Annotated in this window: 111 protein-coding genes, 1 tRNA gene, 1 other RNA gene and 1 riboswitch (2 of these 114 cut by a window edge); of the genes, 75 read left to right on the top strand and 38 right to left on the bottom strand. The window is 68.1% G+C overall.

The genetic code is table 11. From position 1 onward, the window contains the following. Both FFF93_RS11270 and FFF93_RS11265 read right to left on the bottom strand, forming a co-directional pair. Nucleotides 1-576 carry the 5' end (the start) of a hypothetical protein gene (locus tag FFF93_RS11270; RefSeq protein WP_138768833.1) on the bottom strand. Its footprint begins 609 nt before the window's first position, so the window shows 576 of its 1185 coding nt (coding positions 1-576); its start codon is at nucleotides 574-576; its stop codon lies off the left edge, out of view. 2 nt (nucleotides 577-578) lie between these two features. Continuing rightward, nucleotides 579-1697 carry a glycosyltransferase family 4 protein gene (locus FFF93_RS11265; protein WP_138768834.1) on the bottom strand — a complete coding sequence of 373 codons (1119 nt, stop codon included), beginning with the start codon at nucleotides 1695-1697 and terminating at the stop codon, nucleotides 579-581. A gap of 185 nt (nucleotides 1698-1882) precedes the next feature. Between FFF93_RS11265 and FFF93_RS11260 the strand changes: the two genes are divergently transcribed. Both FFF93_RS11260 and FFF93_RS11255 read left to right on the top strand, forming a co-directional pair. Next, nucleotides 1883-2566, top strand: coding sequence for a glycosyltransferase family 2 protein (locus FFF93_RS11260; RefSeq protein ID WP_186372282.1), 684 nt, complete (start codon nucleotides 1883-1885; stop codon nucleotides 2564-2566). A gap of 15 nt (nucleotides 2567-2581) precedes the next feature. Next, a complete protein-coding gene (locus FFF93_RS11255; protein WP_138768835.1) occupies nucleotides 2582-2944 on the top strand; it encodes a DUF2304 domain-containing protein in 363 nt (120 codons plus the stop codon). Nucleotides 2945-3040: 96 nt separating this feature from the next. Here FFF93_RS11255 and FFF93_RS11250 read toward each other — a convergent pair whose 3' ends face one another. Next, the gene (locus tag FFF93_RS11250) at nucleotides 3041-5383 is read right to left on the bottom strand and encodes a GH25 family lysozyme (protein WP_138768836.1); all 2343 of its coding nucleotides are present in this window, start codon (nucleotides 5381-5383) and stop codon (nucleotides 3041-3043) included. Between the two features lie 215 nt (nucleotides 5384-5598). After that, nucleotides 5599-7683, bottom strand: a complete 2085-nt coding sequence (locus FFF93_RS11245; protein WP_138768837.1) for an acyltransferase family protein — start codon at nucleotides 7681-7683, stop codon at nucleotides 5599-5601. A 178-nt stretch (nucleotides 7684-7861) separates the two neighbouring features. Here FFF93_RS11245 and galE point away from each other — a divergent pair, with 178 nt between their 5' ends. The 14 genes from galE to ssrA all read left to right on the top strand — a co-directional run bounded on the left by galE (nucleotide 7862) and on the right by ssrA (nucleotide 19028). After that, nucleotides 7862-8905 carry a UDP-glucose 4-epimerase GalE gene (gene galE, locus FFF93_RS11240; RefSeq protein WP_138768838.1) on the top strand — a complete coding sequence of 348 codons (1044 nt, stop codon included), beginning with the start codon at nucleotides 7862-7864 and terminating at the stop codon, nucleotides 8903-8905. Nucleotides 8906-9030: 125 nt separating this feature from the next. After that, nucleotides 9031-10254 carry a CpaF family protein gene (locus FFF93_RS11235; protein ID WP_138768839.1) on the top strand — a complete coding sequence of 408 codons (1224 nt, stop codon included), beginning with the start codon at nucleotides 9031-9033 and terminating at the stop codon, nucleotides 10252-10254. Then, nucleotides 10254-11108: a type II secretion system F family protein gene (locus FFF93_RS11230; RefSeq protein ID WP_138768840.1), complete on the top strand. Its 855-nt coding sequence runs from the start codon at nucleotides 10254-10256 to the stop codon at nucleotides 11106-11108. Before FFF93_RS11235 ends, FFF93_RS11230 begins: the two co-directional genes overlap by 1 nt. After that, a complete protein-coding gene (locus FFF93_RS11225) occupies nucleotides 11105-12046 on the top strand; it encodes a type II secretion system F family protein (RefSeq protein ID WP_138768841.1) in 942 nt (313 codons plus the stop codon). Before FFF93_RS11230 ends, FFF93_RS11225 begins: the two co-directional genes overlap by 4 nt. 83 nt (nucleotides 12047-12129) lie before the next feature. After that, nucleotides 12130-12330 (top strand): hypothetical protein, encoded by a 201-nt coding sequence (locus tag FFF93_RS11220; RefSeq protein ID WP_261375435.1) that lies wholly within the window; start codon nucleotides 12130-12132, stop codon nucleotides 12328-12330. Nucleotides 12331-12333: 3 nt separating this feature from the next. Then, on the top strand, nucleotides 12334-12747 hold the full coding sequence (locus FFF93_RS11215) for a TadE family protein (RefSeq protein ID WP_138768842.1): 414 nt from the start codon (nucleotides 12334-12336) through the stop codon (nucleotides 12745-12747). Further along, nucleotides 12728-13168 carry a hypothetical protein gene (locus tag FFF93_RS11210; protein ID WP_138768843.1) on the top strand — a complete coding sequence of 147 codons (441 nt, stop codon included), beginning with the start codon at nucleotides 12728-12730 and terminating at the stop codon, nucleotides 13166-13168. The genes FFF93_RS11215 and FFF93_RS11210 overlap by 20 nt, the downstream gene beginning before the upstream one ends. Continuing rightward, on the top strand, nucleotides 13165-13638 hold the full coding sequence (locus FFF93_RS11205) for a pilus assembly protein TadG-related protein (protein ID WP_261375083.1): 474 nt from the start codon (nucleotides 13165-13167) through the stop codon (nucleotides 13636-13638). Before FFF93_RS11210 ends, FFF93_RS11205 begins: the two co-directional genes overlap by 4 nt. A gap of 28 nt (nucleotides 13639-13666) precedes the next feature. Beyond that, complete coding sequence (prfB, locus tag FFF93_RS11200) at nucleotides 13667-14782, top strand: peptide chain release factor 2 (protein ID WP_138768844.1); 1116 nt, start codon at nucleotides 13667-13669, stop codon at nucleotides 14780-14782. Between the two features lie 171 nt (nucleotides 14783-14953). Then, a complete protein-coding gene (ftsE, locus tag FFF93_RS11195) occupies nucleotides 14954-15697 on the top strand; it encodes a cell division ATP-binding protein FtsE (RefSeq protein ID WP_138768845.1) in 744 nt (247 codons plus the stop codon). Further along, nucleotides 15694-16608, top strand: coding sequence for a permease-like cell division protein FtsX (gene ftsX / locus FFF93_RS11190; RefSeq protein WP_138768846.1), 915 nt, complete (start codon nucleotides 15694-15696; stop codon nucleotides 16606-16608). Before ftsE ends, ftsX begins: the two co-directional genes overlap by 4 nt. A 25-nt stretch (nucleotides 16609-16633) precedes the next feature. Further along, nucleotides 16634-18022, top strand: a complete 1389-nt coding sequence (locus tag FFF93_RS11185; RefSeq protein WP_138768847.1) for a M23 family metallopeptidase — start codon at nucleotides 16634-16636, stop codon at nucleotides 18020-18022. Between the two features lie 39 nt (nucleotides 18023-18061). Then, nucleotides 18062-18532 carry an SsrA-binding protein SmpB gene (smpB, locus tag FFF93_RS11180; protein ID WP_138768848.1) on the top strand — a complete coding sequence of 157 codons (471 nt, stop codon included), beginning with the start codon at nucleotides 18062-18064 and terminating at the stop codon, nucleotides 18530-18532. A 127-nt stretch (nucleotides 18533-18659) separates the two neighbouring features. Further along, nucleotides 18660-19028, top strand: a transfer-messenger RNA (tmRNA) gene (gene ssrA / locus FFF93_RS11175). A gap of 123 nt (nucleotides 19029-19151) precedes the next feature. Here the strand turns inward: ssrA and FFF93_RS17140 are convergent. Together FFF93_RS17140 and FFF93_RS11170 are read right to left on the bottom strand one after the other, a co-directional pair. Further along, nucleotides 19152-19286, bottom strand: a complete 135-nt coding sequence (locus FFF93_RS17140; protein ID WP_261375082.1) for a hypothetical protein — start codon at nucleotides 19284-19286, stop codon at nucleotides 19152-19154. A 52-nt stretch (nucleotides 19287-19338) separates the two neighbouring features. After that, nucleotides 19339-19710: a hypothetical protein gene (locus FFF93_RS11170; RefSeq protein WP_138768849.1), complete on the bottom strand. Its 372-nt coding sequence runs from the start codon at nucleotides 19708-19710 to the stop codon at nucleotides 19339-19341. 110 nt (nucleotides 19711-19820) lie between these two features. Between FFF93_RS11170 and FFF93_RS11165 the strand changes: the two genes are divergently transcribed. Beyond that, on the top strand, nucleotides 19821-21227 hold the full coding sequence (locus tag FFF93_RS11165; RefSeq protein WP_138768850.1) for an MFS transporter: 1407 nt from the start codon (nucleotides 19821-19823) through the stop codon (nucleotides 21225-21227). On the opposite strand, the gene FFF93_RS11160 is transcribed toward FFF93_RS11165, so the two are convergent. The 10 genes from FFF93_RS11160 to FFF93_RS11115 all read right to left on the bottom strand — a co-directional run bounded on the left by FFF93_RS11160 (nucleotide 21224) and on the right by FFF93_RS11115 (nucleotide 30598). Beyond that, complete coding sequence (locus FFF93_RS11160) at nucleotides 21224-21595, bottom strand: CrcB family protein (RefSeq protein ID WP_138768851.1); 372 nt, start codon at nucleotides 21593-21595, stop codon at nucleotides 21224-21226. The genes FFF93_RS11165 and FFF93_RS11160 overlap by 4 nt on opposite strands. Continuing rightward, a complete protein-coding gene (locus FFF93_RS11155; RefSeq protein ID WP_138768852.1) occupies nucleotides 21592-22038 on the bottom strand; it encodes a CrcB family protein in 447 nt (148 codons plus the stop codon). Before FFF93_RS11155 ends, FFF93_RS11160 begins: the two co-directional genes overlap by 4 nt. Beyond that, nucleotides 22035-22763 (bottom strand): metal-dependent transcriptional regulator, encoded by a 729-nt coding sequence (locus FFF93_RS11150; RefSeq protein ID WP_138768853.1) that lies wholly within the window; start codon nucleotides 22761-22763, stop codon nucleotides 22035-22037. The genes FFF93_RS11155 and FFF93_RS11150 overlap by 4 nt, the downstream gene beginning before the upstream one ends. Before the next feature lie 10 nt (nucleotides 22764-22773). Beyond that, nucleotides 22774-24069: an Nramp family divalent metal transporter gene (locus FFF93_RS11145; protein ID WP_395858384.1), complete on the bottom strand. Its 1296-nt coding sequence runs from the start codon at nucleotides 24067-24069 to the stop codon at nucleotides 22774-22776. Between the two features lie 90 nt (nucleotides 24070-24159). Next, entirely contained in the window at nucleotides 24160-24936 is a 777-nt protein-coding gene (locus FFF93_RS11140; RefSeq protein ID WP_138768854.1) for a class I SAM-dependent methyltransferase, read from the bottom strand. An 89-nt stretch (nucleotides 24937-25025) separates the two neighbouring features. Beyond that, entirely contained in the window at nucleotides 25026-26417 is a 1392-nt protein-coding gene (locus FFF93_RS11135; RefSeq protein ID WP_138768855.1) for an aminotransferase class V-fold PLP-dependent enzyme, read from the bottom strand. Nucleotides 26418-26451: 34 nt separating this feature from the next. Next, a riboswitch (SAM riboswitch) is annotated at nucleotides 26452-26565 on the bottom strand. Nucleotides 26566-26662: 97 nt separating this feature from the next. Next, nucleotides 26663-27475 (bottom strand): histidinol-phosphatase, encoded by an 813-nt coding sequence (hisN, locus tag FFF93_RS11130; protein WP_138768856.1) that lies wholly within the window; start codon nucleotides 27473-27475, stop codon nucleotides 26663-26665. An 82-nt stretch (nucleotides 27476-27557) separates the two neighbouring features. Further along, nucleotides 27558-28673 carry a ribosome small subunit-dependent GTPase A gene (locus FFF93_RS11125; protein ID WP_138768857.1) on the bottom strand — a complete coding sequence of 372 codons (1116 nt, stop codon included), beginning with the start codon at nucleotides 28671-28673 and terminating at the stop codon, nucleotides 27558-27560. Then, nucleotides 28657-30042 carry a 3-phosphoshikimate 1-carboxyvinyltransferase gene (gene aroA, locus FFF93_RS11120; protein WP_138768858.1) on the bottom strand — a complete coding sequence of 462 codons (1386 nt, stop codon included), beginning with the start codon at nucleotides 30040-30042 and terminating at the stop codon, nucleotides 28657-28659. The genes FFF93_RS11125 and aroA overlap by 17 nt, the downstream gene beginning before the upstream one ends. A 7-nt stretch (nucleotides 30043-30049) precedes the next feature. Next, entirely contained in the window at nucleotides 30050-30598 is a 549-nt protein-coding gene (locus tag FFF93_RS11115; RefSeq protein ID WP_138768859.1) for a DoxX family protein, read from the bottom strand. 248 nt (nucleotides 30599-30846) lie between these two features. Between FFF93_RS11115 and FFF93_RS11110 the strand changes: the two genes are divergently transcribed. Both FFF93_RS11110 and rsrA read left to right on the top strand, forming a co-directional pair. After that, nucleotides 30847-31665, top strand: a complete 819-nt coding sequence (locus FFF93_RS11110; RefSeq protein WP_138770417.1) for a sigma-70 family RNA polymerase sigma factor — start codon at nucleotides 30847-30849, stop codon at nucleotides 31663-31665. Beyond that, nucleotides 31662-31934, top strand: a complete 273-nt coding sequence (rsrA, locus tag FFF93_RS11105; RefSeq protein ID WP_138768860.1) for a mycothiol system anti-sigma-R factor — start codon at nucleotides 31662-31664, stop codon at nucleotides 31932-31934. The genes FFF93_RS11110 and rsrA overlap by 4 nt, the downstream gene beginning before the upstream one ends. 90 nt (nucleotides 31935-32024) lie before the next feature. Here the strand turns inward: rsrA and FFF93_RS17245 are convergent, their stop codons facing one another. The 5 genes from FFF93_RS17245 to FFF93_RS11085 all read right to left on the bottom strand — a co-directional run bounded on the left by FFF93_RS17245 (nucleotide 32025) and on the right by FFF93_RS11085 (nucleotide 38344). Beyond that, nucleotides 32025-32099, bottom strand: a complete 75-nt coding sequence (locus FFF93_RS17245; protein ID WP_369299106.1) for a 50S ribosomal protein bL37 — start codon at nucleotides 32097-32099, stop codon at nucleotides 32025-32027. A 96-nt stretch (nucleotides 32100-32195) separates the two neighbouring features. After that, nucleotides 32196-32819 carry a PadR family transcriptional regulator gene (locus FFF93_RS11100; RefSeq protein WP_138768861.1) on the bottom strand — a complete coding sequence of 208 codons (624 nt, stop codon included), beginning with the start codon at nucleotides 32817-32819 and terminating at the stop codon, nucleotides 32196-32198. Continuing rightward, on the bottom strand, nucleotides 32819-33646 hold the full coding sequence (locus FFF93_RS11095) for a DUF4097 family beta strand repeat-containing protein (RefSeq protein ID WP_138768862.1): 828 nt from the start codon (nucleotides 33644-33646) through the stop codon (nucleotides 32819-32821). Before FFF93_RS11095 ends, FFF93_RS11100 begins: the two co-directional genes overlap by 1 nt. 149 nt (nucleotides 33647-33795) lie before the next feature. Then, the gene (locus tag FFF93_RS11090; RefSeq protein WP_186372146.1) at nucleotides 33796-34395 is read right to left on the bottom strand and encodes a GDSL-type esterase/lipase family protein; all 600 of its coding nucleotides are present in this window, start codon (nucleotides 34393-34395) and stop codon (nucleotides 33796-33798) included. A 130-nt stretch (nucleotides 34396-34525) separates the two neighbouring features. Then, complete coding sequence (locus FFF93_RS11085; protein ID WP_138768864.1) at nucleotides 34526-38344, bottom strand: multifunctional oxoglutarate decarboxylase/oxoglutarate dehydrogenase thiamine pyrophosphate-binding subunit/dihydrolipoyllysine-residue succinyltransferase subunit; 3819 nt, start codon at nucleotides 38342-38344, stop codon at nucleotides 34526-34528. Nucleotides 38345-38605: 261 nt separating this feature from the next. Between FFF93_RS11085 and FFF93_RS11080 the strand changes: the two genes are divergently transcribed. The 6 genes from FFF93_RS11080 to FFF93_RS11055 all read left to right on the top strand — a co-directional run bounded on the left by FFF93_RS11080 (nucleotide 38606) and on the right by FFF93_RS11055 (nucleotide 45593). Beyond that, nucleotides 38606-40078, top strand: coding sequence for a GuaB1 family IMP dehydrogenase-related protein (locus tag FFF93_RS11080; protein WP_138768865.1), 1473 nt, complete (start codon nucleotides 38606-38608; stop codon nucleotides 40076-40078). 266 nt (nucleotides 40079-40344) lie between these two features. Then, entirely contained in the window at nucleotides 40345-41706 is a 1362-nt protein-coding gene (locus tag FFF93_RS11075; protein WP_138768866.1) for a hemolysin family protein, read from the top strand. After that, nucleotides 41703-42764, top strand: coding sequence for a hemolysin family protein (locus tag FFF93_RS11070; protein ID WP_138768867.1), 1062 nt, complete (start codon nucleotides 41703-41705; stop codon nucleotides 42762-42764). The genes FFF93_RS11075 and FFF93_RS11070 overlap by 4 nt, the downstream gene beginning before the upstream one ends. A 104-nt stretch (nucleotides 42765-42868) precedes the next feature. Continuing rightward, nucleotides 42869-43825, top strand: a complete 957-nt coding sequence (locus FFF93_RS11065) for a metal ABC transporter solute-binding protein, Zn/Mn family (RefSeq protein ID WP_138768868.1) — start codon at nucleotides 42869-42871, stop codon at nucleotides 43823-43825. Between the two features lie 64 nt (nucleotides 43826-43889). Then, nucleotides 43890-44705, top strand: a complete 816-nt coding sequence (locus FFF93_RS11060) for a metal ABC transporter ATP-binding protein (protein ID WP_186372145.1) — start codon at nucleotides 43890-43892, stop codon at nucleotides 44703-44705. Beyond that, nucleotides 44706-45593 (top strand): metal ABC transporter permease, encoded by an 888-nt coding sequence (locus FFF93_RS11055; RefSeq protein ID WP_138768869.1) that lies wholly within the window; start codon nucleotides 44706-44708, stop codon nucleotides 45591-45593. It begins immediately after the preceding gene. An 85-nt stretch (nucleotides 45594-45678) separates the two neighbouring features. Here FFF93_RS11055 and FFF93_RS11050 read toward each other — a convergent pair whose 3' ends face one another. Further along, a complete protein-coding gene (locus tag FFF93_RS11050) occupies nucleotides 45679-46152 on the bottom strand; it encodes a Fur family transcriptional regulator (RefSeq protein WP_138768870.1) in 474 nt (157 codons plus the stop codon). Between the two features lie 105 nt (nucleotides 46153-46257). Between FFF93_RS11050 and FFF93_RS11045 the strand changes: the two genes are divergently transcribed. Next, a complete protein-coding gene (locus tag FFF93_RS11045; RefSeq protein WP_138768871.1) occupies nucleotides 46258-46914 on the top strand; it encodes an MBL fold metallo-hydrolase in 657 nt (218 codons plus the stop codon). On the opposite strand, the gene FFF93_RS11040 is transcribed toward FFF93_RS11045, so the two are convergent. Continuing rightward, entirely contained in the window at nucleotides 46911-48008 is a 1098-nt protein-coding gene (locus tag FFF93_RS11040; protein WP_138768872.1) for a PLP-dependent cysteine synthase family protein, read from the bottom strand. The genes FFF93_RS11045 and FFF93_RS11040 overlap by 4 nt on opposite strands. 48 nt (nucleotides 48009-48056) lie before the next feature. Here FFF93_RS11040 and FFF93_RS11035 point away from each other — a divergent pair, with 48 nt between their 5' ends. Continuing rightward, nucleotides 48057-48926: a sulfurtransferase gene (locus FFF93_RS11035; protein WP_138768873.1), complete on the top strand. Its 870-nt coding sequence runs from the start codon at nucleotides 48057-48059 to the stop codon at nucleotides 48924-48926. On the opposite strand, the gene FFF93_RS11030 is transcribed toward FFF93_RS11035, so the two are convergent. Both FFF93_RS11030 and FFF93_RS11025 read right to left on the bottom strand, forming a co-directional pair. Next, nucleotides 48923-50245: an HNH endonuclease signature motif containing protein gene (locus FFF93_RS11030; RefSeq protein ID WP_138768874.1), complete on the bottom strand. Its 1323-nt coding sequence runs from the start codon at nucleotides 50243-50245 to the stop codon at nucleotides 48923-48925. The genes FFF93_RS11035 and FFF93_RS11030 overlap by 4 nt on opposite strands. A 130-nt stretch (nucleotides 50246-50375) precedes the next feature. Beyond that, complete coding sequence (locus tag FFF93_RS11025) at nucleotides 50376-50723, bottom strand: hypothetical protein (RefSeq protein WP_138768875.1); 348 nt, start codon at nucleotides 50721-50723, stop codon at nucleotides 50376-50378. A 186-nt stretch (nucleotides 50724-50909) separates the two neighbouring features. On the opposite strand from FFF93_RS11025, the gene FFF93_RS16960 reads away from it, so the two are divergent. The 3 genes from FFF93_RS16960 to FFF93_RS11015 all read left to right on the top strand — a co-directional run bounded on the left by FFF93_RS16960 (nucleotide 50910) and on the right by FFF93_RS11015 (nucleotide 52709). Then, entirely contained in the window at nucleotides 50910-51047 is a 138-nt protein-coding gene (locus tag FFF93_RS16960; protein ID WP_186372144.1) for a hypothetical protein, read from the top strand. 79 nt (nucleotides 51048-51126) lie between these two features. Continuing rightward, on the top strand, nucleotides 51127-52284 hold the full coding sequence (locus FFF93_RS11020) for an NAD(P)-dependent alcohol dehydrogenase (protein ID WP_138768876.1): 1158 nt from the start codon (nucleotides 51127-51129) through the stop codon (nucleotides 52282-52284). Next, nucleotides 52281-52709: an HIT family protein gene (locus tag FFF93_RS11015; protein ID WP_138768877.1), complete on the top strand. Its 429-nt coding sequence runs from the start codon at nucleotides 52281-52283 to the stop codon at nucleotides 52707-52709. The genes FFF93_RS11020 and FFF93_RS11015 overlap by 4 nt, the downstream gene beginning before the upstream one ends. 13 nt (nucleotides 52710-52722) lie before the next feature. On the opposite strand, the gene hrpA is transcribed toward FFF93_RS11015, so the two are convergent. Continuing rightward, nucleotides 52723-56697 carry an ATP-dependent RNA helicase HrpA gene (hrpA, locus tag FFF93_RS11010; protein ID WP_138768878.1) on the bottom strand — a complete coding sequence of 1325 codons (3975 nt, stop codon included), beginning with the start codon at nucleotides 56695-56697 and terminating at the stop codon, nucleotides 52723-52725. A gap of 114 nt (nucleotides 56698-56811) precedes the next feature. Then, on the bottom strand, nucleotides 56812-56979 hold the full coding sequence (locus tag FFF93_RS16955) for a hypothetical protein (protein WP_186372143.1): 168 nt from the start codon (nucleotides 56977-56979) through the stop codon (nucleotides 56812-56814). A gap of 81 nt (nucleotides 56980-57060) precedes the next feature. Between FFF93_RS16955 and FFF93_RS11005 the strand changes: the two genes are divergently transcribed. Then, on the top strand, nucleotides 57061-58026 hold the full coding sequence (locus FFF93_RS11005) for a GlxA family transcriptional regulator (protein ID WP_138768879.1): 966 nt from the start codon (nucleotides 57061-57063) through the stop codon (nucleotides 58024-58026). Here the strand turns inward: FFF93_RS11005 and FFF93_RS11000 are convergent. Both FFF93_RS11000 and FFF93_RS10995 read right to left on the bottom strand, forming a co-directional pair. Beyond that, nucleotides 58023-58322 carry a protealysin inhibitor emfourin gene (locus FFF93_RS11000; RefSeq protein ID WP_138768880.1) on the bottom strand — a complete coding sequence of 100 codons (300 nt, stop codon included), beginning with the start codon at nucleotides 58320-58322 and terminating at the stop codon, nucleotides 58023-58025. The genes FFF93_RS11005 and FFF93_RS11000 overlap by 4 nt on opposite strands. 42 nt (nucleotides 58323-58364) lie before the next feature. After that, nucleotides 58365-59426, bottom strand: a complete 1062-nt coding sequence (locus FFF93_RS10995) for a M4 family metallopeptidase (RefSeq protein ID WP_138768881.1) — start codon at nucleotides 59424-59426, stop codon at nucleotides 58365-58367. A gap of 113 nt (nucleotides 59427-59539) precedes the next feature. Between FFF93_RS10995 and FFF93_RS10990 the strand changes: the two genes are divergently transcribed. Together FFF93_RS10990 and FFF93_RS10985 are read left to right on the top strand one after the other, a co-directional pair. Then, entirely contained in the window at nucleotides 59540-60517 is a 978-nt protein-coding gene (locus tag FFF93_RS10990; RefSeq protein WP_138768882.1) for a cation diffusion facilitator family transporter, read from the top strand. A gap of 110 nt (nucleotides 60518-60627) precedes the next feature. Beyond that, entirely contained in the window at nucleotides 60628-61233 is a 606-nt protein-coding gene (locus FFF93_RS10985) for a cysteine hydrolase (RefSeq protein WP_138768883.1), read from the top strand. A gap of 86 nt (nucleotides 61234-61319) precedes the next feature. Here FFF93_RS10985 and FFF93_RS10980 read toward each other — a convergent pair. Beyond that, a tRNA-Arg gene (locus FFF93_RS10980) sits at nucleotides 61320-61392 on the bottom strand. A 170-nt stretch (nucleotides 61393-61562) separates the two neighbouring features. Between FFF93_RS10980 and argS the strand changes: the two genes are divergently transcribed. The 26 genes from argS (at nucleotide 61563) to FFF93_RS10850 (ending at nucleotide 90592) form a co-directional block, all read left to right on the top strand. Further along, the gene (gene argS / locus FFF93_RS10975) at nucleotides 61563-63227 is read left to right on the top strand and encodes an arginine--tRNA ligase (RefSeq protein WP_138768884.1); all 1665 of its coding nucleotides are present in this window, start codon (nucleotides 61563-61565) and stop codon (nucleotides 63225-63227) included. 5 nt (nucleotides 63228-63232) lie between these two features. Further along, entirely contained in the window at nucleotides 63233-64723 is a 1491-nt protein-coding gene (lysA, locus tag FFF93_RS10970; protein ID WP_138768885.1) for a diaminopimelate decarboxylase, read from the top strand. Then, nucleotides 64724-66040: a homoserine dehydrogenase gene (locus FFF93_RS10965; protein ID WP_138768886.1), complete on the top strand. Its 1317-nt coding sequence runs from the start codon at nucleotides 64724-64726 to the stop codon at nucleotides 66038-66040. Then, nucleotides 66041-67147, top strand: a complete 1107-nt coding sequence (thrC, locus tag FFF93_RS10960; RefSeq protein ID WP_138768887.1) for a threonine synthase — start codon at nucleotides 66041-66043, stop codon at nucleotides 67145-67147. A 2-nt stretch (nucleotides 67148-67149) separates the two neighbouring features. Beyond that, nucleotides 67150-68136 carry a homoserine kinase gene (gene thrB / locus FFF93_RS10955; RefSeq protein WP_138768888.1) on the top strand — a complete coding sequence of 329 codons (987 nt, stop codon included), beginning with the start codon at nucleotides 67150-67152 and terminating at the stop codon, nucleotides 68134-68136. Between the two features lie 308 nt (nucleotides 68137-68444). Beyond that, on the top strand, nucleotides 68445-70574 hold the full coding sequence (gene rho, locus FFF93_RS10950) for a transcription termination factor Rho (RefSeq protein WP_138768889.1): 2130 nt from the start codon (nucleotides 68445-68447) through the stop codon (nucleotides 70572-70574). Between the two features lie 100 nt (nucleotides 70575-70674). Beyond that, nucleotides 70675-71748, top strand: a complete 1074-nt coding sequence (prfA, locus tag FFF93_RS10945) for a peptide chain release factor 1 (RefSeq protein WP_138768890.1) — start codon at nucleotides 70675-70677, stop codon at nucleotides 71746-71748. 34 nt (nucleotides 71749-71782) lie between these two features. Further along, nucleotides 71783-72682: a peptide chain release factor N(5)-glutamine methyltransferase gene (gene prmC / locus FFF93_RS10940; RefSeq protein ID WP_138768891.1), complete on the top strand. Its 900-nt coding sequence runs from the start codon at nucleotides 71783-71785 to the stop codon at nucleotides 72680-72682. Continuing rightward, on the top strand, nucleotides 72679-73398 hold the full coding sequence (locus FFF93_RS10935) for an L-threonylcarbamoyladenylate synthase (protein WP_138768892.1): 720 nt from the start codon (nucleotides 72679-72681) through the stop codon (nucleotides 73396-73398). Before prmC ends, FFF93_RS10935 begins: the two co-directional genes overlap by 4 nt. A 1-nt stretch (nucleotide 73399) precedes the next feature. Then, nucleotides 73400-74311, top strand: a complete 912-nt coding sequence (locus FFF93_RS10930) for a glycosyltransferase (RefSeq protein ID WP_138768893.1) — start codon at nucleotides 73400-73402, stop codon at nucleotides 74309-74311. A gap of 6 nt (nucleotides 74312-74317) precedes the next feature. Then, complete coding sequence (locus tag FFF93_RS10925) at nucleotides 74318-75277, top strand: glycosyltransferase (RefSeq protein WP_138768894.1); 960 nt, start codon at nucleotides 74318-74320, stop codon at nucleotides 75275-75277. A 99-nt stretch (nucleotides 75278-75376) separates the two neighbouring features. Then, nucleotides 75377-77245 carry a nucleoside-diphosphate sugar epimerase/dehydratase gene (locus tag FFF93_RS10920; protein WP_138768895.1) on the top strand — a complete coding sequence of 623 codons (1869 nt, stop codon included), beginning with the start codon at nucleotides 75377-75379 and terminating at the stop codon, nucleotides 77243-77245. Beyond that, nucleotides 77242-78267 (top strand): glycosyltransferase family 4 protein, encoded by a 1026-nt coding sequence (locus tag FFF93_RS10915; RefSeq protein WP_138768896.1) that lies wholly within the window; start codon nucleotides 77242-77244, stop codon nucleotides 78265-78267. The genes FFF93_RS10920 and FFF93_RS10915 overlap by 4 nt, the downstream gene beginning before the upstream one ends. An 80-nt stretch (nucleotides 78268-78347) precedes the next feature. Further along, nucleotides 78348-78833, top strand: a complete 486-nt coding sequence (locus FFF93_RS10910) for a hypothetical protein (protein WP_138768897.1) — start codon at nucleotides 78348-78350, stop codon at nucleotides 78831-78833. Next, nucleotides 78826-79155 carry a hypothetical protein gene (locus tag FFF93_RS10905; protein WP_138768898.1) on the top strand — a complete coding sequence of 110 codons (330 nt, stop codon included), beginning with the start codon at nucleotides 78826-78828 and terminating at the stop codon, nucleotides 79153-79155. Before FFF93_RS10910 ends, FFF93_RS10905 begins: the two co-directional genes overlap by 8 nt. Nucleotides 79156-79246: 91 nt before the next feature. After that, nucleotides 79247-80047, top strand: a complete 801-nt coding sequence (gene atpB / locus FFF93_RS10900) for a F0F1 ATP synthase subunit A (protein ID WP_138768899.1) — start codon at nucleotides 79247-79249, stop codon at nucleotides 80045-80047. A 79-nt stretch (nucleotides 80048-80126) separates the two neighbouring features. Then, a complete protein-coding gene (atpE, locus tag FFF93_RS10895) occupies nucleotides 80127-80345 on the top strand; it encodes an ATP synthase F0 subunit C (RefSeq protein ID WP_003804776.1) in 219 nt (72 codons plus the stop codon). A gap of 53 nt (nucleotides 80346-80398) precedes the next feature. Next, nucleotides 80399-80950 (top strand): F0F1 ATP synthase subunit B, encoded by a 552-nt coding sequence (locus FFF93_RS10890; RefSeq protein WP_138768900.1) that lies wholly within the window; start codon nucleotides 80399-80401, stop codon nucleotides 80948-80950. Beyond that, on the top strand, nucleotides 80950-81777 hold the full coding sequence (locus tag FFF93_RS10885) for a F0F1 ATP synthase subunit delta (protein ID WP_138768901.1): 828 nt from the start codon (nucleotides 80950-80952) through the stop codon (nucleotides 81775-81777). The genes FFF93_RS10890 and FFF93_RS10885 overlap by 1 nt, the downstream gene beginning before the upstream one ends. An 83-nt stretch (nucleotides 81778-81860) precedes the next feature. Further along, nucleotides 81861-83498, top strand: a complete 1638-nt coding sequence (gene atpA / locus FFF93_RS10880; protein WP_138770419.1) for a F0F1 ATP synthase subunit alpha — start codon at nucleotides 81861-81863, stop codon at nucleotides 83496-83498. 76 nt (nucleotides 83499-83574) lie between these two features. After that, nucleotides 83575-84468: a F0F1 ATP synthase subunit gamma gene (locus tag FFF93_RS10875; protein ID WP_138768902.1), complete on the top strand. Its 894-nt coding sequence runs from the start codon at nucleotides 83575-83577 to the stop codon at nucleotides 84466-84468. A gap of 82 nt (nucleotides 84469-84550) precedes the next feature. Next, on the top strand, nucleotides 84551-86005 hold the full coding sequence (gene atpD, locus FFF93_RS10870; protein WP_138768903.1) for a F0F1 ATP synthase subunit beta: 1455 nt from the start codon (nucleotides 84551-84553) through the stop codon (nucleotides 86003-86005). Nucleotide 86006: 1 nt separating this feature from the next. Then, on the top strand, nucleotides 86007-86291 hold the full coding sequence (locus FFF93_RS10865) for a F0F1 ATP synthase subunit epsilon (RefSeq protein ID WP_104172348.1): 285 nt from the start codon (nucleotides 86007-86009) through the stop codon (nucleotides 86289-86291). A 10-nt stretch (nucleotides 86292-86301) separates the two neighbouring features. Then, entirely contained in the window at nucleotides 86302-86733 is a 432-nt protein-coding gene (locus tag FFF93_RS10860) for a DUF2550 domain-containing protein (protein WP_138768904.1), read from the top strand. A gap of 5 nt (nucleotides 86734-86738) precedes the next feature. Next, entirely contained in the window at nucleotides 86739-88106 is a 1368-nt protein-coding gene (locus FFF93_RS10855) for an alpha/beta hydrolase family protein (RefSeq protein ID WP_138768905.1), read from the top strand. Then, the gene (locus FFF93_RS10850; protein WP_138768906.1) at nucleotides 88103-90592 is read left to right on the top strand and encodes a phosphatidylglycerol lysyltransferase domain-containing protein; all 2490 of its coding nucleotides are present in this window, start codon (nucleotides 88103-88105) and stop codon (nucleotides 90590-90592) included. Before FFF93_RS10855 ends, FFF93_RS10850 begins: the two co-directional genes overlap by 4 nt. A gap of 192 nt (nucleotides 90593-90784) precedes the next feature. Here FFF93_RS10850 and FFF93_RS10845 read toward each other — a convergent pair whose 3' ends face one another. The 3 genes from FFF93_RS10845 to nucS all read right to left on the bottom strand — a co-directional run bounded on the left by FFF93_RS10845 (nucleotide 90785) and on the right by nucS (nucleotide 93271). Next, nucleotides 90785-90988 (bottom strand): cold-shock protein, encoded by a 204-nt coding sequence (locus tag FFF93_RS10845; protein WP_011692441.1) that lies wholly within the window; start codon nucleotides 90986-90988, stop codon nucleotides 90785-90787. 314 nt (nucleotides 90989-91302) lie between these two features. Further along, nucleotides 91303-92526 (bottom strand): N-acetylglucosamine-6-phosphate deacetylase, encoded by a 1224-nt coding sequence (locus FFF93_RS10840; protein ID WP_138768907.1) that lies wholly within the window; start codon nucleotides 92524-92526, stop codon nucleotides 91303-91305. A 49-nt stretch (nucleotides 92527-92575) separates the two neighbouring features. Continuing rightward, nucleotides 92576-93271 carry an endonuclease NucS gene (gene nucS, locus FFF93_RS10835; RefSeq protein ID WP_138768908.1) on the bottom strand — a complete coding sequence of 232 codons (696 nt, stop codon included), beginning with the start codon at nucleotides 93269-93271 and terminating at the stop codon, nucleotides 92576-92578. 91 nt (nucleotides 93272-93362) lie between these two features. Between nucS and FFF93_RS10830 the strand changes: the two genes are divergently transcribed. Further along, nucleotides 93363-93743, top strand: a complete 381-nt coding sequence (locus FFF93_RS10830; RefSeq protein WP_138768909.1) for an ATP/GTP-binding protein — start codon at nucleotides 93363-93365, stop codon at nucleotides 93741-93743. A 49-nt stretch (nucleotides 93744-93792) separates the two neighbouring features. Beyond that, nucleotides 93793-94590 carry an alpha/beta hydrolase gene (locus FFF93_RS10825; protein ID WP_138768910.1) on the top strand — a complete coding sequence of 266 codons (798 nt, stop codon included), beginning with the start codon at nucleotides 93793-93795 and terminating at the stop codon, nucleotides 94588-94590. 4 nt (nucleotides 94591-94594) lie between these two features. Here FFF93_RS10825 and FFF93_RS10820 read toward each other — a convergent pair whose 3' ends face one another. Then, entirely contained in the window at nucleotides 94595-95902 is a 1308-nt protein-coding gene (locus FFF93_RS10820) for an AI-2E family transporter (RefSeq protein WP_395858383.1), read from the bottom strand. Nucleotides 95903-96104: 202 nt separating this feature from the next. Between FFF93_RS10820 and FFF93_RS10815 the strand changes: the two genes are divergently transcribed. The 8 genes from FFF93_RS10815 to FFF93_RS10780 all read left to right on the top strand — a co-directional run bounded on the left by FFF93_RS10815 (nucleotide 96105) and on the right by FFF93_RS10780 (nucleotide 105655). Then, nucleotides 96105-97904 (top strand): hypothetical protein, encoded by a 1800-nt coding sequence (locus FFF93_RS10815; RefSeq protein ID WP_138768911.1) that lies wholly within the window; start codon nucleotides 96105-96107, stop codon nucleotides 97902-97904. A 120-nt stretch (nucleotides 97905-98024) separates the two neighbouring features. Beyond that, nucleotides 98025-99023, top strand: coding sequence for a tetratricopeptide repeat protein (locus FFF93_RS10810; RefSeq protein ID WP_138768912.1), 999 nt, complete (start codon nucleotides 98025-98027; stop codon nucleotides 99021-99023). Beyond that, on the top strand, nucleotides 99023-100123 hold the full coding sequence (locus tag FFF93_RS10805) for an NADH:flavin oxidoreductase/NADH oxidase (protein ID WP_138768913.1): 1101 nt from the start codon (nucleotides 99023-99025) through the stop codon (nucleotides 100121-100123). The genes FFF93_RS10810 and FFF93_RS10805 overlap by 1 nt, the downstream gene beginning before the upstream one ends. Nucleotides 100124-100148: 25 nt before the next feature. Then, nucleotides 100149-100922: an ABC transporter ATP-binding protein gene (locus FFF93_RS10800; protein WP_138768914.1), complete on the top strand. Its 774-nt coding sequence runs from the start codon at nucleotides 100149-100151 to the stop codon at nucleotides 100920-100922. Further along, nucleotides 100904-102475 carry a transporter gene (locus FFF93_RS10795; protein WP_138768915.1) on the top strand — a complete coding sequence of 524 codons (1572 nt, stop codon included), beginning with the start codon at nucleotides 100904-100906 and terminating at the stop codon, nucleotides 102473-102475. The genes FFF93_RS10800 and FFF93_RS10795 overlap by 19 nt, the downstream gene beginning before the upstream one ends. A 52-nt stretch (nucleotides 102476-102527) precedes the next feature. Then, a complete protein-coding gene (gene nagB, locus FFF93_RS10790; RefSeq protein WP_138768916.1) occupies nucleotides 102528-103307 on the top strand; it encodes a glucosamine-6-phosphate deaminase in 780 nt (259 codons plus the stop codon). A 62-nt stretch (nucleotides 103308-103369) separates the two neighbouring features. After that, the gene (locus FFF93_RS10785) at nucleotides 103370-103705 is read left to right on the top strand and encodes a DUF3039 domain-containing protein (RefSeq protein WP_186372141.1); all 336 of its coding nucleotides are present in this window, start codon (nucleotides 103370-103372) and stop codon (nucleotides 103703-103705) included. 165 nt (nucleotides 103706-103870) lie between these two features. Further along, nucleotides 103871-105655 carry a DEAD/DEAH box helicase gene (locus FFF93_RS10780; RefSeq protein ID WP_138768917.1) on the top strand — a complete coding sequence of 595 codons (1785 nt, stop codon included), beginning with the start codon at nucleotides 103871-103873 and terminating at the stop codon, nucleotides 105653-105655. Between the two features lie 75 nt (nucleotides 105656-105730). On the opposite strand, the gene FFF93_RS10775 is transcribed toward FFF93_RS10780, so the two are convergent. From FFF93_RS10775 to FFF93_RS10765, 3 genes are all read right to left on the bottom strand, one after another. Then, complete coding sequence (locus tag FFF93_RS10775; protein ID WP_138768918.1) at nucleotides 105731-106075, bottom strand: hypothetical protein; 345 nt, start codon at nucleotides 106073-106075, stop codon at nucleotides 105731-105733. An 81-nt stretch (nucleotides 106076-106156) separates the two neighbouring features. Continuing rightward, nucleotides 106157-106801 carry an isochorismatase family protein gene (locus tag FFF93_RS10770; protein WP_138768919.1) on the bottom strand — a complete coding sequence of 215 codons (645 nt, stop codon included), beginning with the start codon at nucleotides 106799-106801 and terminating at the stop codon, nucleotides 106157-106159. Beyond that, nucleotides 106802-108130, bottom strand: a complete 1329-nt coding sequence (locus tag FFF93_RS10765) for a nicotinate phosphoribosyltransferase (protein WP_261375079.1) — start codon at nucleotides 108128-108130, stop codon at nucleotides 106802-106804. A 37-nt stretch (nucleotides 108131-108167) separates the two neighbouring features. Between FFF93_RS10765 and clpS the strand changes: the two genes are divergently transcribed. Next, complete coding sequence (clpS, locus tag FFF93_RS10760; RefSeq protein WP_138768920.1) at nucleotides 108168-108539, top strand: ATP-dependent Clp protease adapter ClpS; 372 nt, start codon at nucleotides 108168-108170, stop codon at nucleotides 108537-108539. Next, on the top strand, nucleotides 108532-109092 hold the full coding sequence (locus FFF93_RS10755; RefSeq protein WP_138768921.1) for a DUF2017 domain-containing protein: 561 nt from the start codon (nucleotides 108532-108534) through the stop codon (nucleotides 109090-109092). Before clpS ends, FFF93_RS10755 begins: the two co-directional genes overlap by 8 nt. 14 nt (nucleotides 109093-109106) lie before the next feature. Here FFF93_RS10755 and FFF93_RS10750 read toward each other — a convergent pair whose 3' ends face one another. Continuing rightward, nucleotides 109107-109874, bottom strand: coding sequence for an EAL domain-containing protein (locus FFF93_RS10750; protein ID WP_138768922.1), 768 nt, complete (start codon nucleotides 109872-109874; stop codon nucleotides 109107-109109). A 191-nt stretch (nucleotides 109875-110065) separates the two neighbouring features. Between FFF93_RS10750 and murI the strand changes: the two genes are divergently transcribed. From murI to rdgB, 4 genes are all read left to right on the top strand, one after another. Then, nucleotides 110066-111136, top strand: coding sequence for a glutamate racemase (gene murI, locus FFF93_RS10745; protein WP_138768923.1), 1071 nt, complete (start codon nucleotides 110066-110068; stop codon nucleotides 111134-111136). Continuing rightward, on the top strand, nucleotides 111133-111930 hold the full coding sequence (locus tag FFF93_RS10740) for an MBL fold metallo-hydrolase (protein WP_138768924.1): 798 nt from the start codon (nucleotides 111133-111135) through the stop codon (nucleotides 111928-111930). The genes murI and FFF93_RS10740 overlap by 4 nt, the downstream gene beginning before the upstream one ends. A 62-nt stretch (nucleotides 111931-111992) precedes the next feature. Then, nucleotides 111993-112751, top strand: a complete 759-nt coding sequence (gene rph / locus FFF93_RS10735; RefSeq protein ID WP_138768925.1) for a ribonuclease PH — start codon at nucleotides 111993-111995, stop codon at nucleotides 112749-112751. After that, on the top strand, nucleotides 112748-113073 hold the beginning of the coding sequence (rdgB, locus tag FFF93_RS10730; protein WP_186372140.1) for an RdgB/HAM1 family non-canonical purine NTP pyrophosphatase. The gene runs 340 nt beyond the window's last position; 326 of the gene's 666 nt are visible here — the first part of the coding sequence; the start codon lies at nucleotides 112748-112750; its stop codon lies beyond the right edge, outside the window. The genes rph and rdgB overlap by 4 nt, the downstream gene beginning before the upstream one ends.

The raw sequence follows: 113073 nt of genomic DNA, 5'->3' as shown, positions 1-113073 counted from the left end.
CCGGACCCACGTGATGAGTCCCGAGCCGCGGCGCAAGCGCGGCGGGGGGAACAGCAGCGAGGACGCGAGGCTGGCCAGGGCCCACCCGGCCAGCACCCCGGTCAGCGCACCCACGTGGAAGAACAGGGCGGCGGCGACGGTAAGGATGAAGACCGCGACGCCGGCGAGGTCCGACGCAAGTACCGCCTGCGGTCCCTTGCTGGCGGAGTGGAAGAACCGCGCACCGAGCCGGTAGATGTTGGCGCCCACGCCGGCGGCGGCGGCCAGGGCATTGCCCCAGTTGCCGAGCACGATCGCGGCGACCGCCAGGGTGACGAGGCCGGCGACGCCGGCACCCGTCAGGAGCGCGCCCGAATAGTCGTGCCATTCATTGCGTTCCGGAGCCTGCGCCCGGCCGCGTGCCCAGGTGTCGCACACCGCCGAAAGCGTCATGGACCAGCCGAGGGCAAAGATCAGGTACGGCACGGAAAAGGCGCCGTAATCCACCGTGGAGAACAGCAACAAGGCGGAGATGGGAACCATGGCGCTGCCCGCCGCGCCAAGCAGCGAGGATCCCAGGAAGTGCAGCCGGGCCATCCTCAGGAGTTCCGCACGCTGTTGATGACTGCCAGGTATTCCGCCGCCCGGCGCTTCCAGTCGAAGGAGTCCACGAGGGCCTTCGCCGGCGGCGCCGCGGGGGAGTCGAGGGCTGCCCGGACGTTTTCCACCCAGGCGCCGGGGTCGGCGGCGTCGGCCAGCCGTACATCGGCCCCAGCCTCCAGGAGGTAGCGGGCTGCGCCGACCGGTGTGCTGACGACGGCGGCGCCCGCGGCCACCGCTTCCAGAAGGGTGGTCTGGAAGCCCTCGGAGAGCGTGGTGGGGTTCAGGAAGACACTGCCCTGGAGCAGTTCGGCGATCCGGGCCGGGGGCTGCTGGCCATGGATCACGACGCGCTCCGCCAAGGGCGAGGCCGCGGCCCGGCTGGCCAGGGCGGTCCGGTCGGTCCCGTCGCCGACAATGTGCAGTTCCATTTCCGGGTGGTCGACGGCGAGCTGCTCCGCCGTCGCGAGTGCGAGGTCCCAGCCCTTGCCGGGAACAATCCGGCCGACATAGACCAGCCGGTTCCTCGCGGCGGTGCCGGCGGGGCCGGTGGTGCCGGCGGTGTCGGCCGGAGCCGCGGTGAAGGCTGCGGTGTCGATCGCGTTGTGGAAGACCTCGCCCTCGACGCCGGCGAGGTCGCGGACGAACTCCCGCGCGCCGTCGGAGATGCACAGGACGCGGCTGGCGCCGCGCAGTACCAGCCGGCCCATGGTGCGGTCGACCAGGTTGCTGGCCAGTGCGACCAGGGGGGAGACGCCCTTCACCGCGGCGGAGCCATGTTCGGTGTGAATGCCCGGGACGCCGAGCCGCCGGGCGAGCCGTACGCCGATCAGGGACATCGGAAAGAACCGGGTGTGCGTCGAGATGGCGGTCACGGAGCCGTCCGAGAGCATCCGCCGGATCTTCCGCGAGGTGCCGGGCCACGGCCACGCGAGGACGCCGCCCACGGCCGGGGAGCAGGGGAAGCGCACAATCCGGGGGTTGGAGTCCAGCTCCGACGGCGTGGTGTTGTCCAGGCAGAAGACGGTCACCCGCGCGCCCAGGCTGGCCAGTTGCTTGGCCAGTGCGGCGACGTGGAATTCGACGCCGCCGACGCTGGGCAGGTAGTTGTTGACCACAAACGCAATATGGTGGGCGGAGTCCGGGACCGGGGGAACGGGGGCGGTCAAAGTAGCTGGCAGCTTTCTCTCGGGGCTGCACACCGCCGTCGTCAGTACTTAGCGACGGCCCGATGCGCCGGGTCTAAGTGCTGACCACTATACCGGCAGCCCTTCGCGCCCCGGGCTGGGCGGCCGCCGGGCATATGGAATACTGGATTCTTGTGAGTCGCACATGGTTCGTTATTCCGATGTACAACGAGGCTACCGTCGTAGGCGGGGTCGTAGCGGATCTCCGGAAGGAGTTTCCCAACGTTGTCTGCATTGACGACGGCAGCTCCGACGGCTCCCAGGACATCGCGCGGGAGGCCGGCGCCGTCGTTATCCAGCACCCGATCAACCTCGGCCAAGGCGCCGCGCTGCAGACCGGGTTCGAATACGCCCTCCAGGATCCCGAGCTTGATTGCATCGTGACGTTCGACGCCGACGGCCAGCACCGGATTGAGGACGCCAAGGCGATGGTGGAGCGGATCCGCAGCGGCGAGGCAGACATCGTGCTGGGCTCCCGCTTCCTGGATAAGCGGACGAAGCTTTCCCCCGCCAAGCGGGTGGTGCTCAAGACCGCCGCCATCCAGTCACGGCTTGCCACCGGCATGGACCTGACCGACGCGCACAACGGGCTTCGTGCCATCAGCCCCTCGGTGGCCAGCCGCATTCATCTCACCCAGAACCGGATGGCGCACGCCTCCGAACTGGTGCACCAGCTGGCGAAGATGCAGCCGCGCTATGTGGAGCACCCCGTGGAGATCATCTACACGGACTACTCCAAGGCGAAGGGGCAGTCACTGCTGAACGCCGTCAATATCGTCTTCGAACTTTTCTTCAAGTAGTAAAGGCCCCCTGAGATGTTGATTTTCGTCCAGATCGCGCTTGTCCTTGCCGTCATCATCGTCTCGGTGGCGCTTATGCGCGGCGGCTCGAACGCCCGCCACCTGGCCATCCGCCGGATGATGCTGATCGTGTTCGCCGTCGTGGCGGTGCTCTCGATCTTCTTCCCCGGCATGCTCTCCACCGTGGCCAACTTCTTCGGCGTAGGCCGCGGCACCGACCTCGTGCTCTACGGCACCATCGTCTCGGTGCTGGTCTTTATGTCGACCACCTACCAGCGTTTCCGCCACATGGAGATCTCGACCACGAAGCTTGCACGGCGCATCGCCATCGACGAGGTGCCCCGCCCCGAGATCGCCGCCCAGGCGCAGGTCCACTAACCGCGGCGTTTCACACCAAAAGGGCCGGGCCCGGAACCATTGCTGGTTCCGGGCCCGGCCCTTTTGTCTAGGCGCTGCGCCCCGACGACTCCCGCGCTAGGGGTTCTTCACGATCACGACGCCGCCCGTGGAGGACCAGCGGATGGTCCCATTCACGAAGTTCTGGGTGCAGCTCGTGGTGCCGGAGCACAACTCGCGGTCCCGCGGGACGCCGAGGGCCCCGTCGACGCCGCCCTGGCCAAGCCAGGCCTTGCCGATCTCCTTCGTGGTGTTCACCGTCTGCAGCCCGGTGGAGGCGGCCCAGGTCACGTAGCCGGAGAGGAACCGCTGGTAGCAGATGGTGCCCTTGCACTGCTCGGCGCTGGCCGGGTAGGACAGTGCGCTGGCCGGGCCGCCCAGGGATTCGTAGTAGCCGCCGATGGTGGCGGTGGAGCCGTTGGTCCATACCGGCTGGATCCCGCCAGCGGCGCTCCAGTACACATTGCCGTACTGGAACTTCTGCACACAGGCGTTGTTCTGGCAGGTTTCGGCGCTGATCGGGAAGCCGAACTTGCCGGTGGTGCCGCCAAGGTTCAGCGTGTAGTAGGCCCCGATGGTGGAGTTGTCAGTGCTGTAGTACAGGGGCTGGATGCCGCCGGCGGCGCTCCAGACGATCGTGCCGTACTGGAAGCGCTGCTGGCAGGAGGTTGCCGTGCAGGTCTCGGGCCCGATGGGGAAGCCGTACCGGCTGGCCGATGCGCCGGCCTTGACCCAGAGGCCGCCGATCGTGGAGTTGTCGCCGTTGGTGAAGACCGGCTGGGTGCCGCCGGCCGCGCTCCACAGGACCCGGCCGCGCTGGAAGAGCTGCTCACAGTAGTTGGAGTAGCATTTCTCGGCCGCGGTCGGGAACCCGTACTTGCTGTTGATGCCGCCAAGCTTGGTCCAGACCCCGCCCACCGTGGAGCTGTCGGCGTTGGTGAAGACCGGCTGGATGCCAGTCGCCGCGGTCCAGTAGATCGACCCGCGTTCGAAATACTGGGCGCAGTAGCTGGCGGCGCAGGATTCGCCGGAGGTGGGCAGGCCGTACTTGCTGTTGGGTCCGCCCTGCTTCTTCCAGTAGGCACCGATAGTGGAGTTGTCCGTGCCGACATAGATTGACTGCACGCCGGTGTTGGCGGACCAGTACAGGTCGCCGGTCTCGAAGTTCTGGACACAGTAGGTGCTGGTACAACCTTCGTTGGCGACCGGCAGTCCGTATCGGCCCGCAGCCGCACCGGAACTACGCCACGTGGAACCGATGCCGCCGGACGTGCCCACGGTCAGGACGCCTCGCTGGGCTGTCCAGTAGGCCATCCGCCGCTCGAACACCTGCAGGCACAAGGAGGAGTTGCAGCTTTCGAGGTTGGTCGCCTGGCCCCAGGAGCCGTTGGCGCCCCCGGCCGCCAGCCAGGCCTGGCCGATGGCCCCGCCGGTGTTGACGGAAACCCCGCCTGCGAAGGACTTCAGCTGGGCGAGCGTGCCGCGCCAGACGTTGGAGTCGCCGGAAAACGGTCCGGTGCTGCTGTACTGCCAGATGTCGTAGCCGAGCCAGCCGTTGGGTAGGACTCCGGGCTGATCCACGCCGTAGGCCGCAATGTGGAGCGGGTTGCCCGAGAAACCGCCGTTGTTCCCGGCGCAGGTGCTCCACCAGTCCGTCGTCGTGTAAATCGCCGGAAGCCGCTTGGTCAGCGCGTAGACGGTGTCGGAGAACTCCCGTGTCCAAGCCACGATCTGCTCCGGGGTTTGGTCGTAGCAGGTGTTGCCGAAGTACGAACCCACGTAGGGGTTGTATTCGATGTCGAGCAGGGGCGGAAGGGTCATGCCGTCACCGGACCAGACCCCGCCGTTCGCTACGAAGTACCGGGCCTGGTCGGCGGCCGTTCCCGCATCCGGGTGCGGGATCGCGAAGTGGTAGGAGCCGCGGACCAGCCCGACGTTGAAGGAATTGTTGAACTGGGAGGAGAAAGCTGGGTTGAGGTAGTAGTTGCCCTCGCTGGCCTTGACGTAGGCGAACTTCGCGCCCTTGCCGACCTCGGCTCCCCAGTCAACGCCTGCCTGGTAATTGCTGACGTCCAGGCCCTGGACCCCCGGCGGCATCCAGGTGGCCCCGGCCGTGGTCCCGGTGACCGATGCCGCCCCAGGTCCCGCGGGTTTGGCCTCGTACTTCCGGACTCCGTCGCCCATGCTCGCACCGTTCGGGCCGATGGTGGAGAGGAAGTCGCTGCTGGATGTGGCGGGCACGGCGCCCTGTTTGACGGCGGCCGGTGCGCTAAGGCTGCTCGGCGCCATGGCGGCCGGGGCGGCCGCAAAGGCGGGGGACACGGACCCCAGGGAGAGGACAATTGCGGCGCTGGCCGCAAAGCCCCACCGCAGCCTGGAACGGCGGTATGGGACAGGAAGAGGGGACCGGGTTCGGCTCATTGTTGTTCTCCTGGAGGAAGTAGGCTTCCCGTCTCACCGCCTCCAGATCACTGAACCGCGGTGCGCATAAGGGCCGGCGCTGCCGCCGGTAGCCTCCGCATGGTGGACACACCATAACACCGCAGATACCGGCGTTACTACAGTTGCCAATGTTACCTGTGTTGCAGGAGTGGGTAGCGCCTTTTCCACGCGGCGTGCGAGCCGTGCCGCGGGAACTAGCCCAGGGCCGCGGCGATCGGGGCCGCCAGCGCGCGGGCGGCGGTAGTTGTGATGTGGTTGCCGTCCCGGGACATCAGCACGCTGCGGTAGACCGCCGGGCAGGCGGACTCGTCGCAGAGCAGATCCACGGTGTCCACAAAGGACCCGCTGCGGGCAGCCACTGCATCCTTCTCCATGGCCTGCAGTGCCGGGCTGTAGGAATCCGCGCGGCTCACCGCACACGTGTCCGGGTCCTGCAGGTGCTTGGAGACGCAGGAGTTCGGGCTTTGCTGCCAGCTCGGGTTGTCGCCGATGATCACCGGCTTGGCGCCGGCCGGGAGGCCGTTCAGGAGTGCGTTGAGTCCGGCGGACCACTGCTTCTCATAGTCGGGGCCGACACCGGGGAAGCTGCGGTAGCTGCGTTCGGAGTTGGAAATCACCACGCGCTCGGGGTTGAGTTGGCGGATGCGCTCCAGGCCGCCGCGCTGGAACTTGTCACAGTTGAAGGGGCCGTTGATGTCCGGGTGGCCTGTGATGGGGAGCTGGACGGACGGGCAGGCGGACTTGGTGATGGTGACCAGCCGGAAGCCCTCGACGTCGGCGGCCTTCTTCAGCGCTGGGAACCAGTGGCCGGCGTGGGAGTCGCCGAAGAGCACCACGGTCCGCGGCGAGTCGAGTTTCCCGAACTCGCAGCCGGTGGTGTTGTAGTCCGCGCCGTTGTTATTGCACCCGTTCGTGAAAATATCCGTCAGGTCCTTGTCCACGGTGTCCAGCGACGGGGTGAGCTTGGCCTGCGGGATCCAGCGGCCGCTGGCGTCGACGACCGAATCCGCGAACGGCGCCAGGCCTGTCCCGGCCCGGTCCGCGTTGATGGTCAGCTTGCTGGATGCCTGGGCGGACTGCAGGGCGTGCTGCTGCACCAGGCCCCAGCCGCCAAAGGCGGCGACGAGTGCCGCCGTCGTACCCAGTGCGACGACGTAGGTCTGGCGCTTGCGGCGGTCGATGTTCAGGGTCTGGAAGGGCTTTTCGACAAAGTAATAGGTCAGCGTTGCCAGCACGACGGCGACGGCGGCGAGGACAGCCTTCTCGCGCAGGCGCAGCGGTCCGGCGGCCAACAGCTGCGGGATGACCAGGAGCGGCCAGTGCCACAGGTACAGCGAGTAGGAGATCTTGCCGAGGAACAGCATCGGCGCATTGCCCAGGATGCGGTCGGCTCCGGGAGGCATGGTACCGCCGGTGCCGGCGAGGATGATGGCCACCGTGCCGAGGACCGGGAAAATTGCCACCCAGCCCGGGAACTCCATGGTCTTGGTGATGAGCAGCGCGGACAGAATTACCGAGCTGAGACCGGCCGCCAGCAGCAGGCCGCGCAGCCGGGCGGTCAGTGCTGTCAGTTTCGCCGCGACGAGGTAGGTCAGCGCGCCGGCGGCGAGCTCCCAGGCCCGGGTGTGCAGGAGGTAGTACGAGCTGGTGGGCTGCGAATGGGACAGCACGATGCTCAACGCGAGGGAGACTGCAAACACGCCGCCCAGCAGGTACCAGAGCAGATGCCGGGAGCGGCGGGCCCGGTGCAGTACCAGGAACAGCATGATCGGCCAGACAAAGTAGAACTGTTCCTCCACCGCCAGGGACCAGAAGTGGACGAACGGGGAAGGCTCCGGGTCGGCAAAGTAGCCGGTGGTCTGGGTCGCGAAGTTGAAGTTGGCGGCGTACAGGGCCGCGGCAATCAGGTCCTTGACGTAGCGGCCCGCCTGCAGCGGCGTCAGCAGCGTCATCACCGCGGTGCCGGAGGCCAGCAGCACCAGCAGGTAGACCGGCGCGAGCCGCTTCAGCCGCCGTGCGTAGAAAGCCGAGAAGGAGAAGGTTCCGGTGCGCTGCAGCTCGCGGATGATCAGGCCGGAGATCAGGAAGCCGGAAATCACGAAGAAGACGTCCACACCCACGAAACCGCCCGGGATAAAGGGCGCCCCCATGTGATAGAGCAGCACCGAGCCGACGGCGATGGCGCGCAGGCCCTGGATGTCGTTGCGCAGCGAAGACTTCGGCGCGGTGGGCCGCGCCAGCGGGCGTTGGAGCGTTCGTTCGGCCGTGATCGGCGGCATGGAATACTTCCTGTTTCAGGGGCAGTTCGGGCGCGAAATCCACAGGGCTCCGCCGGCATCCAAACTCCGGACGTCTCTTCCCATGGTAAATGTTGGGCGCTAGCGGGGCACAATCGCGGATCCCGGAGCGCGCGGGCCGAATGAGACCTCCGGCGCTTCCCGCCCTACACTGGACCGCATGAAGGTATTGGTTACCGGCGGGGCCGGCTACATCGGATCGCACACGACGCTTTGTCTGCTCGAAGAGGGGCACGAGGTTGTTGTCCTCGACAACCTGATGAACTCGAACCCCGAGTCCCTGCGCCGGGTGGAGCAGCTCACCGGCAAGAACGTGGACTTCCGCGAGGTCGACCTGCTCGACGCGCCCGCCGTCGACGCCGTCTTCGCCGAGGGCGGTTTCGAGGCCGTCATCCACTTCGCCGGCCTGAAGGCCGTGGGGGAATCCGTGGAGAAGCCGCTCTGGTACTACCAGAACAACGTGGTGGGCACCCTGAACCTGCTGCACAGCATGGACGCCGCCGGTGTGCGCCGCCTGGTCTTCAGCTCCTCCGCGACGGTGTACGGCGCCTCCGAGGAGGTTCCGCTCATCGAGAAGGCCCCGCTGGACGCCACCAACCCCTACGGCCGCACCAAGGAACAGATCGAGGACATCCTCTCCGACCTGGGTGCCGCCGACCCGCGCTGGAGCATCGCCCTGCTCCGGTACTTCAACCCGGTGGGCGCCCATGAGTCCGGCCTGATCGGCGAGGACCCCAGCGGCATCCCCAACAACCTGCTGCCGTTCGTGGCCCAGGTGGCCGTGGGCCGCCGCGAGAAGGTCATGGTGTTCGGCAATGACTACCCGACGCCGGACGGCACCGGGGTGCGCGACTACATCCACGTGATGGACCTCGCTGCCGGCCACCTGGCCGCGCTGGGCTACCTCGGCGACAAGGCCGGCGTGTTCCGCTGGAACCTCGGCACCGGCCGCGGTTCCTCCGTGCTGGAGGTCATCGAGGCGTTCGGCAAGGCCGCCGGCCACCCGGTGCCCTACGAATTTGCCCCGCGCCGCCCCGGCGACGCAGCGGTCAGCTACGCCGACCCCTCCGCGGCGCTCGCCGACCTGGGCTGGTCCGCGCACCGGAACCTCGCGCAGATGTGCGAGGACCACTGGCGCTGGCAGAGCAACAACCCGCACGGCTACGCGGCGGTGGCCGAGGCTGCCGCGGCCAAGACCGAGTAAGGACGCTGCCGGCCACTTGTCCACATAGCGTGGCCGGCACCCTTGCCCGAATGCGCCGGCTCCTTTAGCTTTAACCCCAGTTGCACTGCCCCAGGGGGAGGGGTAGCGGTCATGTTGGGGGCACCGTGGAAGCTGTGCGCATCGTCGAGGACGAGGTCCGCGAGCTGATCCGCCGCCGCGGGCTGGACCCCCTCCGGCAGGCCGGCGAAGTCCGGCGCCTGGTGGAAGAGGCAATCAGCGACTACGACGAACGAGCCCTGCTGGCGCCGCTTCCGCCCATCGGTTCCCTCGAAACGGCCCGACGGTTTGTCTTTGACGCTGTCGCCGGCTTCGGGCCGCTGCAGCCGCTGCTCGACGACCCCGCGATCGAGGAGATCTGGCTCAATGCGCCGAACGAAATCTTCGTGGCCCGCAACGGCGAGTCGGAACTGACGTCCATCGCGCTGAGCGATCAACAGGTCCGCGACCTCGTGGAGCGCATGCTCAAGAGCTCGGGGCGCCGGCTGGACATGTCCTCCCCGTTCGTCGATGCCGCGCTGCCCGACGGTTCGCGGCTGCACGTCGTCATCCCGGATGTCACCCGGCGCCACTGGGCCATCAACATCCGCAAGTTCGTGGTCAGGGCCAGCCGGCTCGAGCACCTCGTGGAGCTGGGGACGCTCACCCCGCAGTCGGCCCGGTTCCTCGGCGCCGCGGTGGCCAGCGGATTGAACATCCTGGTTTCCGGCGCGACCCAGGCAGGCAAGACCACCATGCTGAATTGCCTCGCTGCCAGCATCGGCACCCGCGAACGGGTGGTCACGGTGGAGGAGATCTTTGAACTGCAGTTCCCGCTCCGCGACGTCGTGGGGTTGCAGTGCCGGCAGCCAAACCTTGAGGGGGAGGGCGAAATCCCGCTCCGCCGCCTGGTGAAGGAGGCCCTGCGGATGCGGCCGGACCGCTTGGTGGTCGGCGAAGTCCGGGAAGCCGAAAGCTTGGACATGCTCATAGCTTTGAATTCGGGGATGCCGGGCATGTGCACCGTCCATGCGAACTCGGCCCACGACGCGGTCACGAAGATCTGCACGCTGCCGCTGCTCGCCGGCGAGAACATCTCCAGTGCCTTCGTGGTCCCAACCGTGGCCTCCTGCATCGACCTGGTGGTCCACTGCAGCCGGCTTCCGAACGGGCGACGCCAGGTCACCGAGATCCTCTCGCTGGGCCGGCGGGTGGAAAACGGCGTCATCGAATCGTCCATGGTCTTCGACCTGGCCGACGGCCGGCTGCGGCCCAGGGCGAACTCGATGCCCGCGGCGGAGAAGTTTGCCCGCTCCGGGTACGACGTCGCGGCGCTGCTGGAGCCGCGCTGATGGCGCCGCTGCTGGGGGTGCTTGGCGGCGCCGGACTGCTGCTGGTCTGGTGGTCTGCCTGGGAACATCCGCAGACACCAGTGCGCCCGCCGCGCGTCAGCCGGCTGGAGGACCTGCTGCGGGCCGCCGGCATCGAAAAAGTCAGCCGGCTCGGCCTGCTGGCGACCTGCTGTGGTGTGGGTGCCTTCGTCACCCTCATGTTCTTCGCGGGCACCAGATCCTGGCCGATTTCGGGCTGTTTTGGCCTGTTCGGAGGCTGGCTGCCGCTGGGCCTCGTGAAGTGGCGGGCCCGGAAGCGCTCGGCCGTGCTCCGTGAGCTGTGGCCCGACGTCGTAGACCACCTGCGCTCCGCCATCCGGGCTGGCCTGTCGCTGCCGGAGGCGCTGATCCAGCTGGGCGAGAAAGGACCGTCCGAGCTGCGCCCGCTGTTCCGCGACTTTGGCGCGGACTACCGCTCCGGAGGCCAGTTCGACCCGGCCCTGAGCCGGCTGAAGGAACGGCTCGCCGACCCGGTTGCGGACCGCATCGTCGAGGCGCTCCGGCTGACCCGGGAGGTGGGGGGATCGGACCTGGGCCGGCTGCTGGGCACCCTCGCGGAATTCCTGCGGGAGAACGCCCGGACCCGCAGCGAACTGGAGGCCCGGCAGTCGTGGACGGTCAACGCCGCCCGGCTCGCCGTGGCCGCGCCGTGGATTGTCCTGGTGCTCCTGGCCAGCCGGCCCGAGGCCGTGGCCGCCTACAACTCGCCCGTCGGGGCGGCGGTGCTGCTCGGCGGACTGGTGGTCTCCTTGTTTTCCTACGCCGTGATGCTCCGGATCGGCGCCCTCCCGCAGGACGAACGGGTCCTCCGGTGACCGGGCTTATGGCCAGCGCCGTGGTCTGCGGCGTCGTGCTGGGCGGCGGTCTCTGGTTGTTCCTGGTGCGGCTGCCGTTTCTGCGGCCCATCAGCTTCGCGGAGCGCATCGGACCGCAGCTCAGGTCCCACAACCTGGAATCCCGGCTGCTGCGCGCCACGCCCGGCAACGTCACCCCCTTCGGCCCGCTGGAACGGATTCTGCGCCCGGTGGTCCGTGACTGGGTACGGGCGCTGGGCAGGCTGAACCCGGGCTCGTCGGCGCTCAACCGCAGGCTTGCCCGGGCCGGAAGCAGCAAGTCGTCGGTCGATTTCCGCGCGGAGCAGCTGCTCTGGGCGGCCGGCGGATTCGTGGCGGCTGCGGGCACGGTGCTGCTGGGAGGAGCGATCGGCCGGTTCAACCCGCTGTTCGCGGTGCTGATCGTCGTCGGCTCCGGGCTCGCCGGCTTCCTGTTTCGCGACTATGTGCTGGGGGCGCACATCAGGAAGCGCGAAGCCCGCATGATGGCGGAGTTCCCCAGCGTGGCCGAGCTTATGGCCCTGGCCGTGAGCGCGGGGGAGAGCGCCACTGGCGCCCTGGACCGGGTGTGCCGCAGAACGCAGGGGGAGCTGTCGAAGGAGTTCTCCCGGGTGCTCGCCGACACCCGGGCCGGCAAGCCGCTGGCCGACGCGCTGCAGCAATTTTCGTCCCGCACCGAACTGGGCCCGCTGGTCCGGTTCGTTGACGGGCTGATCGTGGCAGTGGAACGCGGGACGCCGCTGGCGGACGTTCTGCGGGCCCAGGCGCAGGACGTGCGCGACACCGCCAAGCGCGAACTGATGGAATCCGCCGGCCGGAAGGAAATCGGCATGATGGTCCCGCTCGTCTTCGGCGTGTTGCCGCTGACGGTCGTATTCGCCGTCTTCCCGGGCCTGGCGGCCATCAGCCTGGGACTTTGAGCGGGGCAATGACCAACCGAGAGAAAGGGGAAGCAGTGAAGACTATGGGTATTCGAGCTATGTTGTTGGTCCGACTGGCGGTCATGCTGTTGTGGCGCTCCGGCGCCGACGGGCCGGAGGCTACCCGCCAGTCGGGACGCCGTGACCCGGGCGAACGCGGTGACGTGCCCGGCTGGGTCATGATCACACTGATGTCGGCCGTGCTCGTGGCCGCGCTGCTGGCGCTCGCAGGCCCGGCGCTGGAGGGGCTCTTCAATCAGGCCATGCAAAAAGTCGGGCAATAGGCGGTGAACCCAGCAGGCAGCGCACGCGCACGCGCACCCAGCGCCGCCCGCGCCGAACGCGGCTCCGCTGTGGTGGACTTTGTCTTGGTCGGTGCCCTCCTCACCCTGTTCTTCCTGGGGATCGTGCAGCTTGCCCTGGTGCTGCACGTCCGGAACACGCTGATCGATGCCGCCGCCTCGGGCGCCCGGTACGGCACCCTGGCCGACCGCACCGCCGCCGACGCGCGGGAACGCACCACGCAACTGATCGGCGTCGCCCTCACCCCGGAGTTTGCCCGGGATGTCAGCACCACGGAGACCAGCTACGCCGGCATCCGCACCCTCGAGGTGACGGTCCGCGCCCCGCTGCCCGTCATCGGCCTGATCGGCCCCCGCGCACTCCTGGAGGTGAAAGGACATGCCGCCATCCAGCCCTGACGACGGCGACGCCGAGCGGGGGAGCGCCGTCGTCGAATTCACCTTCCTCTGCCTGCTGCTGATGGTGCCGGTGGTGTACTTCATCATCACGGTGGGCCAGCTCCAGGGCGGCTCCTTCGCCGTGGTGGGCGCCGCGGACCAGGCGGCCAAGATTTACGTGGCCCAGCCCGACGCGGCGAGCGGCCGGGCCGCCGCCGAGCAGGCCGTGCAGCTGGCGCTCGCCGACTACGGCCAGCCGGCCGACAATGCCAGCCTGGAAACCAGCTGCGAGCCGGCCGACTGCACGGCGCCCGGGTCCGCGGTCACCGTTACCGTCCACCTCACGGTGCCGCTGCCGTTCGTGCCGTTCAGCGACGTGCTGAAGCTCGACGCCGGGCAGCTGAGCGCCTCAGCCACCCAGCTCGTCGGTCGGTTCCGATGACCGCCGGATCCCCGGCGCGGGTTAGCCGGGGAACCAGCCGCGGCGAGGACGGCCAGCTGATGGTGTTGATCATCGGCTACGTGCTGCTCGCCCTGCTCGTCACCGTCGCCGTCGCGGGCGCCTCCAGCGTGTACATCGAACACAAAAAACTGTTGTCACTGGCGGACGGGGCCTCGGTGGCCGCCGCCGACAGCTTCACCCTGGGGCAGCTGGAAAACACCACGGGCAGCCCCACCGCTGTCCTCAGCACCGGCCGCGTCCGCAGCACCGCCGCCGACTACCTGAACCGCACCGGCGCCTTCGGCCGGTTCAGCGGCCTCACGGTCGCCCCGGCCACGGGCAGCCCGGACGGATCCACCGCCGTCGTGGTCCTGAGCGCCGCGGTGCACCCGCCGATCGTCAACTTCCTGATCCCGGACGGGGTCCGGATCGAGGCGACGTCGACGGCGCGGTCCCGGCTGACGCGCTGACGCGCAACCGGGGTAGGCTTGAAAAACCATGGCAAACATTGATTTTCCCGCAGAAATCCGCGCGCTGCGCGCCACCTACGCCTCCATCGAGAACGTTTCGAATGTCGAGGCGCTGAAGGAAGACATCGCCGAACTGAGCGAGCGCGCCGGCGAACCGAACCTCTGGGACGACCCCGCGGCGGCGCAGGTCATCACCTCCAAGCTCTCGCACAAGCAGTCCGAACTGGAGCGGCTGAACAAGCTCGTTGCCCGGATCGACGACCTGGAAGTCCTCGTGGAGCTCGGCCAGGACGAGGACGACGCCGATTCGATGGGGGAGGCGGCCGCGGAACTCGAATCCATCCGCAAGTCGCTGAAGGACCTCGAGGTCGTCACCCTGCTCTCCGGCGAGTTCGACGAGCGCGAAGCCGTGGTCACCATCCGCGCCGGCGCCGGCGGCGTGGACGCGGCGGACTTCGCCGAGATGCTGCTGCGGATGTACCTGCGCTGGGCCGAACGCCACGGCTACCCGACCACCATCATGGACACTTCCTACGCCGAAGAGGCCGGGCTGAAGTCCGCCACCTTCGAGGTCAAGGCCCCCTACGCCTTCGGCACCCTGAGCGTCGAGGCGGGCACCCACCGGCTGGTCCGGATCAGCCCCTTCGACAACCAGGGCCGCCGGCAGACCTCTTTCGCCGCGGTCGAGGTCATCCCGCTGATCGAGCAGACCGACTCCATCGAGATCCCGGACAACGAAATCCGCGTCGACGTCTTCCGCTCCTCCGGCCCGGGCGGCCAGTCGGTCAACACCACGGACTCCGCCGTGCGCCTGACCCACCTCCCCACCGGCACGGTCGTCTCCATGCAGAACGAGAAGTCACAGCTGCAAAACCGGGCGGCCGCCATGCGTGTGCTGCAGTCCCGCCTGCTGCTGCTCAAGAAGGAGCAGGAGGACGCCGAGAAGAAGGCGTTTGCCGGCGACGTGAAAGCGTCCTGGGGCGACCAGATGCGCTCCTACGTGCTCAACCCGTACCAGATGGTCAAGGACCTGCGCACCGAACACGAGGTGGGCAACACCTCCGCCGTGTTCGACGGCGAGATCGACGACTTCATCGACGCCGGCATCCGCTGGCGGACCGACAACCGTAACGCCGAGAAGTAGCCCGGGGCAAAGCGGCACAATCCCGCGACACGCCCCCGCATTCCGGCCCCGGCGACGTTACCCGTGCGTATAGTCGAGGGGCCGGTGCCCTACTTCCCCCAAAAGAAAGCCCGCGCCCCGGCAGCAGAACTGGTCTGAAAAATGCCCGGCTCCTGCAGGGTATTTAGGGCCATGATCCGTTTCGAAAATGTCACCAAGGTCTACGACCAGAAAGCGCGACCGGCGCTGGATTCGATCAACCTTGAGATTGACCGCGGCGAATTCGCCTTCCTCGTCGGCGCCTCCGGCTCCGGCAAGTCCACCTTCCTGCGCCTCGTGCTGAAGGAGGACCGCGCGTCCTCCGGCGCCGTCTACGTCGCCGGCCAGAACGTGGCCAAGATTTCCAGCTGGCGGGTACCGCGGCTGCGCCGGGGGATCGGCGTCGTCTTCCAGGACTTCCGCCTGCTGCCGCAGAAAACCGTGTTCGCCAACGTCGCCTTCGCCATGCAGGTCATCGGCCGGAGCCGCAGCGTAATCCGCGAGACCGTCCCCGAAGTCCTCAAGACCGTGGGACTCGAAGGCAAGGAGAACCGGTTGCCGCACGAGCTCTCCGGCGGCGAGCAGCAGCGCGTGGCGATCGCCCGCGCCGTCGTCAACCGTCCCGGCATCCTGCTGGCCGACGAACCCACCGGCAACCTGGACCCCACCACCTCGATGGGCATCATGGGCGTCCTCGACAAGATCAACCAGAACGGCACCACCGTGGTGATGGCCACGCACGACGACGACATCGTTAACGAGATGCGCAAGCGCGTGGTGGAGCTGCGCAACGGGGTCGTCATCCGTGACGAGGCCCGGGCGCTGTACACCTCGATGATGCCGGTGGTCGGCCAGTCCCGCCGGCTGCGGGACGCGAGCGGGGAGGGCCAGCTGTGAGGCTCGCCTTCATCCTGGCCGAGATCGGCAGCGGCCTGCGCCGCAACCTGTCCATGGTGGTCTCCGTCATCCTGGTCACCTTCGTTTCCCTGACCTTTGTGGGCGCGGCGGGCATGCTGCAACTGCAGATCAACCAGATGAAGGGCTACTGGTACGACAAGGTCCAGGTCGCCGTCTTCCTCTGCAGCGACGGTTCGACGGCGCCAGGCTGCGCCACCGGGCCGGCGACGCCGGAGCAGCAGGACGCCCTGCGCAAGCTGCTGCAGTCCCCGTCAGTGGCCCAGTACGTCAACGATTTCCAGTTCGAATCGAAAGATGACGCCTACCGGCACTTCAAGGAGCAGTTCTCCAACTCGCCGATCGTGGACTCGGTTACCCCGGACCAGCTCCCGGCTTCCTTCCGGATCAACCTGAAAGACCCGGAAAAGTACCAGGTGATCAGCGAAAACTTCTCCTCCCAGCCCGGTGTGGAGTCCGTGATCGACCAGCGCCAGCTGCTGGAGCGGCTCTTCTCCGCGATGAACGCCGCCTCCCTCGTGGCGGTCAGCGTCGCCGGGGTCATGATCGTCTGTGCCATCCTGCTGATCGCCACCACCATCCGGCTCTCCGCCTTCAGCCGCCGCCGGGAAACCGGGATCATGCGCCTCGTTGGCGCCTCCAAAACCGTGATCCAGCTGCCCTTCATCCTGGAGGGCGTGATTGCCGCCGTGATCGGTGCCGCCCTGGCGTCCGGCACGCTCTGGGCCGTCGCGCACTTCTTCCTCGGCGAGTTCCTGTCCAAGCAGTATCCGGACACGGCGTTCATCTCCCCGGCCCAGACACTGATCCTGGCTCCGGCCCTGATCGGCCTGGGCGTCCTGCTTGCCGGGATATCATCACTCCTGACCCTCCGCCGCTACTTGAGGGTTTAGCTTTGCGCAACGAAGAGGAATGCTCATGACACCGATGGCCCGACGCACCGCACCGGCCGGCCGCGCCGGCCGCCGCAGCCGCCTGATCAGTGCCGCGGTGGCGCTGCTCCTCGCAGCCAACCTGGGCGCCTCGACGCCGGTAGCCTTCGCCGACACGCTCGAAGACCAGCAGGCGGCCCTCGACGCCGAGGCCGCGCGGGTGCAGCAGTCGCTCGAATTCGTGGACGCGAAGATCGCCAAGGCCGCCGGGGACCTGGTGGTCTACCAGGGCCAGCTGCCGGGCGCCCAGCAAGCACTGCTCGATGCGCAGGGCCGGGTGGCCGGCGCCGTCAAGGAGGTGGAGGCCCTCGCCGCGCGGGTGGACCTCGCCCAGCAGAACAAAGCCAAAATCACCCAGCAGCTTGAGAACGACAAGCAGAAGACGACCGAAACCAAAAAGCTGATCGGGCAGATCGCCACACAGGCATACAAGTCCGGCGGCGTGCCGTCAAACCTCTCGCTCTTCTTCGGCTCGAACCAGGGCGGCAGCCTCACCGACACCATCGACCTGGCGGACCAGGCCCTGCGCAGCCAGAACTCCGCGATGGACAAGCTGACCCAGCAGAATGCCACCAACGTGAACTCGCAGGCGCGGCTGCAGGCCGTCGAGGCCGAGATCAAGGACCTCAAGGCCAAGGCCGACGCCGCGCTGGCCCGTGAGAAGGCTGCCCGCGACGAGGCGGAGGCCAAAAAGGCCCAGGTGGACAAGCTCATCGCCGACACCACGCGCCTCAACGGGGAACTGCAGGCGGCCAAGCCGGGGATCCAGAGCCAGCTCGCGCAGGTCAAGGCCCGGCAGGACGCCGTCGCCGCGGAAATCGTCGAGCGCGACCGGAAGCTGCGCGAGGCGTGGGAAGCCGAGCAGCGGCGCATTGCGGAGGCGGCCGCTGCGGCCGCCCGCGCGCAGGGGCAGGCCGAACGGCCCTACGTTCCGGCGCCTCCTGGCCCGCTGTCGGCCTTCGGCCTGCGCAGCCCGTTCAACGGCATCCCGATCACCTCCGGCTTCGGCTGGCGCGCGACGCCGCCGGGCACCATCGACTTCTACGGCCAGGGCGGCTACATGCACACCGGCATCGACTTCGGCGCCCCCTGCGGCACCCCCGTCTTTGCCCCGGCGGCCGGTACCGTCTTCTCGGCGGGCTGGGGGAACGACGGCGGCGGCAACCACGTGAAGATCTCCCACGGCGTGGTGCAGGGCAACTCGCTGACCACGATTTTCTACCACAACACCTCCGTGGTGGTCTCCGCCGGCCAGCAGGTCAGCCAGGGCCAGCTGATCGCCTACTCGGGAACCACCGGCAACTCGACCGGCTGCCACTCGCACTTCGAGACCTGGGTCAATGGCCGTGCGGTCGACCCGATGGGCCTGCTCTAAACTGGAAGTGACCCGTTCCATCGACTGAGGAGTTTGACCGTGCCTAAAGAAAGTGGCCGGAAGGTAGTGGCCACCAACCGCAAGGCCCGGCACGACTACCACATCATGGATACCTATGAGGCCGGCATCGCGCTCATGGGTACCGAAGTGAAGTCCCTGCGCGAGGGCCACGCGTCCATGGTCGACGGCTTCTGCACCTTCTACAACGACGAGTTGTGGATGGAGGGCATCCACATCCCCGAGTACCACCAGGGGAGCTGGACCAACCACGCCGCCCGCCGGCGTCGGAAGCTGCTCCTGCACCGCGATGAGTTGACCAAGATCTCGCACAAGATCCGCGAATCGGGCTTCACGATTGTGCCGCTGCAGCTGTACTTCGTGGACGGCCGTGCCAAGGTGGAGATCGGCGTCGCCCGCGGCAAGAAGGAATACGACAAGCGCCAGACGCTGCGGGAGCAGCAGGACAAGCGCGAGGCCCTCCGCGTGATGCGGGAGCGGAACCGGGCCTGACGCCCGGGCCTGGCCTGCGGAGCGGCTGGGAATGAATCCGGCGGACGTTGCGTTATGATTGGTAGTCCGGGAAGGATCCGCAAGGATCGCAGCCCGGGTTTGAAGAAAACAGTTGATAAAAAAATACGGGGATGATCGGTTTCGACGATGTTAGTCGCGACAGGTGAAGCGGGCCGAGGATGCAGAATTATCTCGTAAACGCTGTCTGCAAACCAATAAGTGCCGAATCAAAACGCACTGACTTCGCTCTCGCTGCCTAAGCAGTAAGACAGTCCGTCAGCCCGAGGTTGCTATTGCCCCGGATCCTGGCGTCATTTAGATAGCCACTGCTGTTTACCTCCGTCATCGGGGTGAACGGGACTCTCAGATGACTGGGCCCGGATCAGCCAGCTGTTTGCAGCATGGCTGGGGCCGAGAAAATCCGACGCAAACTGCGCCCGGAGAAGCCCTGACAACACGACATCGGACGGGGGTTCAATTCCCCCCATCTCCACAGACGGAGCCCCGGCAACGGAGCTCCACCCCGTAGCAAAAGGCCGGAAGCATCAGCTTCCGGCCTTTTTGTTGTGATGGTTTGTTGTGCTGGACGGCGTCGTCCGTAGCCGCGGGACGGCCGCGGTCAGCGCTTCTTGATGTGCGCCACCGGATCGGTGTGCTCGTCCACGATGTGCTTGGCCTTCTTCTCGGCCCGTTTTTCCTTGATGGTTTTGACCGGCTTCTTGGTGAGGTGCCGGTGCGGCGACTTGTCAGGCATTTTGCGCGCTCCCTAAAAGGTGGGGGCCCGGGATGAGCCCGTGCTTTTAAGGCTACGCCTCGGGTACAGCGACGTCCACGATGCCGATGAAACGGCTCCCGACTCCTTCATACTCGCTGCGGACCAGCCCGGCGTCGAGAGGGGGAAGTTCGTAGGGCGCGTGATGGGCGCAGCAAACGTAGCTGAACTCCGGCCACCACTTCTTTGGCCTGGCCGTTTCGGCGAAGCCGCAGACGGCGCAGCTCAGCTGCACCCAGACCGGTCGCTTGCCGGTCCGGTTGGCCCGCGACTGGACCAGCCACGCCGGCGGGCTGTCCAGCAGTTCGCCGAGTTCGGCCTCGGACAGGCGGGACGGAATACCGTGACGGTTGGCCATTTCCAGCGGAATATCAAGGACCTGGGCAGCTTCACGTCTCGTAACCATCCTGCAATTTTACCGGACCCAGGGACACCGGCAGTCTCCGGTGCTCCGGTGCTAGGCTCAGTCCAAAGCCGGTGCCCGCTCCCAGGCGGGCAGTGAGGAAGGCAGCAGCCATGTCCGGCACCCCCGCCGCAGCCATGTCCAGCGTCGAGAAGCGCGTGCTGTACGTGGCGATTGTCGCGTCCTTCATCGCCTTTCTGGACGGCTCGGTGGTCAACCTTGCCCTCCCCGCCATCGGACGGGAGCTCGGCGGCGGGCTGGTGGTCCAGCAGTGGGTGGTGGACGCCTACCTGCTGACCCTGGGCGCGCTGATCCTGGTCGCAGGCTCCCTCTCGGACCAGTTCGGCCGGGTGCGGGTCCTGCAATGGGGCCTCGCCGGCTTCACCGCCACCTCGGTGCTGTGCGGCCTGGCCTGGAGCGGTGAGTCGCTGATAGTGGCCCGCGGCCTGCAAGGCGTCGCCGGAGCGCTGCTGGTCCCCAGTTCGCTGGCCCTGATCGTCACCGTGTTCAGCGGCCCGGCGCAGTCCGCGGCGATCGGCAAATGGTCCGCCTGGACGTCAGGGGCCATCGTCGCCGCCCCGCTACTCGGGGGCGTCTCCGTGGACGTGTTCACGTGGCGGCTCATCTTCTTCCTCAACGTCGTCCCGGCGGTCGCGGTCTGGCCGGCACTGCGCCGGCTGCGCGAACTGGACCTGGACCGCGCGCCCGGCAGCACCATCGACGTCAGGGGAACGGTGCTCGCGGTCATCGGCCTCGGCGGCATCGTCTACGCCTTCATCGAACGCGGGGCCCTCGGCTGGGGCGCCCCGCAGGTCTGGCTCCCGCTGGTCGTCGGCCTCGCCGGGCTCATCGCGTTCCTGGTCCATGAGCGGAGCACCCGGGCGCCGATGATGCCGCTGCGGTTGTTCGCCATCCGCAACTTCGGCTGGGGCAACATCGCCACCACGGTGATCTACGGCGCGCTGAACCTGGGCTTCTTCGTCCTGGGGCTCTTTCTGCAGCAGGTCGCCGGGCTCGGTGCCACGGCCGCCGGATTCGCCCTGCTGCCCTCCACCCTGATCCTGCTCCTGCTCTCCGCCCGGATCGGGGCACTCTCCGGCCGCTTCGGTCCGCGCTGGTTTATGACCGCGGGGCCGCTGCTGTGCGCGACGGGCTTCGTGATGCTGCTCGGCGTCGGGCTGCCGCTGGACTATTTTGGCCAGGTCTTCCCGGGCATGGTGGTCTTTGGGATCGGACTGGCCGTGACCGTGGCGCCGCTGACCTCGGCGATTCTTGGCGCCGTCGATCCGGAGGAAGCCGGGATCGGTTCGGCCGTAAACAACGCCGTCGCCCGCATCGCTGGCCTGGTGACCATCGCGTTCGCCGGGCTCATCACCGGGCCGGTGATTACGACGGCGGGGCTGCACGGCACGGCGATGGTCACCGCCGGGCTCTTCATTGCCGGCGCCGCGGCCTCCGCCGTCGGGATCCGGAACCCGCCGCGGGAGGTCGCGGACAGTACAGGTGCGGACGGCGCCTAGGCCGCGAGGGCGATGCCGAGGGCGGCCGCGGCGAGGCCGGCGGCCAGGTTGGCGGCCACGTTGAGCGCGGCGGCCCGGTAGCGCCCCTCGCTGACCAGCCTGATGGTGGCGGTGGTCCAGGAGCTGAACGTGGTCAAGCCGCCGGCCAGGCCGCTGGCGAGGGCGGCCTGCCACTCGGGGCCGAGGCCCAGCCGCGGGGTCGCACCGAGGGACAGCCCGATGATGAGGGATCCGACAACGTTGACCGTCAGGGTTGCCCAGGGCCAGTGCGGATGCGGGCCTGGCCGGTGGGCAAACCAGGAGTCGACGGCGAACCTGAGCAGGGCGCCGGCCGCCCCAAAGACCCCCACCAGCAGCGCGGCGGTCACTGTGCCCTGCCGCTCAGGTCGGCCAGCGCCTTGCCCGACTTCCAGCCGGCCGCGGCCGCGCCGAGCCCCAGGACCAGCGACAGCGCGAGGTAGGCCAGCCACACGGCGTGGAAGCCGCCTCGGACCAGCTGGTCAACGGCGAGGGCCAGCGCGGAGAACGTGGTGAAGGAACCCAGCAGTCCCGGGCCAAGACCGGCCCTGAGCCAGAAGGCGGTGCGGGGCCGTGCGATCCAGAGGGTGGTCAAGGCGGCCAGGACGAAGCTGCCCAGGACGTTGATCGCCAGGGTGGCCCACGGCACGGCGCCGGCGGCCTCGGGAAAGGCCAGCCCAGCGCCGTAGCGGAGCTCGGTTCCGATCAGGCCGCCGACGGCGACTGCCGTCCACGCCCGCCACCCCGGCATCCCGGAGACAGCGGCCGGGCGGTCCGCGTGCAGCGCCTTCATTCAGCACCCATTGCGGGCCCGGCCATGCTGCAGCCCGCGTGGGATGTGTTGCTGTGCACCCAGAGCGCGGCGGCCACTTCGTCGGCGAGGTCGACCTCGCGGGCCTCGCCGAGGGCACCGATCCTGACCACGAGGGGTCCACCGAAGGGTTTCCGGCCAAGGACCTCGACGTCGGCGTCCAGATCGATTTGTTCGGCGGCGAGGTAGCGCAGCAGTTCGGGATTCTCGTCGCTGATCCGGGTGATCCGGCCGGTGTGCCCGTCGTCGAGTTCGCTCATCCGGTGGGCCGGGGGCATCAGGACCGAGCCGTCCGCGGCGGGGATCGGGTCGCCGTGCGGGTCCCGGACCGGGTTCCCCAGCTTTGCGGCCATCCGCTCGATGAAGGTGTCGGAGACGGCATGTTCGAGCAGCTCGGCCTCGTCGTGCACCTCGTCCCAGCGGTAGCCGAGCTCCTGGACCAGGAAGGTCTCGATCAGCCGGTGCCTGCGGACCATCGAGAGGGCCAGGCGGACGCCGTCGTCGGTCAAGGTGACCGCACTGTAGGGCTTGTGGTCCACCAGGCCCTGGTCCTTGAGCTTGCGGACCATCTCGGAGACCGAGGAATTGGCGACGCCGAGGCGCTGGGCCAGCTGCGTGGAGGTGATGGGCTTGTCCTGCCACTCCGTGAAGGAGTAGATGACCTTGACGTAGTCCTCGATCGAGGAGGAGGGCGGACTGGTCTTCACAGCCCCAAGCCTACCGTCCGGCGGCCCCGGAAAAGGTGAGCCACAGCAGGACCAGGTTCAGCGCCACCACCAGGACCACGCTGACGATCGCGGCCACGCGCAGGACGATCCCGTCCGCAAACTCTCCCATCAGGGGCTTGCTGCTGGTCAGCACCACGAGCGGGACCAGGACGAACGGGATTCCGAAGCTGAGTACCACCTGGCTGAGCACGAGGCCCCAGGTGGGGTCGAAGCCGACGCTCAGCAGCACCACGGCCGGGATCAGGGTGAGCACCCGGCGTGTCATCAGCGGGATCCTGATTTTGAGCAGGCCCTGCATGATGGAGCCGCCGGCGTAGCATCCCACCGAGGTGGAGGCCAGTCCGGAGGCGAGCAGTCCGACGGCGAAGACCACGCCGACCACCGGGCCCAGGTTGGCGGTGATCGCGGCATGCGCCCCCTCGATGGTGTCCGTTCCCTCCTCGCCGCCCAGGGTCGAGGCGGCCAGCAGCAGCATGCCAACATTGACGATCCCGGCGACGGCCAGCGCCGCGACCACGTCCCAGCGGGTGGCCTTGACCAGCCGCGCGACGGCGTGCGGCGGGACATGGAGGTGCGGGTTGGGGCGGTGCCGGTCCCTCGACAGCGCCGAGTGCACGTAGATGGCATGCGGCATCACGGTGGCGCCGAGCATGCTCGCGGCCAGCAGCACGGTGTCGGGGCCCTGGAAGCCGGGCACGAGCCCCGCCAGGACACCGCCGGCGTCGGGCGGGCTGATGAAGAGGCCGGCCAGGAATCCTACGGTGATGATGCCCAGCAGGAAGATGATGATGAATTCAAAGGGCCGCTGCTGGTTGCGGCTCTGCACGGCGAGCAGGGCCATCGAAATGCCGCCCACAATCACCGCGCCGAGGGGGAGTGGGAGGCCGAAGAGCAAATACAGGGCGATCGCACCGCCCACCACTTCGGCAAGGTCGGTGGCAGCGGCCACGATTTCGGCCTGCACCCAGAAGGCCCGGCGCCAGACCGGCCGGAGCCGTTCGCCGAGGATTTCCGGCAGGCTCTTGCCCGAAACGATGCCGAGTTTGGCGGACTGGTACTGGACCAGCACGGCCATGACGTTGGCGACGACGAGGACCCAGACCAGCAGGTAGCCGTACTGCGCGCCGGCCGTGAGGTTGGCGGCTACGTTGCCGGGATCCACGTAGGCGATCGCCGCCACGAACGCCGGGCCCAGCAGTCCGAGCAGGGCGCGGCGGCCGCCACGCCCCTTGCGCGCGGGCGGCGGACCCCCGGGGTGGGGTTTGGGTCTGGTGACGTCCAGCACTGCGCGCTCCCTTGAAGTTCCATAAGCCTGAACTTAAAAGTTAGGCATACCGAAATCATAGGCGGGGCAGGTCTGCGGTGCAATGCGGCGTCAGGCCTTGGTGGCGCGCCAGCTTTGCGTCAGGTACGGAAGCGGCAGGACCTCGTTGGCGGTGTGCCCGAGGTGTTCGTGCAGGTACCAGTCGAGGTTGCCGAGCACCTTGGCGCGGGTGGATTCGCCGGCCCGCAGGTAGTAGCTGCGGGACTTGGCCAGTTCCACGAGGTCCTGCGTGGTCACAGGATCCTCCCAGCGGGTGAGGCGGCTCTGCAGCCCGGTGAACTCGGGACCCAGCGGCGGCGTGAAGTGGGGCTTGTGGACGTCCCCGGCGTGCATGATCCGTGACAGCCGGTGCACCCAGGGCACGGAGGTGTCCAGCTGGTTCCAGATCAGCCCCAGCACGCCGTGCGGACGCAGGATCCGTGCAGCCTCGGTGCTGGCCAGCAGGGGATCGCACCAGTGCCAGGCCTGCGCCACCGTGACCAGGTCAAAGGCCTCCGGCGCCAGGGATGTGTGTTCTGCGGTCCCCTCGACGGCGGTCACACCCGGCAGGGCCCGGCGCAACTGCTCCAGCATGTCCGGGGAGGGGTCCACGGCCACGGTCCGGAGCCCTCTCTCGACCAGCAGTGCGGTGAACTTGCCGGTGCCGGCCCCCAGGTCTGCCGCGTCTCGGGCCCCGGCGGGGATCAGCCAGTCGGCAGAGTCGGCGGGGTAGCCGGGCCGGACGCGGTCGTAGTGCTCGCCGCCGTCCTGGAAGCTCTGGCCGAGCTCCTGCCGGCGTTCGTGCTGGAGTTTGGGTCCCCCGTGCAGTTTGGGGCCGCCGCGTGCCACGTGCGATCTCCTTCGGGCTCTGGTGGGTACCTACCGAATTTACCGCACGAGGCGGGCGCGGTGCTCGTTGCCGGCCCTCGATCCGGTCGCTAGTCCGTGTTGCAGGGGGCGGCCCCCGCGGTGCCCGGCGTGTTCGGCGCCCAGTGCGGGTAGCTGCGGGTGTCGTTGGCCGGGACCCAGCGGCCGGCGTCCACGACGTAGTCCCAGCCCAGGCCGTTGCGCCGCAGTTCCTGGAGCCCGGCGAGCAGCCGCTGCGCGTCTTCAATCCGGGACCCGAGGCCGAAGCTGGCGCGGAGCGAGCCGGCGGGCAGGCCGAGCCGCTTCAGCAGCGGGTGCGCGCAGAACCGGCCGTCGCGCAAGCCAATGCCGTGCTCCGCGGACAGGTACGCGGCGACCAGGCCTGCGTCGTAGCCGGCGACCGAAAAGTTCACGACGCCGATCGTGCCGGGGCCCTCCGCCTGGTCGGCGTCCTCGAAGATGTGGTGGACGCTCACGCCGTCGATCCGCCGGAGCCCCTCGACCAGGAAGGAACGGATGGCGTCCTCGTGGGCATGCCACTGCCGCTCGTCGAGGGCTTCGATGACCTGGGCGGCGCGGGCCAGCGCGGCGGCGCCCAGGACGTTGGGGGAGCCGCCCTCGTGCCGTGCCGGGCCGGTGGTCCAGCTGACAGTGTCGAGCCGGGCGTCCCGCACCGCGCCGCCGCCGGCGAGGTGGGGTGTGCCGGCGTCGAGCCAGTCCGGGCGGCCGACCAGGACCCCGGCGCCGAACGGGGCGTAAAGCTTATGCCCGGAGAAGGCGAGGTAGTCGACGTCGTCCGCGGCGATGTCGATGCGGCGGTGCGGGGCGAGCTGGGCGGCGTCGACGGCGATCCGGGCGCCGAATTCGTGCGCGAGGGAGGCGAGCTCGCGGATCGGCAGGATTTCGCCGGTGACGTTGGACGCGCCGGTGACGGCGAGCAGGCTCACGCCGCCGTGCGCGAGTTCCGTCCGGAGCCGCGCCAGGGTCCCGGCCAGGGTGCCGGCGGCGACGACGCTCCGGTGCGGGACGTTTTGCCAGGGCAGCAGGTTCGCGTGGTGCTCGATGTCGAGGTAGAGCACCTCGCCGGTGTGCCGGCCATCGGCGACGGGCAGGCAGCCGGCCAGCAGGTTCAGCGAGTCGGTGGTGTTCCGGGTAAAGATCACGGAGTCGTCCGGACGCCCGCCGACAAAGTTGCGGACGATGTTCCGGGCGTTTTCGTACACCGAGGTGCTGAGCTGGGAGGCGTAGCCGGCGCCGCGGTGGACGCTGGCGTAGTACGGCAGGATCTCGTTCAGGTAGGCGGAGACCACGGACAGGGCCGGGGCGGAGGCACCGTAGTCCAGGTTGGCGTAGCGGACGTAGCCGCCCTGGATCAGGGGGGCCTGGATTTCGGCGCCGGAGACCGCGGACAGCGGCCGGCGGGCAGCAGCGGCGGGAGGGGCAGGAATGGTGGCAGTCGTCATGGGACCTCGCTCGAAAAGGACCCCACATACCGGGGATCCGCGCTTGCCGGGTCCGTTCCGGACCGGCCAGGTCGTCACCCGGGGCACCCCACCGCGAATGGAGGGTTGCCGGCCAGCAAACCGGGGTTTCGCGCTGGCACTCGTGACCTGTTTCGAGCGTAGGCCATGGCCGCTGCAGCAGAAAAGGAGCGGCAGGAATGTGAAGTGCTTTGTTACGGGATGCGCCCGGGAGCCGCCGGAATTCCCTAGAGCAGGTCGTCGAGATCCGGGTTGAGGCGCTTGAGGACTTCCGAGTGCAGGATCGAGTTGGTGGCCAGGGCGTTGCCGCCGAAGGGGCCGTCCTCGCCCTCGAGGGAGGTGAAGCGGCCGCCGGCTTCCGTGACGATCGGGACCAGCGCGGCCATGTCGTAGAGGTTGAGTTCCGGCTCGCAGGCGATGTCGACGGCGCCTTCTGCCACGAGGCAGTAGGACCAGAAGTCGCCGTAGGCACGGGTGCGCCAGACTTCTTCGGTGAGGCCGAGGAACTCGTCGAGGTTGCCGCGCTGCTTCCAGCCGCCCAGGCTCGAGTAGGACAGCGAGGCGTCCGAGAGCTTGGAGACGTTGGAGACCTTCAGCCGGGTGGCGGCCGCCAGGGACCGGCCCATGTACGCGCCGGCGCCTTTGGCAGCCCACCAGCGCTTGCCCAGCGCGGGGGCGCTGACGACGCCGACCACGGGCTCGCCCTCGTCGACGAGGGCGATCAGGGTGGCCCAGACGGGGACGCCGCGGACGAAGTTCTTGGTGCCGTCGATCGGGTCGATGATCCAGCGGCGCGAGCCGTGGCCGGTGCTGCCGAATTCCTCGCCGAGGACCGCGTCGCGAGGGCGGGAACGGGACAGCTGCCCGCGGATGGCTTCCTCTGCGGCTTTGTCGGCGTCGGTGACGGGGGTCAGGTCCGGCTTCGTCTCGATCCGAAGGTCGAGCGCCTTGAAGCGGCTCATGGTCTGGGAATCTACGGAATCTGCCAGTACATGGGCAAGGCGCAGGTCATCGTTGTAGCTCGAAGCGGGTTGGCTCATGGTTCCAAACTACCGTCAAAAGCCGCCGTAGACCGGGAGGCCACGTCGCTGCCTGCCCAGGAGACCCTGTGAGGAGACCCTGCTAGGAGACGCTGCCGAGTTCCTTGGTTTCCTGCGCTTCAAGCCGGGGGTCGGTGCCGAGCAGCCGGCGCAGCGAGGCGAGCCGGGCAGGACCGGACGGGCCCGCGTGGCCGTCCTGCACCCAGGCGTCCACCCCGCAGTTGACGGCGGCGGAGTCGTGTTTGCAGCCGCGTTCGCAGTCCTCGGTGCCGGGCGCCAGGTCCGGGAAAGACCGCAGGATCCGGTCCGGGTCAACATGGGCCAGTCCGAAGGAGCGGATCCCGGGGGTGTCGATGATCCAGCTGCCGGCGGGCGCGTCGTGGACCTTCAGCGCCAGGGCGGAGGAGGACGTATGGCGGCCGCGGCCGGTGACGGCGTTGACGCCACCGGTGGCACGTTCGGCCCCGGTCAGGGCGTTGACCATGGTGGATTTTCCGACGCCGGAATGGCCGAGCATGACGGTGACTTTCCCGTCGAGGTAGGCACGCAGCTGGGAGACGGCGGCCTTGTCCAGCCGGGCGGACAGACCGTCATCGGAGCGGGCGTCGATGCCGGAGGCCGCCGAATCCGCGGTCTTGGAAATGATCACCGGGAAGTCGAGGTGCTGGTAGTTGGCGAGGAGTTCCGCGGGATCCTTGACGTCGGCCTTGGTGACGAGCAGCAGCGGCTCGATTCCGGCGTCGTAGGCGGCCACCAGCGCACGGTCGATGAACCCGGTGCGCGGTTCCGGGTTGGCTGCGGCCACGACGACGACCAGCTGGTCGGCGTTGGCCACGACGGCGCGTTCGATCGGGTCGGTGTCGTCGGCGCTGCGGCGCAGCAGCGTCCGGCGGTCCTGGATCTTGACCAGCCGCGCCAGGGTGTCGGGTTCGCCGCTGACGTTCCCGACCAGGGAGACGAAGTCGCCAGCCACCACGGGGTTGCGGCGCAGTTCCCGGGCGCGGGCGGCGATGATCTTGCGTTCGTCCGGGGTGCCTTCGCCGACGACGGCGGTGTACCGTCCGCGGTCAACAGTGATGATCCGACCGGTGACGGCGTCGTCGTGGCTGGGCCGGTCCTTGGTCCGGGGCCGGGTGCCCTTCTTGTTGGGGCGGATCCGGACATCGGACTCGTCCCAGGAGTCAGTGCTGCGTGCCACCGGCGGCGTCCTTCTCTGCTGTGGTTCCCTGCGCCAGCATGCCTTCCCACAGTTGCGGGAAGCCGGGCATGGTCTTTGCCGTGGTTCCGATGTCCTCGACCTCGACGCCGGGCACGGCCAGGCCCAGGATGGCACCGGCGGTGGCCATACGGTGGTCGGCGTAGCTGTGCACGACGCCGCCGTGCAGCGGGGCCGGCCGGATGATGAGACCGTCGGCGGTTTCTTCGGCGTCGCCGCCGAGCCGGGTGATTTCCGCGACGAGGGCGGCGAGCCGGTCCGTTTCGTGGCCCCGGAGGTGGGCAATACCGCTCAGCCGTGACGGGCCGGTGGCCAGGGCGCAGAGCGCGGCCACGGTGGGGGCAAGTTCGCTGGTCTGGTCGAAGTCGCCTCCCTTGATCTCATGGCCGCCGGTGACGGTCAGGGTGCCGGAGTCCAGCGTCACCGTCGCGCCCATGGCGGCCAGGATGCCGCGCCAGAGGTCACCGACCTGCGTGGTCTCGGCCGGCCAGTTGGGGATCCTTACGGTCCCGCCGGTGGCGAGGGCGGCCGCGAGGAACGGCCCGGCATTGGAGAGGTCCTGTTCGATCCGCTGGTCAAAGGCGCGGATCGGACCGGGGGAGACAACCCAGTGGTTCGGGACGGAATCGTCTACCGCCACGCCGACGCCGCGCAGTACGGCCACCGTCATGTCGATGTGGTCCAAGCTCGGCACGGGCTTTCCCACGTGTTCCAGATGGAGTCCCTCGGTGAAGCGGGCTCCCGCGAGCAGCAGGGCGGAAACGAACTGGGACGAGGCGCTGGCGTCGATGACGAGGTGGCCGCCGCGGACTTCGCCGGTGCCGTGGACGGTGAAGGGCAACGACGACGCCGCTCCGCCGTCGGGCGCGCTGACCGCGACGCCGAGACCGGCCAGGGCCTCGATGATGGTGCCCATCGGGCGTTTGCGGGCGTGCGGGTCGCCGTCGAACCGGGATTCGCCGCGGCGCAGTGCGGCCAGCGGCGGCACAAAGCGCATGACCGTCCCGGCCAGCCCGCAGTCAATCGCGGTGTCCGTTGCGGCCGCGCCGCCGGTGATGGGGCTGATCTCCAGGTCCGGGCCGTAGGCGCCGTCTCCGGGCACCTCCGTAATGGTGGCCCCCAGGTGCCTCAGGGCCTGGATCATTAGTGCGGAGTCCCGGGAGTGCAACGGGGCGCGCAACCGGGAGGGGCCGTCCGCGAGGGCTGCCAGGACCAGGTACCGGTTGGTCAGGGACTTGGAACCCGGCACGGTGACGGTGGCATCGACGGGGCGCTCGGCGAAGGGCGCATGCCAGTGCGGACCGCCGGCCGGAAGGGAAGAGGCTGCTGCGGTGGGGGCGGTGCCAGTCATTGCCGCGCTAGGCTCCGACGGCGTGGTCGACGGCCTTGCGGACTGCCTTGTCGGCCTTCTTCAACTTCTTGCCGGTGGTCTTCCGCGCATCGGCGGCGAGGTGGGAGGTGGTCTTCCGCGCATCGGCGGCGAGGTGTTCCGCACGCCAGGCCAGGCTCGGCTTGCCCGCGGTGTCCACCGAAGCCAGCAGCACGCCGCCGGTCAGCGTGACGTTCTTCAGCAGCTGCTTGCGCCGGGCGTCGCGGCCCTCCTTGGAGGAGATGTCCGCACTACGCCATTCCACGTACCCGTTGAGCGCGGAGATGACGGCCAGCACGGTCGCGGAGAGGCGGGCCGACTTGCCGAGGGCGAAAAGGACGCCGGCGCCCACCTGGGTGCCGCCGATCACGCGGGCGAGGACCTTCTCATTGGTCTGGAAAGGCAGCGACTCGGCCGCACGGCGCAGCAGGGGAGACAGCTGTGCCGCAGTGTCATCCGCATTCCGTAGCTTGTCCATGCCTGCTAGCACGAAACTGGAGGCGAGCATGGGGCGGGCAAGAAAGCGGACAAAGGACATGAATTTCCTCCTGGATGGACGAACCGCGGACGCTGTGCGGGAGAACCGGTTCTAGTCTTGCACTTTTGCGGAATATTTGCCCGTTCTGCGGGGTTGTGCAGATAGTGCTGATACGAGTTTAGGAAGGCGGAATTTTGGTCCTGGTGAAGGAACCCGGGCTGCTGGAAGCGGCCGACGCAGACCCGTGGGCGCTGGCCCTGACGGGGGCCATCAGCACGCCCCGGAAGGTGACAGTAGACTTGAACGCAATGAGCACCATGGATCCGGCCGTTGCGGCCATGCACGAGGTTGCCGGAAACGACGACGCCCAGCCCGCCAAAACTTCTGCCGCCAAAACTTCCGCGGCCAGGACAGCTACCGCCCGTGAGGCAGCGGAGTCCGCAGCCGCGGACGCCGCCGCCGTTGAAACGGTTGCGGCGGACGGCACCGGCCAGCCGCTGGACACCGCTGCGGAGACCGACGACGAGCGACGCGTCCGCTTCGAGCGGGACGCGATGCAGTATGTGGACCAGTTGTATTCCGCGGCCATGCGGATGGCGCGGAATCCGGCCGACGCCGAGGACCTGGTCCAGGAGGCGTACACGAAGGCGTTCTCCGCCTTCCACCAGTACAAGCCGGGGACGAACCTCAAGGCGTGGCTGTACCGGATCCTGACCAACACGTACATCAACCTGTACCGAAAGCGCCAGCGCGAACCGCTGCAGTCCAACTCGGACACCATCGAGGACTGGCAGTTGGCCCGCGCCGAATCGCACACCTCCACCGGACTGCGCTCGGCAGAGGCGGAAGCGCTGGACCATCTGCCGGATTCAGACGTAAAGCGGGCCTTGCAGTCGATCCCGGAGGAGTTCCGGCTGGCCGTCTACTTCGCCGACGTCGAGGGCTTCGCGTACAAGGAAATTTCAGACATCATGAACACCCCGATCGGAACCGTCATGTCCCGGCTGCACCGCGGCCGGCGCATGCTTCGGGACATGCTGGCCGACTACGCGGCCGAGCGGGGATTCAAGGCCGCGGGCGAACACGCCGCTGAGGCCGAAAGCAAGAATCAGGAGAACGGGAAATGAGCGACTGCCAGGGACTGGGCGACTGCGACGACACCAGGATGCAGCGCATCTACGAGTACCTCGACGGTGCCCTGACGCGCGACGACATCGCCGAGATCAAGGAACACCTTGACGAGTGCCCGGAGTGCCATGAGCAGTACGACCTTGAATGCGTCATCCGGGTCATGGTGAAGCGCTCCTGCACCGAGGCCGCGCCGGAGAACCTCAAAAACTCCATCCTGGACAGGATCCACTCGATCCGCCCGGTAGAGGCCGATGCCGAGGCCTGAGCCCCGCGAAAAGACCCAGAACAGCGAAAGACCCCGGAACCTTGAGGTTGCCGGGGTCTTTCGTTTAAAGCTGTCAATCCAAGCCGTGGCTTAGGTGTTGGGGCGCTTACCGTGGTTCGCGCCGCCACGCTTACGGTCACGACGTTTACGTGCACGCTTGCTCATAGCTGGCCTCCTTAATCTTGGTACTCAAAAGAGCTGCCCTCAAGTCTCCCACATCAGCGGACCCGCCGCGAACCGGGGCCGGCCGCGGGTGGTGCCTTAGCCGTCGAGGGAGTTCCGAATGGAGATCCGGGCCTGGTCAAGGACCGTTTTGACGGTTTCGAGGGTGACCGGAGTGACGGGTTTGGCGCCGGCGTGCCGGCGCAGTTCCACCCGGATGTCGTCCCGGAACGACTGCACGAGCATTTCGGCTTCCCGGAGCCTGCGGTCGCCTTCCTTGGTGTAGCGTGCCCCCGCGGGGGAGGCGGCGCCGCGGGCCGTCGAGCGGGCCGTCGAGCGGGCCGCTTCGGCCGTGGCGGCCAGGTCCGCCCGGAGCCCCTGCATATTCACCCGGATGTCCTGCCGCAGCTGGTCGGCCAGGCGCCGGACCGAGGCGGAAATGTCATTTTCGACGCCCGCCAGTTCCTCGCGCCGCCTGTTGAGTTCGACCAGTCCTGCCGGGGTGATGCTGTAGTTGGTTCGCCTGCCCTCCGTGTGGGTGGCCACGAGCCCCTCCTCCTCGAGCTTCGCCAGCCGCGGATAGATGGTTCCGGCGCTGGGGGAGTAGGTGCCGCCGAAGCGGTCGCTCAGGGCCTTGATCAGCTCGTAGCCGTGCTTGGGGCCGGGTTCGAGCAGGGCCAGCAGGTACAGCCGCAGGGCACCGTGGGCAAAGACCGGCGGCATCACAGGCCCGCTTCGGTGTCCGTGCCGGGCTGGCGGTGGAAGATAGAGGTCTTCCCCGATACCGAGTTGGTGCGGACCAGCATGAGCTTGGCATCGGGACCGGCGATGGTCTGAACGGACCCGCCGGGCTGGGCGTACTTCAGCTCGTCGATCACGACCGCGCCGCTGGCGGACTTGGCGATGATGTCCACGCCGACGTCGTGCGGCAGCCGGATGGTGACGTCGCCGGAGACCGAGTTGGCGCCGAAGTCCTGGGTGAAACCGTGGAGGTCGAAGCTCAAGTCCCCGCTGACCGTGTTGGCGCGGATGTTGCTGAACTCGCCGGAGGCGGTCACTTCGCCGGAGACGCTCTTGGCGGTCAGGACGCCGTGGTGGTTGCGGGCGATAACTTCGCCGCTGACGGTGCTGACGGCCAGCTCGCCTGCGGTCCCGTCGGCCAGTACCGAGCCGGAAACGGTGTTCAGCCGGGTGTGGCCGGTGAGACCGGAAACCATGCCGTCGCCGCTGACCGTACCGGCCTCGACGTCGACGCCGGCAGGCAGGGCAATGCTGATGACCACGCTGTTGCTGGAGTTGTTGTTGACCGTGCCCATCAGATTCTTGAACCAGCCCTGCGGGCCGTGGAGCTGGTGGCGCACCTCGAGGCGGCCCTCGGTGAGGCTGACCGCCAGCGGGTCGCCGTCGACCTCGGAGACCTCGATCCGGGCCACATCCTCGTCGTGGGTGACGATGTCGAAGCGGCCGCGGACAATGCCGAGCTTGAGCGAGCGGACGCCGTCGACGTCGATCGTCTGGGGACCGGTAACGGTCCAAGAATTCTGTTCCATGCTTCCTCCGGATGCGGACGGTGCGACCAGGCGAGCCGCGTTGCTCGCGATATATCGCGAATATGGAAACACGCTATATCGCGGCGCGGGGGCAGTCAAGATATATCGCGACAGAATCTTTCCGGGGCGTCCCGGCACGGAGGGTGGGCCTACGCCGGGGCGTCCATGCCAAGCCACTGGAACCATCCGCGGTGCAGCACCAGCCAGGCCATCAGCCCGTAGCCGGCCTGGCCCGGCGTCCCGCCGTTGGCAGCGAGGTCCTGGCGCCACTGCTCGTGGTTCAGCAGCGGGGAAAACGTGTCCACATAGAGGTGCTTGCGGCGGGTGGTGACGTCGGCGAAGGCGGTGTTGAGTTCGCCCAGCCGGCGGTTCTGGGCGGGATCCAGCGTGGGCGGGGGCCCGACGACGAAGACCTCGATCTTGTTCTGCGAAGCGGAGTCCAGGATGTTGGCGAGGTTGAGCCGGCTGCGGGCCGTGGAGAGCCCGAATTCGATGTCTCGGCCGGACAGGCCGATCACGAGGCGGTTCTCGTGCTGCGGACCGAAACGGCGGCCGGCCTCCTCGAGCCACCGCTCGGCGAGGCCCTCGGTGCCCTCCTGCGGGCACGGCAGCGAGTAGCTCTCAAGGCTCAGGCCGTCCTGCGGCGTGCGGGCCAGCACGCGTCCCAGCCAGCCCAGGGCCCGGGGGTCGCCCAGGCCGGCCAACAGCTCATCTCCAACGGCCGCGATCCGCAGCTTCCGATCTTCCACGACTACCTCTTCATTCCCAATGCCGGTCACCGGCGGTTCCCTGGTGCTGCCCGGTGCGCCCGGCGGATGCGTTAAACACAGCTGCCCGGCCGGAGTCGTGGTGATCCACTTCCGGCCGGGCAGCCTGGCCCTACTTACGTGCGAAAGCCTGCTTGAGCAGGGCGTCCTGCTCGGCTGCGTGGCGCTTCATCGACCCGGCCGCGGTGGAGGCCGAAGCGGGGCGGGAGACCAGGCGCACGCGGCGGTCCAGCGCATCCGGCAGGTTCAAGCCGATGAACGGCCACGGTCCCTGGTTGGCGGGCTCGTCCTGCGCCCAGACAACTTCGGCGTTCGGGTACTTGGCCAGCTCGGCGGCAATCTCCTCGGCCGGCAGCGGGTAAAGCTGCTCGACGCGGACGATCGCCGTCGTGGTGTCGCCGGTCTTCTGCCGGGTGGACAGCAGGTCGTAGTACAGCCGCCCGGAGACCAGCAGCACGCGTTCGACGGCGTCCGCCTGCAGCTGCTCGTGCTCGGGGATGACCGGCCGGAAGGTGCCCGTGGTGAAGTCCTCCACCGAGGACGCGGCGGCCTTGAGGCGCAGGAGCTGCTTCGGGGTGAAGATGATCAGCGGCTTGCGTGGCCTGCTGTACGCCTGGCGGCGGAGCAGGTGGAAGTGCGAGGCCGGCGTCGTGGGGTTGGCCACGATCATGTTTTCCTCGGCGCACAGCTGCAGGAAGCGTTCGATGCGTGCGGAGGAGTGGTCCGGGCCCTGGCCTTCGTAGCCGTGCGGCAGCATGAGCACCAGCGACGAGCGCTGGCCCCACTTCTGCTCGGCCGAGGAGATGAACTCGTCGATGATGGTCTGCGCGCCGTTGACGAAGTCACCGAACTGCGCCTCCCAGAGCACGAGGGCGTCCGGGCGCTCCACCGAGTAGCCGTATTCGAAGCCCATGGCCGCGTATTCGGACAGCAGGGAGTCGTAGATCCACAGCTTGGCCTGGTCCTCGGAGAGGTTGCCCAGCGGCATCCACTCGTCGCCGTTGGCGCGGTCGTGGAACACGGCGTGGCGCTGCACGAAGGTGCCGCGGCGCGAGTCCTGGCCGGCGAGCCGGACCGGGACGCCCTCCATGGTGAGCGAGCCGAAGGCCGCGAGTTCGCCGAAGCCCCAGTCGATGCCGCCCTCGCGGGACATCAGTTCACGCTTCTCAAGCAGTTGCTTGAGCTTGGCGTGGACGGTGAAGCCCTCGGGGAACTCGACGTGCGCCTTGCCGATCCGGGCCAGCGTCTCGGCGGAAATCGCGGTGGATTCCGGGGCGCTGACACCCGAGTCGGACTGCTGGGCGGACGGCCGTTCGAGGTCGGACACCGCGGCGGAGTCGGCGGTGACGATCGGGATCGGCGAGGTCTGCGCGGCGTGGGTCTCGGCGAAGACGCGCTCGAGGCGTTCCTGGTAGTCGCGGAGCAGCTGCTCGGCTTCTTCCTCGGTGATGTCCCCGCGGCCGATCAGCGACTCGGTGTAGAGCTTGCGGACCGAACGCTTGGCCTCGATCAGGTTGTACATCAGCGGCTGCGTCATCGACGGGTCGTCGCCCTCGTTGTGGCCACGACGGCGGTAGCAGACCATGTCGATGACAACGTCCTTGTGGAAACGCTGGCGGAACTCGTAGGCGAGCTGGCCGATGCGGACCACGGCCTCCGGGTCGTCGCCGTTCACGTGGAACACCGGCGCCTGGATCATCTTGGCGACGTCCGTGGAGTAGGTGGAGGAACGTGAGGACGACGGCGCCGTGGTGAACCCGACCTGGTTGTTGACCACGACGTGGATGGTGCCGCCGGTGCGGTAGCCGCGCAGCTGGGAGAGGTTCAGCGTTTCCGCCACCACGCCCTGGCCGGCGAAGGCCGCGTCGCCGTGCACCATGATCGGCAGCACGGGGAAGGACTCGCCCTGGTCCAGGCGGTCCTGCTTGGCGCGGACGATGCCCTCAAGCACGGAGTCCACGGCCTCAAGGTGCGAGGGGTTGGCGGCGAGGTAAACCTTGGTCTCCTTGCCGTTGTCCGAGGTGAAGGTGCCCTCGGTGCCCAGGTGGTACTTCACGTCGCCGGAACCCTGGACGGAGCGCGGGTCCTGGGTGCCCTCGAATTCGCGGAAGACCTGGGCGTAGGTCTTGCCCGCGATGTTGGTGAGCACGTTCAGGCGGCCGCGGTGGGCCATACCGATGGCCACTTCGTCGAGTCCGTCGTCGGCCGCGTCGGAGATGATGGCGTCCAGCAGCGGGATCAGCGATTCGCCGCCCTCGAGCGAGAAGCGCTTCTGGCCAACGAACTTCGTCTGCAGGAAGGTCTCGAAAGCCTCCGCGGCGTTGAGCTTGGACACGATCCGGAGCTGCTCGTCACGGCTCGGCTTGGAGTACGGGTGCTCCAGCTGGTCCTGGAACCACTTGCGCTCGGCCGGGTCCTGGATGTGCATGTATTCGATGCCGGTGGTGCGGCAGTAGGCGTCGCGGAGCACACCGAGGATGTCGCGGAACTTCAGCATCGGCTTGCCGCCGAAACCGCCGGTGGGCCATTCGCGGTCCAGGTCCCACAGCGTCAGGCCGTAGGTCAGGACGTCGAGGTCCGGGTGCTTGCGCTGGACATACTCGAGCGGATCGGTGTCCGCCATCAGGTGGCCGCGGACGCGGTAGGAGTGGATCAGCTGCTGGATCCGGGCGACCTTGTTGATCTCGTCCGCCGGGTCCACCTGCAGGTCCGGGCTCCAGCGCACGGGCTCGTACGGGATGCGCAGGGACTCGAAGATCTCGTCGTAGAAGTTCTGCGCGCCGAGCAGGAGCTGGTGCACGAGCTTGAGGAACTCGCCGCTGCCGGCGCCCTGGATGACACGGTGGTCATACGTGGAGGTCAGCGTGAGGACCTTGCTGATGGCGTTGTGCGCGATGATCTTCTCGCTGGCGCCCTGGAACTCAGCCGGGTAGTCGAGCGCGCCGACGCCGATGATGGCGGCCTGGCCCTTGGAAAGGCGGGGGACCGAGTGCACGGTGCCGATGCCGCCGGGGTTGGTCAGCGAGACGGTGGTGCCCGAGTGGTCATCCGCGGTCAGCTTGCCGTTGCGGGCGCGCTTGATCAGGTCCTCGTAGGTGTGCCAGAACTCGGAGAAGTTGAGGGTCTCCGCCTTCTTGATGTTCGGGACCATCAGCAGGCGGGTGCCGTCCGGCTTGGGCATGTCGATGGCGATGCCGAAGTTCACGTGGGCCGGCTGGACGGCGACGGGCTTGCCGTCGACGACGTCGTAGTACACGTTCATCGAGGGGAACTGTGCCAGCGCCCGGATGACGGCGTAACCGATCAGGTGCGTGAAGGAAACCTTGCCGCCGCGGGCGCGGGCCAGGTTGGAGTTGATGACCACACGGTTGTCGATCAGCAGCTTCGCCGGGATGGCCCGGACGCTTGTCGCGGTGGGCACCTCCAGGCTGGTCACCATGTTGGCGGCAATGGCCTTCGCCGGTCCGCGCAACACGGAGACGACGTCTTCCTCCGGGGCGGTGGGGGCCTTGATGTTCTTGGGCAGCTGGGCCGGGATGGGCTGGGAGCCGGCGCCGGACTCGGCGGACTTGGCGCCGTCGCGGGCGACCGTGGCCGGGGCCTTCTGGGCCGCGGCGGGGGCGGAAGCGGGGGCCGGGGCTGCCGGCGCAGAAGCAGCCGACGCGGCGGGCGCCGGAGCGGCAGCTGCGGGCGCGGGTGCCGCGGCGGCCGGGGCTACCGTCGGAAGTTCACGGGTGGACGGGTTCGCGACGGCCGTTGCCGAGGCGCCGTTGGTCGAAGAACCGTCGCTGGCATCGAAGGATTCGAAAAGCGGCCACCACTTGGCGTCGACCGTGTTCTTGTCCTGCTGGTACCGCTCGTACAGTTCGTCAACGAGCCACTCGTTTCCGCCAAATTCCTCGGGTAGACGGTGGCTTGGCTGCTCTGGCACTTGAAATACGCCTCTTCCATGAGTTTGATTCCCGCTGGTTTCCACGGTGCCGCAGCACGTCAATCGAACCAGTTCTCCGCGTCCAGTGAACCCAGACCTTTGCCAGTCTAGTGACGATTCCGGCCAAACCGCCAATAAGGGTGACTCAAATCATCCAGCAGCCCCGAAGGTGTCCCGCCGGGGCCGCCGGAGCCGTCGCCGGGCCGCCGCGGGGCTCGCCTAGAATCACAACAGAGAACCCCTTTTCAGCGAGGAGCAAACGTGCGTTTCCTGAGTGAGCCGACCACCGACCTGACCTATTCCGACATCTTCCTGGTGCCGTCCCGCTCGGACGTTACCTCGCGGCTCGATGTGGATCTGGCGGCCGACGACGGGACCGGCTCCACCATCCCGCTGGTCGTCGCGAATATGACGGCGGTGACCGGGAAGCGGATGGCCGAGACGATGGCGCGCCGCGGCGGCCTGGCGGTGCTGCCCCAGGACGTGCCGCTGGACGTGCTCCGGAGTGTGACCGCCTGGGTCAAGGCACGCCACGCCGTGTTCGAGACGCCGGTGAGCCTGCGGGAGTCGAACACGGTGATTGATGCGCTGCACCTGATGGGCAAGCGGCCGCACGGTGCGGTGGTGGTCGTCGACGACGCCGGCGCCGTCGCCGGCGTCGTCCGGGCCGCGGACTTCGAAGGGCAGGACCGTTTCGCGTCGCTGGCGTCCGTGATGCGCCACCAGCCGCTCGTGCTGGACGCCGCCGAGTTCGACGCCGGCAACGATGCCGGCTTCGGCGCGTCCGCGCCGTCCCTGCGCCGGGCCTTCGACGCCATGGACGCCGCCGGCACCGACTTTGCCCCGGTGCAGCGGGACGGGGTCCTCGCCGGTGTCCTGACGCGCAAGGGCGCCCTGCGCTCCACCCTGTACCGGCCCTCCCTCGACGCCGGCGGCGCGCTCAAAGTGGCCGCCGCCGTCGGCATCAACGGCGACGTCGCCGGCCGCGCGGCCGAGCTGCTCGCCGCCGGTGTCAATGTGCTGGTGCTGGACACCGCCCACGGCCACCAGCAGAAGATGTTCGATGCCCTGGCCGCGGTCCGGAGCCTGGACCCGGGCGTACCGGTTGTGGCCGGCAACGTCGTCACCGCCGAGGCAACCCGCGAGCTCATCCGGGCCGGGGCAGACATCGTCAAGGTCGGCGTGGGGCCCGGCGCCATGTGCACCACCCGGATGATGACGGCCGTCGGCCGGCCCCAGTTCTCGGCGGTGCTGGAATGCTCGGCAGCGGCGCGTGCCGCCGGCGGCCGGGTCTGGGCCGACGGCGGGGTCCGTTACCCGCGCGACGTGGCGCTGGCCCTCGCGGCCGGCGCGAGCCAGGTGATGATCGGCTCCTGGTTTGCCGGGACGCATGAGAGCCCCGGGGACCTGCAGCAGGACGCCAGCGGCCGCCAGTTCAAGGAGAGCTTCGGGATGGCCTCGGCGCGGGCCGTGCAGAACCGCAACCAGCGCGAGGGCGCCTTCGAAAGGGACCGCAAGGCCCTGTTCGAAGAGGGCATCTCCACCTCCCGGATGTACTTGGATGCCGCCCGGCCCGGTGTGGAGGACCTGCTGGACATGATCACGGCGGGGCTGCGCAGTTCCATGAGCTACGCCGGAGCGGCCGACTTGGCGGCGTTCCGGGAGCGGGCTGTGGCCGGAATCCAGTCCGCCGCGGGCTACGAGGAAGGCCGCCCGGTCCCGCAGAGCTGGTGACCTGAAACCTGTAGACTGAAATTCTTATGGACAGTAAATCTAGGTGCCGGCCTGGGGGCTGTCAGCGCGGAACGGAATCCGTTCCCGCCCAGTCCACCCGCAGAGCCGGCAAACCCCGTTCACGCGCCCATCACTCCTCCGCTGCCCGGCAGCGGTCTTTCCCCGGACAGAGTGCCTTCCAGGAAAGAGGGTCGGCCGCGGCTGACCATCCTCCGCCGGGACGTTCCCCCCGGCCGGCACTCCGGCACTCCGAAGCGGGCCGCTAAGTGGAGTGGCTACTGCTCGGAGCAGGACTGCTCCTCATCCTCGGCACCGGTTTCTTCGTTGCCGTCGAATTCTCCCTGGTCGCGCTCGACCAGGCCACCGTGCAGCGCGCCGTGGACAACGGCGACACCGCCGCGGCCCCGCTGCTCAAATGCCTCAAATCCCTGTCCACCCAGCTCTCCAGTTGCCAGCTCGGGATCACCCTGACCACGCTGCTCACCGGCTACGTGATGGAACCGTCGGTGGGCAAGCTGCTGGAGGGCCCGCTGACCGTACTTGGCCTGCCCGCAGCCGGCGCCACGTCAGTCTCGCTGGTGCTGGCAATGGCGTTGGCCACGCTGCTGTCCATGCTGATCGGCGAACTCGTCCCGAAGAACATGGCCATCGCCCTGTCATTCCCGGTCGGGAAGGCCCTGGCCCGGCCGCAGCTGGTGTTCACCGCAATCTTCAAGCCGGCCATCGTGGTGCTCAACGGCTTCTCCAACAAGGTCCTGAACGTCCTTGGCCTTGAAGCCAAGGAGGAGATTTCCGGGGCCCGCACGCCGGCGGAGCTTGCCTCGCTGGTGCGCCGCTCGGCCGCGATGGGAACCCTGGACGAACGGACTGCCAACTTCATCTCGCGCACTCTGAAGTTTTCCGGGCGGACGGCTGCGGATGTGATGACCCCCCGGATCCGGGTGGAAACCATCGACAGCCACCAACCGGTCTCGGACATTGTCGAGGCCGCCAAACGCACCGGCTACTCACGTTTCCCCGTGATCGGCGAGTCATCGGACGACATCCGCGGCGTGGTCCACATCAAGAAGGCCATCGCCGTTCCGGTGGACCGGCGGGCCAACCTGGAAGCCGGCGCGATCATGACCGAGGTGCTCCGCGTGCCCGAGACTATCCACCTGGACGGCCTGCTCGCCGAACTGCGCGAGGGCAACCTGCAGCTTGCGGTGGTCCTCGACGAATACGGCGGAACGGCCGGGATCGCCACGCTGGAGGACCTCGTGGAGGAAATCGTCGGGGAAGTCGCCGACGAACACGACAAGGTCCGCCCCGGGCTGCTGCAGAGCGCCTCGGGGGACTGGTACTTCCCGGGCCTGCTGCGCCCGGACGAACTCTCCGAACAGATTCCGGGCCTGACCGTGCCGGACGAGGCAGCCTACGAAACCGTCGGCGGGTACGTGATGAGCCAGCTCGGCCGGATCGCGGCCGTGGGCGACACGGTCGACGTCGTCGGCGGAAAGCTCAGCGTGACCCGGATGGACGGACGCCGGATCGACCGCATCTGCTTCAAACCGGCTCCGCCGGAGCCCGAGCGGCCCACCGGACGCAACGGGCGCATTGATGCTGCCGGAAAGGCCGGTGCCGCGTGAACGACTGGCTGGGAATCCTGTGGCTGGCAGTGCTGCTGCTGGGCAATGCCTTCTTCGTGGCGGCCGAATTCGCCGTTATGTCCGCCCGCCGCAGCCAGATTGAGCCCCTCGCCGAGTCCGGATCCAAGCGGGCCCAGACGACGCTGCGGGCGATGGAAAACGTCTCACTCATGCTGGCCTGCGCCCAGCTGGGCATCACGGTCTGCTCCCTGCTGATCCTGCAGGTGGCCGAGCCCGCCATCCACCACCTGATGGCGGCCCCGCTGGAGGCGGTCGGCGTGCCGACCGAGATGGCCGACGTCGTGGCGTTCGCCATCGCCCTGCTGGCGGTCACGTTCCTGCACGTGACCTTCGGCGAGATGGTGCCGAAAAACATCTCGGTCTCGGTCGCGGACAAGGCAGCCCTGCTGCTCGCGCCGCCGCTGATGTTCATTGCCCGCGCGGTCAGGCCGGTCATTGTGGCCTTGAACTGGTCCGCGAACCACATCCTGAAACTGATGCGGATCGAACCGAAGGACGAGGTGACGTCCTCCTTCACGCTCGAGGAAGTCCAGTCGATCGTGCAGGAATCCACCCGCCACGGCCTGGTGGACGACGACGCCGGCCTGATCACCGGTGCGCTGGAGTTCTCCGAACACACGGCTTCCCAGGTCATGGTGCCGCTGGAGAAGCTCGTGATGCTCAAGGCGGCGACAACGCCGGAGGAGTTCGAGAAGTCGGTGAGCCGGACCGGGTTCTCCCGGTTCCCGATGCTCGACGAGGACGGCATGCTCTCCGGCTACCTCCACATCAAGGACGTGCTCTCGATCCCGGAAGCCGGCTACCAGCACCCGATCGCCGAGAGCCGCATCCGGTCGCTGGCCAACCTGGCCATGGACGATGAGATCGAAAAGGCGATGTCGGTCATGCAGCGCACCGGCTCGCACCTCGCCCGGGTGATCGGCCCGGACGGGCACACCCAGGGCGTGCTGTTCCTCGAGGACGTGATCGAGCAGCTGGTCGGAGAGATCCGCGACGCCACACAGGCCACCGGCTACCGCAGGCTCGGGCAGGAATAGGGGAACCGGCAACACGGGTCTAACCCTAAATAGGAATGATTCCTATTTAGGGTTAGACTCGGTGTATTGCTAACGCTTCTCAATAACAGATCCGAGGTATCCCTGTGCGCCGTTCCGCCGCCGCTGTTGTCCTTGCCGGCCTCAGCAGCCTCCTGCTGACCGCCTGCGGCCCGACGTCGGGCGGCGACCGGCCCGGCGCTGGCGATGGTGTGGTGGAGGTGGTTGCCTCCACGAGTGTGTACGGCGACATCGTCCGCAGCGTCGGCGGCGGCAAGGTCCGGGTGACCTCGATCATCAACCGGACCAGCCAGGACCCGCACTCGTACGAGGCCACCACGCAGGACAAGCTGGCCGTCTCCAAGGCCGAGCTGGTCGTGGAGAACGGCGGCGGCTACGACGACTTCCTGCACAAGCTGGCCCAGGACACCGGGCTGCAGGACCAGAACCTGCTCAACGCCGTGGACACCTCCGGGCTGGCCTCCGCCGCCGGATCGGCCTCGCCCGACGCCGACGGCCACAGCCACGCCCCCGCGGGATTCAACGAACACGTCTGGTACAGCACCGCCGCGATGGGCCGGCTGGCCGACGCGCTGGCGGACAAGCTGGGCGCACTCGAGCCGTCCTCGGCCGGGGACTTCCGCAACAACGCCGCAGCCCTGAAGCAGAAACTCGCGGGATTGGACACCCGGCTCTCCGGACTCAAGGCCACCGCGGCCCACGGCGGGGTCGCCGTCACCGAGCCGGTCCCGCTCTACCTGCTGGAGGCTGCGGGACTTGAGAACCGGACTCCACCCGAATACAGCGCCGCAATCGAATCCGGCTCGGACGTACCGCCCGCCGTGCTGCGGTCCGCCGTCGACGTCGTGAAATCCGGTGGCATCCGGCTGCTCGCCTACAACCCGCAGACGGAAGGCCCCCAGACGCTCGCGCTCAAGGACGCGGCCGTCGCCGCCGGCGTTTCCGTGGTGGACTTCAGCGAGACGCTGCCGGAGGGCAAGGGCTACCTTGAGTGGATGTCCGACAACGTGGACGCGCTGGCCAAGGCCCTCGGCCAGCGCTAGCCGGGCCTAAGATAATCGCAACGGCGTGGCCACCTGGCCTGCGCAGAAATTGAGGAAAACCCAGTTGACACCCGTAGTGAGCCTGCGCGGAGCCTCCCTGAAGTTCGGCACGAGGACCCTGTGGGAGAACCTGGACCTGGACATCAATCCGGGGGAGTTCTTCGCCGTCCTCGGCCCGAACGGCAGCGGCAAGACCACCTTTCTCAAGGTCCTGCTTGGCCTGCAGGAACTGACGTCCGGCACCGCTGTCCTGGCCGGCCAGCCCATCGCCCGGGGCAACCCGCGGATCGGCTACATCCCGCAGCAGGAATCCCTCGACCCCGACACGCCGCTGCGCGCCCGGGACCTCGTGGGCCTCGGGGTGGACGGCCACCGCTGGGGGATCCGGCTCGGCGGGGCCAAGGTGAACCGCAAGATCGACCGGCTCCTCGAACAGGTGGGCGCGCTGGACTATGCCAAGGTTCCGGTGGGCCAGTTGTCCGGCGGGGAGCAGCAGCGGCTGCGGGTGGCGCAGGCCCTCGCGACAGACCCCAGCGTCCTGCTCTGCGATGAGCCCCTGCTGTCCCTGGACCTCCAACACCAGCAGGCCGTCAGCGCCCTGATCAACGAGCAATGCCACGAGCAGAACAGTGCCGTGGTGTTCGTGACGCACGAGATCAACCCGATCATGGACTACGTGGACCGGGTCCTGTACCTTGCCGGCGGACGCTTCCAGGTGGGCACCCCCGGTGAAGTCATGACCACCGAGGTCCTGTCCAAGCTCTATGGCAGCCGGGTGGAAGTGGTCCACGCCAACGGGCGGATGATCGTGGCCGGCATTCCGGAAGCCGCCACGCACCACCACGAGGACGCCCACGCGGTTGCCGGGGAGGTCGGCTAGATGGATCTGGACAGCGTGCTCCATTCAATCTTCAACTTCGAGAACTACGGCGAACTGCTCGTGCTGGTGCAGAACTCCATCTGGGCCGGCGCGGTGCTGGGACTGCTCGGCGGCCTGGTGGGCACCTTCGTGATGAAGCGCGACCTGGCCTTCGCGGTGCACGGCATTTCCGAGCTCTCCTTCGCCGGCGCGGCCTTTGCCCTGCTGGTCGGTGCCGACGTCGTGCTCGGCTCGCTCGCCGGTTCGGTGGTGGCGGCGCTGCTGCTGGGGCTGATGGGTGTCCGGGCCCGGGACAAGAACTCGACCATCGGCGTGCTTATGCCCTTCGGCCTCGGCCTGGGCATCCTTTTCCTCTCGCTCTACGAAGGCCGGGCGGCGAACAAGTTCGGCCTGCTTACCGGCCAGATCGTGTCCGTCGGCACGGTGCAGCTGCAGGTGCTCGCCGGCGCCGCCGTCGTCGTGATGCTGGCCCTGGTGGCCATCTGGCGTCCGCTGACTTTCGCGAGTGTGGACCCCCGGGTGGCCGCGGCGCGCGGTGTCCCGGTGCGCGGGCTGGCGCTGGGTTTTATGCTGCTGCTGGGCGTGAGCGTGGCGTTGTCCATCCAGATTGTCGGCGCCCTGCTGGTGCTGGCGCTGCTGATCACCCCGGCCGCCGCGGCCCTGCGGGTGACTTCATCGCCTCGGCTTGTGGTGCTCCTGAGCATCGTCTTCGCCGTGACGGCGACAGTGGGCGGCATCCTGCTGGCCCTCGGCGGCCGGCTTCCCATCAGCCCGTACGTCACCACGCTGTCCTTCCTGATCTACGTGGCGTGCCGCGTGATCGGTGGCATCCGGGCGAAGCGGGGTCTCAACGGCCGGGTGGTGCGGCCCGCACCGGCGCCGGCCTAGCCTCGGCTCGTGCTCACCAACGAGCTTGGCCGGAACCGGTTCAAGCAGGACTGAGGGGCGGGCTTAAAGCTGGCCGGGGCATGCGCTAGCTGCCCGCGCGCAGGACCGTGCACTCGGGGCACAACCCGAAGATCTCCACGGTGTGCTCCACCGCGGTGAAGCCGTGCTCGCTGGCGATCCGCGCGGCCCAGGCTTCGACGGCGGGTGCCTCGACCTCCACGGCCTTGCCGCAGCTGCGGCAGAGCAGGTGGTGGTGGTGCCCGGTGACCGCGCACCGCCGGTATACCGCCTCGCCGTCGGCGTTTCGCAGCACATCCACCAGTCCGTCGTCGGCGAGGGACTGCAGGATCCGGTAGGACGTGGCGAGCGAGACCGGGGTGCCTTGCTCCTGCAGGATGCGGTGCAGTTCCTGGGTGCTGACGAAGTCGTCCAGTTCGTCGAGGGCAGCGCTGACCGCCAGCCGCTGCTTCGTGACGCGCTGTTCCTTGCCGGCCGGCTGTTCCTTGACACTGGCCTCGGCCGGTGCCTGGCTGCCGCCGGTGGTGGCGCCCTGGGACATGGAGAAACTCGCTTCGCTGGGGTCATGCTGCGGGTAAGAGCAGGGTCCCAGATTACCAGCCGGGCACCGTGGACACGGCTTCGGACCGCGCCATAGGCTGGCCGGATGAAGCTGACGAAATTCACCCACGCCTGCGTCCGGATCGAAAAGGAAGGACAGGTGCTGGTGCTGGACCCGGGCACCTTCTCCGAGACGGACCAGGCGCTTGACGGCGCGGCCGCCGTGCTGATCACCCATGAACACGCGGACCACATCGACGTCGACGCCGTCTCCGGGGCCCTGCTGGCCAGTCCGGAACTGCAGCTGTTCGCGCCCGCGGGTGTGGCCACGGAGCTGAGGGGCAAGGCGCCCGAGGCCGCCGGGCGGATCCACACGGTGGCCGCCGGCGAGTCCTTTAAGGCGGCCGGCTTTGCGATCCGGAGTTTTGGCGGCCAGCACGCGCTCATCCACCCGCAGATCCCGGTGGTCGCCAACGTCGGCTATCTGGTGGATTCCAACCTCTACCACCCGGGGGATTCCTTTGCGATCCCGGACGGCATCGAGGTGCAGACCCTGCTGGTGCCGATCCACGCGCCGTGGAACAAGGTGGGCGAGGTCGTGGACTTTGTCATCGGGGTCCGCGCGCCGCGGGCGTTTCCGATCCACGATGCCCTGTTGAACGACACGGGACGCGGCCTGATCGAGGGGCACGTGACCAGGATCGGCGCCAGGTACGGCACCGAATACCGCCACCTGGACAGCGGCGAGGCCGTGGAGGTTTAGCTGGCCGGCCAGGCTCCGCTGGCGAAGAATTCCCGGATGGTGGCTTCGTGGGGCGCCGGGTCCAGGCCTTGGGACTGCAGCCACTCGGGGCTGTAGTAGTTGCCCGAGTAGCGGTCGCCGGCGTCGCACATCAACGAGATGACGCTGCCGCGGCGGCCCTCGGCGATCATCTGAGCGATGAGCTGCCAGACGCCCCAGAGATTCGTGCCGGTGGATGGGCCGGCGTGCAGCCCGGCGTGTTCGCGCAGGTGCCGCATAGCGGCCACCGAGGCGGCGTCCGGCACCTGGATCATGTGGTCGATCACGGCGGGGACGAAGCTCGGCTCCAGCCGCGGCCGCCCGATTCCCTCGATCCGGGACGGCAACCCGGTTGCGTCCGACGCAGCGCCGCCGTCGCGGCTGGCCAGCCAGCCGGGAAAGAACGCGGAATTCTCCGGATCGACGACGGCGAGGCGGGTGTCGTGCCGTTGGTAGCGCAGGTAGCGGCCGATCGTGGCGCTCGTTCCGCCGGTGCCGGCTCCCACGACGATCCAGCGGGGGACCGGGTGCTCCTCGAGTGCCAGCTGGCCGAAGATCGACTCGGCGATGTTGTTGTTACCGCGCCAGTCGGTGGCGCGCTCGGCGTAGGTGAACTGGTCCATGTAGTGGCCGCCGGTGCTGCGGGCCAGATCCTCGGCCGCCGCGTAGACCTCCGAGGCATGGTCCACCAGGTGGCAGGAGCCGCCAAACTGTTCGATCAGTGCGATCTTTTCACGGCTCGTGGTCCGGGTCATCACCGCGATGAACGGCAGGCCGAGCAGTTGGGCGAAATACGCCTCGGAGACGGCCGTGCTGCCGCTGGAGGCCTCCACGATGGTGGTGCCTTCACGGATCCAGCCGTTGACCAGCCCGAACAGGAACAGCGAGCGGGCCAGGCGGTGCTTGAGGCTGCCCGTGCGGTGGGTTGATTCGTCCTTGAGATACAGCTGGACGCCCCAGCGTTCGGGCAGCGGCACCGAGTAAAGGTGCGTGTCGGCGGATCTGTTGTTCTCGGCATTGATCCGGCGGATGGCTTCGTCGGCCCAAACCCGGTCCTGCTGGCGCACTCTCGTCACCGCACCAGCCTACCCGGGGCGTCGCCGGGCCACAGTTAGAGTGGACGGATGGACACCCTCATGACTGTGGCCGAACTCAAGGACCGGCTGGACGCCGGCACACGGACGGTGCTGCTGGACGTCCGCTGGGCGCTCGGCGACCCGCACGGCCGCGAGCATTATCTGGAGGCGCACATCCCCGGCGCGGTCTTCGTGGACCTCGCCACCGAGCTTGCCGGACCGGCCGACCCCAGCCGTGGACGCCATCCCCTGCCGCCGCTGGAGCAATTTCAGCAGTCCGCGCGTTCGTGGGGCATCCGGAACGGCGACGTCGTGGTGGCCTACGACAACACCGGCAACCTGGCCGCAGCCAGGCTCTGGTGGATGTTGCGCAACGCCGGCTTCCCCTCGGTGGCACTGCTCGACGGCGGCCTGGCCGCCTGGCGTGACGCCGGATTCGACGTCGACAGCGGCGAACCGGTCGTGGAACGCGGCGACGTCGTCCTGTCCGACGGTGCCATGCCGGAAATCGATGCTGCCGGGGCTGCCACGTGGTCCCGCAATGGTCTGCTGCTCGATGCCCGGGCCGGCGAACGGTACCGCGGCGAGATCGAACCCATAGACCCCCGCGCCGGGCACATTCCCGGGGCCGTCAGCGCGGCCACCACCGGGAATCTCGCGGCCGACGGCCGGTTTCTTCCGGCGGCTGAGCTGCGCGAACGCTTTGCCGCCCTGGGCGTTCGGGCCGGAGTGCCCACCGCCGTGTACTGCGGTTCCGGCGTGACGGCGGCCCATGAGGTCGCGGCGCTGGAGATCGCCGGGTTTTCCGCGGCCCTGTACCCGGGGTCGTTCTCGGAATGGTCCAACGATCCCGCGAACGACGTCGTGACCGGAGCTGCTCCCGGGGCGAGGCAGTCGCGGCGAACTAGCGCAGGCTAAGCCGCAGGATGCACTGCCGGGCGGACGCCCTGCGACCGCCGGGTGAAGCGCGTTCCCGGCAGGGGCGGGGCGGTGGAGTGGTAGTTGTGGCCGGTTGGGGTTGTGAGTTGGAGGGTGTGTCGGGGTCCGGGGCGGGGTTGGGCGTTCCAGCCGGGTGTTTCTTTGGTGTGGTTGCAGGCTTCGCAGAGTCCGGCGCCGTTGCCGAGGTTGGTGGTGCCGCCGTTGTGCCAGGGGATGATGTGGTCCAGGTGGCGGATGGGGGCGTCGCAGTAGGGGGTGCGGCAGGTGTGGTCCCGGGCCTGGATGAAGCGGCGGTGTCCGGGCGGGAAGAGCCGGGCGCGGGAGTCCATGGCGACGAGGTCGCCGGTGGCGGGGGCGGTGTAGAGCCGGCGGAGCCAGACCGCCATTGTTTGGTTCCGGTCCGGGCCGGCCAGCGTCCGAGCCCAACCGGCGGGCACGATCCCGTAACCCGGGAGCCGGGCGGGTTCGCTGTCGCCCTGGAAGAGGGTGCGGTCGGTCATGATGAGCTGGATTTCGATGCCGCTGATCCCGCCGGCCTTGCCGGTGGTGCGTTCGACCAGTGCGTCGGCCATCAGCTGGCCGCGGGAGCGGGTGTCGCCGTCGGAGCGTGCAGCGTCCGCGGCCCGGGTGAGCGCGGCGTGGACGGCGACACCCTGGGCGACGGGGAGCAGGGCGGTGAGGTAGCACATGGTGTCCGGTGCGGGGCGGAGGCTGACGTGGCGTTCGGTCTCGGCGTGGGCGGCGCGGTCGGTGGCGGAGCGGGGGTCGCGCCGGTAGGCGGCGGCGCGGGCCGCGGCGGTGATGGCCCGGTCGCCGGCGCCGTCGAAGGCTCCGGTGTCGGGGGCGAGTTCCTCGTCGACGGCGGTCCGGTCGGCCGAGGGCAGGCAGGCGGTTTCGCGGACCAGGAGGGTGGCGCGCCATTCGTTGAGCCGGCCGGTTTCGAGGGCGGCGAGGGTGTGCGGCATTTCGGTGACGAGCGCCTTGGCGAGGCCGAGGAGCCGGCCGCCCTTGGCGGGGGATTCGCGCCGGGCGAGGGCGATCTGTGCGCCGACCCCGGTGCCGAGCTGCTCGGCGGGAACGCCGGCAAGGGATTGTTCCCGGCGCTGGGCCAGGTCGAAGGCGACGGCGTCCCGGGCCTGACGGGCGGCCAGGGCGGACTTCAGGTCCTCCAGCTCGCGTGTTTCGTCGATGAGCGCCGCGGCACTGGCCGGGGCCGGGATTCCGGCCAGGATCCGCGCAAGGTCCGCGACCGTCACGCTTGCCGTTAGGGGCACGTCGGGCCCTTGCTTGCCGTCCATGGAAAAAGCCTAGTGAGCACCCATGACATTTTTCGTCCGCCGTAAATCGGCGCGCTGTCGCGGGCCGCTCCAGGATGGACGGCGGCGACCTGGCCGACCGCTCCAGTGACCGTTTTCGGTCCCCGGGCGCCTATCGGCCGCCAACCAGCACGTTCTGCTGGATTTTTCGCCACCCTTGAGCTTCAAGTTCTTTCGTCTCGAAGCCGTCCGTGACCAAGGTGGCCGACTTGCCGTTCAGTCCAGAGATGGAGACGATCTGGCCGGTCGTCATTGAGCTGCCGCAGCCGCCGATGAAAATGCCCGGCCGAGCGTCGGAAACCGCGGCCAAACAGGTCAGCGTGCGGTTCTCGCCCTGAGCTGCGTAATAGCGCACTCCCTCGGACTCTGCGAGCAACCGGGTATTTTCCAGCTTGGGGTTCTCCGTAATGGCGGTATCTGCCGGCAACTGGTCACCGGCGACGGCATCGCGCTGAAACACCGCGAGTCCCGCCGGTGTTGAGCACCCGCCAAGGAGCAAAGCGGTGCAGATGGCCCCGAATACGTGAAGTAATGGACGATTCAGTGCCCTGCCCCCTCAGGCTGTGTCGATGCCCCGAGGCTACAGCAGCACAGCCGAAGCGCTAGCGGAGCAACGCGCCACACAACGTAGGCGTACGATCTGCCGATGGACTTTGAACCCGTCGGACCGGACGCAGCCATCGGCGCGGACGACCGCGCCGCCGAGTACCGGGTGCGCAGGATCTGCGGCGCCCCGGGAGACGACAACACCACCACGGAAACGATCCTTTTCCACGCCGGCTAACGCCCGGACACCCAGGCGCCATGAGGCTTCCAATGGCCCCAAGTGGCATCGAAACCGCTCCCGGGGGTAGCGTCAAACCATGACTCCCGGACGCCCCGTACCGCCGCCGCTCGCCAAGCCGCTTCCCGACCTCAATAACAGTACCGACGCTGCCACCGCTGCCACGCTCGCCGCCGCCTACGGCGCCACGTCCAGCGACAGCGGCCTCGTGCCGCTGACCGTGTCCCGGCGCGCGCCCAAGGAGGACGACGTCGAGATCGCGATCGAGTTCTGCGGGCTCTGCCACTCGGACGTGCACGCCACCCGCGGGGAATGGGGCGCCCAGAACTACCCCCTCGTTCCGGGACACGAAATCGTCGGCCGCGTCAGCCGTGTGGGCTCGGCCGTCGACGACTTCGCCGTCGGCGAGCGTGTCGGCGTCGGATGCCTGGTCGATTCCTGCCGTGAATGCGACAGCTGCCTCGACGGCCTAGAACAGTACTGCGAAAACGGCACAACCGGAACCTACGGCGCCAAGGATGCCCGCAACGGAGACTCGATCACCCAGGGCGGCTACTCCAGCTCAATCGTCGTGGACCGCAACTACGTGCTGCGCATCCCGGAAGGCATGGACCCGGCCGCGGCGGCGCCGCTGCTCTGCGCAGGCATCACCACCTATTCGCCGCTTAACCACTTCGAGGTCGAGGAGGGCGACGCCGTCGGCGTCGTCGGGCTCGGCGGCCTCGGCCACATGGCAGTCAAGATCGCCAAGGCCATGGGCGCGGAGGTGACAGTCTTTACGACGTCGGACGCGAAGTTTGCGGCGGCCCGCGAACTCGGCGCCGACCACGTCATCCTCTCCACGGACCCGGCCGCGATGGAAGCCGCGGACCGCAGCCTCGACGTCATCATCGACACTGTCGCCGCACCGCACGACCTCAACCCCTACTTCCGCACCCTGCGCGTCGACGGCGCTCTCTTCCAGCTGGGCCTGCCCTCGGAGGCAATGCCTCCGGTCAACCCCGGGTCCCTGATCCGGCGCCGAATCGCCTATGCCGGCTCGCTGATCGGCGGCATCGCCGAGACCCAGGAGATGCTGGACTTCTGCGCCGAGCACGGTGTGGTGTCCGACGTCGAAGTGGTTGGCGCGGAACAGCTGAACGAGGCCTACGACCGCATGGTGGCGGGCGACGTGAAGTACCGATTTGTCCTGGACGCCAGCACCCTGGGGTCCCCGGCGGAAAAGGCGGATGTATGAGCACCCTGTTCACCAAGATCATCAACGGCGAGATCCCCGGCCGCTTCGTCTGGCGCGAGGACGACGTCGTCGCGTTCCTGACCGTGGGCCCGCTCGCCGACGGGCACACGCTCGTAGTGCCGACCGAGGAAGTGGACCGCTGGACGGATGCCGCTCCTGAGGTCCTGGCCCGGGTGATGGAGGTGGCCCGCAAGATCGGCGCGGTCCAGGTGGACGTGTTCGACGCCGCCCGGGCCGGCCTCATCGTCGCCGGCTACGAGGTCAACCACATGCATGTCCACGTGTGGCCCTCCAACTCGATGGCGGACTTCGACTTCGGCTCGGTGGACCAGCACCCGGACCCCGCCCGGCTGGACGCCAACGCCGAGAAGCTGCGCGCCGGCCTGCGCAAAGCCGGCCACGCGGAGCACGTCCCGGACGCCTAGGCGCCCGGAAGCACTACGCCGGCGCCAGCGCCTTGTTCAGGACGGTCCGGATCCGCTTTTCGGAGACCGAATAGGCGGTGCCGAGTTCGACGGCGAAGAGGCTCACCCGCAGTTCCTCAATCATCCAGCGGACCTGGGTTAACCCGGTCCCAGCCCGGCGCCCGGGCAGCAGCGCGGAGACGGCGTCGTCGTAGTCGTCCTCAAGGGCCTGGATGGTCGCCATGTGCTGCGCATCGCGCTGGACGTTGCCGGGCAGCTTCTCAAGGCGTTTCTCGATGGCCGCAAGGTAGCGGGGTAGCTGGCTGAGCTGGGCGTAGCCCGTCCGTGCCACGAACCCGGGGAAGACCAGCTGCTCCAGCTGGCTTCTGACGTCGTTGAGGGCACTGATCAGGGCCAGGCTCGTGGTGCCCTTGAGCTGCTTCTCGATCCGCCGCGTGCTGGCGAGGATGCGTTCGACGACGGCGGTGACCGTAAAGACTGTGTCGATCAGCTCGGCCCGGACCTGCTCGTAGAGCGCCTTGAAGGAGGGCTCGTCCCACGGCAACTCGGCCGGGGTGAGCTTGTCGATCGCGGCCAGGGCGCAGTCCGCGATCAGCGCCGACACGGAGCCGTGCGGGTTCTGGCTGAAGGTCAGCTTTTCGGTGTTGTTCAGGTGCTCGAGCACGTAGCGGTCCGGCGGCGGCACCTTCAGCGCGAGCAACCGGATCACCCCGCCGCGCATGGCCTGCTCCTGCTCGGAGGTGGTCTGGAAAAGGCGCAGCGCCACGGACGCGCCCTCGTCGACCAGGGCAGGGTAGCCCGTGACGGTGTGGCCCTTGACGGTGCCCTGGACCTGGCGCTGTACGGTGCCAAAGGTCCAGTCCTTCAGGCCCGACAGTTCGGTGAACCCGCCTGGGGCGGCCGCGGGCTGCGCCGGTGCGGCGGTAGGCCCGGCGGCGGTGCCGTTCGCGCGGCCGCCGGCCTTGCCGCCGGCCTTCGGCGCAGTTGTTGACGGGGTGGCGCCCAGGGACTCGGCGATGGCGCGGCGGGTGGCAGGCGCGAGCTTTTCCTGCAATGCAGCGAGATCCTTGCCCTCGTCGAGGACCTTGCCGCGGGAATCGACTACGCGGAAGCTGACCCGCAGGTGCGGCGGGACAGCGTCCCAGTTCCAGGACCCCGGCGGGATCACCTGGCCGCGGATCCTGCGCAGCACGAGTTCCAGCGAGGCCTCCAGCTCGTCCGTGGCGGGATCGAAATCGGCCTCCAGCGCGGCCACGGCCTGGCGTGCGACATCGGGTGCGGGGACGAAGTTCTTCCGCACCTGCTTCGGCAGCGACTTGATCAGGGCCGTGACCAGTTCCACCCGCTGGCCGGGGATCAGCCAGCGGAACGCGGCGTCGTCCAGCTGGTTCAGGAACAATACCGGGACCTCGGCGGTCACGCCGTCCGAGGGGTTCGGCGGGGAGCCGGGGGCGACGGGATGGAACTCGTAGCTCAGCGGCAGCTCGAAGCCCTTGTGCTGCCAGGTCTTCGGGTACGCGGAATCATCCAGCGCGTCGGCGTCCTCGCTGATCAGCAGCGCCTGGTCGAAGTCAAGCAGGGTGGGGTCCTGCTGGCGTGCGTCCTTCCACCACTTGTCGAAGTGGCGTTCGGAGACCACGTCCTTGCCGATCCGGGCATCGTAGAACTCGAAGAGGGTCTCGTCGTCGACCAGGATGTCGCGGCGGCGCATCCGAGCCTCGAGCTCCTCGACTTCCTGGAGCAGGGCACGGTTGCGGTGGAAGAACTTGTGGTGGGTCTGCCAGTCGCCCTCCACCAGCGCGTGCCGGATGAACAGTTCCCGGCAGAGTTCCGGATCCACCTTGCCGTAGTTGATCCGGCGGCTCGGAATAATGGGTACGCCGTACAGCGTGACCTTCTCATGCGCCATCACCGAGCCCATCTTCTTGGACCAGTGCGGTTCGCTGTAGCTGCGCTTGACCAGGTCCGGTGCCACCTGCTCGGCCCAGAGCGGATCGAACTTCGCCGCGACGCGCGCCCAGAGCCGGCTGGTTTCGACCAGCTCGGCCGCCATCACGAAGGTGGGGGACTTCTTGAACAAGGCCGATCCGGGGAAGATCGCGAAGCGGCTGCCGCGGGCGCCCGCGTACTCGCGCTTGCGTTCGTCCAGGATGCCGATATGGCTCAGCAGCCCCGAGAGCAGGCTGATGTGGATGCCGTCGTGGTGGCCCACCGGATCCGTGAGCCGCTTATTGTCGAGGCTGATCCCCAGGGGCCGGGCGAGCTGGCGCAGCTGGGCGAAGAGGTCCTGCCATTCCCGCACCCGCAGGTAGTTGATGAACTCGTTGCGGCAGAGCCGGCGGAAAGCCGTCGAGGAGAGCTCCTGTTGCTTCTCCTGCAGGTAGTTCCACAGGTTCAGGTAGCCGGTGAAGTCCGAGTTCTCGTCCCGGAACCGCGCGTGTTTCTCCGCGGCAAGCTGCTGCTTGTCCGTTGGGCGCTCGCGCGGATCCTGGATGGTCAGCGCTGCCGCGAGGATCATGACCTCGCGGACGCAGCCGCGCTTGCCGGACTCGACGATCATCCGGCCCAGCCGGGGGTCCACCGGCAGCTGGGCAAGCTGCTGCCCGACGGCGGTGAGCCCGCTGCCGTTGCTCTTCCGTGCGCCGCCGTCGCCCGCGGCGCCGGCCGGACGCAGGGCGCCGAGCTCGCGCAGCAGCGAGACTCCGTCGTTGATCGCGCGGGAGTCCGGCGGTTCAACGAACGGGAAGTTTTCCACGTCCTTCGGACCGCGGGCCACGCCCATGGCGGTCATTTGCAGGATGACGGCAGCGAGGTTGGTGCGCAGGATTTCCGGATCGGTGAACAGCGGCCGCGACTCGAAATCCTCCTCCGAGTACAACCGGATCGCGATGCCGTCGGAGACACGGCCGCAGCGGCCCGAACGCTGGTTGGCGGAGGCCTGGGAGACCCGCTCGATCGGCAGCCGCTGGACCTTGGTGCGGTGCGAGTAGCGCGAGATGCGCGCGGTGCCGGTGTCGATGACGTACTTGATCCCGGGCACCGTGAGCGAGGTTTCGGCCACGTTGGTGGCCAGCACGATCCGGCGCTTGCTGCCGGGGTGGAAGACCTTGTGCTGCTCCTGCAGGCTCAGGCGGGCGAAGAGGGGGAGTACCTCGGTGCCGGCCAGCCGGCGGTTCGTCTGGATCCGCGCGTTGAGCGCCTCGGCGGCGTCGCGGATCTCCCGCTCGCCGGAGAAGAAGATCAGGATGTCGCCGGGCGCCTCCAGCGCGAGTTCGTCGACGGCGTCGCAGACGGCATCCAGCGGGTCGCGGTCCTCTTCGAGTTCGTCGTCGGAGGAATTGTCCGCATCATCACCAATTGCACCGGGGCCGCCGGCCGGCGCCGAGAGCGGGCGGTAGCGGATCTCCACCGGGTAGGTGCGGCCGGAGACTTCGATGATGGGGGAGGGCGCCTCCTCGCTGCCGAAGTGCTTGGCGAAGCGCTCCGGGTCGATGGTGGCCGAGGTGATGATGATCTTCAGGTCGGGGCGCTGGGGGAGGATGCGTTTGAGGTAGCCGAGGATGAAGTCGATGTTGAGGCTGCGTTCGTGCGCCTCATCAATGATGATCGCGTTGTACTTGCGCAGCAGTTTGTCGCGCTGGATCTCCGCGAGCAGGATGCCGTCCGTCATCAGCTTGACCTTGGTGGAGCGGCTGACCTCCCCGGTGAAGCGGACCTGGAAGCCGACCTCCTGGCCGATCTCGACGCCGAGTTCCTCGGCGATGCGCTCGGCGACCGTCCGGGCGGCGAGCCGGCGCGGCTGGGTGTGGCCGATCAGGCCGTTCTCGCCCAGGCCAAGTTCCAGGCACATCTTGGGGATCTGGGTGGTCTTACCGGAACCGGTCTCGCCGGCGATGATGGTCACCTGGTTCGCGGCGATGGCGGCCATCAGGTCCTCGCGGCGCTCGGAGACGGGCAGCTCGGCGGGGTAGGAGATATGCAGTGTCATGGCTGCACACAGTCTACTGGCCCGGCTTGCTGTCCCGGCGCCGTACATAGGGTTGCCCGGTCCCTGGTGGGGCCGGGCAGCGGCGGGTGGCGGGGGCAGCGGTGCGGGGATGGTTTAGAAGAACCTCAGGCTGTAGCTGGTGCTGGGGAGGTCATGAGCCATCCAGTAGTCCTCCGAGCGGACAGGCGGGTTGTGGCCAAGGCCGTCCTTCCGGAGGGCCCGGAGGGTGGCGGCGACGGCGGCGAGGACCAGGACAATGAGGGCGATTCCGATGAGTTCCATAACTCCATGGTTCTCCGGAGCGCGGGGCAAAAAAAGTGGCAGAAATGCCCAAAAAGCTCAAATTTCTGCCACACTGGATTCATGATCAATTCAGTGGCGATGATCGTGGTCCCGCACTTCTCGATCTTCGAGTTCGGGACGGCTTTCGAGGTGTTCGGCGTCGACCGCTCGGACCGGGGCGCCGGTGTGCCCGCCTTTGATTTCCGCGTCTGCACGCCGGTTCCGGGCGACGTGCCGATGAAATCAGGGCTGTCGATGCATGTGGGGCTCGGGCTGGAGGCGGCCGCGGACGCGGACCTGGTCATCATGACCCCGTTCGGCCGGGACGAGGACGTTCCCGAATCCGTCCTCCAGGCGCTGCGCGACGCGCATGCACGGGGAGCGTGGGTCATGTCGATCTGTTCCGGTGCCTTCGCGCTCGCACGGGCCGGGCTGCTGGATGGCCGCCGCTGCACCACGCACTGGCACTACTCCCAGGAGCTGGCCAGCCGCTACCCGTCCGCGCTGGTCGACGAGAACGTGCTGTACGTCGAGGACGACCGGATCATCACCAGCGCCGGCACCGCAGCCGGCATTGACGCCTGCCTGCACCTGGTGAGGGTGGAGCTGGGGGCGAACGTGGCCGCGAGCATCGCCAGGGACATGGTGGTGCCGCCGCACCGGGACGGCGGCCAGGCCCAGTTCATTGACCGGCCGATGCCGCGGTGCGGTTCGCAGCCGATGGAAGAGCTGCTGCGCTGGATGGTGGCGAACCTGGAGGAGGACCACTCCGTCAACGAGCTCGCCGCCCGCGTGCACATGTCGCCGCGGACCTTTGCGCGCCGGTTCCGGGCCGAGACCGGCGCGACCCCGGCAGCCTGGCTCAATTCGCAGCGGGTGCTCCGGGCGCAGGAGCTGCTCGAGACGACCGACCTCAACATCGACGAGATCGCCCGGGAATCCGGGTTCGGCCACTCGGTGCTGCTGCGGCACCACTTCGCCAAGGTGCTGGACACCAGCCCGCAGTCCTACCGGCGGACATTCCGCGGGCACCTCGCAGCGGTCTAACCGCGCTGGCCGTTCGGCCCGGGCGCCTCGGCAGCAGCGCGGGCGCATTCGACGAGCTCGCGCCACGGACCGGTCAGCTCGTGCTCCGGCAGGACCGCCCGGCGCTGATCGGCCCGGATGCTGTACATGAACCGGTCCGGCTGGCCGGTGGTCCCGCTGAGCCCGGCGACGGCGTCCCATGGGCACGCTTCGATGAGCGGTTGCCAGCGGTCGATGTCCTCAGGCGGTTCGGGACTGACGGTCCACGTCCGCTTCATGCCGGCCACGCCGCCGCTGCGCTGGACAGTAATTTTCATCGGACTCGGATCTGGATCGGACTGGTATCTGCCGGAACGCGGCTAGCGCCTCACTCCCGGGTACTTTACCTTCACAGTTTCCCACGCCTGCCGAACGGCGTCATGCTCCCGGGATTCTGCCCCGTAGAGTTCCTTGGCGGACGCCGTCGTGGCCTTGGCGAACGCGCTGAATGTGGCCGCGGCCGGCAGCGACCCTCCCGTCAGGGTGTCGTACCAGATGTGTCCGGGGGCTTCCCAAGCATTGCCGCCCAGCGTGGTCGCGACAACGCAGAACGCGCGATTGGGAATGCCCGAGTTCAGGTGCACCCCGCCGTTGTCTGCGCTGGTGTGGACATAGCCGTCCATCGAGTCCGGCTGCGGATCCTTGCCCAGCACGTCGTCGTCGTACGCCGTTCCCGGGGCCTTCATGGAGCGCAGTGCCGTGCCCTGCACCTGCCCGGTGAAGAGACCTTCGCCGATCAGCCAGCTGGCCTCGGCCGCGGACTGCTGCCTGACGTATTGCTCCACGAGGGCGCCGAAAACGTCCGAGAGGGATTCGTTGAGGGCACCGGCCTGGTTGCGGTACGCGAGCCCGGCGGAGTACTGGGTGACGCCGTGGGCGAGTTCGTGGCCGATCACGCTGAGGGAAGCCGTGAAGCGGTTGAAGACCTGGCCGTCGCCGTCGCCGAAGACCATCTGCCGGCCGTCCCAGAAAGCGTTGTCGTACAGATGGCCGAAGTGCACCGTGGCGTCCAGGGGCAGGCCGTTGCCGTCAATGGAGTTCCGGCCGAACGCCTCCGCGTACAGCCGGTGCGTGTGGCCCAGGCCGTCATATGCCTCGTCCGCGGCCGGATCACCGGTGGCGGGTTCGCCTTCCCTGCGCAGCAGCACGCCCGGGAGTTCCTCGGAGGCTTTCGCATCGTAGATAGTGCGCTGGGGCGGCCCCGGCGTGAGCTGCCGCAGCCCCGGGGGCGCGGCGGCCGCCGGTGCCGCGCGCGACGCCTGGAAACTCTTGACGTGCTGCAGGGCTTCCTTCGCGGCGCGGGCCGCCAATTGGAGCCGTGGTTCGTGGTGCTGTGCCGCCAGCCGGCGCAACAGGTAGGGCGGGATGATGGAGCAGTACATATGAGACCCCTTAGCTTCTGCCGATGCCAACAGACTACGAGGGGCCGCCGACATTTGGCAGGGTTTGGGAACCCTGGGCCTGCAGGAGCCTGCCGGTTGGATACGGTAGGCCAATGGCGCAATCGGAGAAGAACAAGAAGCCCGGGTCGACCCTGCTGACGGTGATCATCGCCTTCGCGGCGAATTTCCTCGTGGCCGCGGCAAAAACGGTGGCCGCGCTCCTCACCGGGTCGGCCTCGATGACGGCAGAGGCCGCGCACTCCTGGGCGGACACCGGGAACCAGGTGTTCCTGTTCTTCGCCGAACGGCGGTCCGCCCGGCCGCGGGACAAGAGCCACCCCATGGGCTACGGCCGGGAAGCCTACGTGTGGTCGATGTTTGCGGCCTTCGGACTCTTCACCGCCGGCGCGGTGGTCTCCATCATGCACGGCATCCAACAGCTCATCACCCCTGAGCCTGCCGCCGACTTCGCGGTGGCCTACGTGGTCCTGGCCGCCGCTTTCGTCTTCGAGGGGATCTCCTTCACACAGGCGTTCCGCCAGACCCGGAAGGCGGCTCACCAGCTGGAACGGCACACCCTGGAACAGGTCCTGATCAGCTCCGATCCCACGCTGCGCGCCGTGTTCGCGGAGGACGCCGCGGCCCTGATCGGCCTGGTCGTCGCCTTTGCCGGGGTATTCCTTCACCAGGTCACAGGCTCGCCGGTGCCCGATGCCGTGGGCTCGATCATCGTCGGCGTGCTGCTGGCCGTCGTCGCCGTCGTGCTGATCGACCGCAACCGGCGCTTCCTGGTGGGCCAGGGCGTCACCCCGGACATCGAACGGTCGATGGCCCGCCGGGTGCTGGAACACCGGGAGATTGCCCGGCTCACCTACCTGCACCTGGAGTTCGTCGGACCGCGCAAGCTGTACCTCGTCGCCGCCGTCGACCTGCAGGGAGACCACCCGGAACATGAAGTGGCCGTGGCACTGCGCCGGATAGAGCGCGAGCTGGAGGACCGCGCGACGGTGGAGGAAGCCGTGCTGACCCTCGCCACACCGGACGAGGCTGCCCTGGACTTCGACGCGGGCGAGAGCCGCGCCGGCGCCTGAGCCGCGGCGAATCCGGGACCGGGCCCTTGTCCGGTGCACGGGGCGGCGGCTACTCTGACCTCGACCGTCGGCAGTGCCGCCCGCGGTCCACCGCCGACCAGGAGGATGCCTTGAAGTTCGATCCGAACACCACCGCCGTTGTACTCATCGAATACCAGAATGACTTCACGTCCGAGGGCGGCGGCCTGCACGACGCGGTCCGACCGGTCATGGAAAAAACGGACATGCTCGCCAACACGGCCCGCGTGGTAGAGGCCGCGCGCGCGGCCGGTGCCACGGTCATGCACGCGCCCATCACTTTTGCCGAGGGATACAACGAGCTTGGCAAGCATCCATACGGAATCCTCAAGGGCGTCGTGGACGGTGGCGTGTTTGTCAAGGGAACCTGGGGTGCGGCCATCATCGACGAACTGGCGCCGGCCGAGGGCGACATCGTCATTGAAGGCAAGCGGGGCCTGGACACCTTCGCCAGCACAAACCTGGACTTCATCCTGCGGAGTAAAGGCATCACCACGATTGCCCTCGGCGGGTTCCTGACCAACTGCTGCGTCGAATCGACCATGCGCAGCGGCTACGAGAACGGGTACCAGGTGGTGACGCTCAGCGACTGCGTCGCAGCGACCTCGGTTGAGGAACACGACAACGCGATCGCGTACGACTATCCGATGTTCTCCACCCCGATGACCGGAGAGGAATTCTCCAGCCGGCTGACCTAGTCCCGCGGACGGGCGAAGGCGCCGACGGGCCTTGGGACTGAACGCAAAAACCCCGCCGTTTCGCTGAAACGGCGGGGTTTTGTCGGTGCCCTCGATAGGATTCGAACCTACGACCTTCTGCTCCGGAGGCAGACGCTCTATCCCCTGAGCTACGAGGGCAATCAGGGATCCTGCCGTTACCGGCGGGACGTCCTAGAGCTTAGCAGGAAGGTGGGCTCCAAAGGAAAACCGCCTGCCCGGGTCCGCCGGGTGCCATCCCGGGAGGCGCGCGGGAGAAGATGACGGCGGGAAAATTCCGCGGGACTGCGGGCCCCCGGTAGGCTGGAGCCGTGACCCCAGAAGAACTCTCCCTCGCCATATCCGCCTGCCTGAAGGACGCCGTCGCCGCCGGTGAAATCGCCCTTGCCGCCGCCGACATTCCGGACGCGGTGCGCGTGGAACGGCCCAAGAACAGGGACCACGGCGACTGGGCCACCAATATCGCCCTCCAGCTGGCGAAACCGGCCGGGATCAACCCGCGGCAGCTTGCCGGACTGCTAAGCGAGCGGCTGGCCTCCATCGAGGGAGTCTCCGCCGTGGACATCGCCGGCCCGGGCTTCCTGAACATCACCGTCGATGCCGCGGCCGCCGGTGCGCTCGCGAAGGCCATCGTCGAGGCGGGCGCCGCGTACGGGACCAACACCGCGCTCGCCGGCCGCACGGTCAACATGGAGTTCGTCTCGGCCAACCCCACCGGCCCGCTGCACATCGGCCACACCCGCTGGGCCGCCCTGGGCGACTCAATCGCCCGCGTCCTCCGGGCCTCCGGCGCCAAAGTCACGGCGGAGTACTACATCAACGACGCCGGCTCGCAGATGGACGTCTTCGCGCACTCCGTGCTCTCCCGGCTGCACGGCCGCGGCGTTCCGGAAGGCGGCTACCCGGGCGAATACATCGCGGACCTCGGCCACGAAGTGCTGACCCAGCACCCGGACATCCGGGAACTCACCGACGTCGCGGCGCTGCCGGTGATCCGCGGCGCCGCCTACAAAGCCCAGCTGAAGGACATCCAGCAGACGCTGGCGGAGTTCGGCGTCGAGTTCGACGTCTTCTTCTCCGAACAGGAACTGCACGACGCCGGCGCCATTGCGGACGCCGTCGCCCGGCTCCGGGAACAGGGCCACGTCTACGACGACGGCGGCGCGGTCTGGCTGCGCACCACCGACTTCGGCGATGACAAGGACCGCGTGATGATCCGCGCGAACGGCGAACCGACGTACTTCGCGGCCGACGCTGCCTACTACCTGTCCAAGAAGGACCGCGGCTTCACCGAGAAGATCTACCTGCTCGGGGCCGACCACCACGGCTACATCAACCGGCTCAAGGCGATCGCGGCCGCGGCGGGCGACGATCCCGAGGTCAACATCGAGGTGCTGATCGGCCAGCTCGTCTCCGTCAACGGCGCCAAGCTTTCCAAGCGTGCCGGCAACATCATCGAGCTCAAGGACCTAATCTCCTGGCTGGGCAAGGATGCCGTCCGGTACTCGCTGGCCCGCTTCCCGGCCGACTCGCCGCTCACCCTGGACCCGGAACTGCTCAAGAAGCACAGCAACGAGAACCCGGTGTTCTATGTCCAGTACGCACACGCCCGCTCCCGCGGCGCCGCGCGCAACGCCGTGGCCGCCGGGGTCGAGCGCCGGGTGGACGGCCAGGACAGCTTCGACGCCGCGCTGCTGGACCACGCGACGGAAAACGAACTGCTCTCGCACCTGGGCAGCTACCCCTCGATTGTGGCCAAGGCCGCCGAACTGCGCGAGCCGCACCGCGTCGCCCGGCACCTGGAGGTCATCGCCGGCGCCTACCACCGCTGGTACGACGCCTGCCGCGTGGCGCCGCTCGGCGAGGAAGCCATCACCGATCTGAACCGCACCCGGCTGTGGCTCAACGATGCCACCAGCCAGGTGCTGGCCAACGGACTGGAACTGCTGGGCGTTTCGGCGCCGGAACGGATGTGAACGCCATGACCGAGAACCCCAACAACTCCTCTGCAGCCTCACCGCTCGCCCCGGACTGGCTGGCCGTCCCGGAGGACCTCAACGCCCTGCACCCGCCGATGTGGGCGGCCGGTGTGGAACGCAATGACGGCGGCGAACTCGCCATCGACGGCATCCCGGTCAGCGAACTGCAGCGGCAGTTCGGCACTCCGCTGTTCGTCATGAGCGAGACCGACTTCCGTGCCCGCGCCCGGGCGTTCCAGGATGCCTTCAACGAGGCGTTCGCGGACATCTGCGGGGGAGTGGACGTCTACTACGCCGGCAAGTCGTTCCTGTGCACCGCCGTCGTGCGCTGGGTCGAGGAGGAAGGGCTCCGGCTCGACACGGCCTCCGGCGGGGAGCTGGCCGTCGCCGCCCGCGCCGGCATTCCCGGCGCCGCTGTCGCGCTGCACGGCAACAACAAGTCCGACGGCGAGATCCACCGCGCCCTGGACATGGGGCTGGGCCGGATCGTGGTGGACAGCCTCGCGGAGCTGGAGCGGGTGGCCGCCATTGCGGCGAACCGCGGCGAAACGGCGAAGGTCATGCTGCGGCTGACCCCCGGGGTGCACGCGCACACACACGAATTCATCGCCACCGCGCATGAGGACCAGAAGTTCGGCCTCTCGATGGCCGGCGACTCGACCGAGCAGGCCGGGTTGTCCGCCGCCGAGGAGGCCGTGGCCGCCGCCGCCGGGCACGACAGCATCGAACTGCTGGGCCTGCACTGCCACATCGGCTCCCAGATCTTCGAACCGGACGGCTTCGCCCTCGCCGCCGAGAAGTTGCTCGACTTCCTGGCCGCGATGCAGGCCAAATACTCCATCGTGCTGCCCGAGCTGGACCTGGGCGGCGGCTACGGCATCGCCTACACCCCGGTGGACACCCCGCGCCCGCCGGCGGAGATCGCCCAGGCGATGGCCGCCGTCGTGCGGGCCAAGGTGGCCGAACTGGGCATCACCGCGCCGCGGATCTCGATCGAACCTGGCCGCGCGATCGTGGGCACCAGCACCTTCACGCTCTACGAGGTCGGCACCGTGAAGACCGTGCGGGTGGACGCCCCGAGCGGAAAAACCGGCGGAGAGACGGAAAACCCAGCTGAAAACGTTACGTACCCCCGCCGGTATGTGTCGGTGGACGGTGGCATGAGCGACAACGCCCGCCCGGTGCTGTACGACGCGGATTATTCCGCGATTCTTGCCTCCCGCGCGTCAGCCGCGGCTCCGCAGCTGTCCCGAGTGGTGGGCAAACATTGCGAGAGCGGCGACATAGTTGTTAGAGATGTATATCTGCCCGAGGACGTGGCAGCCGGTGATCTGCTCGCTGTACCGGGGACCGGCGCCTACTGCTGGGCCCTCTCAAGCAACTACAACTATCTGGCCCGGCCGGGCGTTGTCGCGGTACGCGATGGATCAGTCCGGCTCATTGTCCGCGGCGAAACCGAACAAGATCTGCTGAACCGCGACATGGGAGTCTGAATGACGGAATTGCGAACCCTGAAAGTGGCCCTGCTGGGCTGTGGCAACGTTGGGGCCCAGGTTGCGCGGATTCTCATTGACGACGCCGAGATGCTGGCCGCGCGCGCCGGCGCCCGCCTGGAGCTGGCCGGCATCGCCGTGCGCAACGTCGACGCCCCCCGCGAGGTCGACCTTCCCCGCGAGCTGTTCACCACGGACGCCGAGGCTCTGGTCAAGGACGCGGACCTGGTGATCGAATTGATAGGCGGGATCGAACCGGCCCGAACCCTGATCCTGGCCGCCATGCGCAACGGCGCCTGCGTCGTCACCGGCAACAAGGCCCTGGTTGCCAAGGACGGCCCGATCCTCCACGAGGAAGCCGATAAAGCGGGCGTGCAACTGTCCTACGAGGCTGCAGTCGCCGGCGCGATCCCCATCCTGCGGCCCATCCGGGACAGCCTCTCCGGCGACCGGATCACCCGCGTGCTGGGCATCGTCAACGGGACCACCAACTTCATCCTGGACCAGATGGACACCACCGGCGCGCAGTTCGCCGACGCCCTCGCCGAGGCCCAGCGGCTCGGCTACGCGGAGGCCGACCCGACCGCCGACGTCGAAGGCCACGACGCCGCCTCCAAGGCCGCGATCCTCGCCTCGCTGTCCTTCCACACCCGCTTCGCCCTCGAGGACGTCTACTGCGAGGGGATCAGCTCCGTCACGGCGGCGGACATCGCCGCGGCAAAGGAGGCCGGCTTTGTCATCAAGCTGCTGGCGATCGCGGAGAAGCTGACCGGTCCCGGGAGCGCGGAAGGGGTCTCCGTCCGCGTGCACCCGACGCTGCTGCCGCGCGAGCACCCGCTGGCCGCGGTGCACGGCGCGTTCAATGCCGTCTTTATCGAGGCGGAAAACGCCGGCGAGCTGATGTTCTACGGCCAGGGCGCCGGCGGGAAACCGACGGCGTCGGCCGTGATGGGCGACCTCGTCTCAGCCGCCCGCAGCCTCGTCCTGGACGGCCCCGGCCGCGCCGAGACCACAACGGGCCAGGTCCCCGCGGCGCCGATCAGCTCGGCGGTCACGAGCTACTACATCGGCCTCGATGTCGCGGACCAGCCCGGTGTCCTTGCCCGGATCGCGCAGCTCTTCGCCGAGCACGGCGTCTCCATCGAAATCATGCGGCAGACCATCCACCGCAGCTCCGACACCCAGTCGGAGTCGGCGGAGCTGCGGATCGTCACGCACCGTGCGAGCGAAGCCGCACTGGCAGCAACCGTCCAGGCCGTGAAGGGCCTGGACGTCATCAATACCGTCACATCCGTACTGCGGGTAGAAGGGGTCTAAGTGGCTCACCAATGGCGCGGGGTCATCCGCGAATACGCTGAACGCCTGCCGGTCACCGAGGCCACCAAGGTCATCACCCTCGGCGAGGGCGGCACCCCGCTCGTGCACGCACAGAAGCTCTCCGAGCTCACCGGCTGCACGGTCTACCTCAAGGTCGAGGGCATGAACCCGACCGGATCCTTCAAGGACCGCGGGATGACCATGGCCATGACGGCCGCCGTCGACGCCGGTGCCAAGGCCGTGGTGTGCGCCTCCACCGGCAACACCTCCGCCTCCGCTGCGGCGTACGCCACCTCGGCCGGGCTGCAGTGCGCCGTGCTGGTACCTGAGGGCAAGATCTCGATGGGCAAGCTCAGCCAGGCGATCGCGCACGGGGCAACCCTCCTCCAGGTGGACGGCAACTTCGACGACTGCCTCGACATCGCCCGCAAGCTGGGGGAGTCCTACCCGGTGTTCCTGGTCAACTCGGTCAACCCGGCCCGGATCGAGGGCCAGAAGACCGGCGCGTTCGAGGTGGTTGACGCCCTCGGCGACGCCCCGGACATCCATGTCCTCCCGGTTGGCAACGCCGGCAACATCAGCGCGTACTGGAAGGGCTACAAGGAGTACGCGGCGCCCTACGAATCCGCCACCGCCGGGACCCTGGCCGCCGTCGCCACGAAGACGCCGGTGATGTGGGGCTTCCAGGCCGCCGGCGCCGCGCCGTTCGTTGCCGGCCACCCGATCACGGAGCCGGACACCATCGCCACCGCCATCCGGATCGGCAACCCCGCGTCCTGGGATACCGCCGTCGCCGCCCGCGATGAATCCGGCGGCGTGATCGAGGCCGTCACCGACGAGGAAATTCTCGCCGCGCACCGCTGGCTCTCCGCCCGCGAAGGTGTGTTCGTGGAACCCGGCTCCGCCGCCGGCGTCGCCGGGCTGATCAAGAAGCACGCGGCCGGCGAGGTCCCTTCCGGCAAGACCATCGTCATCACGGTCACCGGCCACGGCCTGAAGGACCCGCAGTGGGCCCTCCGCACCGAGGACGGCAGTGACGTGCAGCCGGTCAAGGTTGCCAACGACGTCGTCACGGTGGCCGCTGAACTGGGACTGGAAGAAAAATAGCCGTGGAAACCACCCTCACCGTTCCCGCCGAATCACCCGCCGACACGCCGGCGGTTCCGGCGGGGCAAGTGGTCACCGTCCGGGTTCCGGCCACCAGCGCCAACCTGGGCCCCGGCTACGACAGCCTGGGGCTTGCGCTTTCCCTGCACGACACGCTGACGGTGGAGACCCTGGAGAGCGGCGAACTGGAATTCGACCTGAGCGGCGAGGGCGCTGACACGCTGCCCCGCGATGCGAGCCACCTGGTGGCCAGGGCCCTTACCGAGGCGCTGCACCTGCTGGGCTACCGCCACGAGGGGCTGCGGATCACGGCGGACAACGTCAATCCCCACGGCCGCGGACTCGGATCCTCCGCCGCCGCCGTGGTGGCCGCCGCCACCGCCGCGAATGCACTGGTCCCTGCGGCGTCGCAGCGCGGGAAGGACTGGATCCTGCAGTTCACGTCAAAGCTGGAGGGGCATCCGGACAACGTGGCTCCGGCCATTTTCGGCGGACTGGCAATGTCCTGGCAGGACAGTGACCAGTACAGCAGCACCTGCGCGACGGTTGACCCTGCGATCATTCCGGTGGTCGCCGTTCCTGACTTCGAACTCTCCACCGAGGCTGCCCGGGCCCTGCTGCCTGCTTCCGTGGGGCACCACGCGGCGGCCATGAACTCGGGACGCGCGGCCCTGCTGATCCATGCGCTGACGCAGAAGCCCGAATTCCTGCTTCCCGGCACCGAGGACTACCTGCACCAGAGCTACCGGGCACAGGCCATGCGGCCCAGCGCCGAGCTGATTGCCGCGCTGCGCAGCGCCGGCCACGCCGCCGTCGTCTCCGGCGCGGGACCCACTGTGCTGGTCCTGGCCGCCGGAGAACAGGAAGCGGCCGACGTCGTCGACTTCATCGGCACGTTCACCGCCGCCAACACGCCGGAGGTTGCCTGGCGTGTGATGAAACTGGCTGTGGACACTGAAGGTGCTAAAGTGGAAGTGCACCGGCGGTAATCACGCAAGCTTTTTCTAAGACCGCGATGTTGGCCAAGTTGCCTCTCTCATCTTTCACTGCGCAATATTTTCCGGTGCCACCTGCTTTCGGTCTGACGCAGGAAGCTGCAGAACTCCTCTGTACCCCTGAAGTGTCAGCCGGCCGTTCCTCAATTCCGGAGCGTGACCTGGTGTAGCAGTATCCGGCCCTGCCGGCCGAAATCCAACCGGCAAGGCCGAAATCCCGGCTGCAGATCTGAACTGCAGCCCAGATCAAATCACCGCGTCCAGCTCCTAGCCTGGACGCCGTCGAGGGGGAAGGATCCTTCGTGACCGAAACCACTGAGCTGTCTTCAGCTGTGGAAACATCATCTTCTGCTGCCGCAACGGCAGCACCCGCCAAGAGCAGCGGCCTCGCAGGCCTCAAGCTCGCCCAGCTCCAGGCCCTGGCCAGCCAGCTGGGGATCTCCGGGGGCTCCCGGATGCGTAAGGGCGATCTGGTGACCGCCATTTCCGCCCACCGGGCCGGCACTCCGGTCAGCAAGGCACCCGCCCGTGCCGCCGAAAAGGCGAGCGACAACGGCAGTGTTGCCCACGCTGCGGCTCCGGCCGCCGCACCGGCAACCGCCGCGTCCGAGGCTCCGGCCCAGGAAAACCCGCGGGCCCGGACCCGGGGCCGCAGCCGCCGCGCCGGCAGCGACGGCGTCGTCACCACCCCCGCCGCAGAGGCACCCGCCGCAACTCCGGTGGAGGCGCCGTCCGCCGTTGCGCCGGCGCAGGCACCGGCCGAACAGGGCTCCGAGGGAAGCGACCGCACCCGCCAGCCGCGGACCCGCAACCGCCGCCGCGGCGAGGCCGCCCAGACCGAAGCACCCGCCGTTGCAGCAGGCGAAGCCCCGGCCGAGCAGGCAGCCGTCGAACAGCGCCAGGCTGAACAGCGCACCGAGCAGCGCCAGTCCGAACAGCGCCAGTCCGAGCAGGGCAGCGACGACGGCCAGCGCCGCGAGAACACCCGCGGTCGGGACACCAGCCGCGACAACGCCCCGGGCAACCGCGACAACAACCGCGATAACGGCCGCGACAACGCCCGCGATAGCGACGACAACGACGGCGGCAGCCGCCGCAACCGTCGCAACCGCCGTGACCGGAACGACCGAAATGACCGCTCCGGTGGCCAGGACAACCGCGACAACAGCTCGCGCAACGACCGCTTCCGCGACCGCAACGAACGCCGCCGCGGCCGCTCCCAGGGACCCGACGTCGACGACGTCGAGGTCACCGAGGATGACGTCCTGCTGCCCGTCGCCGGCATCCTGGACGTGCTGGAGAACTACGCGTTCATCCGCACCTCCGGCTACCTGCCGGGCCCGAACGATGTCTACGTGTCCCTCGCCCAGGTCAAGAAGTACAACCTGCGCAAGGGCGACGCCGTCGTCGGCGCCATCCGCGCACCCCGTGAGGGCGAAAGCCAGCAGAGCAACCAGCAGCAGTCGGCACGCCAGAAGTTCAACGCCCTGGTCCGCGTCACCTCGGTCAACGGCAAGACCCCCGAGGAACTCAAGGACCGCGTCGAATTCGCGAAGCTCGTCCCGCTGTACCCCTCCGAGCGCCTGCGCCTCGAGACGGACCCCAAGAAGATCGGCCCCCGCGTCATTGACCTCGTGGCCCCGATCGGCAAGGGCCAGCGCGGCCTGATCGTCTCCCCGCCGAAGGCCGGCAAGACGCTCATCCTGCAGTCCATCGCCAACGCCATCACCACCAACAATCCTGAGGTCCACCTCATGATGGTGCTCGTTGACGAACGCCCCGAAGAAGTCACGGACATGCAGCGCACCGTCAAGGGTGAGGTCATCGCCTCCACCTTCGACCGTCCCGCCGACGACCACACCACCGTGGCCGAACTCTCCATCGAACGTGCCAAGCGCCTCGTGGAAATGGGCATGGACGTTGTGGTGCTGCTGGACTCGATGACCCGTCTGGGCCGCGCCTACAACCTGGCAGCACCGGCCTCCGGCCGCATCCTGTCCGGTGGTGTGGACTCCGCCGCGCTGTACCCGCCGAAGCGCTTCTTCGGTGCAGCCCGCAACATCGAAAACGGTGGCTCGCTGACCATCCTGGCCACCGCGCTCGTCGAGACCGGTTCCAAGATGGACGAGGTCATCTTCGAAGAGTTCAAGGGCACCGGCAACATGGAACTGCGCCTGTCCCGCCAGCTGGCTGACAAGCGCATCTTCCCGGCCGTGGACGTCAACGCGTCCGGTACCCGCCGCGAAGAGAACCTGCTTTCCCCCGAGGAAGTCAAGATCATGTGGAAGCTGCGCCGCGTCCTCTCCGGACTCGAAACGCAGCAGAGCCTTGAGCTGCTGACCAACAAGATCCGGGAGACCCAGAGCAACGTCGAGTTCCTCATGCAGGTGCAGAAGACGACGCTTGGTGCGAAGTCCGATAACGACAAGTAGCTGAGCAGGGGGTGGGGCCGTCGCATATTTTGCCGGCCGCCAGGTCACCCGCCGCTGCGTGCGTCATTAGACTTGGTACCAAGTCGAAAGAGGTTTTGAAATGTTTGAGTCCGTACAGGGCCTGTTGGATGAACACGACTCCATTCAGGCGCAGCTTGGGGATCCTGCTGTCTATGCTGACCAGAAGCTGGCCCGGAAGCTGGGGCGGCGATCGGCGCAGTTGAACGGCATTGTGGAGGCCTACCACCGCTGGGAAGGCATCCGCGACGACCTGGCGGCGGCCAAGGAAATGGCGGACGAGGATCCGGAATTCGCCGCCGAGGTGCCCGAGCTTGAGGCGGCCCTGGACACGGCGGCGGCCAAGCTGCGCCGGCTGCTGATCCCGCGCGACCCGGACGACGCCCGCAACGTGATCCTTGAGGTCAAGGGCGGCGAAGGCGGCGACGAGGCTGCCCTGTTCGCCGCGGACCTGCTGCGGATGTACACCCGGTACGCGGAATCCCGCGGCTGGAAGACCGAACTCATCTCCGCTACCGAATCGGATCTCGGCGGCTACAAGGACGTCCAGATGGCCGTCAAGGGCAACTCCAACGACCCGGCCGAAGGCGTCTACGCGCGGCTCAAGTTCGAAGGCGGCGTGCACCGGGTCCAGCGCGTTCCCGTAACCGAGTCGCAGGGCCGCATCCACACCTCCGCGGCCGGCGTGCTGGTGCTGCCCGAAGTGGACGAGCCCGAGGAACTCGAGATCAACCAGAACGACCTCAAGATCGACGTCTACCGCTCCTCAGGCCCCGGCGGCCAGTCCGTGAACACCACCGACTCGGCCGTGCGCATCACCCACCTTCCCACCGGGATCGTGGTGGCGATGCAGAACGAGAAGTCCCAGCTGCAGAACCGCGAGGCCGGCATGCGCGTGCTGCGTGCCCGCATCCTGGCCCACCAGCAGGAGCAGATCGACGCCGAGAACTCGGCCCAGCGTAAGTCGCAGATCCGCACCATGGACCGCTCCGAGCGCATCCGCACCTACAACTACCCGGAAAACCGAATCGCCGACCACCGCACCGGCTACAAGGCGTACAACCTGGACCAGGTCATGAACGGCGACCTCGAACCGGTCATCCAGTCCGCCATCGAGATGGACGAACAGGCCCGCCTCGACGCCATCGGCGACTAGCCCGGACCCGGCGCGCCGATGACACCTGAGCCTGATGATTCCTGATCCTGCGCCGCGCCTCGCGGACGCCGTCCGCGAGGCCACGGCCGTACTCGCCGCCGCCGGCGTGCCCAGCCCAAAGGTCGACGCCGAACTGCTCGCCTGCCACCTGCTCGGCGTCGGTCCGGGCCGGGTCCGGGCCATGGTGCTCGGCGACACGCCGGCGCCCGCCGGCTATGCCGAGCTGGTGGCCGAGCGCGCGCGACGGATCCCGCTGCAGCACATCACCGGCGTGGCGCACTTCCGCTACCTCGAGCTCGCGGTGGGCCCCGGCGTGTTTATCCCGCGGCCGGAAACCGAGTCCGTGGTCCAGCTCGTGATCGACTGGCTCAGGGACGCGGCACCGTCGACGCACCCCAAAGTGGTGGACCTGGGCACCGGCTCGGGGGCGATCGCCGGCTCGATCGCGCACGAGGTTCCCGGCGCCGAGGTCCACGCCGTGGAATTCAGCGAGTTCGCGCACGCCTGGGCAGCGAAGAACCTGCTGCCGCTGGGCGTCCGGCTGGTGCGCGGCGACCTCCGGGACGCACTGCCGGAACACAACGGAACGTTCGACGTCGTCGTCTCCAACCCGCCGTACATCCCCGCCGAAGCGGTCCCCAACGAGCCCGAAGTGGCGCTGCACGACCCGCCCGAGGCGCTGTACGGCGGGGGAGCGGACGGAATGGAGCTCCCAGCGGCGGCAGCGGCGTCCGCGGCGCGGCTACTGGTCCCCGGCGGCTACTTTGTGATGGAACACGCCGAGGTCCAGGCAAGCTGGATTGCCGCGATGCTGGAGCGTTCCGGCCTCTGGTCCGGGGTTACGACACATCTGGATCTCAACGGCCGCGAACGCGCCACCAGCGCCGTGCGCAGACCGGCTCCCACCCGCAGTGATGAAAGGATGTCCCAGTGACGACCAGCTACGATTGCGCCGACGCGGACCAGCGCGCCGCAGGACTCGAACACGCCCAACGGGCCATCAGGGCACACAAATGCGTGGTGCTCCCCACCGACACCGTGTACGGAATCGCCGCGGATGCCTTCTCACCGCAGGCCGTGACGTTGCTGCTCGCCGCCAAGGGTCGCGGCCGGTCGATGCCGCCGCCGGTGCTCATCCCGCGGCTGAACGCCCTCGACGGCCTCGCCACCGATGTCCCGGCCGAGGCCCGGCGCCTTGCCGAGGCGTTCTGGCCCGGGGGGCTGACGCTGATCCTGCACGCCCAGCCCTCGCTGGACTGGGACCTCGGCGAGACCAAGGGCACCGTCGCCCTCCGGCTCCCGGCCGACGACATCGCCCAGGACCTGCTCACGCTCACCGGACCGCTGGCGGTTTCATCCGCCAACCGCACCGGCCAGTCCGCCGCGCAGAGCGCCGCCGAAGCCGAAGCGCAGCTGGCGGAGTCGGTGGAGGTCTACCTTGAAGGCGGCCACCGGCCGGTCGAGGGGGACGGCGCCGAGCCCTCCACCATCATCGACGCGACCTCCCTGCCGCTGCGCGTGGTCCGCCAGGGCGCCATCAGCCTGGAGCGCCTGCGCGAAGTGGTGCCGGGCGTGCTCGGCGCCGGCGAAGAGGCTCCGGCCGAGGACGACAGCGCCGACTCGGCCCCCGACGATTCCCAAAGGAACTGACATGCAGCCCAAAGTCGCCGTCGCGGCCGTAACCTTTGACCGCCACGAGGAACTTGCCTTGCTCCTGAAGGGCCTGGCCGAACAGACCGCCCCGATCCACTCGATCGCGCTCGTCGACTCCGGCACAGCGCCGGCCACCGACGTTGTCGAGTCGCAGGGAGCGGACAACATCAACTACCTGCGCTCTGAAGCGAACCTCGGCGGCGCCGGCGGCTTTGCCTATGCGATCCTGGCCGCCATGGCCAGCGGCGCCGAGTGGATCTGGATGATGGACGACGACGGCCACCCCGAGGACGCCAGCTGCCTCGCCGAGCTGCTCAAGACCGCCGAGGAGCACCAGCTCGACATTGTGAGCCCGCTGGTCGCCGCCACGGCCGACCCCAACCGGCTCTCCTTCAACTTCCGGATCAACGGGCTGCTGACCAACGACCGCTCGCGGCTGGCGCCGATGGGCTACCTGCCGGACATGGTCCACTTCTTCAACGGCGCGCTGATCCGGACCGAGGTCTTCTACAAGATCGGCATTCCGGATGTGAAGTTCTTCATCCGGGGCGACGAAGTCGACTTCCTCTCCCGGGTGAAAAAGGCCGGCCTGAAGTACGGCACGCTCGCCACCGTGGCAGTGCAGCACCCCGCCACCTGGACGGAAATGAAGCCGGTCTTTGGCGGCTTCATCACCCCCGTCATTCCGGAGGGCGAGTTCAAGCGCTACTGCTACTTCCGCAACCGGGGCTACCTTACCCGCAAGTACCGCAACCTGCGCTGGTTCGGTGCGGACGTCATCGGCTTCCCGTACTACTTCCTGAAAACCGGCGACCTCAAAGGCCTCGCGCACTGGTTCCGCGCCTACTCCACCGGTTTCCGCGGCAAGGGCTTCGGCTCTCCCGCACAACTGATGTCCACCAACAGCTAGGCCGCCGTGGAGAACCTGTACGTCGTCGTCGTCACCTACAACCGTGCCGACTACCTTCGCAACCTGCTCGATTCCTTCGCCCGCCTCGGCACCCGCCCGGCGCGGATCATCGTGGTGGACAATGCGAGCAGCGACCACACGGCCGACGTCGTCTCCGCGGCGCTGGCCGGCGGGCTGCCGATTGAGTACGCGCGTTTGAGCGAAAACGTCGGTGGCGCCGGCGGGTTCGCCAGGGGTGTGGAGCTTGCGCTTTCTCGCGGCGCGGAGTGGCTGTGGCTGATGGACGACGACGTCGAGGTGCTTCCCGGCGCTGTGGAGGCACTGGAGAAGTTCACGCCGGACTACTCCTGCCTGATCGGCCGCCGCTACGATGCCGACGGAAAACCTTTCTTCTGGCAGCACCATTTTGTCGAGGCGCTGGGGATCTTCCTCCCGGTCTCCCGCGATGTGTTCAAGCATTCCGAGGTTTTCCGCACCAATGTGGGAAACTTCGAAGGCATGCTGATCAAGGCGTCTCTGGCCCGGAGCATCGGGCTCCCGGACCCACGCTTCTTCATCACCTGGGACGACCTGATCTACGGCTGGCTCGCCGCGCAGCAGACCCCGGTGGTCTACGTCAACGCGTTCGTGATCAAGAAGGTCCGCGCCCAGCGCCAGGTGGACCTCGGCCTGCGGCACCTCAACGATTCCTCCGACCTGAGTCGCCGCTACGTCATGCGGAACCGCGGCCACGTCGCGCACTACCTCAGGGCCCACGGCAAGTTCAACCGGCTCGGCTTCGGGGCCGGGACGGCGCTGACATTCCTGAAGGAAATCGTCCGCCTGGTCCTCGTCGAACGGACGCTGAAGGGGACCGGCGCGCTCTGGCGTGGATGGCGGGAATCCCGCGCCATCCTCGCCGACAGCGGCTGGAAACCTATGCCGCCGCTGCCCGCGGACCCGGGCGGCGGCCGCGAAAGAGATTAGTATCGTTCTAGGCCCCGACGCCGTCCGACAGTTGCGACGGGGTATTTTCTGAAACAGGCGCATGGCCGCCGTGGTAGTGGAAGTCGGTTGCAATCTCTGTTGACTACGAAATCTGAAGCGCGCGAATCAGCCGCACAACGGGACGAGAAGCCCGCCCTCTGGATCTGGATCCAGCTGTTCCTCGACTCGATGTCGTGGATTGTGGCGATCGTCCTCGCCCTGCTGCTGCGCTACGAGATGGGTATCCGCGTAGAGCAGTTCGCCGGCGCCTTCGTCATCGCAGCCATCGCCGTGGTCGCGCAGATCCTGGCCGGCTATGCGTTGGCCCTGTACCGGGGCCGGTATCCGTTCGGCAGCTTCCAGGAGGCCCGGGCACTGGTTTTCGTCACCGTGATTGTGGCCGCATCGATCACCGCGAGCCTGCTGGTGCTGTACGAGGCCATCAACATCGGACGCAGCGTGGGCCTGATCGCCTTCCCCTTCGCCTGCCTCTTTATGGGCGCGGCCCGCTATGCCAAACGGCTCTACGTGGAGGGAAAGACGCGGCCCGGCGACGAGGCGCAGAACACCCTGATCTACGGCGCGGGATTCCTCGGCAACTCACTCCTGACCCGGATGCTGCAGGATCCGGAGTCCCCGTACTTCCCGGTCGGCCTGATCGATGACGACCCGGCCAAGAAGCACCTCCGCCTCTCCGGAGTCCAGGTCCTCGGCCGGGGAGACGACCTCCCGGCGATCATCCGCCGGACCCGCGCGAGGGTGCTGGTCCTGGCCTTCGCCAACGTCGAGGCCCCGGTGGTCCGCCGCATCTCGGACGCCGTCGACGGCCTGAACATCCGCGTGCTGGTACTGCCTCCGCTGCGCGACATGCTGGGCGGCGGGGCTCCCGACGGTTTCTCCGATTTCCGCGACGTGGCGGTCGAGGACCTGATCGGCCGGCGGCCCGTCGACATCAAGGTCGACGAAATCGCGGGCTACATCAAGGACAAACGCGTGCTCGTGACCGGCGCCGGCGGCTCGATCGGCTCGGAACTCTGCCGCCAGATCGTGCAGTTCTCCCCGGCGGAACTGATCATGCTCGACCACGACGAGACCGGGCTGCAGCAGACCCAGATCTCCATTACCGGCCGGGGCCTGCTGGCCGGCCGCGATACCGTACTGGCCAACATCCGCGACGGCGAGGCGCTGGAAGACATCTTCGAGGACCGGCGCCCCGAAGTGGTGTTCCATGCGGCCGCCCTCAAGCACGCGCCCCTGCTCCAGCAGTACCCGGTCGAAGCCTGGAAGACCAACGTCTGCGGGACCCTGAACGTGCTGCGCGCCGCCCAGCGTGCCGGCGTCTCGCATTTCGTGAACATCTCCACTGACAAGGCGGCCAACCCCACCACGGCACTCGGCCACTCCAAGCGCGTCGCGGAAAAGCTGACCGCCTGGATGGCCGGCCAGACCGGCGCCAAGTTTGTCTCCGTCCGCTTCGGCAACGTGATGGGCAGCCGCGGCTCGATGCTCCCGCTCTTCACCGAGCAGATCCGCGTGGGCGGCCCCGTCACGGTCACCGATCCCGACGTCACCCGCTTCTTCATGACGATTCCGGAGGCCTGCCAGCTGGTGATCCAGGCCGGCGCGATCGGCACAGGCGGCGACGTGATGATCCTGGACATGGGCGAGCCGGTACGGATCCTGGACGTGGCGCAGCGCATGATCGCCATGTCCGGCAAGAAGGTCGACATTATCTACACCGGGCTGCGGCCGGGGGAGAAGCTGCACGAGGAACTGGTCGGCACCGGCGAACTGGACCAGCGGCCCCTGCACCCGAAGATTTCCCACACCAAGGCCTCCCAGCAGGACCCGGACAAGCTGGACCTCAATGTCTGGCTGGCCCGCTGCGAAGCAGAACAAGGCGCCAGTATCGCGGACATCCCCGACGAGGAGGCCGACGAAGCGGGAGAGATCCGGGTGGCGTCATGATGCCGCTGGCCGTGGCGGCCGGCATCACGCTGCTCGCCAGCCTGCTGCTTCCCCTTGCGGTGAAGCCGTGGCTGGTGCGGATGGGCGTGGTGGACATTCCCTCCGCCCGCTCCTCCCACCGCAAGGCGACGATCCGGGGGATGGGCGTGGCCACCGCACTGGCCAGCGGCGCCGGCTACCTGGCGGCGGTCTTCCTGGGCGTCGTCACGGTGGACCGGTCGCTGTTCGCCGTGGTGCTGGCGATCATCGCCGCGTGTTCGGCGGTGGGCTGGATCGAAGACTTGCGGGGCCTGTCCATCCGGGGCCGCGCCGCCGCGCAGCTCGGCATCGGCGCCGCCGGCTCGGCGGCGCTGATCGTGCTGACCGGGCAGTCGTTCTGGTGGCTTCCGCTGGCCGCCCTAGCGATTGCGGCCTACGTCAACATTGCCAACTTCATGGACGGCATCAACGGGATCTCCGGCCTGCACGGGGTCACCGCCGGCGGCGCCTACGCGGTGGCCGGCCTGCTGTCCGAACAGCCCTGGCTTACCGCCGGCGGTGCGGTGCTGGCGATGTCCTTCCTCGGCTTCCTGCCCTGGAACCTCGGCCGCGGGTCGGTCTTCCTGGGCGACGTCGGCAGCTACCTGCTGGGCGCCTCAATCGCCGCACTAGCCGTGGCAGGGTTCCTCTCCGGCGTCTACGTCGAATACGTTCTCTCGCCGATCCTCGTCTACGCCGCTGACACCGGCTACACCCTGCTGCGCCGGATCAAGGCGGGGGAGCGCTGGTACGCGTCCCATCGCGAGCACGTTTACCAGCGGCTCACCGACGTCGGGTTTACGCATCTGCAGTCAGCCGCGACGGTCACGGCGTGCACCGCCGCGGTGATTGTCCTCGGATTCGTCGCCGCCACGGCACCGCTGCCCGCCGTCGCCCTCTGTGTAGCCGGCAGCCTCCTGATACTCGGGCTGTATCTCGCGTCCCCGGATCTGATCCGCAGGTTCCGCCGCCGTTCCAAGGTCACCCGCATCCCCGTGGCCTAGCCGTGTTCTATCTCGTGTAGAATTCAGGGGCGGCTTGTCGCCGCGCCCCTGCCCTTGCCACCACCGACGATTGGGATCCCATGAGCTCCAACGCCGAGTCCGGACGCACGTCCGGCAGCGGACCCGTTGGCGCTTCCGGCCCCACAAAATCGCTGTGGTTGAGGCTGCTTGCCATCAGTTCGGCGGCCGCCGGGGGAGCGCTCCTGGTGACCGCGGCCCTCGCTTTCGTCTTCAACGGCGGCTTTGGGTCCCTGTCGAGCCTCTTCGGCGGCGCACTGGTGATGGCGTTCTTCGCGATCAGCCTGGCGATCGGCCACTTCGTTGGACGCAACAACCCGTCCGGAGCGATCGGCATGTTTGTCGCCACTTACTTCGTCAAGGTCGTCGGCTTCGCCGTTGTGCTCTTCGTCCTCGGCGCCCCGGGCTGGCTGCACGAACGCTGGTTCCTGATCGGCGCCGTCGTCAGCGTTGTCGCCTGGCAGGCGGCCGAGATCATTGGCTTCGGCAAGGCCCGGCTGCAAATCTACAACGACCCCGAACCGACGGAAGGCGGCCCGCATGACTAGCCGCGAAGACCGCGAGAAGAACACCCGCAAAACGCCCCGCACCACGGGCGGTGCACCCGGCGTGTCGCAGGACGGCAACGACGGCGGATACAACGCCGGGATCGCCGTCTTCAGCTACATTGTTGGCGGAATCATCGTCTGGAGTTTGATAGGGTGGGGTCTGGATAATCTGTGGGGAACCCGCTGGATTGTGCTCGCAGGCGCCCTGCTTGGAGCTGCGGGAGGGTTCTATCTTTCTCATATGCACGGCCTCACCAGTCACCGAAATTCGGCTGGTGGAGACGGCGCTGCAGGTGGCCCGTCCAAGGACGCGGAACAGTAATGCCAAAAAATTTCAGAGGGGGAATGGCTGACAGGAATGTCGCCGCTCCCCGCCCAACGCCCAATGATGGACACTGCAGAGAGGAAACGCGTTGATCGCGCTTGCGCTCCCGGCCCAAGATTCAGGAGAGTTCACTCCTCCTGGAATTGAACAATTGCACCTGCCGGCTATCCTGCCCTGGGGTGCGGCCGAAGGATTCTCCAAGCAGATGCTGCTGGTGATCCTCTCGGTCGTCATTATCGCCACATTCTTTGTGCTGGCTGCGCGTAAGCAGCAGCTCGTCCCCGGCAAGCTGCAGTTCGCAGGCGAGGCCGCCTACGGCTTCGTCCGCAACGGTATCGCCAAGGACATCATCGGCGGCAAAGACTTCATGAAGTACGTTCCGCTGCTGTTCAGCCTGTTCTTCTTCATCCTGGTGAACAACATCTACGGCGCGATCCCCGTCATCCAGCTCCCGAGCTTCTCGCACGTCGGCGGCGCCTACGTGCTCGCCGCGATCGTGTACGTCACCTGGATCGCGATCGGCATCAAGAAGAACGGCCTGAAGTACTTCAAGCTGGCCACCGTGCCGAGCGGCGTGCCGATCTACATTCTCCCGATCGTCATCCCGATCGAGATCATCTCCAACTTCCTGGTCCGGCCCGTGACGCACAGCCTCCGTCTGTTCGCCACCATGCTGGCCGGTCACCTGATCGTGATGATTGCCGGCTCCGGCATCGAGTTCCTGGTCATGCAGGAGAATGTCCTGCTGAAGGGCGCCTCGGTGCTGGTCCTGGCCGGCTCGCTGGCGATGTACATGCTGGAGGCGCTGATCATGGCGCTGCAGGCGTACGTCTTCACGCTGCTGACCGCGATCTACATCGAAGGCGCACTGCACGCCGACAGCCACTAAGGCACCACAAACTTCCCCCCAGGGGGATGAAGCAACCCAAACAACCTGCCACACGGGTGGCATCTTGAAAGGAAGAAAAATGGAAGGCTCCATCAACGGCTCCCTCAACCTCATCGGCTACGGCCTCTCCGCCATCGGCGGTGGTATCGGTGTGGGTCTCGTGTTCGCTGCTTACATCAACGGCGTAGCACGTCAGCCGGAAGCTCAGCGCGTGCTGCAGCCGATCGCATTCCTCGGCCTTGCGCTGACTGAAGCCCTCGCCATCCTCGGCCTGGTCTTCGCATTCGTTCTCAAGTAAACCTTCAGAACCCAGCGAACATCCAGAACCGAGTAGATAAGGACGGGTGAAATATGAAGCAGCTGATCATCTCAGCCGCCACCGAGGGTGCACCCAACCCCCTCGTTCCCAACATCTGGGAAATGTTTGTCGTCTTTGTAGGCTTTGCCGTCCTCTTGTTCATCGTGACGAAGTACGTTGTCCCGATGTTCGAGAAGAACTTCGCAGAGCGTGCCGAGGCCATTGAGGGCGGCATTGCCAAGGCCGAGAAGGCCCAGGCAGAGGCTTCTGCAGCGCTCGAAGAGTACAAGCAGCAGCTCACCGACGCCCGCACCGAGGCCAACCGCATCCGCGAGGAAGCCCGTGCCGAAGGCGCCCAGATCCTGGCGGATCTGAAGGAGAAGGCAGCTGCTGAGTCTGCCCGCATCACCGCCCAGGCACACGCGCAGATCGAATCCGAGCGCCAGGCGGCCGTCGTGTCGCTCCGCGCCGAGGTCGGCACGCTGGCGACCACGCTGGCTGGCCGCATCGTAGGCGAAGCCCTCACCGATGATGCACGTTCGGCCCGTGTGGTTGACCGCTTCCTGGCAGATCTGGAGAACCAGAACGCAGGTGCAGCTAAGTAATGGCAGGTGTATCGAGCGAATCGCTGACCGCGGCACTCGTCGCGTTGGAGGCCAAGCTTCCCAACGCGTCGCTGCAGTTGGCTAAGGAACTCTTCGGAATCCTGGGAACGGTGGACAGCTCGGCTGGCTTGCGCCGTGCCCTGACTGACCCGTCCCGCAGCGGTGACGAAAAGTCGGCGCTGGTCAAGCAGCTTTTCAGCGGAAAAGTCTCCGCCGACGCTGTGGAGATCGCGAGCGGGCTGGCCGGCTCACGCTGGGCGTCGGCTCGTGACATCGGCGATGCACTCGAGACTCTTGCCGCTTCGGTGGTAATTGCCGTTGCTGAAAACAAGTCGGCAGTCTCTGCCTCGGGCATCACCGGACTGGAAGCGCTGGAGAACGATCTGTTCGCCTTCAACCACGCCGTCGATGCCAGCCACGAGGTGCAGCGTGCCCTGTCCGAGCCGCAGGCGAGCCAGGCAGCCAAGGTTGCCCTCGCCGAGAAGCTCGTGCCCAGTGCAAGCGAGGAAGCGAAAGTCCTTATCGGACAGGCAGTGTCGCAGCCCCGCGGGCTCAAGGCCACCAAGCTCGTCAGCCGTTTTGCCGAGCTTGCCGCCAAGCGCCAGCAGCGCTGGATCGCCACGGTCAGCGTCACCCGTCCGCTGACGGAGGCCCAGACCAGTCGTCTGCAGGCAGGGCTCAATGCCCTGTACGGCCGCGAGCTCAAGATCAACATGAACGTTGACCCGGCACTGATCGGTGGCATCCGGATCCAGATTGGCGACGAAGTGGTTGACGCTTCGGTCCTCGCCCGCCTGGGCCAGCTCCACCGCCAGCTTGCTGGTTAGCCGGACAAGCACAACTTACCGACAAGAAACCCCGGTCATCGTGAGCAACGATGATCACGAAAACAGGAGAGCAGGGACTGCAGATGGCCGAATTGACCATCAACGCCGACGACGTCCGTAATGCGTTGAACGAGTTCGCGGCGTCCTACGAACCCGGAAACGCAGAGCGCGTAGAGGTTGGCCGCGTAACAACCGCAGGTGACGGCATCGCCCGTGTTGAGGGCCTTCCCTCGGTCATGGCGAACGAGTTGCTTCGTTTCGAAGACGGCACGCTGGGCCTGGCCCAGAACCTTGACGTCCGCGAGATCGGCGTGATCGTGCTCGGTGACTTCACCGGCATCGAAGAGGGCCAGGAAGTCCACCGCACCGGACAGGTTCTGTCCGTCCCGGTCGGCGACGCCTTCCTCGGCCGCGTGGTTGACCCGCTGGGCCAGCCCATCGACGACCTCGGCGAGATCAAGGCCGAGACCACCCGTGCACTGGAACTCCAGGCGCCCGGCGTGACCCAGCGCAAGTCGGTCCACGAGCCGATGCAGACCGGGCTCAAGGCTATCGACGCCATGATCCCGATCGGCCGCGGCCAGCGTCAGCTGATCATTGGTGACCGCCAGACCGGCAAGTCCGCCATCGCCATCGACACGATCATCAACCAGAAGGCCAACTGGGCTTCCGGCGACGTGAAGAAGCAGGTGCGCTGCATCTACGTGGCCATCGGCCAGAAGGCATCGACGATCGCCGCAGTGCGCCAGACCCTCGAGGACAACGGCGCGCTGGAATACACGACCATCGTGGCTTCCCCCGCCTCCGACCCCGCGGGCTTCAAGTACCTGGCACCGTACGCCGGCTCGGCCATCGGCCAGCACTGGATGTACGGCGGCAAGCACGTCCTCATCGTCTTCGATGACCTCTCCAAGCAGGCCGAGGCCTACCGTGCCGTGTCGCTGCTGCTGCGCCGCCCGCCGGGACGCGAAGCCTACCCGGGCGACGTCTTCTACTTGCACTCCCGTCTGCTCGAGCGTTGTGCCAAGCTCTCCGACGAGCTCGGTGCGGGTTCGATGACCGGCCTGCCGCTGATCGAGACGAAGGCGAACGACGTTTCCGCCTACATCCCGACCAACGTCATCTCCATCACCGACGGCCAGATCTTCCTGCAGTCGGACCTCTTCAACGCCAACCAGCGTCCCGCCGTCGACGTCGGCGTGTCCGTCTCCCGTGTTGGTGGCGCCGCGCAGGTGAAGTCGATGAAGAAGGTCTCCGGTACCTTGAAGCTCGAACTGGCGCAGTACCGCGACATGCAGGCCTTCGCGATGTTCGCGTCGGACCTTGATGCGGCTTCCCGCCAGCAGCTGACCCGCGGCGCACGCCTGATGGAACTGCTCAAGCAGGGCCAGTACTCGCCGTTCCCGGTCGAGGACCAGGTCGTCTCCATCTGGGCCGGCACCAACGGCTACCTCGACGACGTTCCGGTTGAAGACATCAACCGCTTCGAGAGCGAATTCCTGGAGCACCTCAAGCACAAGTCCTCCATCCTGACGACGCTGGCCCAGACCAACGTCATGGACGACGACACCGCTGAAGCGCTGAAGACCGCGATCGTGGACTTCAAGAAGGGCTTCTTCGGCGAGGGCGACAGCCTCCTGGTCGGTGCGGGGCACGAGGAGTACGCCCCGATCGACGAGGACCAGGTCGACCAGGAAAAAATCGTCAAGCAGAAGCGCTAGTTTCGCTGGCAGGGACTGCCGGGACCCCCGCGGGTTCCGGCAGTCCCGGCCACCGGGATCTTAGGAAAGGATAAGTATGGGAGCCCAGATTCGGGTCTACCGCCAGAAGATCAGCTCGACGACGTCGATGCGCAAGATCTTCAAGGCGATGGAACTGATCGCTACCTCGCGCATCGGCAAGGCCCGCGCACGCGTAGCGGCTTCACTGCCTTACGCAAACGCGATCACGCGTGCCGTTTCTGCTGTCGCAACTCAGAGCGAAATCGACCACCCGCTGGTTACCGAGCCGGAGCAGATCCGCCGCGCCGCCGTCCTGGTCATCACCTCCGACCGCGGCCTCGCAGGGTCCTACTCGGCGACCGTGCTCAAGCAGGCGGAAGGTCTCACCGAGCTGCTCCACGAAGAGGGCAAGGAAGTGAAGACGTACGTCATGGGCCGCAAGGCGCAGGCATACTTCGAGTTCCGCAACCGCCCCTACGAGCGGGTGTGGACCGGCAACACCGACGCACCGCTGTTCGAGACGGCGCGGGAGGTCGGCGAAGCCTTGCTGGCCGACTTCGCTACGGCTTACGAAGAGGGCGGCGTCGACGAGATCCACGTTGTCTACACCCGCTTCAAGTCCATGGTGACCCAGGAGCCGACGGTTATCCGCCTGCTCCCGCTTGAGGTCGTCGAAGAGCAGGCTGCTTCCGAGTCGGAACTCCTGCCGCTCTACGAATTCGAGCCGGAAGCGGAGCAGGTACTCGATGCCCTGCTGCCGCGCTACATCGAGTCACGCATCTTCGCCGCCATGTTGCAGGCAGCAGCTTCCGAGCTCGCAGCCCGCCAGCGTGCGATGAAGTCCGCCGGCGACAACGCCACGGACCTCATCAAGAAGTACACGCGTCTGCGCAACACTGCCCGCCAGGCTGAAATTACGCAGGAGCTTTCCGAAATCGTGGCAGGCGCCGACGCGTTGAACGCGTCCTAGCCGGCCCGCTACGGACCCAGCTGTACCTGCACTAAAGAACAAACTTAACCGCCCACGCCATCTACTGAGTGAAGTGAGAGAGATGACTGCCACTGCTACCGAACACGTAGCCGCAACGTCCGGTGCCACCGGCCGTATTGCACGTGTTATTGGCCCGGTTGTCGACGTCGAATTCCCGGCTGACGCAATCCCCTCGATTTACAACGCACTCACCACGGAGATTACTCTCAACGGTGAGACCAAGACCATCACCTTCGAAGTTGCGCTGCACCTCGGCGACAACCTCATCCGCGCCATCTCGCTGCAGGCGACCGACGGCCTGGTCCGCGGCACCAACGTAGTTGACACCGGTGCCCCGATCTCCGTCCCCGTCGGCGACGGCGTCAAGGGCCACATCTTCAACGTCCTGGGCCAGCCCCTGGACGTCACCGAGTCCGAGCTGCAGATCAGCGAACGCTGGCCGATCCACCGCAAGGCTCCCGCGTTCGCGACCCTCGAGGGCTCCACCGAAATGCTGGAAACCGGCATCAAGGTAATCGACCTCCTCACCCCGTACATCAAGGGTGGCAAGATCGGCCTGTTCGGCGGCGCCGGCGTCGGCAAGACCGTGCTGATCCAGGAAATGATCACCCGTGTTGCCCGCAACTTCGGTGGCACCTCGGTGTTCGCCGGTGTTGGCGAGCGTACCCGTGAAGGCAATGACCTCTGGGTCGAAATGGAAGAGGCCGGCGTCCTCAAGGACACCGCGCTTGTCTTCGGCCAGATGGATGAGCCGCCGGGAACGCGTCTCCGCGTGGCCCTGTCCGCACTGACCATGGCGGAGTACTTCCGCGATGTCCAGAACCAGGACGTGCTGCTCTTCATCGACAACATCTTCCGCTTCACCCAGGCAGGCTCCGAGGTTTCCACTCTCCTCGGCCGCATGCCTTCGGCCGTGGGCTACCAGCCCAACCTGGCCGACGAGATGGGCCTCCTGCAGGAGCGCATCACGTCCACCAAGGGCCACTCCATCACCTCGATGCAGGCCATCTACGTTCCCGCAGATGACTACACCGACCCGGCTCCGGCCACGACCTTCGCACACCTCGACGCGACCACGGAACTTTCCCGTGAAATCGCTTCCCGTGGTCTGTACCCGGCCGTTGACCCGCTGACGTCGACCTCCCGCATCCTGGATCCGCAGTACATCGGACACGACCACTACAACACGGCCGTCCGCGTCAAGCAGATCCTGCAGAAGAACAAGGAACTCCAGGACATCATCGCCATCCTTGGTGTCGATGAGCTCTCCGAGGAAGACAAGATCGTCGTGTCGCGTGCACGCCGCATCCAGCAGTTCCTGTCGCAGAACACCTACACGGCAAAGCAGTTCACCGGCGTCGAAGGCTCCACCGTGTCCATCAAGGACACCGTGGAAGGCTTCACCGCCATCTGCGACGGCGACCTCGACCACATCGCAGAGCAGGCGTTCTTCAACGTCGGCGGCCTGGACGACGTCGAGCGCCAGTGGGCCAAGATCCAGGAACAGACCAAGTAATATGGCTGAGCTTGAGGTTGAGATTGTCGCAGCGGACCACTTCGTGTGGTCCGGAGCGGCCAAGATGGTCAAGGCCCGCACCAGCGATGGTGAAATCGGAATCCTGCCCGGCCACTCGCCCCTGCTGGCGATTCTGGCCGAAGGTGAACTGGCGATCGAGCCGGTGTCCGGTGACCGCATTGCCGTAGTTGTCGACGGCGGGTTCTTCTCCGTCGACAACAACAGGGTCGTCATTGTTGCTGACAACGCCCAAATGGGTGACGCGGCTACTGCGGGGATCCGCTAGCCCTACCTTGATGAACGTTACTGGTTTTCCGTTCATCGCCCTGGCAACCGTGTTCGCGTTGCTGGTCTTTGCACTGTGCCTTTCCGGGGTGCGCCGCTTCAATCTGCGGCGCGCCCTGGGCACGGTGGACGCCTCCATCTGCGTGGCTGGAAACAGCTGGCAGATGGGGGTTTGTCGTTATCAGGACAACGACCTTGAGTGGTTCCGGCTGGCCTCGCTCAGCGTGCGCCCGAAGCACACCTTCCGCCGCAGTTCGCTCGAACTCGTCGGCCGCCGCGAACCTACCGAGTCCGAACTCGTCAAGGTGCAGCCCGAGTCCGTCATCGTCGAACTGCGCTATGAGGGCCAGGACGTCCTGCTGGCCATGAGGTTCGACGCCTACACCGGCCTCTCCTCCTGGCTCGAGGCCGGACCGGTCATCGGCGTCGGCACCTGGCGCTAGCCCCGGTGGACTTCATCGAGGACATCCGGCTCGTCGACGGGCCGGTGCTATGGACCGCCTGGGTGGCCGGTATTGCCGGCCTGGCCTATCTGCTGTGGCGCAGCGGACGGCGTCATACAATCAGCGCCTCCGCCGTTGTCATCACCGCGGCGCTGATGCTTTCCGCAGGCCTGGTGGCCGGCGTCCACCTGCTGCTGATCTACGTCCTGTCAGTTTTCCCCGAGGAACTTCCCTGGGAGACCCTCGTCTGGAGCGTGCCGGCCGTCGCGGCGCTGCTGCTGTGGCTGCTGCGGCTGCACGGCATCTGGGGCCGGCGGCCGTTCCTCGCAAGCATCCCGCGCCCCACCCGGCCGGTGGTGCACCGCCTGCGCTCGACTGCGGTGGCGGTGGGCGCCCTGCTGGGAGTTGTCGCGCTCTCTGCGGTCCAGATCAACATCTATTTCGGGCTGAACCAGACCGTCAGCGACCTGGCGGGCACGGCGGTGGCCCGGATCCAGCCGCTCGAGGCGAAACTTACGCGGGCCGCCGGCGGCCCGGAAGCAGTCGACCTGGCCGACTGGAAAGCTCCGGGACCTCTGCCGGAGGGGACAATGCGCCGCGCCGGCATCCCCGGCACGAGCTCTGGATTCCAGAGCCGGGAGGCCTACATCTACCTGCCGCCGGCGTATCAGAGTTCCCCCCGCCCCGCCCTTCCCGTCCTGGTCCTGTTCTCCGGCCAGCCAGGCGGTCCGGCGGACTGGCTTGCCGGCGGCGCCCTCCGGAGCCGCCTGGACCGCTTCGCCTCGGCCCACGCCGGCGTCGCGCCGGTGGTGGTCGTCGTCGACCCGAACGGAGCCCCCTCGGGCAACTCCCTGTGCATGGACAGCCGGATTGCCAAGGCGGACACTTTCCTCTCCCGCGACGTTCCGGACTGGATCAACAAGACCCTCGATGTCGATCCGGACCCGCACCAGTGGGCGGTCGGGGGCTTCTCCTACGGCGCCACCTGCGCGATGCAGATGGTGACGCGCCACCCCGACATCTACAGGGCCGCGCTGGCGTTCTCAAGCGAGAAGGAGCCCGCCCTCGCCAAGGAGCGCGACAAGACGATCCAGGGCTCCTTCGGCGGCGACGTTGCCGCTTTCGAACGGCAGACGCCGCTGCACGTGATGAAGGAGCGCCGCTTTAACGGCAACGGCATCTACTTTGCGGCCGGCGAGCGGGACCCGGAGTTCATCGGCTACATGGATCTGCTCTCGGCGGCGGCCCATTCCGCCGGATTCGCCGTGGAGGCCCACCGGATCGCCAACGCGGGCCACTCCTGGGAAGCAGCATCCAAGGGCCTGCCGGGGGGCCTGGACTTCCTCGCCGCCCGCTGGGGGATCACGCCATGACGGGCCTGCGCGGCATTTGGAACCACTTCCGCCAACTGCCGTTCACCCTGTCGGTCCTCGTCCTCTTCCTGGCCGCCGCAGTGGCCACGGGCAGTTTCCTGGACGGACCGCCGGAGTCGCTGCTGGACTTCGCCTCGGTCAGTGTCCAGGGTCTCCAGGCCGGCCGCTGGTGGACCATGTTCACCTCGCTGTTCTTCGCGACCAATCCCTTGGCCTACCTGGCCGCCTCACTGATGATCCTGGGCCTGCTGGGGGTCGCCGAACGGCAGCTGGGGTCGGTCCGCACCGCCGTGTTCTACTTCGGGGGGCAGTTTGCGGCGGTGACGATCTTCCTGCTCCTGACGCAGCTTGCCCGCTACGCCGGGGACGGCTGGCTCGGGCTGATGGTGGACGCCGAGCTGATCGGGCCCTATGCGGCCATCCTGGCGGTCACCCTGGCGGCCTGCGGGCTGCTGCCCACCCTGTGGCAGCGCCGGCTGCGGACCGCCGTGGTCTCCACCGCCCTCCTGCTGGTCCTCTACGTGGGGCATGCGGAGACCGTCGTGGGCCTGGCCGGTGCCCTGGTCGGCCTGATGGTCGGTTGGTGGCTCCAGGGGGACAAGGGCACGCTGCACCGCCACCGCTCCACCGGCCGGGAGACCCGCAACCTGCTCGCGCTGACGGTGGCGATCTTCGCCGTCGGGCCCATCCTCACAGCCGCCGTGCGGACACCCACCGGCCCGCTGGCGCTGCTGCGCGACGTCGTGCTGAACCCGCTGCCCACGCTGAACCAGCTGGAGCAGAATTGCGGCGGCACCGTCGACGTGAACTGCCTTGAAGCCGGACGGGCAGGTTTCGCCGGGCCGCTGGGACTGGCGCTGGCCGTGGTCCCCGTGGTGCTGCTGCTGATCTGCGCCGACGGTATGCGGCACGGACGCCGGCTGGCCCTGCGCATTGCCATCCTTGTCCAGCTGGGGGTGACCGCCCTCTCCGCGGTCTACCTGGCGCTGTTTGCCAGGATCCCGCACTACCCGAACCGGCCGCACACAGCGGTGATGGGTTCGGGCTTCGTCCACGTCCTGCCCCTCGTTGCCGTGCCGCTGGCCCTGGTGCTGCTGCTCTTTGCCTACCGGCGCCTGTTCCGGGTGGAGACCACCCGGCGTGCCCGCCTCATCCTCGCCATCGTGGTCGCAGGAACCTTTGTGGTGCTGGCCGGCAGCTACACCGCAGCCTGGTTTGCCGCCGGCGGCCTGGACCGCGACGGCGGCTGGCTGGGCCTCGCCGCCGAGCTCGCCCGGCAGTACCTGCCGCTGCCGATCCCCGGCACGTACAACCGCGTCTTCCAGAACCGCAACGCCGTCGAAGCGTTCTTGTTCGCCTCCTCGGGGGTCGTGTTCTGGGTGGTGGCGCTGGCAGGGGTGTGGCTCGTGCTGCTCCGCCGGCACCACGGCACGGACGCGGGAACCGGGGACCGGGACGTGGCGCGCCGGCTGATCAGGCAGGGCGGCGACTCGCTGTCCTGGATGGCGCTGTGGGAACCGAACAAGTACTGGTTCAGCGCGGGGCAGCGCGGGGGAGTGGCCTACCAGCAGCACGGCAACGTGGCGCTGACGCTGGCCGGCCCGCTTGGCCCGGCGGACAACCGCGAGGAGACAGCCGCGCAGTTCCTGGAGTACTGCGCCGAGCATGCCCTCATTCCCTGCTTCTATTCCTGCACCGACGAGCTCTGGCCCATGCTCCAGACGCGGGGCTACCGCCGGCTGGCCGTGGCGCAGGAGACCCGGCTGGGACTCAGCGAGCTCACCTTCAAGGGCAAGGAATGGCAAAACGTGCGGACCGCACTCAACCGGGCCGCCAAAACCGGGGTTAAGGCTGTCTGGGGCCGTTACAGCGAATTCTCGCCCTCGCTCCGCGCGCAGTTGAGTGAGGTCTCGGAAGAATGGGCGGCGCAGAAATCCGTCCCGGAAATGGGATTCACCCTGGGCGGCCTCGACGAGCTTGAAGATGATGAGGTGCTGTGTTGCCTCGCCGTCGACGCCGAGGGCCGCGTGCACGGCGTCACCAGCTGGCTACCGGTCTACGACGCCGGCACCCTGGTCAGCTGGACCTTGGACTTCATGCGCCGGCGCGCTGACGCCTTTCCCGGCGTGATGGAGTTCCTGATCGCTTCCGCAGTGCTGGAGCTGCGTGACTCCGTGGAGGTCATCTCACTCTCGGGCTCCCCGCTGGCCAAGGACGAGACCCGAGGGGACCCCGGGGACGGACCGAAGGCGGGCGAGGGGCTCGCCGGAATCCTGGACGTGGTGGGCCGGGCGCTGGAACCGGTCTACGGTTTCCGCTCGTTGGCCACCTTCAAATCGCGGTTCAAACCGGAATACCGCACGCTGTATCTGTATTACCAGGATCCGCTGCAGCTGCCGGCCATGGGGCGCGCACTGAGCCGGGCGTATCTTCCGGACCTTTCGGTTCGACAGAGCGCGCGCCTGCTCCGGACGCTCGTGCGCTAAACAATTACCGCTCGGTTTTACCTTTAGCCGCCGGCCGGAATGGACATTCCGGCCAGCGCATTTCCCTCCCAGGGGGCGCCGGGGCACGGGGGCGAAAACGCGCAGTGAACAAGACCAAAAAAATGATCCCCGGCGATATCGCCGGGGATCGTTTTTTAGCGGGGGCGCCCGGGGGCAGCCCTGCCGGGGAGACTAGACCAGCGTGACGCCGGTAGCCTGGGGGCCCTTGGCGCCCTGGCCGATCTCGAACTGAACGCGCTGGTTCTCGTCGAGGGTCTTGAAGCCGCCGGTCTGGATTTCGGAGTAGTGAACGAAGACATCGCCATCGGAGTCATCCGGGGTGATGAAGCCGAAGCCCTTTTCAGCGTTGAACCACTTGACGGTTCCCTGTGCCATTTAATTCTCCTCATTGTGGATCTTTAGAAAGTCCGGCGCACTTTACATCGGACCTGGTCACTCTGCGAGAAGAACCTTGGCTTCCGTCCGGATTGTCCCGGGCCTTGGCGGCAGGAGCTTCGCGCTCGCAACATGTCTTGCGAGCATGAAAAACACCTACACAAAGACTGGTACAAGAATTTCATGCCCCTCCCGTCAGGTCAACGGGCCCGGCGCATAATTGACCGAAATTTTATCTAAAGAGTGCATGAACGACGACGCCGCCCTTCAATGGTGGCGTGCAATGGTGCCGTTCCCCCAGTGTGAAACGGAGATTAGGAAAGCGGCGCCAGCCATTCCCCGCCTCGCATTACGCGGTAAAGGCCGAGGTCGTAATTGACCACGACCGCGTCGGCGCGCAGCCCGGGGCGCAGCGAGCCAAGCTCGGCGCCGAGGCCCAGGACCGCGGCCGGGACCGCGGTGGCCGAGCGGACGGCGTCGGGCAGCGGCACGCCGGCAGCTACGGTGCGGCGCACGACGTCGAGCAGCGTGGCGGTGCCGCCGGCGAGGGCGCCGCCGGTAGCCAGGCGGGCAACGCCGTCGGCGACGGTGACGGCGGAGCGGCCCAGGATGTAGCCGCCGTCGGGCAGTCCTGTTGCGGCCATGGAGTCGGTCACGAGCGCGATGTTGGCCGCTCCGGCCAGTTGGAACACCGTGGCCACGACCGCGGGATCCAGGTGCGTGCCGTCGGCGACGAGTTCCAGGACCGTTTCGCCGGCCGCCGCGCTGCGCAGGCACGCGGCGACGGGGCCCGGCGTCCGGTGGTGCAGGGGCGCCATGGCGTTGAAGAGGTGGGTCACGGTGGGCCGCCGGCTGCCGGGGGCCGCCCGCAGTGCCGCCCCGGCCGAGTGCAGCGCGGCGGCTGCCGTGGCGTCGTCGCAGTCGGTGTGGCCGAGGGAGGGGACCACACCGGAGCCGGCCAGGAGCCGGACCAGGACGTCTGCGCCGGCAAGCTCGGGGGCGAACGTCATGACGGCGAGCGTGCCGCGTGCGGCGGCGAGGAGTTCGGCCAGGAGCCCGGGATCAGGGTCGCGCAGGAACGCGGGGTCCTGCGCCCCGCACCGGGCCGCCGAGAGGAACGGGCCCTCCAGATGGATGCCGGCCAGCAGGCCCTCCCGGCTCAGCCGGGCGTGCAGCGCGATCGCGTGCAGCAGCGCCTCCGGTGGGGCGGTGACCAGGCTCGCCAGCAGGGTGGTGGTGCCGGAGCGGTGCAGGAAATCGATCGCCCGCCGTGCCGGGGTTTCCTCGCCGCTCGGAAAATCGCCGCCGTACGCTCCGTGGCAGTGCAGTTCCACCAGCCCGGGCAGGATCAGGGCGCCGGGCGGCAGCGGGAGTGCTGGGGCGTCGGCAAAGCCGGCCGGGCCGCTGCTGAACCCGGCCGCGGGACCGGCGTAGGCGATCCGGTCCCCTTCGACGGCCACGACCCCGCCCTCGTGCAGGGCGCCGTCGCTGACGACCGTGCCAAACAGGAGCTGCCGGCCGCGCGGGACGTGGTTCATGGTCAGAGTCTAGGGCGCGGCGGCGGCCGGGCCGTGGAAGAACCGCGCCTCAGAAGAGGCGGGACTCGCTGTCATCGACGCCTCGCATGGCGTCGTAGTCCAGCGTGACGCAGTCGATGCCGCGGTCGTTCGCGAGCACCTTCGCCTGCGGCTTGATCTGCTGGGCGGCAAAGATCCCGCGCACGGGCGCCAGCAGGGGATCCCGGTTCAGGAGCTCCAGGTAGCGGGTGAGCTGCTCCACGCCGTCGATGTCGCCCCGCCGCTTGAGTTCGATGGCGACGGTGCCGCCGTTGGCGTCGCGTGCCAGGATGTCCACCGGGCCGATCGCCGTGAAGTACTCGCGGCGGATCAGCGAGAAGCCGGCGCCGAGCGTTTCGATCTGCTCCGCGAGCAGCCGCTGCAGGTCCGCCTCGACCCCGTCCTTGATCAGGCCGGGGTCCTGGCCCAGCTCGTGGGAGGTGTCGTGCAGCTGCTCGTGGATATTGATGATCAGCCGGTCATCGGTCTTCGCGGACTGCACGGTCCACTGCTCGATCACGCCGACTTCGACGTCGACCTCGTCGGGGGTGGAGACGCTCAGACGCGCGGGCGGACTCATCCAGTTCAGCGGCTTGTAGGATCCGCCGTCCGAGTGGACCAGGACCGAACCGTCGGCCTTGACCAGCAGGAGCCTGGTGGCGAGCGGAAGATGGGCTTTGAGCCGGCCGACATAATCAACGGAGCAACGGGCTATGACTAAACGCACCCGGACAACACTACCGCCCCTGCGGCGCCGCAGGGTGCTGTGCCGGCCTCGTTGTGGCGGGGGAGCGGCCCGGCTGGGGCAGAATGGAGTCATGCCGCGTTCCAACCGACCCCGCCGCGCCGTGTCCGGAAAAGCCCGGTCCGGTAAGGCCTCCTCCGGCCAGGGCGCCGGACGGGCGGCCGGCGGCAAACACGCTGCAGGTCCCGCCCCGGAACTGGACCTGGAGCGCGCCCGCACCGGGATCGCGCGACGGGAGAGCGCCCCCGACGGCGAATGGATGGTCCGCTCGATCTCCGCCAGCCGGGCCGGGAAGACCTACGTCTGCCCGGGCTGCTTCACCGCCGTGACACCGGGCACCGCACATCTCGTGGTCTGGTCCGAGGACCACATCTTCGGCGCGGCCGCGGGCCTCGCCGAGCGGCGGCACTGGCACTCCAACTGCTGGACCTCGCGCAGTTACCGGTACCGCTGACCGGCTCCGCGCTCCGCCACCGCCGGCCGGCTTCGCTAAGCTGGAGGGCATGACTTTTGACCCGGCGTCCTACGTGTTCAGCCAGCCTTCCGAACCCACTGCAATCCGTGCCTCGACCGTCCTCCCGGCACGCCGAGAAAACGTGGAACTCCGCACCGAGGACGGGCACCGGCTGGTCGGCGAGCTGGCTGTTCCGGAGTCCGGGGAGATCAGGGCCACCCTGATCACCCTGCATCCGCTGCCGACGCACGGCGGCTTCATGGACTCCCACGTCTACCGCAAGGCCTCCTACCGGCTGCCTGGCCTCGCCGGCATTGCGGTACTCCGGTTCAACACGCGCGGGACCTCCTCGCCGCGTGGGACCAGCCAGGGTGCCTTTGAGGAGGGCATCGGCGAACGGCTCGACGTCGAGGCGGCGGTCCGCTTCGCTGTCGAGCGCGGACTGCCGAACCGCTGGCTGGTCGGCTGGTCCTTCGGCACCGAGCTCGCCCTGATGTACGGCGCCACCGAACCGGTCGCCGCCGAAATCGAGGGTGCCATCCTGCTTTCGCCGCCGCTGCACCGGGCCACGGACGTCCACCTCAAGGAATGGGCCGCCTCGGGCAAGCCGCTGAAGGTCCTGGTCCCCGAACACGACGACTACCTGCAGCCGGCGGCCGCCGCGGATCGCTTCAGCCTGGTGCCGCAGGCCGACGTCGTGGGTGTCGACGGCGCCAAGCACCTCTGGGTGGGCGAGAAGTACGCCGGGCGGGTGCTCAACGAGATCGTGGCCGGGGTGCTGCCGGGCGGCGCGGCCGCGGCGCTGCCCGAGGAATGGGACGGCCCGGTAGCTACCGCGCACTCGTGAGTCGTTAGTGCTTGTCCTGGCGCACGATGAAGATTTCCTTCACCAGCAGCATGATCGCGGCTGCCGTCGGGATGGCGATCAGGGCGCCGAGCACGCCGAGCAGGCTGCCGCCGGCGATGACCGAGATCACGGCCACGGCGCCGGGGACCGCAACGGCCTTCTGCATGATGCGCGGGGAGATGAAGTAGGCCTCGAACTGGAGGTAGGCGAAGTAGCAGATCGCGAAAACCACTGCCGTCTGCCAGCCCGCGGTGAGCGCGATCAGGGTGACCAGGACGCCCGCGATCATGCCGCCCACCAGGGGGATGAAGGCCAGCAGGGCCACAACGAAGGCGAGCAGGACCGCGAACGGGACGCCCACGATCGACATCACAATGAAGGCGAAGGTTGCGTTCAGCAGCGCCACGCAGACCTGGCCGATGACGTAGTTGCCGACGGAGCCGGTGATTTCCTCGGACAGCGCCTCGACCCGGGCGCGGCGTGACCGCGGCGCCAGCCGGTAGCCCCACTTCTTCATGGACGGCATGGCGGAGAGGAAGTAGAGGCTCAGGACCAGGACGATCAGGGCGCCGAACAGGCCGTTGGCCACGGTGGAGCCGAAGCCCACAACGCCGCCGAAGATGCCACCCATGGCTTCCGGGTTGTTGACGAACTTCTCGAGTTCCTGGCTGATGCGCTCACGCACGCCGAACTGGTTGTCGAGCGTGCGGAAGAAATCGGAGTCGATGAAATCCTGGACCCAGTGCGGTGCTTCCTGCACGATCTGGGTCACCTGCTGGACGATCGTGGGGATCAGGGTGGCGAAGAAGCCGGTGACGGCCAGGGCAAGGACGGCGACCGAGACCAGGATGCCCGCCGGCCGCGGCACCTTCCGGCCCTCGAGCCAGCGGACCACCGGATCCAGGCCGAGGGCGATAAAGAGCGCGGTGACGATCCAGAGCAGCAACTGGGTGGTGTTGGAACCGATCCAGTAGACCAGCAGGGCCGCGCCGACGCCGACGGTGCCCATAAAGCCGACGTACAGCGGGTGCTGGGCGGACATCCGGGGACCAGGGTCGCCGAAGCGCGCGGTGCTCCCGCTGTCGGCGGCGGCCGCCTCCTCCTCCTGCTCGGGGGGCATTTCGAAACGCAACCGGGGCTGGGCTCCGGGCAGCGGCTGGCGCAGACGGCGAGCCATCGAGATCAGGAAGCCGGCTGCTGCCGCGCGCGGGGCGGAAGGCTGCGGGGCCGGCTCGAGCGGGCCGCGTGGCTGGCTACCGGATTCCTGGGTGGCTGCGTGTCCTGAAAGGGACGGATCCGTGGGTTCAGTCACTGCGTTAAATGCCCTTATTCTCTGGTATTTCCCTGCGAATCCGCGGTTGCGGGCCGGGTGTGACGATCACCGCAAACACTATCAGCAGCCTTGTTATACGGCGGGTCGGCGGGGCCGGGGGAGGCCGGACAGGGGGCGGGCGCGGCCGCCGATCTGACTCGCAGGTAACAAAACGGTTACTGTTAAAGCTACGTGTCCGCTGATGATAGGTATTATTTTGCGTTTCAAGACTGCAGTTGCACTAGTGCTGCTCGGCCTCCTGACACTGCTGGCCGGAATCGGCCAGAAGACCGTGTGGGCGCCGCCCGCCACCGTCACCGCCGTCGCGCCTTCCGGCGCAACCGCTGCCCCGCTGACCGTCATCGACGAGAAACTGCGGACCCTGCACGGCGGCACGGTGAAGATCACGGTCAAGGGCGAGGGCAGCTTCATGCTGGCGTCCGGCCGGCCGGACGACGTCAACGCGTGGGTCGGGAAGACCGCCCACAACACCGTTACCGGCGTCTCCGGGGACGGCAAGGCACTGCAGCTTGACCACGCCGACGGCGAAGCCACGGCTCCCTCCCCGGCAGGTTCGGACCTCTGGGTGACGACCGAGAACGCCAACGGCGAGATGAACTACAACTGGACCCCGCCGGCCGACGGCGACTGGTCGCTGCTGCTGGCCTCGGACGGCACGAAGCCGGCCCCGTCCTCGATCTCCATGACGTTCCCCAATGACACGTCCACCCCGTGGGCCATCCCGCTCATGGTGCTCGGCGGCCTCCTGATCCTGGCCGGCGCGGCCCTACTGCTACTCAAGTCCAAGCGGGACGCCACGGACGACGACGATTCTGCCGGGACCGGCAGCAACCGCAAGGGCAGCCTCTTTGCCCGCCGCGCGCGTGCCCAGGCTGCCGCCCGGGCCCGGGCACGGAACGCAGGCGCGGCCCCGGAAGGCACCGTCGAACCCGGCCGCGCCGAGAGCCGCGTGGCAACCGCCGCCGTCCGTCGCGCCTCCGGCGCCGCAATCGCCCTGTTGACCGCCGCCGCGGTCGCCGGGACCGGCGTCGCGGCGCAGGCCAGCCAGGCGCCCTCACCTGCCCCTAGCGGTTCCTCCGCCGCGGCCAAGGGCTCCGGCGTCCCGGTGCTGCTCGACGCCCAGTTCCGCCGCATCCTCGAGCAGGTCGCCGGCGCGGTCGATGCCGGGGATGCCGCCAAGGACGCCGCCAAGCTGGCGCCCCGGGTAGCGGCGACCGAGCTGGACGTGCGCACGCAGAACTACAAGATCCGATCCCAGGTCGGCAGCTACGCACCCCGCATGCCGGTGCGCGCCACGAAGCTCCTGACCACTGTCGTGAGCAGCAAGCGCGACTGGCCGCGGTCCGTCATGGCCGTGACGCAGGGTGACGGCAACGTCGTCCCGCAGCTCCTGACCCTGGTGCAGGCTTCCGCGCGGGAGAACTACAAGCTCGTCGGGGCCACTCCGCTCCAGCCGGGCACCACCTTCCCGGCTATCAACCGCGGGGGCACCGAAACCCTGGCGGCTTCGGACAAGTCGGGGCTGCTCTACAGCGGCGAGGAAGCCCTCGCCGGGCTCGGCGACCGCCTGTCCTCCGCCGACTCGGCCTTCAAGGACAAGCTCGCCGAAGGGCAGTCCTCGCCGTACATCGCGGACACCCTGGCCTACCAGGCCGACGTGGTGAAATCCGGCGCGAACGGCACGTTCGCCTTCAGCCACAAGGTGGTTCCAGAGAACACTGTGGTGTTCCGAACCGCCGACGGCGGCGCTCTGGTCCTGGGCCGGCTGAACTTCGGCTTCGACGGCACGCCCAAGAACTCCGGCGACAAGCTGACGATCGGCGACGACGCGGCGGCCCTGGCCGGCGGCAAGGACACCAGCACCGGCATGGTCCTGACCTTTGCCGAATCGGTGGCCGTCTACGTGCCGCCGGCCGGTTCCAAGGATCCGATGAAGCTGGTCGCCGCCACCCGCGGCCTGGTGGGGGCCAAGTTCAAGTAATCTCCCCCGGAGGCCGCCCCGCCGGCGGCCGAAGCAGCTGACGCAGCAGGACAGACGACCGGGCCGCCACCGCGGCCCGGTCGTTGCTGCGTGGTGGGGCGTAGTGGATAGAGTGGAGCTATGACTTCGCCAGCTTCCCGCCCGGTCCCTCCAGCTGCCGCCAATCCGCTCAACCTGCGGGGCGCCGTCGACCTTTCCTCGCTGAAGCAGCGTCCCGCGCCGCCCGCGGGCGCCGGTGCCGGCCAGCCGCCGGTCCCCGGAGCCGCTCCCGGCGGCCCGGACGGCTCCGCCGCGGCGCCGCTGCGGGTGGACGTCACCGAGGCCAACTTCCAGGAACTCGTGGACCTCTCCGCCCAGGTTCCGGTGGTGATCGCCCTCTGGGCCGGCTACTCGCCTGGCTCCGCCCAGCTCGTCGATGTGCTGGAGCGGATCGTGGAGAGCTACGGGGGCCGGCTGGTGCTCGGCGCCGCCGATATTGAGGCCTTTCCCCAGCTGGCGCAGGCGTTCCAGGTCCAGGCAGTTCCGACGGCCGTCGCCCTGGTCAAGGGCCAGCCCGTGCCGCTGTTCCAGGGCGGGGCGGACGAACAGCAGGTGCGCAGCCTGTTTGACGAACTCCTCAAGGTCGCCGCAGCCAACGGCGTGACCGGCCGGATCGGAGCCGGCGGACCCGGCGCGGCGGAGCCCGAGGCCCCGCCGCTGCCGCCGCTGCACCAGAAAGCCTTCGACGCCATCGAAGCCGGCGATTACGCCGGCGCCGCGGCGGCGTACCGGCAGGCGCTGACCGAGATGCCTGCCGACGCCGAGGCCAAAGCCGGCCTGGCCCAGGTGGAGCTGATGGGCCGCCTGCAGGCGTTGTCCGCAGCGGAAACCGACGCCCTCCGCGGCCGTGCCGCCGACGAGCCGGACAACCTCGAGGCCCAGCTGGCCGTCTCCGACCTGGACATCGCCGGCGGCCACGTCGAGGACGGCCTTGGCCGGATCGTGGCGTTCATTGGCCGGAACTTCGGGCCCGAACGCGAAACTGCCCGGGTGCGCCTGCTGGAGCTGTTCGACGTGGTGGGAACCTCGGATGACCGGGTCGCCAAGGCCCGGCAGAACCTCGCGCGGGTGCTGTTCTAGTGGGGTCGGCCCTGTTTAGCCCGCTGGAGCTGCGCTCGCTGCGGCTGGAGCACCGCGGCTGGGTGTCGCCGATGTGCCAGTACAGCTGCGAGCCGGAGACCGGCGAGGGCGTGCCCAATGACTGGCATCTGATGCATCTCGGATCCTTTGCCACCGGGGGAGCCGCGCTGATCCTGACCGAGGCCGCCGCCGTCAACGCCGCGGGCCGGATCAGCCCGCGCGACGCGGGCCTCTACAACGATGCCCAGGCCGAGGCCTGGGAGCGGATCGTGGCCTTTGTGCACCGCCACGGCTCGGCCAATGCCAAGATCGGCACCCAGCTGGCGCATGCCGGACGCAAGGCGTCCTCCTACTGGCCGTTCTCCGGCAAGAGCGGCACGGTCCCGGCTTCCGACGGCGGCTGGAGCACCGTGGGCCCGGGCACCGGAGCCTTTGACGGCTACGCGCCGCCGTCGGCCATGACGGAGGAGGAGATCGACGGCGTGATCGCCGACTTCTCCGCCGCAGCCGTCCGCGCCGTCGGGGCCGGTTTCGACACGATCGAAATCCACGGTGCCCACGGCTACCTGCTGCACCAGTTCCAGAGCCCCTTGGTCAACGACCGCACGGACAGCTGGGGCGGCAACGAGCAGGGACGAAACCGGCTGACCCTGGCCGTCGTTGACGCCGTCCGGGCCGTGATCCCCGACTCGATGCCGCTGCTGCTGCGCATCTCCGCCTCCGACTGGGCCGAGGGCGGCATCGACGCCGAGGCCTCGGTGCGGCTGGCCCGCGCTGCGGGCGAACACGGGGTGGACCTCGTGGACGTCTCCAGCGGCGGGGCCGTGGCGCACCAATCGATTCCGGTGGGCCCCGGCTACCAGACGGGATTCAGCGCCCGGATCCGGCGCGAAGCCGGGGTCCGGACCGGCACCGTGGGGCTGCTGACCTCGGCGGGCCAGGCCGAGCACGCCGTCGCCACCGGCCAGGCCGATGGCGTCTTTATCGCCAGGGCCGCGCTCCGGGACCCGCACTGGTGGCTGCGGGCTGCCTTCGAGCTGGGCCACGAGCTGGCCTGGCCGCCGCAGTACGAACGGGCCATCCCGCGTCATTCGTTCTAGGCGCCGCGGCGGTTAGTCTAACGACATGACATTCGTTCAACCGCCCGTTCCGGCGCTGGCCCTGCGCGGGCTGGCCAAACGCTTCGGCACCAAGATCGCCGTCGACGGCATCAGCCTTGACGTGCCGGCCGGGTCGTTCTACGGGATCGTCGGTCCCAACGGTGCCGGCAAAACGACCACGCTGTCGATGGCGACCGGGCTGCTGAGGCCGGACTTCGGCACCGCACTGGTCCACGGGGTGGATGTCTGGCAGCACCCACTGCAGGCCAAGAGGCTGATGGGTGTGCTGCCGGACGGGGTGCGGCTCTTCGACCGGCTGACCGGCGAGCAGCTGGTGAGCTACGCCGGCCTGCTGCGCGGCATGGAACGGGATGTCGTGGCGTCGCGGGTGGCGGAGTTGCTGGCCGCCCTGGACCTCAGCCAGGACGCGGCCACGCTGGTGGTGGACTACTCCGCCGGCATGACCAAGAAAATCGCGCTGGCCTCGGCCCTGATCCACGCCCCGCGGCTGCTGGTGCTGGACGAGCCGTTCGAATCGGTGGATCCGGTCTCCGCGGCCAACATCCGTGACATCCTGGACCGCTACGTGGCCTCCGGGGGCACGGTCATCGTCTCCAGCCACGTCATGGACCTCGTTCAGCGGATGTGCGACCACGTCGCCGTGGTCGCGGGCGGCCGCGTGCTGGCAGCGGGCCGACTCGACGACGTCCGCGCAGGCCAGTCGCTGGAGGACCGCTTCGTCCAGCTGGTGGGCGGCCGCAGCCACGCGGAAGGGCTGGAATGGTTGCGGACCTTCTGAGGCTCAAGCTGACACTGCTGCGCAACAGCCTCCGGCGCAGCCCCTGGCAGCTGGTGGGCCTGGGCATCGGGGCGCTCTACGCCCTGGGCATCGTGGGCGTCGCCGTCGCGGGGCTGCTGCTCCTGCGCCAGGCCGAGATCGCCACGGCGCAGACGGTCGTGGTCCTGGGCGGCGCTGCCGCGGTGCTGGGTTGGGCCGTCATCCCGATTGTGGCCTCCGCGGCTGACCTGACACTGGACCCCGCCCGCTTCACGACCTTCGCCGTGCCGATGCCGCAACTGCTGGCCGGGCTGGCCCTGGCCGGTCTGATCGGCATCCCGGGAGCGTCGACGGCGCTCGTCGCCCTCGCCACCGTGGGCACCTGGTCGCGGGGCCTTCCCGCCGTGGCCGGGGCGCTGGTCGGCGCGGTCCTCGGCGTGCTGACCTGCGTGGTGCTCTCCGAGGTGGTGACGGCAGGCACGGTGGGCCTGGCCAGTTCCCGTCGCTTCAAGGACGTCAGCGGCGTGGCCTTCCTTATCCCGCTGGTGCTGATGGGCCCGATCGTCGCCGGCGTTGCCCGCGGTATTGCCGGCTCCGCCGGGTTCGTGGCGGAGCTCGCGCGGTTCCTGGAATGGACGCCCGCCGGGGCGGCCTGGGCCCTGGGCGGCGAGCTTGCCGCCGGCCACTACGGGGCCGCCGCCCTCAAGCTGCTCATCGCCCTCGCCAGCCTGGCCGGGCTGGCGCTGTGCTGGAAGGTGCTGCTGCAGCGGGCACTCGTCACCCCGCCCTTCGCCGGCACCGCCAAGAAGAAGACCTCCGGCCTGGGGGTGTTCGGAATCGTCCCAGCCACGCCCACGGGGGCGATCGTGGCGCGCTCCCTGACGTACTGGCTCCGCGATCCGCGCTACGCCGGGGCGCTGGTGGTGGTTCCGCTGTTGCCCGTGCTGCTGCTGTTCCAGGCCAGCCGGACGGGGTTCTACGGCATCCTGCTGTTCGTCGGGCCGCTGGCCGCGTTCCTGCTCGCCTGGTCCATTTCCTCGGACGTCTCCTACGACAGCACGGCCTTCGCGCTGCACGTCTCCGCCGGGGTGCGCGGCCTCCATGACCGGCTGGGACGGGCCGTGGCCTGCCTGGTCTTCGCGCTGCCGGTGGTGCTGGCCTTCAGTGTCATCCCGTTGTTCTTCACCGGGGAGTGGGCGCTCCTGCCCGGAATCCTGGGCCTGTCCCTGGGCGTGCTGTTCAGCGGCCTGGGCCTGTCCTCGGTGGTCTCGGCGCGCTACACCATGCCCGTGCCGCTGCCCGGCGAGAGCCCGTTCAAGAAGCCGCCGGGCAATGTGGCGCAGACCCTGGCCGTACAGTTCGGCGGCATGGCCGTCCTGCTGCTCCTGGTCAGCCCCGAGGTGGCCCTCGTGGTGCTGCAGCTCGCCGGCGGCGGTCCGGTGACCGGCTGGATCTGCCTGGGCGTGGGCCCGGTCCTGGGCATCGCCCTCTTCGCTGCCGGGGTGCGCCTGGGCGGCAAATGGTTCGATGCACGCACTCCCGAGCTCCTCGCGCAGCTGGCCGTCAACCGCTGACCGGGTCCGACGGCCCGGGCAGGAACGGCCGGAGTGGGATAGCCTGCGGTTCATGGAAGTTGTGATCCTTCCGGGCGGCAGGCCGATCGCCGTCCTCGCCGCGGACGCGATCGAGGCACTGCTGAAGAACAAGCCCGACGCCGTCCTGGGCTTGGCCACCGGATCCTCGCCGCTGCCGGTGTATGAGGAGCTCGAGCAGCGGCACCGGCGCGGCTTGGATTTCAGCCGGGTCCGGGCTTTCACCCTGGACGAGTACGTGGGCCTCCCTCCCGGCCATCCCGGGTCCTATCGCGAAGTGATCCGGCGAGAATTCACCGGGCGCGTCAACATCAGCCCGGAGAACGTCCATGGTCCGGACGGGCAGGCCGCGGACGTCCCCGCCGCGTGCCGGGCCTTTGAGGAGGCCATCCGGGCCGCCGGGGGAGTGGACCTCCAGCTGCTGGGACTGGGGACCGACGGCCATATCGGTTTCAACGAGCCGGGCTCCTCGCTGGCCTCCCGGACCCGGATCAAAACCCTGGTGGAGCAGACGCGGCGAGACAACGCCCGGTTTTTCAGCAACCTCGCGGAGGTGCCGCACCATGTCATTACCCAGGGCCTGGGCACCATCCTCGAAGCCCGGCATGTGATCCTCCTCGCCACCGGGGCGCAGAAGGCGCAGGCGGTCCGGGACCTGGTGGAGGGCCCGGTGGCCGCCATCTGCCCGGCCTCGGTTCTGCAACTGCATCCGCACGTCACGGTCCTGCTGGACGAGGCCGCGGCGTCCTCGCTGCGACTCGCCGACTACTACCGGCACAGCTACGACAGCAAGCCGCGCTGGCAGGGCCTGTAACGGCGCCGAAATGCCCGACGGCGGATGCCGCCGTCGCGATTCTGTCCGATCCAGCGGCTAAGATGGTTGGCATGACCAGCATGACGGATCCAGCCCTGGAAAATGACCCGGCAAACGACCCGATGCGTGAGCTCTCCGGAGCCGGGACGTCTACGGCCACCATTGAGCGCGAGGAACTGCGGCAGGAAGTGGAGCCGGGCGACCGGGAGCGCTTCTCGCACTACGTCCGCAAGGAAAAGATCATGGAATCGGCCCTGTCGGGGGAGCCGGTTATCGCCCTCTGCGGCAAGGTGTGGACGCCCGGCCGCGACCCGAAGAAGTTCCCCGTATGCCCCGAGTGCAAAGAGGTCTATGAGGGCCTCCGTCCGGGAAGCGACGGCGGAGACTCGGGCAAATAAGGCCCGCGAGCTAAGGTCCCCCGCGGCGCGGCTTTGATCCGTCGCGGGCAGAAACCGGCTGGGTTGCCTCCCTGCTGTCCGGTTCATCCGAAAAAGATTGGTGTTTTTGTGCTTACTAGGGTTTCTCCGGAACCGGCTGACGTGCGCGGAAGGGAGGGGTCCTAGGTGACTGAGACACTCTTTGGCGGGCCAGTGCTGCCCCCGGCCTATCCCGAGCGGGCCGCCTGGGGCACCGCACCCAAGCTCCGTGCCTGGCAGCAGGAAGCCCTGGACAGCTACTTCAGCACCCACCCCAAGGACTTCCTCGCGGTCGCCACCCCCGGCGCCGGTAAGACCACCTTCGCCCTCCGGGTGGCATCGATGCTGGTCGAGGCCGGGGTGGTGAACCGGGTGACCATCGTGGCCCCGACGGACCACCTGAAGCGCCAGTGGGCCGACGCCGCCGCCAAGGTCGGCATCGCCATCGATCCCAACTTCAAGAACGCGGACGGCCAGCATGGCCGCGGCTTCATCGGTGTCGCCGTCACGTACGCGCAGGTGGCCAGCAAACCGATGCTGCACCGGGCCAAGACCGAGGCAGCGCGCACGCTGGTGATCCTCGACGAAATCCACCACGGCGGCGAGGCGCTGTCCTGGGGCGACGGGCTGCGCGAAGCCTTCGATCCCGCCACCCGGCGCCTCTCGCTGACCGGTACGCCGTTCCGCTCGGACACCTCGCCCATCCCGTTCGTCGAGTACGCCGAGGACCGCGACGGGATCCGACGTTCCAAGGCCGACTACACCTACGGCTACGGAAAGGCCCTGCGCGACCACGTGGTCCGCCCGGTGATGTTTATGGCCTACTCCGGCCAGATGCGCTGGCGTACCAGTGCCGGCGACGAGATGGCCGCCTCCCTCGGCGAGGCCGCCGTGACCAAGGACATCGTGTCCCAGGCCTGGCGGACCGCGTTGAATCCGGCCGGCGAGTGGATCCCGGCCGTGCTGGTCGGCGCGGACAAGCGCCTCAGCGAGGTGCGGCGCACTGTGCCCGACGCCGGCGGCCTGGTCATCGCCACCGACCACGACGACGCCCGGGCCTACGCCGGCCAGTTGAAGCGGATCACCGGCGAGTCCCCCACGGTCATCCTCTCCGACGACGCGAAAGCCTCGTCCAAGATCGAGGAGTTCTCCGCCGGCGAGAAGCGCTGGATGGTCGCGGTCCGCATGGTGTCCGAAGGCGTGGACGTCCCGCGGCTTTCCGTCGGCGTCTATGCGACCTCCACGTCCACGCCGCTGTTCTTCGCCCAGGCTGTGGGCCGCTTCGTGCGTGCCCGCAAGCGCGGCGAGACGGCGTCGGTGTTCCTGCCCTCCGTGCCGCAGCTGATGGCGCTGGCGAACTCGATGGAGGCCGAACGGGACCACGCCCTGGACCGTCCGGAGAAGGAGGATGCCGACGGGCTGTTCAACCCCGAGGACTCGCTCATGGACGAGGCGAACCGCGAGGAAAAGGCCTCGGACACCCTGATGAAGGGCAAGTTCGAGGCGCTCGACTCGCAGGCCTCCTTCGACCGCGTCCTGTTCGACGGCGGCGAATTCGGCACCGGCGGCGAAGTAGGCTCCGAGGACGAGCTCGACTTCCTTGGTATCCCCGGCCTGCTCGACGCCGAACAGGTGGGCACCCTGCTGCGCCAGCGCCAGCACGAACAGCTCAACCGCAAGAACAAGCGCGCGCCCCAGGGAGCGGCCTCCGAGCCGGCGCCCGCAGTGCCGGACCACCGGATGCTGATGGACCTGCGCACCGAACTGGCCAAGAACGTCGCGGCCTGGTCCGCACGCACGGGCACCCCGCACGGCGTCATCCACACCAAGCTCCGGACCGTCTGCGGCGGTCCAGCCGTGGCGCAGGCCAACGAGGAGCAGCTGCAGACGCGGCTTCGGAAGCTCCAGGACTGGTTTATCGGCCGGAAGTAGCGGCCGGCGCAGAACGCAGGCATGAAAAAGGGACCGGGTGACCGGTCCCTTTTTCGTGCGCTGGTACGCCCGCCGTTACTGGGCGGCGCCGCAGGCCTGGGAGAAGGTCTGGCCGGCCGAGGTGTACTTGGCCTTCAGATCCTCCAGCTTGGCCGAGTCCGGGTCCTTCTTCGCGGACTCGTCGAGGTAGTCGACGATTGACTGCAGCGGGGCCTGGAGCTCTTCGGAGGCGTTCGCCTCGATGGGCCGGATCTGGTTCGCCAGCCGGGTCATGCCGAACTTGTCGGAGCTGGAGGTCGGCGAGGCGGTGATGGTCTTGATGCGCGCGCAGGTTTCCTCGCTCGTCATTTTCGGGGCCGAGCAGGCGGCAGCGCCGAGCAGGGTCCCGGCAGCGATCAGGACGGTCAGGATCTTCTTCATGGTGTACTCCGGGGCTTTACGGATCAGACGTTTACTGGCAAGGATTCCGAGTCTACTGTGCGGGCGGACGCCGCGACGAGCTCAGGCGATGTCGACGCCGCCGAGTTCCATCTCGGCCACGGCGTCGTCGAGGTCTTCCGCGATGCCCACGGTGAGCCCGCGCAGCACGGTGACGGAGTAGCCGGCCTGGACGGCGTCCAGCGCGGTGGCCTTGACGCAGTGGTCGGTGGCGATTCCCACCACCACAACCTCCTCGACGTCGTGGCTCTGCAGCCAGTCGTCCAGGCCGATGGCATCCTCGCCGGCGGCGAAAGCCTCAGCGGCATCGGCGCCCCCGACGGGCAGCGAGCCGGGCGTGCGGTCGCCGGTGGGGACGGCGTCGTCCGGGGCGAGCAGGCCCTCGAAACCCGAGTAGGCCGCGGTGAACTGTCCCTTGCGGAAGTAGGCCTGGATGTATTCGGTGTCCAGGTCCGGGTGGAGCTCGGCACCCCGGGTTCCGGCGACGCAGTGCTTCGGCCAGCTGTCGACGAAGTCCGGCTCGTCCGAGAAGTGCGCGCCGGGCTCGATGTGCCAGTCCTGGGTGGCGACGATGTGGTCGAACTGCCCGTGGTGGGCGTCGACGTATTCGCTGATCTCGGCGGCCAGGGCAGCCCCGCCCTCGACAGGGAGCGCCCCGCCCTCGCAGAAATCGTTCTGCACGTCAACAATGATCAAGGCGCGTGACATTCAGTCCTCCTCGTAGATGGTGGGGATGGCTGCTTCGCCGCGCTGGAGCCGGTTGACCACGGCAGGAAGCTCCCGCATGCTGTCCGCGTGGCGTTGCCGTGCCCGCACCACACCTTCGGGCCCGGTCCAGCCGGGCAGCAGCTCGCCGTTCTTGATGAACTGCTGCAGCAGCGGCCGGTCGTTGCCGTCGTCGTCCGGGCGGTGCCCGATCCCGACGATCTCCTGGCTGGCGGTACCGCGTTCGTTGAGCTTGCGCAGGGCATACTTCCGGCCGCCCTTGCTGGTCTTGTTCTTCGCCGCCTTGGCCACCGCAACAAAGTCGCCGTTGTCGTCGGTGCGGCTGACCAGCTTGTAGACCATGCTGGCCGTCGGCGCGCCGGAGCCCGTCACCAGCGAGGTGCCGACGCCGTAGGAGTCCACCGGGGCGGACTGCAGCGCGGCAATGGCGAATTCGTCCAGGTCCGAGGTGACGATGATCCGGGTGTTCTCGTTGCCGAGTTCGTCGAGGAGCTGCCGGACCCACTGCGCCTGGGCCACGAGGTCGCCGGAGTCCAGGCGGACGGCGCCCAGCTTGGCGCCGGCCAGTTCGACGGCGGTGCGCACGGCCGCCTCGACGTCGTAGGTGTCCACGAGCAGCGCGGTGCCGGCGCCCATCGAGGCGATCTGCGCCTCAAACGCCTCGCGCTCGGTGTCGTGCAGCAGGGTGAAGGAGTGGGCGGCCGTGCCCACCGTCTTGATCCCGTAGCGGCGGCCGGCTTCGAGGTTGGAGGTGCTGTCGAAGCCCGCGATCACGGCGGCCCGGGCGGCAGCGACGGCGGATTCCTCCTGGGTCCGGCGGGAGCCCATCTCGACGCAGGGCCGGTTGCCGGCGGCGGTAATCATGCGGGAGGCCGCGGAGGCGATAGCGCTGTCGTGGTTCAGGATCGAGAGGATGTACGTCTCGAGGATGCAGGCCTCGGCGAAGGTGGATTCGACAATCAGGATGGGGGAGTTGGGGAAGTACGCCTCGCCCTCCGCGTAGCCCCAGATGTCACCGGAGAAGGAGAAGTTCGCCAGGTACTCCAAGGTTTCCTCGTTGACCACCTTGGTGCGGCGCAGGAAGTCGAGCTCGGCGTCGCCGAAGCGGAAGTCGGCGATCCCTTCCAGCAGCCGGCCGGTTCCGGCCACGATGCCGTAGCGGCGTCCGTCCGGCAGCCGCCGGGCGAAGGCCTCGAACACCGATTTGCGGTGCGCGGCGCCGGAGTGCAGCGCGGCCTGCAGCATGGTCAGCTCGTAATGGTCGGTGTACAGGGACGTGCGGGGATGGTCCCAGCCGGCAGAGGTACTCACAAATTCACTCTAGTGCGCCGCCCCATAGAATGGACAGATGACCCTTAGCGTTGCGCTCGGCCCTGACACCCAGGAGAGCACCCAGACCGGAACAGCGGCGTCCACCGACGTCCTGACCGCCCCGGACATCCCCTGGAACCTTGTGATCTGGAATGATCCGGTGAACCTGATGAGCTACGTGAGCTACGTCTTCCGCAGTTACTTCGGCTACTCCGAGGCGAAGGCCAACAAGCTCATGCTCGAGGTGCACAAGAAAGGCCGCTCCATCGTGGCGCACGGCAGCAAGGAGCAGGTGGAGCAGCACGCGGTCGCCATGCACGGCTACGGCCTCTGGGCCACCGTGGAGAAGGCCACCGGCGGCCACGGCGGCGGCAACGGATCAGGCAAGGGCAAGGGTAAGCGTGGCTAAGGCATTCAAGGACGGGCTCAAGGGCATCACAGGCTTCCTGGAGCCGGCCGAGCGGGATCTGCTGCGCAGCCTCTTCGATGACGTCATTTCCATGCTGGAACCGGAGGAACGCCCCAACCAGGATCCTCTGGCCGCGCTCGTCGGGCTCGACAGCGAGGCCCGCGAACCGTCCGACCGGGCCCTGCGGCGCCTGCTGCCCAACGTGATGAAGGACGACGACGAGGCCTCCCTCGAGTTCCGCCGCTACACCGAGCGCTCGCTGCGCGAGAGCAAGATCGGCGCGCTGAAGGCGGCGGCCCTCGGCCTGGACAAGGACGAACTGGTGCTCACGCCCGCGGACGCCCGGCACTGGTCCACGGCGCTCAACGACGTCCGGCTGGTGCTCGCCGAACGCCTCGACATCCGGGACGACGCCGACGCCGAGCATGTCCACCGGATGCAGGACTGGTCCCAGGCGGAGGACGTTGAAAGCTACCTGGCCCTGGTGTACAACTTCACCACCTGGCTGCAGGAGTCCTTGGTCCAGGCGATGCTGGCCTCGCTCGAGGCGTAGGGGGCCGCTGAAGGCTAGGCGACTGTGGTGACGCCGGCGACTGGCACCGAGAGGATCTGGGGAAGCGCTTCGAAGGCCGGCTTCGCGAACCAATATCCCTGAAACAGGCGGATCCCCGCTCGCTTGAGGACCAGGAACTCCGCCTCCGTCTCGATGCCCTCTGCGAGCACCGTGATACCGAGCTCCCTGGCGATGCCGACGATGCCGGCGATCACGGCCTGACGGGCCGGGCTCGTGTGGATTCCCCGGATGAGCTTCATATCGATCTTGATCAGGTCGGGCTGGAAATCGACCAGGAGCCCCAGGCCCGCATGTCCGGCACCAAAGTCGTCGATGGCGGTGGTGAAGCCGTGCTTGCGGTACTCGGTGATGATGTTCGTGAGGTGGGAGGTGTCCGAAACTTCTTCGTTCTCGGTGAACTCGAACATGATTGACGTCGTCGGAAAGCTGCAGCGCCTGGCTGCCAGCAGCGTCGCACGCAGGCACGCCGCCGGTTCGTAGACCGCGTTCGGCATGAAGTTGATGGAAAGAATCAAGTCCTCACCGGCAGGAAACAGCCGCGAGGCCAGCTCGATTGCCTTGACCCGGCAGTCCTGGTCGAAGCGGTACTTCTGCTCGGGGGCGACTCGTGACAGGACGCTGAAGGCACCCTCGCCGGCCGAGCCCCTGACCAGTGCCTCGTAGCCCCAGACGCGGCCGGCAGCGGCGTCGTAGATCGGCTGGAAAGCCATGCTGAAGTCGAAGTCGAGTTTTGACGACGTCGTGCAGCCATCGCATGCCATTGTGCGGTCCCTTCCCCCTGGTTGCGCCCACCGTTGTGCACGACGGCCGCCGCCGACAACTCGACGGAGCCAAAAGCATATCGGCCCGGTGCAGCGGCAGGCCGTCACCGGCGAACACCGGCCCTCCGCGCGTCGCCCCGCCGCCGGAGACCGGTGTGACCCATTAGACACGAGTTGCGCGACACAATGTGATGGCCGCACCTGTAGCGAAGCCCTATCCTCGAATAATCATGACTTCAGCATCGAGCACGGATCCGGCAGCGCCAGCTGCGGCGGAGACCGCAGCGGGCAGCGCCGGAAATGCCGGGCTGGGGGAGCGCCCGATCGGCGTCTTCGACTCCGGCGTCGGGGGCCTCACGGTCGCACGGTCCATCATTGACCAGCTGCCCAACGAGTCCATCCTGTATGTCGGCGACACCGCGCACGGGCCCTACGGTCCGCTGCCCATCGCCGAGGTCCGCGCCAACGCACTCGGCGTGATGGACGAGCTGGTGGATTCCGGTGTCAAGCTGCTCACCATCGCCTGTAACTCGGCGTCCGCCGCCGTGCTCCGCGACGCCCGGGAACGCTATACCGCCCGGTACGGCATTCCGGTCATTGAAGTGATCCAGCCGGCCGTCCGGCGCGCGGTTGCCGCCACCCGCAGCGGCCGGGTCGGCGTGATCGGCACCTCGGCCACGGTCGGCTCCCGCGCCTACGAGGACACCTTTGCGGCGGCGCCGGACCTGCACATCACCTCGGTGGCCTGCCCGGCCTTCGTGCCCTACGTGGAGGCGGGCATCACCACGGGCCCGGAGTTGCTCGCCGTCGCCCGCGAATACCTTGAACCGCTGAAGGCCGCCGGGGTGGACACCGTGGTGCTCGGCTGCACCCATTACCCGCTGCTCACCGGAGTGATCTCCTACGTCATGGGCGAGGATGTCACGTTGGTGTCCAGCGCGGAGGAGACGGCCAAGGACGTTTACCGTTCGCTCGCGTCCCGCGGCCTGGAACGCACCGGGACCTCCGCGCCGGAGCACCACTTCATCGCCACCGGCGACGCCGCGCAGTTCGAGCACCTCGCCCGCCGTTTCCTCGGCCCGGAGGTCCTCAGCGTCCGCCACGTCGACCATGTCGCGGCGCAGTACCCCACCGGCAGCCTGGCCCGGATCACCCCGGAAATGCTGGCCGCCGCGCAGGCCGGCGCGAACCGGCCGCGCATCTCCAACTTTGTCTCCGCCGATGGGGCGCCGCTGAACGGCCTCCGGGGGTCCGGCCTGTGAAGCTGACCATCGTGGGGTGTACCGGGTCCTTTCCCGGTCCCGGCTCGCCGGCGTCGTGCTACCTGCTGACCGCGCACGACGGCGAGCGGAGCTGGAAGATCGTGCTGGACCTCGGCAGCGGCGCCCTCGGCGCGATCCAGCGCTACACGGACCTTGAGGACATCGACGGGATTTTCCTCACCCACCTGCATCCGGACCACTGCATGGACCTGTGCGGACTGCACGTCGCGGTGCGCTGGAAGCCCGGCGGCTGGGGGCGCGGCAGGATCCCGGTCTGGGGGCCGGCCGCGACCGCGGACCGGATGGCCACCGCCTACGGCCTGGACCTGGATCCGGGCATGCACGAGGAATTCGACTTCAGCAACTGGTCCGAGCGCAAACCGGTCACCATGGGCCCGTTCACGGTTACCCCGTTCGCGGTGAACCACCCGGTCGAGGAGGCCTACGCCCTGCGGGTGGAGGTGACCGAGCCGGGCAAGGACGGAACCCCGCTCACCCGCGTGCTGAGCTACTCGGGGGACACCGACTCCTGCGGCGGCCTCGAGGACGCCGCCCGGGACGCCGACTTGTTCCTGTGCGAGGCGGCGTTCGAAGAGGGCCGCGACGACGGCATCAAGGACGTCCATCTGACCGGCAAGCGTGCCGCCGAGGCCGCGGTTGCTGCCGGGGCGCGTCGGCTGCTGCTGACGCACATCCCGGTGTGGACGTCCCCGACGACCGTGATGGCGGAAGCCAAGGAAGTCTTCGGCCAGCACGTGGCCGTTGCCGTGGCGGGCGTGCACTACACCGTCTAAACGTACGCCGTCTGAACAGGGTCCGGGGGAGAAGCCCGCGCCGAGTCGATATGCTGGAAGGCATGACTTCCGAAGCCCTCACTGCCCCCGTCATCCGCGCCGATGGCCGCACCCCCGACCAGCTCCGCCCGATCAGCATCACCCGCGGCTGGTCCAAGCAGGCCGAAGGCTCGGCACTTATCGAGTTCGGCAACACCCGGGTACTCTGCACGGCGTCGCTGACCGAGGGTGTGCCGCGCTGGCTCAAGGGTGAGGGCCGGGGCTGGGTCACGGCCGAATACGCCATGCTGCCGCGGGCCACGAACACCCGCTCCGCCCGCGAGTCCGTCAAGGGCAAGATCGGCGGCCGCACCCACGAGATTTCCCGACTGATCGGCCGCTCGCTGCGCTCCATCATCGACACAAAGGCCCTCGGCGAAAACACGATCGTGCTGGACTGCGACGTCCTGCAGGCCGACGGCGGCACCCGCACCGCGGCGATCACCGGCGCCTACGTCGCCCTCGCCGAAGCGATCCGCTACGCCCGGGAGAACAAGCTGATCGCCCGCAACGCGCAGCCGCTGGTGGACACCATCGCAGCCGTCTCGGTAGGCATCATCGACGGCGTGCCGATGCTGGACCTGCCGTACGTGGAGGATGTCCGGGCCGAGACCGACATGAACGTCGTGGTGACCGGTTCGGGCAAGTTCGTCGAGGTCCAGGGCACCGCCGAGGGCGCTCCGTTCGACCGCGACGAGCTCAACAAACTGCTGGACCTGGCCCTGCTGGGCACGGAACAGCTCGCCGCGATCCAGCGCGAAACCCTGGCCGAGGCCCCGTGAGCGGCGCTGCGTCCGCTCAGCCGGAGGCCCGCCCGGTGCTGGTCCTCGCGACCCACAACCAGGGCAAGCTGCGGGAATTGCGGGAGCTGCTGCGCGGGCAGCTGCCCGGGCTCGACGTCGACACGCAGGTGGTGGACGCCGGCGCCGTCGGTGCCCCCGACGTCGCCGAAACCGGGGTGACGTTCGCGGAAAACTCGCTGCTCAAGGCCCGGGCCGTGGCACACGCCACCGGCCTGGTCGCGATCGCCGACGACTCCGGCCTGGCCGTGGACGTCCTCGGCGGCGCCCCCGGCATCTTCTCGGCGCGCTGGGCGGGACGGCA

Source organism: Arthrobacter sp. KBS0702, assembly GCF_005937985.2.
Lineage (GTDB): Bacteria > Actinomycetota > Actinomycetes > Actinomycetales > Micrococcaceae > Arthrobacter.
This window is presented reverse-complemented; position numbering and strand designations above follow the sequence as displayed.

Bases quoted from the DNA above. Each gene is read 5' to 3' on its own strand.
- FFF93_RS11250 (WP_138768836.1), bottom strand. From the start codon at position 5,383: ATGAGCCGAACCCGGTCCCCTCTTCCTGTCCCATACCGCCGTTCCAGG.
- FFF93_RS11095 (WP_138768862.1), bottom strand. From the start codon at position 33,646: ATGGAACAGAATTCTTGGACCGTTACCGGTCCCCAGACGATCGACGTC.
- FFF93_RS10910 (WP_138768897.1), top strand. From the start codon at position 78,348: ATGAGCTCCAACGCCGAGTCCGGACGCACGTCCGGCAGCGGACCCGTT.
- FFF93_RS10865 (WP_104172348.1), top strand. From the start codon at position 86,007: ATGGCTGAGCTTGAGGTTGAGATTGTCGCAGCGGACCACTTCGTGTGG.
- atpD (WP_138768903.1), top strand. From the start codon at position 84,551: ATGACTGCCACTGCTACCGAACACGTAGCCGCAACGTCCGGTGCCACC.
- FFF93_RS10995 (WP_138768881.1), bottom strand. From the start codon at position 59,426: ATGTACTGCTCCATCATCCCGCCCTACCTGTTGCGCCGGCTGGCGGCA.
- galE (WP_138768838.1), top strand. From the start codon at position 7,862: ATGAAGGTATTGGTTACCGGCGGGGCCGGCTACATCGGATCGCACACG.
- FFF93_RS10825 (WP_138768910.1), top strand. From the start codon at position 93,793: ATGACTTTTGACCCGGCGTCCTACGTGTTCAGCCAGCCTTCCGAACCC.
- FFF93_RS11100 (WP_138768861.1), bottom strand. From the start codon at position 32,819: ATGCCGCCGGTCTTTGCCCACGGTGCCCTGCGGCTGTACCTGCTGGCC.
- FFF93_RS11210 (WP_138768843.1), top strand. From the start codon at position 12,728: ATGCCGCCATCCAGCCCTGACGACGGCGACGCCGAGCGGGGGAGCGCC.
- FFF93_RS17140 (WP_261375082.1), bottom strand. From the start codon at position 19,286: ATGCCTGACAAGTCGCCGCACCGGCACCTCACCAAGAAGCCGGTCAAA.
- FFF93_RS11055 (WP_138768869.1), top strand. From the start codon at position 44,706: ATGGATCTGGACAGCGTGCTCCATTCAATCTTCAACTTCGAGAACTAC.
- FFF93_RS10785 (WP_186372141.1), top strand. From the start codon at position 103,370: ATGGTTGGCATGACCAGCATGACGGATCCAGCCCTGGAAAATGACCCG.
- FFF93_RS10750 (WP_138768922.1), bottom strand. From the start codon at position 109,874: ATGGCATGCGATGGCTGCACGACGTCGTCAAAACTCGACTTCGACTTC.
- FFF93_RS10810 (WP_138768912.1), top strand. From the start codon at position 98,025: ATGACTTCGCCAGCTTCCCGCCCGGTCCCTCCAGCTGCCGCCAATCCG.
- FFF93_RS10795 (WP_138768915.1), top strand. From the start codon at position 100,904: ATGGTTGCGGACCTTCTGAGGCTCAAGCTGACACTGCTGCGCAACAGC.
- hisN (WP_138768856.1), bottom strand. From the start codon at position 27,475: ATGAGCCAACCCGCTTCGAGCTACAACGATGACCTGCGCCTTGCCCAT.
- FFF93_RS16960 (WP_186372144.1), top strand. From the start codon at position 50,910: ATGGACTTTGAACCCGTCGGACCGGACGCAGCCATCGGCGCGGACGAC.
- FFF93_RS10930 (WP_138768893.1), top strand. From the start codon at position 73,400: ATGCAGCCCAAAGTCGCCGTCGCGGCCGTAACCTTTGACCGCCACGAG.
- FFF93_RS11115 (WP_138768859.1), bottom strand. From the start codon at position 30,598: ATGTCCTTTGTCCGCTTTCTTGCCCGCCCCATGCTCGCCTCCAGTTTC.
- FFF93_RS11020 (WP_138768876.1), top strand. From the start codon at position 51,127: ATGACTCCCGGACGCCCCGTACCGCCGCCGCTCGCCAAGCCGCTTCCC.
- FFF93_RS10845 (WP_011692441.1), bottom strand. From the start codon at position 90,988: ATGGCACAGGGAACCGTCAAGTGGTTCAACGCTGAAAAGGGCTTCGGC.
- FFF93_RS11245 (WP_138768837.1), bottom strand. From the start codon at position 7,683: ATGCCGCCGATCACGGCCGAACGAACGCTCCAACGCCCGCTGGCGCGG.
- FFF93_RS10850 (WP_138768906.1), top strand. From the start codon at position 88,103: ATGACGGGCCTGCGCGGCATTTGGAACCACTTCCGCCAACTGCCGTTC.
- FFF93_RS10990 (WP_138768882.1), top strand. From the start codon at position 59,540: ATGGCGCAATCGGAGAAGAACAAGAAGCCCGGGTCGACCCTGCTGACG.
- prfB (WP_138768844.1), top strand. From the start codon at position 13,667: ATGGCAAACATTGATTTTCCCGCAGAAATCCGCGCGCTGCGCGCCACC.
- FFF93_RS11220 (WP_261375435.1), top strand. From the start codon at position 12,130: ATGCTGTTGTGGCGCTCCGGCGCCGACGGGCCGGAGGCTACCCGCCAG.
- FFF93_RS10775 (WP_138768918.1), bottom strand. From the start codon at position 106,075: ATGAAGAAGATCCTGACCGTCCTGATCGCTGCCGGGACCCTGCTCGGC.
- atpE (WP_003804776.1), top strand. From the start codon at position 80,127: ATGGAAGGCTCCATCAACGGCTCCCTCAACCTCATCGGCTACGGCCTC.
- FFF93_RS10840 (WP_138768907.1), bottom strand. From the start codon at position 92,526: ATGAACCACGTCCCGCGCGGCCGGCAGCTCCTGTTTGGCACGGTCGTC.
- FFF93_RS10915 (WP_138768896.1), top strand. From the start codon at position 77,242: ATGATGCCGCTGGCCGTGGCGGCCGGCATCACGCTGCTCGCCAGCCTG.
- ftsE (WP_138768845.1), top strand. From the start codon at position 14,954: ATGATCCGTTTCGAAAATGTCACCAAGGTCTACGACCAGAAAGCGCGA.
- FFF93_RS10815 (WP_138768911.1), top strand. From the start codon at position 96,105: ATGATAGGTATTATTTTGCGTTTCAAGACTGCAGTTGCACTAGTGCTG.
- clpS (WP_138768920.1), top strand. From the start codon at position 108,168: ATGACCCTTAGCGTTGCGCTCGGCCCTGACACCCAGGAGAGCACCCAG.
- prmC (WP_138768891.1), top strand. From the start codon at position 71,783: ATGATTCCTGATCCTGCGCCGCGCCTCGCGGACGCCGTCCGCGAGGCC.
- FFF93_RS11155 (WP_138768852.1), bottom strand. From the start codon at position 22,038: ATGAAGGCGCTGCACGCGGACCGCCCGGCCGCTGTCTCCGGGATGCCG.
- lysA (WP_138768885.1), top strand. From the start codon at position 63,233: ATGACCGAGAACCCCAACAACTCCTCTGCAGCCTCACCGCTCGCCCCG.
- prfA (WP_138768890.1), top strand. From the start codon at position 70,675: ATGTTTGAGTCCGTACAGGGCCTGTTGGATGAACACGACTCCATTCAG.
- FFF93_RS11110 (WP_138770417.1), top strand. From the start codon at position 30,847: ATGAGCACCATGGATCCGGCCGTTGCGGCCATGCACGAGGTTGCCGGA.
- FFF93_RS11045 (WP_138768871.1), top strand. From the start codon at position 46,258: ATGAAGCTGACGAAATTCACCCACGCCTGCGTCCGGATCGAAAAGGAA.
- hrpA (WP_138768878.1), bottom strand. From the start codon at position 56,697: ATGACACTGCATATCTCCTACCCCGCCGAGCTGCCCGTCTCCGAGCGC.
- FFF93_RS11165 (WP_138768850.1), top strand. From the start codon at position 19,821: ATGTCCGGCACCCCCGCCGCAGCCATGTCCAGCGTCGAGAAGCGCGTG.
- nagB (WP_138768916.1), top strand. From the start codon at position 102,528: ATGGAAGTTGTGATCCTTCCGGGCGGCAGGCCGATCGCCGTCCTCGCC.
- FFF93_RS11170 (WP_138768849.1), bottom strand. From the start codon at position 19,710: ATGGTTACGAGACGTGAAGCTGCCCAGGTCCTTGATATTCCGCTGGAA.
- FFF93_RS10885 (WP_138768901.1), top strand. From the start codon at position 80,950: ATGGCAGGTGTATCGAGCGAATCGCTGACCGCGGCACTCGTCGCGTTG.
- FFF93_RS11260 (WP_186372282.1), top strand. From the start codon at position 1,883: ATGGAATACTGGATTCTTGTGAGTCGCACATGGTTCGTTATTCCGATG.
- FFF93_RS10965 (WP_138768886.1), top strand. From the start codon at position 64,724: ATGACGGAATTGCGAACCCTGAAAGTGGCCCTGCTGGGCTGTGGCAAC.
- FFF93_RS11135 (WP_138768855.1), bottom strand. From the start codon at position 26,417: ATGACGACTGCCACCATTCCTGCCCCTCCCGCCGCTGCTGCCCGCCGG.
- atpA (WP_138770419.1), top strand. From the start codon at position 81,861: ATGGCCGAATTGACCATCAACGCCGACGACGTCCGTAATGCGTTGAAC.
- FFF93_RS10860 (WP_138768904.1), top strand. From the start codon at position 86,302: ATGAACGTTACTGGTTTTCCGTTCATCGCCCTGGCAACCGTGTTCGCG.
- FFF93_RS11035 (WP_138768873.1), top strand. From the start codon at position 48,057: ATGGACACCCTCATGACTGTGGCCGAACTCAAGGACCGGCTGGACGCC.
- rph (WP_138768925.1), top strand. From the start codon at position 111,993: ATGACTTCCGAAGCCCTCACTGCCCCCGTCATCCGCGCCGATGGCCGC.
- murI (WP_138768923.1), top strand. From the start codon at position 110,066: ATGGCCGCACCTGTAGCGAAGCCCTATCCTCGAATAATCATGACTTCA.
- FFF93_RS10800 (WP_138768914.1), top strand. From the start codon at position 100,149: ATGACATTCGTTCAACCGCCCGTTCCGGCGCTGGCCCTGCGCGGGCTG.
- FFF93_RS11185 (WP_138768847.1), top strand. From the start codon at position 16,634: ATGACACCGATGGCCCGACGCACCGCACCGGCCGGCCGCGCCGGCCGC.
- FFF93_RS10770 (WP_138768919.1), bottom strand. From the start codon at position 106,801: ATGTCACGCGCCTTGATCATTGTTGACGTGCAGAACGATTTCTGCGAG.
- FFF93_RS11255 (WP_138768835.1), top strand. From the start codon at position 2,582: ATGTTGATTTTCGTCCAGATCGCGCTTGTCCTTGCCGTCATCATCGTC.
- FFF93_RS10890 (WP_138768900.1), top strand. From the start codon at position 80,399: ATGAAGCAGCTGATCATCTCAGCCGCCACCGAGGGTGCACCCAACCCC.
- FFF93_RS10875 (WP_138768902.1), top strand. From the start codon at position 83,575: ATGGGAGCCCAGATTCGGGTCTACCGCCAGAAGATCAGCTCGACGACG.
- FFF93_RS11205 (WP_261375083.1), top strand. From the start codon at position 13,165: ATGACCGCCGGATCCCCGGCGCGGGTTAGCCGGGGAACCAGCCGCGGC.
- FFF93_RS11000 (WP_138768880.1), bottom strand. From the start codon at position 58,322: ATGAAAATTACTGTCCAGCGCAGCGGCGGCGTGGCCGGCATGAAGCGG.
- FFF93_RS10830 (WP_138768909.1), top strand. From the start codon at position 93,363: ATGCCGCGTTCCAACCGACCCCGCCGCGCCGTGTCCGGAAAAGCCCGG.
- FFF93_RS10905 (WP_138768898.1), top strand. From the start codon at position 78,826: ATGACTAGCCGCGAAGACCGCGAGAAGAACACCCGCAAAACGCCCCGC.
- aroA (WP_138768858.1), bottom strand. From the start codon at position 30,042: ATGACTGGCACCGCCCCCACCGCAGCAGCCTCTTCCCTTCCGGCCGGC.
- FFF93_RS11015 (WP_138768877.1), top strand. From the start codon at position 52,281: ATGAGCACCCTGTTCACCAAGATCATCAACGGCGAGATCCCCGGCCGC.
- FFF93_RS11030 (WP_138768874.1), bottom strand. From the start codon at position 50,245: ATGGACGGCAAGCAAGGGCCCGACGTGCCCCTAACGGCAAGCGTGACG.
- FFF93_RS11005 (WP_138768879.1), top strand. From the start codon at position 57,061: ATGATCAATTCAGTGGCGATGATCGTGGTCCCGCACTTCTCGATCTTC.
- FFF93_RS11050 (WP_138768870.1), bottom strand. From the start codon at position 46,152: ATGTCCCAGGGCGCCACCACCGGCGGCAGCCAGGCACCGGCCGAGGCC.
- FFF93_RS16955 (WP_186372143.1), bottom strand. From the start codon at position 56,979: ATGGAACTCATCGGAATCGCCCTCATTGTCCTGGTCCTCGCCGCCGTC.
- rsrA (WP_138768860.1), top strand. From the start codon at position 31,662: ATGAGCGACTGCCAGGGACTGGGCGACTGCGACGACACCAGGATGCAG.
- FFF93_RS11230 (WP_138768840.1), top strand. From the start codon at position 10,254: ATGGCGCCGCTGCTGGGGGTGCTTGGCGGCGCCGGACTGCTGCTGGTC.